This window comes from Dokdonia pacifica (genome assembly GCF_900188275.1).
Lineage (GTDB): Bacteria > Bacteroidota > Bacteroidia > Flavobacteriales > Flavobacteriaceae > Dokdonia > Dokdonia pacifica.
In genome coordinates this window covers 1-115343 of sequence record NZ_FZNY01000007.1, presented here as the reverse complement: position 1 = coordinate 115343, position 115343 = coordinate 1, and the positions used below count along the sequence as shown (strand labels likewise).

Annotated in this window: 111 protein-coding genes and 1 tRNA gene (1 of these 112 running past the window's edge); 56 read left to right on the top strand and 56 right to left on the bottom strand. The window is 33.2% G+C overall.

The window, feature by feature from the left end; translation table 11 throughout:
* Together CHB80_RS19090 and CHB80_RS19085 are read left to right on the top strand one after the other, a co-directional pair.
* A protein-coding gene (locus tag CHB80_RS19090; RefSeq protein WP_143337187.1) for a hypothetical protein crosses the window boundary here: on the top strand, positions 1-32 show its final stretch. 637 nt of this gene lie to the left of the window's left edge; only the last 32 of its 669 coding nucleotides appear in the window; its start codon lies beyond the left edge, outside the window; it ends in the stop codon at positions 30-32.
* 11 nt (positions 33-43) lie between these two features.
* Positions 44-586 carry a hypothetical protein gene (locus tag CHB80_RS19085; protein WP_089373115.1) on the top strand — a complete coding sequence of 181 codons (543 nt, stop codon included), beginning with the start codon at positions 44-46 and terminating at the stop codon, positions 584-586.
* 72 nt (positions 587-658) lie between these two features.
* Here the strand turns inward: CHB80_RS19085 and CHB80_RS19080 are convergent, their stop codons facing one another.
* Positions 659-1201, bottom strand: a complete 543-nt coding sequence (locus CHB80_RS19080) for a hypothetical protein (protein ID WP_089373114.1) — start codon at positions 1199-1201, stop codon at positions 659-661.
* A gap of 338 nt (positions 1202-1539) precedes the next feature.
* Between CHB80_RS19080 and CHB80_RS19075 the strand changes: the two genes are divergently transcribed.
* The gene (locus tag CHB80_RS19075) at positions 1540-2199 is read left to right on the top strand and encodes a hypothetical protein (protein ID WP_089373113.1); all 660 of its coding nucleotides are present in this window, start codon (positions 1540-1542) and stop codon (positions 2197-2199) included.
* 107 nt (positions 2200-2306) lie between these two features.
* Here the strand turns inward: CHB80_RS19075 and CHB80_RS19070 are convergent, their stop codons facing one another.
* Together CHB80_RS19070 and rpsO are read right to left on the bottom strand one after the other, a co-directional pair.
* Entirely contained in the window at positions 2307-4535 is a 2229-nt protein-coding gene (locus tag CHB80_RS19070) for a polyribonucleotide nucleotidyltransferase (RefSeq protein ID WP_089373112.1), read from the bottom strand.
* Between the two features lie 230 nt (positions 4536-4765).
* Positions 4766-5035 (bottom strand): 30S ribosomal protein S15, encoded by a 270-nt coding sequence (gene rpsO / locus CHB80_RS19065; RefSeq protein WP_089373111.1) that lies wholly within the window; start codon positions 5033-5035, stop codon positions 4766-4768.
* Between the two features lie 174 nt (positions 5036-5209).
* On the opposite strand from rpsO, the gene CHB80_RS19060 reads away from it, so the two are divergent.
* Positions 5210-6043, top strand: coding sequence for a hypothetical protein (locus CHB80_RS19060; RefSeq protein WP_089373110.1), 834 nt, complete (start codon positions 5210-5212; stop codon positions 6041-6043).
* A gap of 56 nt (positions 6044-6099) precedes the next feature.
* Here the strand turns inward: CHB80_RS19060 and gldA are convergent, their stop codons facing one another.
* Positions 6100-6996 (bottom strand): gliding motility-associated ABC transporter ATP-binding subunit GldA, encoded by an 897-nt coding sequence (gldA, locus tag CHB80_RS19055; RefSeq protein WP_089373109.1) that lies wholly within the window; start codon positions 6994-6996, stop codon positions 6100-6102.
* 487 nt (positions 6997-7483) lie between these two features.
* Here gldA and CHB80_RS19050 point away from each other — a divergent pair, with 487 nt between their 5' ends.
* From CHB80_RS19050 to CHB80_RS19035, 4 genes are all read left to right on the top strand, one after another.
* Positions 7484-8302 (top strand): prephenate dehydratase, encoded by an 819-nt coding sequence (locus CHB80_RS19050; RefSeq protein ID WP_089373108.1) that lies wholly within the window; start codon positions 7484-7486, stop codon positions 8300-8302.
* Positions 8299-9441 (top strand): pyridoxal phosphate-dependent aminotransferase, encoded by a 1143-nt coding sequence (locus CHB80_RS19045; RefSeq protein ID WP_089373107.1) that lies wholly within the window; start codon positions 8299-8301, stop codon positions 9439-9441. Before CHB80_RS19050 ends, CHB80_RS19045 begins: the two co-directional genes overlap by 4 nt.
* Before the next feature lie 82 nt (positions 9442-9523).
* The gene (locus CHB80_RS19040) at positions 9524-10375 is read left to right on the top strand and encodes a prephenate dehydrogenase (RefSeq protein ID WP_089373106.1); all 852 of its coding nucleotides are present in this window, start codon (positions 9524-9526) and stop codon (positions 10373-10375) included.
* A gap of 28 nt (positions 10376-10403) precedes the next feature.
* A complete protein-coding gene (locus CHB80_RS19035) occupies positions 10404-11489 on the top strand; it encodes a chorismate mutase (protein ID WP_089373105.1) in 1086 nt (361 codons plus the stop codon).
* A gap of 109 nt (positions 11490-11598) precedes the next feature.
* On the opposite strand, the gene CHB80_RS19030 is transcribed toward CHB80_RS19035, so the two are convergent.
* Entirely contained in the window at positions 11599-12054 is a 456-nt protein-coding gene (locus CHB80_RS19030) for a hypothetical protein (RefSeq protein ID WP_089373104.1), read from the bottom strand.
* Positions 12055-12141: 87 nt separating this feature from the next.
* Between CHB80_RS19030 and rsgA the strand changes: the two genes are divergently transcribed.
* The 10 genes from rsgA to rlmN all read left to right on the top strand — a co-directional run bounded on the left by rsgA (position 12142) and on the right by rlmN (position 25590).
* Positions 12142-13092 (top strand): ribosome small subunit-dependent GTPase A, encoded by a 951-nt coding sequence (gene rsgA, locus CHB80_RS19025; RefSeq protein ID WP_089373103.1) that lies wholly within the window; start codon positions 12142-12144, stop codon positions 13090-13092.
* 3 nt (positions 13093-13095) lie between these two features.
* Positions 13096-13548: a D-aminoacyl-tRNA deacylase gene (dtd, locus tag CHB80_RS19020; protein ID WP_089373102.1), complete on the top strand. Its 453-nt coding sequence runs from the start codon at positions 13096-13098 to the stop codon at positions 13546-13548.
* A gap of 50 nt (positions 13549-13598) precedes the next feature.
* Positions 13599-15500 carry a DUF3857 domain-containing protein gene (locus tag CHB80_RS19015; RefSeq protein WP_089373101.1) on the top strand — a complete coding sequence of 634 codons (1902 nt, stop codon included), beginning with the start codon at positions 13599-13601 and terminating at the stop codon, positions 15498-15500.
* Between the two features lie 11 nt (positions 15501-15511).
* Entirely contained in the window at positions 15512-17365 is a 1854-nt protein-coding gene (locus CHB80_RS19010) for a DUF3857 domain-containing protein (RefSeq protein WP_089373100.1), read from the top strand.
* Between the two features lie 256 nt (positions 17366-17621).
* Complete coding sequence (locus CHB80_RS19005; protein ID WP_089373099.1) at positions 17622-19628, top strand: DUF3857 domain-containing protein; 2007 nt, start codon at positions 17622-17624, stop codon at positions 19626-19628.
* 52 nt (positions 19629-19680) lie between these two features.
* Positions 19681-21687, top strand: a complete 2007-nt coding sequence (locus tag CHB80_RS19000; protein ID WP_089373098.1) for a DUF3857 domain-containing protein — start codon at positions 19681-19683, stop codon at positions 21685-21687.
* 2 nt (positions 21688-21689) lie between these two features.
* A complete protein-coding gene (locus CHB80_RS18995; protein WP_089373097.1) occupies positions 21690-22016 on the top strand; it encodes a nucleotide pyrophosphohydrolase in 327 nt (108 codons plus the stop codon).
* Between the two features lie 8 nt (positions 22017-22024).
* Entirely contained in the window at positions 22025-23278 is a 1254-nt protein-coding gene (locus CHB80_RS18990; RefSeq protein WP_089373096.1) for a 3-phosphoshikimate 1-carboxyvinyltransferase, read from the top strand.
* Between the two features lie 121 nt (positions 23279-23399).
* Positions 23400-24449 carry a tRNA preQ1(34) S-adenosylmethionine ribosyltransferase-isomerase QueA gene (gene queA / locus CHB80_RS18985; protein WP_089373095.1) on the top strand — a complete coding sequence of 350 codons (1050 nt, stop codon included), beginning with the start codon at positions 23400-23402 and terminating at the stop codon, positions 24447-24449.
* A gap of 100 nt (positions 24450-24549) precedes the next feature.
* On the top strand, positions 24550-25590 hold the full coding sequence (gene rlmN, locus CHB80_RS18980; protein ID WP_089373094.1) for a 23S rRNA (adenine(2503)-C(2))-methyltransferase RlmN: 1041 nt from the start codon (positions 24550-24552) through the stop codon (positions 25588-25590).
* A gap of 53 nt (positions 25591-25643) precedes the next feature.
* On the opposite strand, the gene CHB80_RS18975 is transcribed toward rlmN, so the two are convergent.
* A complete protein-coding gene (locus CHB80_RS18975) occupies positions 25644-26273 on the bottom strand; it encodes a hypothetical protein (RefSeq protein WP_089373093.1) in 630 nt (209 codons plus the stop codon).
* A 160-nt stretch (positions 26274-26433) separates the two neighbouring features.
* Here CHB80_RS18975 and CHB80_RS18970 point away from each other — a divergent pair, with 160 nt between their 5' ends.
* The 4 genes from CHB80_RS18970 (at position 26434) to cysD (ending at position 29860) form a co-directional block, all read left to right on the top strand.
* Complete coding sequence (locus tag CHB80_RS18970) at positions 26434-27411, top strand: polyprenyl synthetase family protein (protein WP_089373092.1); 978 nt, start codon at positions 26434-26436, stop codon at positions 27409-27411.
* A gap of 71 nt (positions 27412-27482) precedes the next feature.
* Entirely contained in the window at positions 27483-28283 is an 801-nt protein-coding gene (gene cysQ / locus CHB80_RS18965; protein ID WP_089373091.1) for a 3'(2'),5'-bisphosphate nucleotidase CysQ, read from the top strand.
* Positions 28284-28359: 76 nt separating this feature from the next.
* The gene (cysC, locus tag CHB80_RS18960) at positions 28360-28962 is read left to right on the top strand and encodes an adenylyl-sulfate kinase (protein ID WP_089373090.1); all 603 of its coding nucleotides are present in this window, start codon (positions 28360-28362) and stop codon (positions 28960-28962) included.
* Positions 28955-29860 (top strand): sulfate adenylyltransferase subunit CysD, encoded by a 906-nt coding sequence (gene cysD, locus CHB80_RS18955; protein WP_089373089.1) that lies wholly within the window; start codon positions 28955-28957, stop codon positions 29858-29860. The genes cysC and cysD overlap by 8 nt, the downstream gene beginning before the upstream one ends.
* 57 nt (positions 29861-29917) lie before the next feature.
* Here the strand turns inward: cysD and CHB80_RS18950 are convergent, their stop codons facing one another.
* From CHB80_RS18950 to tamL, 5 genes are all read right to left on the bottom strand, one after another.
* A complete protein-coding gene (locus tag CHB80_RS18950; protein WP_089373088.1) occupies positions 29918-31174 on the bottom strand; it encodes a sulfate adenylyltransferase subunit 1 in 1257 nt (418 codons plus the stop codon).
* Between the two features lie 108 nt (positions 31175-31282).
* Positions 31283-32137 carry a T9SS-dependent choice-of-anchor J family protein gene (locus CHB80_RS18945; RefSeq protein ID WP_089373087.1) on the bottom strand — a complete coding sequence of 285 codons (855 nt, stop codon included), beginning with the start codon at positions 32135-32137 and terminating at the stop codon, positions 31283-31285.
* Between the two features lie 222 nt (positions 32138-32359).
* Positions 32360-33217 carry an acetyl-CoA carboxylase, carboxyltransferase subunit beta gene (gene accD / locus CHB80_RS18940; RefSeq protein ID WP_089373086.1) on the bottom strand — a complete coding sequence of 286 codons (858 nt, stop codon included), beginning with the start codon at positions 33215-33217 and terminating at the stop codon, positions 32360-32362.
* A gap of 56 nt (positions 33218-33273) precedes the next feature.
* Entirely contained in the window at positions 33274-34341 is a 1068-nt protein-coding gene (fbaA, locus tag CHB80_RS18935) for a class II fructose-bisphosphate aldolase (RefSeq protein WP_089373085.1), read from the bottom strand.
* 103 nt (positions 34342-34444) lie between these two features.
* The gene (gene tamL / locus CHB80_RS18930; RefSeq protein ID WP_089373084.1) at positions 34445-37006 is read right to left on the bottom strand and encodes a translocation and assembly module lipoprotein TamL; all 2562 of its coding nucleotides are present in this window, start codon (positions 37004-37006) and stop codon (positions 34445-34447) included.
* A 38-nt stretch (positions 37007-37044) separates the two neighbouring features.
* On the opposite strand from tamL, the gene CHB80_RS18925 reads away from it, so the two are divergent.
* Positions 37045-37794 carry a TrmH family RNA methyltransferase gene (locus tag CHB80_RS18925; RefSeq protein ID WP_089373083.1) on the top strand — a complete coding sequence of 250 codons (750 nt, stop codon included), beginning with the start codon at positions 37045-37047 and terminating at the stop codon, positions 37792-37794.
* Here the strand turns inward: CHB80_RS18925 and porT are convergent.
* Both porT and ubiE read right to left on the bottom strand, forming a co-directional pair.
* A complete protein-coding gene (gene porT / locus CHB80_RS18920; protein WP_089373082.1) occupies positions 37781-38485 on the bottom strand; it encodes a type IX secretion/gliding motility protein PorT/SprT in 705 nt (234 codons plus the stop codon). The genes CHB80_RS18925 and porT overlap by 14 nt on opposite strands.
* Positions 38486-38489: 4 nt before the next feature.
* On the bottom strand, positions 38490-39218 hold the full coding sequence (ubiE, locus tag CHB80_RS18915) for a bifunctional demethylmenaquinone methyltransferase/2-methoxy-6-polyprenyl-1,4-benzoquinol methylase UbiE (RefSeq protein WP_089373081.1): 729 nt from the start codon (positions 39216-39218) through the stop codon (positions 38490-38492).
* Between the two features lie 232 nt (positions 39219-39450).
* Between ubiE and trkA the strand changes: the two genes are divergently transcribed.
* The 7 genes from trkA to CHB80_RS18880 all read left to right on the top strand — a co-directional run bounded on the left by trkA (position 39451) and on the right by CHB80_RS18880 (position 46604).
* Positions 39451-40800: a Trk system potassium transporter TrkA gene (gene trkA / locus CHB80_RS18910; protein WP_089373080.1), complete on the top strand. Its 1350-nt coding sequence runs from the start codon at positions 39451-39453 to the stop codon at positions 40798-40800.
* A gap of 12 nt (positions 40801-40812) precedes the next feature.
* Positions 40813-42309, top strand: coding sequence for a TrkH family potassium uptake protein (locus CHB80_RS18905; protein WP_089373079.1), 1497 nt, complete (start codon positions 40813-40815; stop codon positions 42307-42309).
* Positions 42310-42311: 2 nt separating this feature from the next.
* Positions 42312-43286: a YpdA family putative bacillithiol disulfide reductase gene (locus tag CHB80_RS18900; protein ID WP_089373078.1), complete on the top strand. Its 975-nt coding sequence runs from the start codon at positions 42312-42314 to the stop codon at positions 43284-43286.
* 29 nt (positions 43287-43315) lie between these two features.
* Positions 43316-44251 carry a citrulline utilization hydrolase CtlX gene (gene ctlX / locus CHB80_RS18895; RefSeq protein ID WP_089373077.1) on the top strand — a complete coding sequence of 312 codons (936 nt, stop codon included), beginning with the start codon at positions 43316-43318 and terminating at the stop codon, positions 44249-44251.
* A gap of 13 nt (positions 44252-44264) precedes the next feature.
* Positions 44265-44675: an RrF2 family transcriptional regulator gene (locus tag CHB80_RS18890; RefSeq protein ID WP_089373076.1), complete on the top strand. Its 411-nt coding sequence runs from the start codon at positions 44265-44267 to the stop codon at positions 44673-44675.
* Between the two features lie 334 nt (positions 44676-45009).
* Positions 45010-45084 (top strand) — tRNA-Pro (locus tag CHB80_RS18885).
* 395 nt (positions 45085-45479) lie between these two features.
* Positions 45480-46604 (top strand): MBL fold metallo-hydrolase, encoded by a 1125-nt coding sequence (locus tag CHB80_RS18880; protein WP_089373075.1) that lies wholly within the window; start codon positions 45480-45482, stop codon positions 46602-46604.
* Position 46605: 1 nt separating this feature from the next.
* Here CHB80_RS18880 and CHB80_RS18875 read toward each other — a convergent pair whose 3' ends face one another.
* Both CHB80_RS18875 and CHB80_RS18870 read right to left on the bottom strand, forming a co-directional pair.
* Entirely contained in the window at positions 46606-47040 is a 435-nt protein-coding gene (locus tag CHB80_RS18875; RefSeq protein WP_089373074.1) for a c-type cytochrome, read from the bottom strand.
* Between the two features lie 4 nt (positions 47041-47044).
* Positions 47045-48163: a PQQ-dependent sugar dehydrogenase gene (locus tag CHB80_RS18870; RefSeq protein ID WP_089373073.1), complete on the bottom strand. Its 1119-nt coding sequence runs from the start codon at positions 48161-48163 to the stop codon at positions 47045-47047.
* Positions 48164-48393: 230 nt separating this feature from the next.
* Here CHB80_RS18870 and trxB point away from each other — a divergent pair, with 230 nt between their 5' ends.
* Entirely contained in the window at positions 48394-49356 is a 963-nt protein-coding gene (trxB, locus tag CHB80_RS18865; protein ID WP_089373072.1) for a thioredoxin-disulfide reductase, read from the top strand.
* A gap of 119 nt (positions 49357-49475) precedes the next feature.
* Here trxB and CHB80_RS18860 read toward each other — a convergent pair whose 3' ends face one another.
* From CHB80_RS18860 to CHB80_RS18825, 8 genes are all read right to left on the bottom strand, one after another.
* The gene (locus CHB80_RS18860) at positions 49476-50213 is read right to left on the bottom strand and encodes a head GIN domain-containing protein (protein ID WP_089373071.1); all 738 of its coding nucleotides are present in this window, start codon (positions 50211-50213) and stop codon (positions 49476-49478) included.
* Positions 50214-50330: 117 nt separating this feature from the next.
* Positions 50331-50876 carry a hypothetical protein gene (locus tag CHB80_RS18855; RefSeq protein ID WP_089373070.1) on the bottom strand — a complete coding sequence of 182 codons (546 nt, stop codon included), beginning with the start codon at positions 50874-50876 and terminating at the stop codon, positions 50331-50333.
* Between the two features lie 6 nt (positions 50877-50882).
* Positions 50883-51659: a nuclear transport factor 2 family protein gene (locus tag CHB80_RS18850; protein WP_089373069.1), complete on the bottom strand. Its 777-nt coding sequence runs from the start codon at positions 51657-51659 to the stop codon at positions 50883-50885.
* 13 nt (positions 51660-51672) lie between these two features.
* Complete coding sequence (locus tag CHB80_RS18845; protein ID WP_089373068.1) at positions 51673-52122, bottom strand: nuclear transport factor 2 family protein; 450 nt, start codon at positions 52120-52122, stop codon at positions 51673-51675.
* A 43-nt stretch (positions 52123-52165) separates the two neighbouring features.
* Positions 52166-53899 carry a PspC domain-containing protein gene (locus CHB80_RS18840; RefSeq protein ID WP_089373067.1) on the bottom strand — a complete coding sequence of 578 codons (1734 nt, stop codon included), beginning with the start codon at positions 53897-53899 and terminating at the stop codon, positions 52166-52168.
* Complete coding sequence (locus CHB80_RS18835) at positions 53896-54237, bottom strand: PadR family transcriptional regulator (protein WP_089373066.1); 342 nt, start codon at positions 54235-54237, stop codon at positions 53896-53898. Before CHB80_RS18835 ends, CHB80_RS18840 begins: the two co-directional genes overlap by 4 nt.
* A gap of 175 nt (positions 54238-54412) precedes the next feature.
* Positions 54413-54961 (bottom strand): hypothetical protein, encoded by a 549-nt coding sequence (locus CHB80_RS18830; RefSeq protein WP_089373065.1) that lies wholly within the window; start codon positions 54959-54961, stop codon positions 54413-54415.
* The gene (locus CHB80_RS18825; RefSeq protein ID WP_089373064.1) at positions 54961-55509 is read right to left on the bottom strand and encodes a DUF4870 domain-containing protein; all 549 of its coding nucleotides are present in this window, start codon (positions 55507-55509) and stop codon (positions 54961-54963) included. Before CHB80_RS18825 ends, CHB80_RS18830 begins: the two co-directional genes overlap by 1 nt.
* 242 nt (positions 55510-55751) lie before the next feature.
* On the opposite strand from CHB80_RS18825, the gene CHB80_RS18820 reads away from it, so the two are divergent.
* Together CHB80_RS18820 and CHB80_RS18815 are read left to right on the top strand one after the other, a co-directional pair.
* On the top strand, positions 55752-56216 hold the full coding sequence (locus tag CHB80_RS18820; protein WP_089373063.1) for a DUF4442 domain-containing protein: 465 nt from the start codon (positions 55752-55754) through the stop codon (positions 56214-56216).
* A 59-nt stretch (positions 56217-56275) separates the two neighbouring features.
* Complete coding sequence (locus CHB80_RS18815) at positions 56276-57451, top strand: GlmU family protein (RefSeq protein ID WP_089373062.1); 1176 nt, start codon at positions 56276-56278, stop codon at positions 57449-57451.
* A gap of 281 nt (positions 57452-57732) precedes the next feature.
* Here CHB80_RS18815 and CHB80_RS18810 read toward each other — a convergent pair whose 3' ends face one another.
* From CHB80_RS18810 to CHB80_RS18795, 4 genes are read right to left on the bottom strand one after another with little or no spacing between them, the layout of a single operon-like run.
* Positions 57733-58023 carry a hypothetical protein gene (locus CHB80_RS18810; RefSeq protein ID WP_143337185.1) on the bottom strand — a complete coding sequence of 97 codons (291 nt, stop codon included), beginning with the start codon at positions 58021-58023 and terminating at the stop codon, positions 57733-57735.
* Between the two features lie 9 nt (positions 58024-58032).
* Positions 58033-58308 carry a hypothetical protein gene (locus tag CHB80_RS18805; protein ID WP_089373060.1) on the bottom strand — a complete coding sequence of 92 codons (276 nt, stop codon included), beginning with the start codon at positions 58306-58308 and terminating at the stop codon, positions 58033-58035.
* 11 nt (positions 58309-58319) lie between these two features.
* A complete protein-coding gene (locus CHB80_RS18800) occupies positions 58320-58601 on the bottom strand; it encodes a hypothetical protein (protein WP_143337184.1) in 282 nt (93 codons plus the stop codon).
* Position 58602: 1 nt separating this feature from the next.
* Positions 58603-58872, bottom strand: coding sequence for a hypothetical protein (locus CHB80_RS18795; RefSeq protein WP_089373058.1), 270 nt, complete (start codon positions 58870-58872; stop codon positions 58603-58605).
* Between the two features lie 149 nt (positions 58873-59021).
* Here CHB80_RS18795 and CHB80_RS18790 point away from each other — a divergent pair, with 149 nt between their 5' ends.
* Positions 59022-59756, top strand: a complete 735-nt coding sequence (locus CHB80_RS18790; protein WP_089373057.1) for a hypothetical protein — start codon at positions 59022-59024, stop codon at positions 59754-59756.
* A 6-nt stretch (positions 59757-59762) separates the two neighbouring features.
* On the opposite strand, the gene CHB80_RS18785 is transcribed toward CHB80_RS18790, so the two are convergent.
* Positions 59763-61385 carry an ABC transporter substrate-binding protein gene (locus tag CHB80_RS18785; RefSeq protein WP_089373056.1) on the bottom strand — a complete coding sequence of 541 codons (1623 nt, stop codon included), beginning with the start codon at positions 61383-61385 and terminating at the stop codon, positions 59763-59765.
* Between the two features lie 185 nt (positions 61386-61570).
* On the opposite strand from CHB80_RS18785, the gene CHB80_RS18780 reads away from it, so the two are divergent.
* The 8 genes from CHB80_RS18780 (at position 61571) to mtaB (ending at position 72702) form a co-directional block, all read left to right on the top strand.
* Positions 61571-62371: a hypothetical protein gene (locus CHB80_RS18780; protein WP_089373055.1), complete on the top strand. Its 801-nt coding sequence runs from the start codon at positions 61571-61573 to the stop codon at positions 62369-62371.
* A 130-nt stretch (positions 62372-62501) separates the two neighbouring features.
* On the top strand, positions 62502-64124 hold the full coding sequence (locus tag CHB80_RS18775; protein ID WP_089373054.1) for a hypothetical protein: 1623 nt from the start codon (positions 62502-62504) through the stop codon (positions 64122-64124).
* 2 nt (positions 64125-64126) lie between these two features.
* Positions 64127-66007, top strand: a complete 1881-nt coding sequence (locus tag CHB80_RS18770) for a S8 family peptidase (protein WP_089373053.1) — start codon at positions 64127-64129, stop codon at positions 66005-66007.
* A 9-nt stretch (positions 66008-66016) separates the two neighbouring features.
* Positions 66017-66658 (top strand): hypothetical protein, encoded by a 642-nt coding sequence (locus CHB80_RS18765; protein ID WP_089373052.1) that lies wholly within the window; start codon positions 66017-66019, stop codon positions 66656-66658.
* Positions 66659-66718: 60 nt separating this feature from the next.
* A complete protein-coding gene (locus CHB80_RS18760) occupies positions 66719-67306 on the top strand; it encodes an RNA polymerase sigma factor (RefSeq protein ID WP_089373051.1) in 588 nt (195 codons plus the stop codon).
* A complete protein-coding gene (locus tag CHB80_RS18755) occupies positions 67303-68040 on the top strand; it encodes a tetratricopeptide repeat protein (protein WP_089373050.1) in 738 nt (245 codons plus the stop codon). Before CHB80_RS18760 ends, CHB80_RS18755 begins: the two co-directional genes overlap by 4 nt.
* Complete coding sequence (locus CHB80_RS18750) at positions 68037-71291, top strand: CHAT domain-containing protein (protein WP_089373049.1); 3255 nt, start codon at positions 68037-68039, stop codon at positions 71289-71291. The genes CHB80_RS18755 and CHB80_RS18750 overlap by 4 nt, the downstream gene beginning before the upstream one ends.
* Positions 71292-71367: 76 nt before the next feature.
* Entirely contained in the window at positions 71368-72702 is a 1335-nt protein-coding gene (mtaB, locus tag CHB80_RS18745) for a tRNA (N(6)-L-threonylcarbamoyladenosine(37)-C(2))-methylthiotransferase MtaB (protein ID WP_089373048.1), read from the top strand.
* On the opposite strand, the gene CHB80_RS18740 is transcribed toward mtaB, so the two are convergent.
* Positions 72703-73401 carry a hypothetical protein gene (locus CHB80_RS18740; RefSeq protein ID WP_143337183.1) on the bottom strand — a complete coding sequence of 233 codons (699 nt, stop codon included), beginning with the start codon at positions 73399-73401 and terminating at the stop codon, positions 72703-72705. It abuts the gene before it with no gap.
* A 182-nt stretch (positions 73402-73583) separates the two neighbouring features.
* Positions 73584-73883 (bottom strand): N-acetyltransferase, encoded by a 300-nt coding sequence (locus CHB80_RS18735; protein ID WP_089373046.1) that lies wholly within the window; start codon positions 73881-73883, stop codon positions 73584-73586.
* A gap of 207 nt (positions 73884-74090) precedes the next feature.
* Between CHB80_RS18735 and CHB80_RS18730 the strand changes: the two genes are divergently transcribed.
* The 3 genes from CHB80_RS18730 to CHB80_RS18720 all read left to right on the top strand — a co-directional run bounded on the left by CHB80_RS18730 (position 74091) and on the right by CHB80_RS18720 (position 76204).
* Entirely contained in the window at positions 74091-74744 is a 654-nt protein-coding gene (locus tag CHB80_RS18730; RefSeq protein WP_089373045.1) for an alpha/beta fold hydrolase, read from the top strand.
* A 23-nt stretch (positions 74745-74767) separates the two neighbouring features.
* Complete coding sequence (locus CHB80_RS18725; RefSeq protein WP_089373044.1) at positions 74768-75718, top strand: lytic transglycosylase domain-containing protein; 951 nt, start codon at positions 74768-74770, stop codon at positions 75716-75718.
* A 117-nt stretch (positions 75719-75835) separates the two neighbouring features.
* Positions 75836-76204, top strand: a complete 369-nt coding sequence (locus CHB80_RS18720; RefSeq protein WP_089373043.1) for a sulfite exporter TauE/SafE family protein — start codon at positions 75836-75838, stop codon at positions 76202-76204.
* A 16-nt stretch (positions 76205-76220) separates the two neighbouring features.
* Here the strand turns inward: CHB80_RS18720 and CHB80_RS18715 are convergent, their stop codons facing one another.
* The 3 genes from CHB80_RS18715 to CHB80_RS18705 all read right to left on the bottom strand — a co-directional run bounded on the left by CHB80_RS18715 (position 76221) and on the right by CHB80_RS18705 (position 78577).
* Positions 76221-76901: a TlpA family protein disulfide reductase gene (locus CHB80_RS18715; protein WP_089373042.1), complete on the bottom strand. Its 681-nt coding sequence runs from the start codon at positions 76899-76901 to the stop codon at positions 76221-76223.
* A 205-nt stretch (positions 76902-77106) separates the two neighbouring features.
* A complete protein-coding gene (locus CHB80_RS18710; protein WP_089373041.1) occupies positions 77107-77691 on the bottom strand; it encodes a hypothetical protein in 585 nt (194 codons plus the stop codon).
* 1 nt (position 77692) lies between these two features.
* Entirely contained in the window at positions 77693-78577 is an 885-nt protein-coding gene (locus CHB80_RS18705) for a DUF6263 family protein (protein ID WP_089373040.1), read from the bottom strand.
* Positions 78578-78747: 170 nt separating this feature from the next.
* On the opposite strand from CHB80_RS18705, the gene rpmH reads away from it, so the two are divergent.
* Both rpmH and carB read left to right on the top strand, forming a co-directional pair.
* On the top strand, positions 78748-78909 hold the full coding sequence (rpmH, locus tag CHB80_RS18700) for a 50S ribosomal protein L34 (RefSeq protein ID WP_008237914.1): 162 nt from the start codon (positions 78748-78750) through the stop codon (positions 78907-78909).
* Between the two features lie 104 nt (positions 78910-79013).
* Positions 79014-81866, top strand: a complete 2853-nt coding sequence (gene carB, locus CHB80_RS18695) for a carbamoyl-phosphate synthase large subunit (protein ID WP_089373039.1) — start codon at positions 79014-79016, stop codon at positions 81864-81866.
* Positions 81867-82007: 141 nt separating this feature from the next.
* Here carB and CHB80_RS18690 read toward each other — a convergent pair whose 3' ends face one another.
* From CHB80_RS18690 to CHB80_RS18655, 8 genes are all read right to left on the bottom strand, one after another.
* The gene (locus tag CHB80_RS18690; RefSeq protein ID WP_089373038.1) at positions 82008-82673 is read right to left on the bottom strand and encodes a methyltransferase; all 666 of its coding nucleotides are present in this window, start codon (positions 82671-82673) and stop codon (positions 82008-82010) included.
* Positions 82673-84193: a B12-binding domain-containing radical SAM protein gene (locus CHB80_RS18685; RefSeq protein WP_089373037.1), complete on the bottom strand. Its 1521-nt coding sequence runs from the start codon at positions 84191-84193 to the stop codon at positions 82673-82675. Before CHB80_RS18685 ends, CHB80_RS18690 begins: the two co-directional genes overlap by 1 nt.
* Positions 84194-84305: 112 nt before the next feature.
* Positions 84306-87104: a T9SS type A sorting domain-containing protein gene (locus CHB80_RS18680; protein ID WP_089373036.1), complete on the bottom strand. Its 2799-nt coding sequence runs from the start codon at positions 87102-87104 to the stop codon at positions 84306-84308.
* Positions 87105-87109: 5 nt separating this feature from the next.
* The gene (locus tag CHB80_RS18675; RefSeq protein WP_089373035.1) at positions 87110-87793 is read right to left on the bottom strand and encodes a hypothetical protein; all 684 of its coding nucleotides are present in this window, start codon (positions 87791-87793) and stop codon (positions 87110-87112) included.
* Positions 87794-88532: 739 nt separating this feature from the next.
* Complete coding sequence (locus CHB80_RS18670) at positions 88533-89612, bottom strand: radical SAM protein (protein ID WP_089373034.1); 1080 nt, start codon at positions 89610-89612, stop codon at positions 88533-88535.
* 87 nt (positions 89613-89699) lie between these two features.
* Positions 89700-90578, bottom strand: a complete 879-nt coding sequence (locus tag CHB80_RS18665) for a glycosyltransferase (RefSeq protein ID WP_089373033.1) — start codon at positions 90576-90578, stop codon at positions 89700-89702.
* Positions 90568-92253 carry an ABC transporter ATP-binding protein gene (locus CHB80_RS18660; protein ID WP_089373032.1) on the bottom strand — a complete coding sequence of 562 codons (1686 nt, stop codon included), beginning with the start codon at positions 92251-92253 and terminating at the stop codon, positions 90568-90570. The genes CHB80_RS18665 and CHB80_RS18660 overlap by 11 nt, the downstream gene beginning before the upstream one ends.
* 24 nt (positions 92254-92277) lie before the next feature.
* Positions 92278-93027, bottom strand: a complete 750-nt coding sequence (locus tag CHB80_RS18655; protein WP_089373031.1) for a glycosyltransferase family 2 protein — start codon at positions 93025-93027, stop codon at positions 92278-92280.
* 122 nt (positions 93028-93149) lie between these two features.
* Here CHB80_RS18655 and CHB80_RS18650 point away from each other — a divergent pair, with 122 nt between their 5' ends.
* Complete coding sequence (locus CHB80_RS18650) at positions 93150-94739, top strand: glycosyltransferase family 87 protein (protein WP_089373030.1); 1590 nt, start codon at positions 93150-93152, stop codon at positions 94737-94739.
* A gap of 2 nt (positions 94740-94741) precedes the next feature.
* A complete protein-coding gene (locus CHB80_RS18645) occupies positions 94742-95566 on the top strand; it encodes a putative capsular polysaccharide synthesis family protein (protein WP_089373029.1) in 825 nt (274 codons plus the stop codon).
* Positions 95567-95615: 49 nt separating this feature from the next.
* On the opposite strand, the gene CHB80_RS18640 is transcribed toward CHB80_RS18645, so the two are convergent.
* The 12 genes from CHB80_RS18640 to rmuC all read right to left on the bottom strand — a co-directional run bounded on the left by CHB80_RS18640 (position 95616) and on the right by rmuC (position 107660).
* Positions 95616-96761 (bottom strand): hypothetical protein, encoded by a 1146-nt coding sequence (locus tag CHB80_RS18640; RefSeq protein ID WP_143337182.1) that lies wholly within the window; start codon positions 96759-96761, stop codon positions 95616-95618.
* Positions 96745-98325 carry a hypothetical protein gene (locus tag CHB80_RS18635; protein ID WP_089373027.1) on the bottom strand — a complete coding sequence of 527 codons (1581 nt, stop codon included), beginning with the start codon at positions 98323-98325 and terminating at the stop codon, positions 96745-96747. The genes CHB80_RS18640 and CHB80_RS18635 overlap by 17 nt, the downstream gene beginning before the upstream one ends.
* A 1-nt stretch (position 98326) precedes the next feature.
* On the bottom strand, positions 98327-99712 hold the full coding sequence (locus tag CHB80_RS18630; protein WP_089373026.1) for a B12-binding domain-containing radical SAM protein: 1386 nt from the start codon (positions 99710-99712) through the stop codon (positions 98327-98329).
* Complete coding sequence (locus CHB80_RS18625) at positions 99709-100485, bottom strand: class I SAM-dependent DNA methyltransferase (protein WP_089373025.1); 777 nt, start codon at positions 100483-100485, stop codon at positions 99709-99711. Before CHB80_RS18625 ends, CHB80_RS18630 begins: the two co-directional genes overlap by 4 nt.
* A gap of 44 nt (positions 100486-100529) precedes the next feature.
* Positions 100530-101993, bottom strand: a complete 1464-nt coding sequence (locus tag CHB80_RS18620; RefSeq protein WP_089373024.1) for a B12-binding domain-containing radical SAM protein — start codon at positions 101991-101993, stop codon at positions 100530-100532.
* Positions 101986-102894 (bottom strand): nucleotidyltransferase, encoded by a 909-nt coding sequence (locus tag CHB80_RS18615; protein WP_089373023.1) that lies wholly within the window; start codon positions 102892-102894, stop codon positions 101986-101988. Before CHB80_RS18615 ends, CHB80_RS18620 begins: the two co-directional genes overlap by 8 nt.
* 262 nt (positions 102895-103156) lie before the next feature.
* Complete coding sequence (locus CHB80_RS18610; protein ID WP_089373022.1) at positions 103157-104029, bottom strand: DUF5777 family beta-barrel protein; 873 nt, start codon at positions 104027-104029, stop codon at positions 103157-103159.
* Between the two features lie 34 nt (positions 104030-104063).
* Entirely contained in the window at positions 104064-104459 is a 396-nt protein-coding gene (locus tag CHB80_RS18605) for an OB-fold protein (RefSeq protein WP_089373021.1), read from the bottom strand.
* A gap of 15 nt (positions 104460-104474) precedes the next feature.
* The gene (locus tag CHB80_RS18600) at positions 104475-105017 is read right to left on the bottom strand and encodes a YceI family protein (RefSeq protein WP_089373020.1); all 543 of its coding nucleotides are present in this window, start codon (positions 105015-105017) and stop codon (positions 104475-104477) included.
* 27 nt (positions 105018-105044) lie between these two features.
* Complete coding sequence (locus CHB80_RS18595) at positions 105045-105437, bottom strand: c-type cytochrome domain-containing protein (protein ID WP_089373019.1); 393 nt, start codon at positions 105435-105437, stop codon at positions 105045-105047.
* 451 nt (positions 105438-105888) lie between these two features.
* Positions 105889-106257, bottom strand: a complete 369-nt coding sequence (locus CHB80_RS18590) for a 6-phosphogluconate dehydrogenase (protein WP_089373018.1) — start codon at positions 106255-106257, stop codon at positions 105889-105891.
* Between the two features lie 14 nt (positions 106258-106271).
* A complete protein-coding gene (rmuC, locus tag CHB80_RS18585) occupies positions 106272-107660 on the bottom strand; it encodes a DNA recombination protein RmuC (RefSeq protein WP_089373017.1) in 1389 nt (462 codons plus the stop codon).
* Between the two features lie 151 nt (positions 107661-107811).
* On the opposite strand from rmuC, the gene CHB80_RS18580 reads away from it, so the two are divergent.
* On the top strand, positions 107812-108624 hold the full coding sequence (locus CHB80_RS18580; RefSeq protein ID WP_089373293.1) for a carboxypeptidase-like regulatory domain-containing protein: 813 nt from the start codon (positions 107812-107814) through the stop codon (positions 108622-108624).
* Positions 108625-108670: 46 nt separating this feature from the next.
* On the opposite strand, the gene CHB80_RS18575 is transcribed toward CHB80_RS18580, so the two are convergent.
* Positions 108671-109402, bottom strand: coding sequence for a phosphodiester glycosidase family protein (locus CHB80_RS18575; protein ID WP_089373016.1), 732 nt, complete (start codon positions 109400-109402; stop codon positions 108671-108673).
* A 245-nt stretch (positions 109403-109647) separates the two neighbouring features.
* Here CHB80_RS18575 and CHB80_RS18570 point away from each other — a divergent pair, with 245 nt between their 5' ends.
* The 6 genes from CHB80_RS18570 to CHB80_RS18545 all read left to right on the top strand — a co-directional run bounded on the left by CHB80_RS18570 (position 109648) and on the right by CHB80_RS18545 (position 113427).
* Positions 109648-110025 carry a hypothetical protein gene (locus CHB80_RS18570; RefSeq protein WP_089373015.1) on the top strand — a complete coding sequence of 126 codons (378 nt, stop codon included), beginning with the start codon at positions 109648-109650 and terminating at the stop codon, positions 110023-110025.
* Positions 110026-110243: 218 nt separating this feature from the next.
* Positions 110244-110687 (top strand): hypothetical protein, encoded by a 444-nt coding sequence (locus tag CHB80_RS18565; protein ID WP_089373014.1) that lies wholly within the window; start codon positions 110244-110246, stop codon positions 110685-110687.
* 4 nt (positions 110688-110691) lie between these two features.
* A complete protein-coding gene (locus CHB80_RS18560) occupies positions 110692-111213 on the top strand; it encodes a hypothetical protein (RefSeq protein WP_089373013.1) in 522 nt (173 codons plus the stop codon).
* Between the two features lie 5 nt (positions 111214-111218).
* Positions 111219-112052, top strand: a complete 834-nt coding sequence (locus CHB80_RS18555; protein WP_089373012.1) for a hypothetical protein — start codon at positions 111219-111221, stop codon at positions 112050-112052.
* 3 nt (positions 112053-112055) lie between these two features.
* Positions 112056-113036: a serine hydrolase gene (locus CHB80_RS18550; RefSeq protein WP_089373011.1), complete on the top strand. Its 981-nt coding sequence runs from the start codon at positions 112056-112058 to the stop codon at positions 113034-113036.
* A complete protein-coding gene (locus CHB80_RS18545) occupies positions 113020-113427 on the top strand; it encodes a thiol-disulfide oxidoreductase DCC family protein (protein WP_089373010.1) in 408 nt (135 codons plus the stop codon). Before CHB80_RS18550 ends, CHB80_RS18545 begins: the two co-directional genes overlap by 17 nt.
* Positions 113428-113573: 146 nt before the next feature.
* On the opposite strand, the gene CHB80_RS18540 is transcribed toward CHB80_RS18545, so the two are convergent.
* Together CHB80_RS18540 and CHB80_RS18535 are read right to left on the bottom strand one after the other, a co-directional pair.
* Complete coding sequence (locus CHB80_RS18540) at positions 113574-114197, bottom strand: class I SAM-dependent methyltransferase (protein WP_089373009.1); 624 nt, start codon at positions 114195-114197, stop codon at positions 113574-113576.
* Positions 114198-114527: 330 nt separating this feature from the next.
* Positions 114528-115226 (bottom strand): hypothetical protein, encoded by a 699-nt coding sequence (locus CHB80_RS18535; RefSeq protein ID WP_089373008.1) that lies wholly within the window; start codon positions 115224-115226, stop codon positions 114528-114530.
* Positions 115227-115343: the final 117 nt, after the last annotated feature.

Here is a 115343-nt window from a genome sequence, read left to right as displayed (position 1 = left end):
CTATTTTACCTAAAGTACTTTATCGTTTTTAAAATATATCGTTATGAAGTTTTATAAATGTATAGGAATATTGTTTTTATGTTGCTTTCTGGGTTCCTGTAGTGCGGCATTTCATAAGGATAATATCCAAGAATTTGAGACTGGTTTTCAAATATCTGTATTGAATAATTCTTATGAAATTAAAAATGATACGATACTGAATACCGGGAAATATAAGCTGCTTGATTTGTTTAATCTATATGATAAAAAAGTAGATACTGTCAATTTACAGTTTACTACTAATGGAGAGTTAATACTGTCATTTATAGAAGATATACAGGGCCTTAAACGAAAACAGACCATAATTTATGAAGGGAAATTTAAAAGTAAAGAGAAGTATAAAATTACTTTAGTCAAAGAACGTGTTCAGGTGCCTCCTTTAGTTCCAATTATTTATGGAACTAATCATATTGAAAAGATTAAAATTAAGTTGATGGAGAATGGAGATCTTATTGTAAAAGAATACTTCAGGAAAGAGGGCAATATTTTTCTTATCACTGCTGGGCCATCACATAAGTCAAAGAGCTTTTATAAAAAGCTACATTGATTATGAAATATTGGTCATAAAAAAAGGATCACCTTGAAAAGACAATCCCTTTTTTATGACAATTATTAGTTTTTATTCTACAGATGTAACAACATTAAAGTTACTGATCAGTCCTCCGTTGCTTCCAGTGTTATTGGTAGAGAATACACGTCCGTCTGTTAATGTAACCTCAAAACGAGTGATATATTCATCGCCAGCTGTAATGCCATCTAAGGTGTTATTTGTAATAGATAAATAATCCTCAGTTGTGATTACAAGGTTGTGAACAGGGAAATCATTATCTCCTATAGAGAAACCTGTGTTTTCTACCGTGCGTAAGAGCACTTCTTCTTCAATAACGCCATTATTATTTCCTGTGTTATCTGTTTTATCCAAAAATGTAACAAAAATATCTACTTTGTCTAATAAGCTTCCATTTTCTGCATCTCTATATTCTAGATCTATATCTAATCTTCCATCTAAATTATTATTGAAGATAACATTTGTAGTAATATCTGCGATAGAGATGATAACTCCATTTTCAAAGCTTTCAGGAAGAACATTAGAATCGTCACTGCTACAGCTCCATAAAGTTACTGTTGCAAGCATAAGTAATAGTATTTTTTTCATTTTCATAGTTATGTGTTTATGTATTGATGATACCAAATTACTAAAGAAATACAGGTTTGAAAAAAAAACCAATGGTAACTATTATCGGGAATTACTTTGAGAGCAATAATAGCTAAATTGATTTAGTGTAAATATCTGATTGTCATAATTTTAATTATGTTTAGTAACGATTTGTATTTTTTGATAGTACAGTTGATCTAATCAGATAGGTTTGTAATTATTACAAGTTTTAAATCTAAAATTTGGCGAATAATAAAGCACTCATAGTGTTAATTGCAATTACTTTAGCCTAAGCTTTTGAATTCTAAATGATAAAGATGTTTTAATAATTAAAAAAGTATATCATGAAAATTAAATATATAAAAACCTGTGTTTTAGTAATCATACTAGCTGTATTCAGTAGCTGTAATAATGATGATAACGAACCTGATTTAAGTGTGGATTACTATCCATTTACTGCTGCCGATACAGAAAATTTACTGGTTGATGTTCCAGAAGTGTCAGATGTGTTGACCTATACTAATCAACAAGGGGAAGAATTATCATTTCAGGTCTCAAGGAGCATTAATGGCCCTACAAGATCTTCTACACTAATAAATTTTGCTTTTAGAGCTGGAGAGAATACTTTTAGATATGATGTCCAGAATATTGAAATGGATTTTTTAGGGTCTCCAGATCCTTCTAAGGTTTTTACGTTTGCGATAGGAAAGACTCCAGATAATGAATTAAAAGGAATCATTGAGTTTGTCCTGTGGAATGCTATTGATGACAGTACTATATCTTCTACAGAAACGATAGTTCTGGATTTTGATGCATCGACCACTCAATTATCTTTTAATGGTATGGTGTATGAAAATGTAATTACTATTTATTCACAAAATGAAGCATCTATAGGTACTTATTTTGGAGTAGAAAGAAATATGCATACGATTTATTATGATAAGAATTATGGAATTGTTGGTTTTGACGACACTTTTGATAATGAGTGGCGTATAGAGAATTAAATAAGGAAAAGTAATTCTAGATTATTTTTTAAATAATAAAATAAGTAAAATAAAAAGCGGCTGTCTTATTAAGACAGCCGCTTTTACTATTATATATCGTTTAAGAGTTAATCTCTCTTTCTATCACGATTACGATTATCACGACCTCTGTTGTTGTCACGATTTCTATTATCTCTTCCACCATTATCTCTTGGAGGACGAGGCTGCCATCCTTCTGGCTTTTCTAGTAATGCTTTACGAGATACTTTTTCTTTACGAGTTCTAGAATCAATACCAAAGTATTTTACTTCTAATTCTTCTCCCATAGAAAGTACATCACTTGCATTTTCTGTACGTGCCCAAGCAATTTCAGAAACGTGAAGTAAAACTTCATTTCCAGGTGCATCTAGATATTCTACAACAGCACCAAAGTCAAGCATCTTAATTACTTTTACTTTGTAGGTGTTTCCTACTACAGGCTTAAATGTAATAGAATCTATTTTTGCCATTACAGCATCAATACCATCTTGTCCAGTTCCTAGAATTTCTACAACACCTTCTTCAGTTACAGGATCTTCATTAATTACAATAGTAGTTCCTGTCTCTTTTTGAAGCTCTTGTATTACTTTTCCTCCAGGTCCTATAAGAGCACCTATGTATTCATTTGGAATACGAGTAGTTACCATTTTAGGAGCGTAATCTTTTACATCTTCTCTTGGAGCAGCAATTGTATCTGTAAGCTTTTCAAGGATGTGTAAACGACCATCTCTTGCTTGTTGAAGTGCATTTACTAAGATCTCATAAGAAAGACCTTTTACTTTAATATCCATTTGACAAGCAGTAATACCATCTGCTGTTCCAGTTACTTTAAAGTCCATATCTCCTAAGTGATCTTCATCACCTAAGATATCAGAGAGTACTGCATATTTTCCAGAATCTGCATCAGAGATAAGTCCCATAGCAATACCTGAAACTGGTTTTTTCATTTGAACACCAGCATCCATCATTGCCATAGTTCCAGCACATACGGTTGCCATAGACGAAGAACCGTTAGATTCTAATACTTCTGATACGACACGTACTGTGTATGGACAATCTTCAGGAACCATTCCTTTAAGAGCACGTTGTGCAAGATTACCATGTCCTACTTCACGACGAGAAGTTCCACGTATTGGTCTTGCTTCTCCAGTACAAAAAGGAGGGAAGTTGTAATGTAAATAGAATGTTTCTTCACCTTCATATGATGGCATATCGATTTGATTTGCTTCTCTAGAAGTTCCTAATGTTACTGTTGCAAGTGCTTGTGTTTCCCCACGTGTAAATACAGAAGATCCATGTACAGATGGTAAGTAATCTGTCTCACACCAAATAGGTCTGATTTCAGTAGTCTTACGACCATCTAAACGTAATCCTTCATTAAGAGTTAAATCACGTATTGCCGCTTTTTCAGCTTTGCTATAATACTTAGAAACAAGATCACCTATATCTTCAAGCTCTTCTTCAGAAAAAGTAGCTTTGATTTCTTCTTTAATTTCAGAAAAAGCCATTCCTCTTTCTTTTTTAGAAGAACCTCCTTTTGCAACAGCATATACTTTGTCATATGCCATTTCGTGAATCTTATTTTTAAGATCTTCATCTTCACGTTCTGGATCGTACTCACGTGTTTCTTTCTTTCCAAATGCTTCTGCAAGACGCACTTGGGCAGCACATTGTACTTTAATAGCTTCGTGAGCAGCTTTGATCGCTTCTGTCATTTCTTCTTCAGAAATTTCATCCATCTCACCTTCTACCATCATCACACTATCTGCAGATGCACCAATCATCATGTCAATATCAGAATCAGCTAGTTGTGCTCTAGATGGGTTGATTACAAACTCACCATCAACACGCGCAACGCGTACTTCTGAGATTGGGCATTCAAATGGGAAGTCAGATAACTGTATAGCTGCAGAAGCTGCAAGACCAGCCATTGCGTCTGGCATTACATTTTCGTCATGTGACATTAATTGGATCATCACTTGTGTTTCTGAGTGATAATCTTTTGGAAATAATGGACGTAAAACACGATCTACAAGACGCATTGTTAATACTTCTCCATCACTTGGACGTGCTTCTCTTTTAAAGAAACCTCCTGGGTAACGTCCAGCAGCAGCAAATTTTTCACGATAATCTACCGTAAGTGGTAAAAAATCTACATCTGCTTGTTTGTAGTTAGATACTACTGTACAAAGTAGCATACATTTTCCTGATTGCACAACAACGCTTCCATGCGCTTGTTTTGCAAGTTTTCCTGTTTCTAGTGTGATCTCACGACCATCACCGAGGTCAATAACCTCTCTGTAAACTTTTGGAATCATAATTTCGTTTTTCATTTTCGCCTATTCATTAGGCGTAATTCATTTGATCTAGTCAACCATTTATTCTCTTTTGGTTAACCGTGTGTTGTTGTGTTGTAGTTGTAGTTGTGGTGACCAATGAAAAACTAGCTCTTTAGCTTTCTCTGCCTCTTGTCTCGGAGGACTTTCGTTGTGTGTTCGCTTTCGCGAAAGCGTAAAAAAGAAGGGGCCATATAGACCCCTTGTAATTCTTATTTTCTAATACCTAATTCTTTAATAATAGCACGGTATCTTAATACATCTTTCTTGATTAAATAATCAAGTAGTGAACGACGCTTACCTACTAGCTTTACTAATGAACGCTCTGTGTTATAATCTTTACGATTATTTTTTAAGTGCTCTGTTAGGTGATTAATACGGTGAGTAAACAATGCAATTTGTCCTTCAGCAGAACCTGTATCGTTTTTTCCTTTACCGTGTTTTTCGAAAATTTCTTCTTTAACTTCTTTTGTTAAATACATTCCAATATTATTTAAATGATTTTTATGTATATGATAGACTGTCTATCAGCGTGCAAAGATACAATATTTAATAACATAAAATGAAGTGTGGTTGAAAAACAAATTTCAGGAAGAAATTAAACGTTTTCTTTTTTTTAAAGTCATAGAATCGTAAACCATAAAATTTAGAATACCATGAGAAAATTTGGAATGATTAAAATGTTGAGTATGGCGGTAATGGTGCTTATTGCTATTGGATGTTCTGACAATGAAGATGAGGTAACGAGTCTAGATGCAGAACCAACAGCAGCCGATTTATTATTATCTGCACAAGTAGATACTACAGAAGATGCTAGCTATGCTATTGTAGAAAATTTATACATTGAGAATGTAGATGAGACTCGCGCTTCTATTGCAAATTCGTTTTTTGCAGATTGTGCTGTTATTACTGTAACTCCTAATGGAGATGGTAGTGGTAGTGTTTTAGTAGATTTTGGTGATGGTTGTGAGCTTACCAATGGTGCTATTGTATCTGGACAAGTAAATTTAGTATATGCTAGTGAGCAAGGCAATTCACGTACCATTACATATACCTATACTAATTTTACCTACAATGGAAATGAAGTGTCTGGGGGTGGTACCGTACAACGCGTTTTTGAGAATGAAAATGGCAATCCAGAATCTGATGTGACTTCTGCCATTACTGTGTATTTTCCTGAGCAGGATGTTACTGCTATTCGTGATGCCAATAGAGTGCGAGAGTGGATTGAAGGGGTAGGATCTGGTACATGGACAGATAATGTCTTTCATGTGACGGGTAATTGGAATACATCAGTAAGTAACGGATTTATGAGAAGTGGAGAGGTGTTAGAAACGTTGCGTAGAGAAGCTAGTTGTCCTCATTTTGTAAGCGGGACTTTAGCAATCACACGTAATAATGTGAGCGGTACACTAAACTATGGGGATGGCGTATGTGATAATATTGCCATCGTTACAATAGGGAATCAAGATTTTACGATTCAGTTATGAATTGATTTTTGATGTAAGCGTTAGAATCCCTTTATGTAATACTATGTAAAGGGGTTTTATTTTGCAGTGAGTTCTAAGAAAAGGCTTTCAAGGCTTGCATTTTTTTGGTTAAGCTGTAAAATTTTAAGTTCATTATCATGTGCAAAATCAAATACGCTAGAGCGCATATCTTCTTTTGTGTTAAAAATAATCTCATAGATAAAATCATGTGTATTCTTTACAGAGGCAACTTTATCTAATCTTTCTAAGGCAACTGTTTCTACTCGGTAATCAAATTCTACAATAACGGTTTGCTGTTGTCCTTCTCGAAGTTCTTGTAGTTTTTTATCGGCTACAATTTTTCCTTTATTGATAATAATGACACGATCACATATAGCTTCTACTTCTTGCATAATATGTGTACTCATTAAAATCGTTTTTTCTTTACCTATAGATTTGATAAGTCCTCGTATCTCTAATAATTGATTTGGATCTAAACCCGTAGTAGGTTCATCCAGAATTAGGACTTCCGGATCGTGTAATAAGGCATTGGCTAGTCCAACACGTTGTCTATATCCTTTTGAAAGTTGTCCTATTTTTTTATGTGCTTCCGGAGTAAGACCTGTAAGTTCTATGACTTCTTGTACGCGTTCTTTTTTGGCTTTATGCACATTTGCATTAAATGTAAGATACTCGCGTACGTACATTTCTAAGTATAACGGATTATGTTCCGGTAAGTATCCTACAGATTTCCGTACACTTTGTGTTTGCGTTAATGTATCATACTCATTTACCGAAGCAGTTCCTTGAGAAGGGGAAAGGTAGGTTGTTAAGATTTTCATCATTGTACTCTTTCCTGCTCCATTAGGTCCTAAAAAACCTACAATCTCTCCTTTAGTGAGCGTAAAAGAAACATCATCCAATGCTTTTTGGGTATGATATGTTTTGGTAATATTTTTTACTGCGATAGACATATGCGAGGTTTTTACAAATCTAACGAATAAGAATAATACATATTTTATATTATTCAAGTAGTTTTTTTGTGAAAATATAAGTTACAAGCGTAAAAATTGAAACTACCGAAAAAAAAGATAAAAAATAATTCACATATGTTGTTTACCTTACTTTTTTTTCTACTTTTACAACATAACAAATTCATAATGTTTACAAACGTTTATTACTGGAATAACTATTTCTTTTTCTTCGGGCAGTTGAAATCGGGACGGTGATTGTAATAAATACACTCAAAAACTCTTAAAGTCCTGATTTATTTATCAGGACTTTTTTTTGTTTTTACGGGTATTCATTTTAAAATATGAATTGTTATTAAAGACATGAAGTAAAATAAGATTTCCACGAAAGTGGAAATAAAATAAAAGACGAATGTGGGATGAGATTCCCGCCTTCGCTCATAAAAAAAAGTCGGATGTGGGATGAGATTCCCGCCTTCGCGGGAATAAAATGAAAATAGCAATTCAAGGGGTAAAAGGTTCTTTCCATCATAAAGTAGCTCAAACATTTTTTGACGCTACCACACCTGTATTGGAATGTATGTCTTTTCCTGTATTGGTTGATCAATTGGTGTCTGGAAATGCTTCGGCTGCTGTCATGGCAATAGAAAACTCTATTGCAGGAGCCATTTTGCCTAATTATGCACTTATAGATAAACATAAACTTACCATCGAAGGAGAGTTTTACTTAGATGTGCAGCATAACCTGATGGCATTATCTGGACAGACAATAGAAGATATTAAAGAAGTATGGTCACATCCTATGGCATTAATACAATGTCGTTCGTTTTTTGAAAAGTATCCATCTATAAAACTCGTAGAAGCCACAGATACTGCTGCTGTAGCACATCAAATTCAAAAAGAACAACTCAAAGGAATTGCTGCTATTGCTAGTGAAACGGCATCTCAGATTTATGAGTTGGATATCATAGCACCTCAAATACAAACGATAAAACATAATGAAACTCGTTTTTTCATTTTAAATACAGAAGAAAAACAAATCAATACAGATTGTAATAAAGCATCTATATGTTTTAGAACAGATCATAAAAGAGGAAGCTTGGCAACCATTCTTAATATCATGAGTGATTGCAAGCTTAATCTCACTAAAATTCAGTCAATGCCAGTGATAGAGATGCCTTGGCAATATGCATTTTTTGTAGATATAACTTTTGATGCCTATAGCGATTATGAAAAAGCAAAAAAGGTCTTATCAATTATGTCTAAAGATTTTAAAGTATTGGGTGAATATAAAAATCAAAAGAGATGATACAACCAGCAAATAGATTACAAGAGACCAAGGAGTATTACTTTTCGCGAAAGCTAAAAGAAGTACGTGCCTTAGAAGCTGCGGGTCATCCTATCATAAATATGGGAATAGGAAGCCCTGATATAGCAGCGCCAGATGCGGTTGTAACTGCTTTGCATACTGCTTTAGAAAACCCTAAAGTGCACCAATATCAGAGCTATACCGGAATTCCAGAACTACGAGAAGCAATGACTGCTTTTTATAAAACACACTATAATGTGTTGGTAGATGCAACTACAGAGGTGTTACCTCTAATGGGATCTAAAGAAGGGATTATGCATATAAGTATGGCCTTTCTGAATGCAGGAGATAAGGTGTTAATTCCTAATCCTGGGTATCCAACGTATAGTGCCGTTACAAAATTGGTAGAAGCGGTCCCTGTATTTTATGATTTGGAAGAAACAAATCATTGGTTACCAGATCTCGATGCTTTACAGAAAAAGGACTTGAGTGAAGTGAAACTCATGTGGGTGAACTATCCGCATATGCCTACAGGGGCCACTGCAAAAGATGGTTTTTTTGAAGAATTGATCGCTTTTGCAAAAGCAAATGAGATCCTTATTATAAATGATAATCCGTACAGTTTTATCCTTAATGAGCATCCAATATCTATTCTTTCTATAGCAGGCGCAAAAGATGTTGCATTAGAACTCAATTCTTTAAGTAAGAGTTTTAATATGGCAGGCTGGCGTGTAGGTATGGTTATGGGAAGTCAAGCACATATAAGTCATATTCTGAAAGTAAAATCAAATATGGATAGTGGGATGTTTTACGGTATTCAGCAAGGCGCTATTGCAGCGTTACAACTTGATGCCTCTTGGTTTGACTCAATGAATACCATATATAGAAAACGTCGTGAGCGTATCTATACACTTGTAGAAAAATTAGGCTGTACGTATGAGAAAAATGGCGTTGGTCTTTTTGTGTGGGCAAAGCTTCCTGATGGGGTAGATGCTGAGGTTTTTATAGATGAGGTATTGCTTGAAAAACATGTATTTATAACACCAGGAACTATTTTTGGAAGTCAAGGAGCTGGCTACATACGTTTTAGTTTATGCGTGACAGAAGATCAAATACAAAAAGCTATAGATCGATTTTAATAACGCTTTCGCGAAATCGAACTTGTGAGATTCACGACCACAGGGAGAGAGTAACGATAAAGCATATAAAGAAGAATAACTTTTGGAAAAAATATACATCATAGGAATAGGACTTATCGGAGGCTCTTTTGCAAAAGACCTTAGAAAATGCTATCCAAAAGCGCAAATTTTTGGAATAGACACAACACCTAGTCATATAACGGAAGCTATACGAATAGGATTGATTGATGAGGAGGCGACTATTTCTACCATAGAAGATGCAGATATGGTAGTGCTTTCTATTCCAGTAGATACTGCTGTAAAAGTACTTCCAGAAGTATTAGATCAAATAACTGATCAAACCCTAGTGATAGATATGGGGTCTACAAAAGCATCTATTTGTGCTTGTGTAACCACACATGAAAAAAGAAGAAATTTCTTGGCTTGTCATCCTATTGCTGGAACCGAGTTTTCTGGTCCAATGGCAGCTATAGAAGGACTTTACCGAGGTAAGACTAATATTATTTGCGAAGTAGAGAAAACAAGTTTTAAACTTCAAGAAAAGGCTTTGCAATTATTTACGTCTATAGGGATGCGTATTCGATATATGGACCCCGTGTCTCATGATAAGCATATTGCATATGTATCACACTTATCGCATATAAGTGCATTTATGTTAGGAAAAACAGTGATCGATAAAGAGAAAAACGAACGAGATATTTTTGATATGGCAGGGAGTGGTTTTGCGTCTACCGTAAGACTTGCAAAAAGTAACCCCGTTACATGGACCTCCATATTTAAACAGAATAAGAAGAACATTTTAGAAACACTAGATGAGTATATTTCTAATCTGACACATTTTAAAAAATTAATGCAAGAAGATAATTTTACGGGAGTGCATAAAGAAATGGAAAATACAAATCATATTAAAGAAATATTAAAAGGAATAGAATAAGCCTGAAGAGGTATAAATTTGTAATACTATGGAGAATAAGAAAGAACTTAGAAATTGGTTGGATGCTTTTGGTTTAGATCATCCACTTGTAATAGCTGGACCATGTAGCGCCGAAACAGAAGAGCAGTTATTAAAAATTGCACATCAACTTAAAGATACGGATGCTACTGTATTAAGAGCGGGTATTTGGAAACCTCGTACACGACCAGGTAATTTTGAAGGGGTAGGTGCCTTGGGATTAAAATGGCTACAAAAAGCAAAACAAGAAACAGGAATGCTTACCACGACAGAAGTGGCAAATGCAAATCATGTAGAACTTGCTTTAGAGCATGATGTAGATATTTTATGGATTGGAGCTCGTACTACAGTGTCTCCTTTTATTGTGCAAGATATAGCAGATGCACTTAAAGGAACTGATAAAACAGTATTGATAAAAAATCCTGTTAATCCAGATTTATCATTATGGTTAGGAGCTGTAGAACGTTTTTATACAGCAGATATTAAAAATTTAGGAGTTATACATAGAGGGTTTTCTACCTATGAGAAAACACGTTATAGAAATAATCCTGAATGGCAAATAGCGATTGATCTTCAAAATCGTTTTCCAGATCTGCCATTGATTTTAGATCCTTCTCATATAGCGGGACGTCGTGATATTATTCATGACCTGAGCCAGACTGCATTAGATCTGAATTACGACGGTTTAATGGTAGAAACACATTATGATCCAGATAATGCATGGAGTGATGCTGCACAGCAAATTACTCCGGATACATTAATCCAAATGATGATTGATCTTAAAATTAGAAAGGTAGAAGGAAGTGAGGTAGAGTATAATAATAAAATTAATACCCTACGTACACAGATAGATGTGGTAGATCATCAGCTTATAGAATCTTTAGGAAAACGTATGAAGATTGCAGACCAAATAGGACATCTTAAGAAAGATAATAATGTAGCGATACTGCAAACAAAACGTTGGAATGAAATTTTAGGAAAAATGATTCTTGAAGGGGAGCAAAATAACCTTAGTGAGGAGTTTATTCTTAGAGTGTTCAAAGCAATACACCAGGAATCTATTAATCATCAACAAAAAATAGCGCATTCAAAATAAGAATATATTCTTTGAGATTGTATCTATAATAAAAGCGTCCAATATGATATATTAAAATCATATTGGACGCTTTACTTTATACTCGTTTAGAAAAAGTTTCTAATCGTTACTATTGTTTTAATCTTTTAAAGATGTATCTAGTAATGAAAATACCTTTTCCATCTCCTTTTCCACCTTCACTTTCTACAGCACTAGCAACAAAAGCAAGATCCCATCCTTGAGCTAACATATCGTTAATCTTTGATTCGATAAGTGCGTCATTAGATGCAATGTTCTGAAAACGAATACCTCCAAGGTTATAAAAGTTTAAAAGTTTTGTTTCATCAAAACCTTTTACTCTAATTTCTGCTCTTTTTGATTTGTTACGGCTATTGTCTTCTTCGGTTTGTGTAGTTGTAAACTCTTTATAGTCTCTAGCGTCATTTGCAGATACAAGGCGGCTACGACCTAATCCATTAGGTACGATAGATTCTATAGAAGTTACAATTTTTACTTCATACTGCTGTGCTTGAATATCTAGTGATAATAATGAAACAAAAGCGAATGCTAGTAAGATTTTTTTCATAATGAATTGTATTTAAATGGTTTTTACAAAAGCAAATTAAATCAATTCGTATGTAAAAAGTAACTATTTTTGCTATAATTAGTAAGTATGACAGGAATTGTATATAAATCTACTGGAAGTTGGTACACCGTAAAGACAGACGATGGGCAATGGTATGAGTGTAGAATTAAAGGTAAATTTCGTATCAAAGGAATAAAGAGTACAAATCCAGTCGCAGTAGGAGATGTTGTAGACTTTGACCTTGATACAAAAAGTGATGTCGCGACAGGTGTTATTACTCATATTCAAGAAAGAGAAAATTATATAATCCGTAAATCGGTAAACTTATCTAAGCAAACACATATCATTGCATCAAATATAGATCAAGTTTTTTTACTCGTTACATTAAACAATCCACCTACGTTTACCGCTTTTATTGATAGATTTCTAATTACTGCAGAGGCATATGGAATACATGCCATATTACTTTTTAATAAGATAGATACGTATACAGAAGATGAGCTGCTTGAAATTAAATTCCTAGCAGCAATGTATCGAGAGATAGGGTATGAGTGCATGGGTATTTCTGCTTTGAAAGAAACCAATATTGATGCCGTTAAAAAACAAATGGAAGGCAAGGTAAATATGTTTACAGGGCATAGCGGTGTAGGTAAATCTACCCTTGTTAATGCTATAGAGCCTGACCTTAACCTTAAAACCAAAGCAATTAGTGAGCAACATATGCAAGGTCAGCATACAACTACCTTTGCAGAGATGTATGATCTTAATTTTGATGCAAAAATAATTGATACTCCAGGAATTAAAGGATTTGGGATTGTTGATATGGAACGAGAAGAAATTGGAAACTATTTTCCAGAATTTTTTGCATTAAAAAGCGAGTGTAAGTTTAATAATTGTCTACACTTGGAAGAGCCTAAATGTGCTATAAAAGATGCATTAGATAATGATGAATTGCATTGGTCTCGTTACAAAAGTTATGTGCAAATTATGGAAGGAGATGAAGAGCAATACCGAAAAGATCAATATGCATCTCATTAAGTTATGAAAATAATTATACAACGTGTTTCTGAAGCGTCTGTGACTATTAATGATCAGGTAAAATCGAGTATAGAGAAGGGTTTTTTGATTTTACTAGGAATCACTCATGAAGACACACAAGAAGATATAGAGTGGCTAACTAATAAAATTATAGGATTACGAATTTTTAGTGATGCTAATGGGGCTATGAATCTTTCTGTAAAAGATATTGATGGAGACCTTTTAGTGATTAGTCAGTTTACATTACATGCTAGTACAAAAAAAGGAAATCGCCCCTCATTTTTAGAGGCTGCTCGACCAGAAGTAGCGATTCCTTTGTATGAAAATTTTATAAGTACGCTTTCGCGAAAGCATACTAAAGAAGTATACACAGGAGAGTTTGGAGCCGATATGAAAGTAAGGTTACTAAACGATGGACCTGTTACGATTACCATAGACTCAAAAAACAAACAATAAATTTTTGCTATCTCTGTAAGTAGCTTTATATTAACCCCAAAAAAGGGGAAATGCGTTTATTAATCTTATGTTGCATACTACTGCAATCTACACTTCTTATTGCTCAAAATTCATTTAACTTTTCAAGTAATACGATACCTGAAGACCTTAAAAAGGATGCAAATAGTATTATTATAGATGAAAGAATATCTGTAAACATTCCTGCTATTGATAAGCAAATAGTGAATACTTATCAAGTAATCACAGTTCTTAATAAAAATGGGAATAGAGCTGTAAATGCCTATGAGTATTATGATGACAATATGAAGATTAAAGATATTGGAATTACTGTTTATGATAAAAATGGCGAAAAAATAAAAGAGGTTAAGAAAAGAGATTTTAATGATGTAAGCGCCGTAGAAGGCGGGACACTTTATTCTGAGTCTAGAATCATGTTTGCAGATTATACTCCAGATGAATATCCATATACAATTGTTTTTGAATCTGAAGTAGAATCAAAAACTACTGCTTTTATAAGCCCATTTTATGCTGCTCAAGATTACTATACAAGTACATTAAAAAGTCTATACACCATAGAAGTATTACCGGAATTAGAGCTTAAGTATAAAGTATATAATGATGATGATAGTGTGTTGAAGATTAATGAATTGACAGGTAAAATTGTTGTGGAAGCAACAAATGTGAAAGCTGTTGTTCCTGAAAATCAAGGGCTCACTATTTCTGGCATTGTGCCAAAAATTCAGTTTGGATTAAATCATTTTGAACTTAAAGGTGTGCAAGGCATTGGTGATGATTGGAATAGTTTTGGTAAATGGATGAATGAGAGCCTACTAAGTGAAACAAAAGAAGTTTCTGAAGCTACACGAAAAGAAATTTTAGCATTGACAAAAGACGCTCCTACTGCTATTGATAAGGCTAAGATTGTCTACGAGTATATGCAAAATAGAACACGATATATTAGTGTTCAAATAGGAATTGGGGGATGGAAACCAATGCTCGCAAATGATGTAGATCAGTTAGGATACGGAGATTGTAAGGCACTTACTAATTATACAAAGGCATTGATGGATGTTGCAGAAATTCCTTCTTACTATACGGTGATTAATTCAAGTTCTGAAAAAGAAGATATTACACCAGATTTTACATCTATTCAGGGAAATCATGTGATTCTAGCGGTTCCTAATGATGAAGAAATGGTTTGGTTGGAATGTACAAGTCAGCAAACCCCCTTTGGTTATATTGGCGCATCTACAGATGATAGGAATGCATTAGTGATTACTCCAGAAGGAGGAAAAATCATGAAAACAAAAAAATATGATCTTGAGGAAAATAAACTTCTTACTACAGGTGTAGTTACTGTAAATGAAGCTGGAGCTATAGAAGGAGATGTACATCTAGAATCTACAGGGATATTATATGGAAGTCATTTTGGACTTGAGTTTTTAGATGCAAAAGATAAAAATGAATACTATAAAGAATACTGGGACTATATCAATAATCTAAAACTGATAGATATTCAACTAGATAATAATAAAGATGAGGTTGTCTTTAAAGAAGACGTTACGTTTAGTGCAGATTCTTATGCTACATATGTAGGTGAAGAAATGATTTTACCTGCAAATTTTGTAACACGATCGAACTATATCCCTACACGTTATAAAGATAGAAAACAGCCTTTGGTGATATCCAGAAGCTATAACTATGAAGATGAGGTTACGATAAAATTACCAGAAGGTATGAATGTAAAGTTTGTACCAGAGCCCATTCAGGTAGTATCAGATTTTGGAGAATATACGATGTCTATTGTTAAGGAAGAAAATGGAGACTTGACGTATAAACGATATTTGAAAGTCCAAGAAGGTATGTACCCTAAAGACCAATATAAGGCATATAGATCCTTTAGAAGAAAAATAGCTAAAGGAGATAATCAAAAAATTATACTAACCAAATAACCATCATACTAATGTTAAAGAATTTTATTATTTACTTATTTCTTATTACGGGTTTAACTGTTCATGCTCAGCTCTATAAATTTGGAGAAGTAAAAATGGATGAGATAAGTGCTGAAAAGGATTTTAAATTTCCAGAAGCAGATGCTGTTATTCTGTATAGATCTGTAGAAGTTCAGGTTGGGGAATATGTGATTGTTAAAGAACGTTATAAAATCCTTACTGAAAATGGATATGATTATGCCACAGTTTCTATTCCATACCCTAATGTCCAGAAAGTAGAAGGAGCTACTTACAATATTGTAGATGGCAAGATTGAAAAAACAGAGCTAAACAGAAAGCTTGTGTTTGAAGATGAGGTGGTAAAAGGAGTTAAGATTAGAAAGTTTACCTTCCCTAAGGTAAGTGTAGGAAGTGTTCTGGAATTCAAATATAAAGCAACACGATCTACGGTTTCTGATATTGATATGCAATATAATATTCCAATAAAAAGGCTTAATCTAATCATACGAAATAATACAGAAACAAATTATAAAATCCTTCAAAACCCAAGATCTTTTTTGCTGGTTTCTAGAAAGCAAAGTGGTAAAACAACCACAATTACAGCATCAGATGTTGCACCTCTTGAGGAAGAAAACTATGTGTATGATATGGACCTTTTTAGGTCTAAAATTCAATTTAAGTTTACAGGTTTTCAGGATTTTTTAAAACTAAGTTCGTTTGAAGATATTGGAAAGTTTTTGTTGGAATTAGATGATTTTCAGAGAACGTTTAAAGCTATAAAATCGTATGATGATGATGTGGAAGCTTTATTGGGGGGTGAAAAAGATCAAGAAAAACAAGCAAAACTTATTTATAATTATCTCAAGAAAGAAATAAAATGGAATGGGCGATATGGGTTTATTTCAGATAATAATAGTTCTAGAGATACTTTCAAGAAAAAAGAGGGAGATAATGGAGATGTAAACGGGTTGTTTATCTCTATGCTTAGAAGTATAGGTATTGAGGCAGACCCAGTTCTTGCATCTACAAAAGCAAATGGGATTCCTATGACCCCTAGTGTAGAAGCTTTTAATTATGTGCTAGCTACTGCTGTTATCAATGGAGAAAGAAAAGTTTTTGATCTTGCGCAAGATGATTCAAGTTATCGTATGATTGCAGAAAAACTGTTAAACTGGCAAGGATATGTTTTGAAAGATAAAGACAACCTTTTTTGGATAGATTTGACAAAAACAGCTTTTTCATCTAAAGACACTATGATCAATGTTACTATAGATGAAGACCTTGTTGTAAGTGGAGATGCAAGAGAAAAATCTACAGGTCATTACTCTATGGATATACAATCTTATGTAGAAGATTTAAGTGAAAAGAATATTAAAAATATCGTTCCTTATGAAACTTCAAATTGTATGATAGATGAAGTTGCTATAGATAGTAATGATGATGTGAATAATGTCACTACAGTATCTTTTGATTTTGAAATGGAAAATGTAGTAGATGAAATAGGAGATAAATTATATGTTTCTCCTATGTTTTTTATGGGATTGGAAGAAAACCCTTTTCTCAAAGAAGAACGTAAGTACCCTATTGATTTTGGATTTCCAAAAAGAAAAAGAGGAATTATTAAAATAATAGTCCCTGAAGGGTATCAAGTTGAAAGTATACCGCAATCATTAAGTATAAGACTACCAGATAATTTAGGTTCATTTTCTTTAAACCTTTCTCAAAATGCTAATTTTATTCAAATAGCATCTAAATATGAAATTAATACGAGTGTATTTCCATTTGATAGATATTTAGATTTAAAAGCTTTCTTTAAAGCTAGAATAGAAAAAGAAGCAGAAAAAATTGTTTTTGTAAAATCATAGGTTACATATGTCAAATGTTATAAAGTATTTGCTTCAACTAAGTATATGCAGTGTAATCTTTTTTCATAACAAATATAATTTGCGTGTGTTATGCAGGTATTAAAATGATGAAATAAGGAGTCGCAAATAGCTCTTGAATGTATTAACTGTTGGTATCTGTTGTATATATAAAACTTCATTAATCAATGTCACTGTTTGATTAAAAGAAATTTTTGAAGAACCTTTAGAAATTTAAAAAACTAGTTCTTGTCAAATTATGAATATAAAATATAAATTATTAACTCTATTAATGTTGTTTGTCATTGTAGCAAATGCGCAGGATTTTAAAGTTGGTAAAATAAAAAAAGAACATTTTGATATTTCTTTAAACGGAGAACAGGAAGCAGCTCCAGCTGTATTCTTGTATAAAGAGAGAAGAACACATTTTGAATACAAAGATGATCTAGATGGTTGGCTTGTAAATACAATGATTCATCACGTTATTCTGATCAATTCTGCTGATGGATACAAATATGCGACGCATAAAATACCAATATTTAAAAAAGGCAGGAATATAGATGAATTGAAAAAAGTAGAAGGATATTCCTATAACCTAGAAGATGGAAAGATAGATAAAAAGAAAATAGAGAAAGAAAATATATTATCCAATAACGTTTATGAACATCTTGATGAAGTGTCTTTAGTGCTTCCTTCAGTACGTAAAGGAACTATTATAGAATATCAATATACTATTGAATCTACTTTTTTAAGAATACAAGATGTAATCATCCAAGAAGATATTCCTGTTAAAAGTATGATCGCCAAAATTGAGATTCCTCAGTTTTTTGAATACAATACTTTTGTAAAAGGATTTCTAGATGTAACACCCAAAAAATCTATAGAACAGCGTAATGAGAATTTTAGTAGAGAACAGAAAAATTCTTTTGGAGGTCGTACACAACGTACTTTAACAACAAATTTCAAGTATAATGAAATAGTGACAGAATATACTTTTAAAGACCTGTCGGTTATGAGAGAAGAAAACTATGTCAATAATCTTGAAAATTATAGAGCATCTGTTATTTATGAGTTAGTGTCATTAAAATATAATAGGGAAGTAAAAGAAACTGTATCCAAAACATGGGATGATGTATTGAAAAGGTGGTATGAAAATTATTACCCTGAAGGTAAAATGCCTAATACTTCTTTTTTAAATGAATATGCACAGCAAATTAAGAACACAGGTTCGATACGTGAGCGAATAGAAGCGGCTTATTCATATATACAAAACCATATGAATTGGGATGGGAATAAAAACTTTTATAAAGAAAGTAATCTTAAAAAAGCATTTAAGGATAAAGTGGGGAATTCTTATGAAATTAATTTTATGCTGGTTGCATTACTTAAGAAAATAGGCTTGAATGCAAGTCCTGTACTAGCGAGCACAAAAAATCATGGGGTGCCTATATATCCTACTTTAGAAGGACTCGATTATGTGATTGGTGTTGTAGAATATGAAGGGGGTTATATCTTGTTGGATGCAACAGATAAATACCTCGTTCCGGGCTTGATTCCAGAACGAGTTATGAATTGGGAAGGAAGATTATTAGCAGATAACGGAACATCTAAACCCATTAATTTATTTTCTACAAAATATGCTAAAAAACAATCTTTTATTATTGCAAATATTACTAGTGATGGATACATTAAAGGTAATTGTAGGCAGTCATTTTCTAGAAATTATGGCTCAGAAATAAGAAATGATTTGTCAGAAATAAATGAAGTTCAAAAGCAAGGAATAGTAAAGAATCGGCTAAGCTTAGAAACAATCAATAATTTTAAATTTAAGTTAGATGATAAGTCAAAACCAGCTATCATATCATTTGCATTTGCGTTAGATAATAAATCTGAGTTTATAGGAGAAAAACTATTTATTTCTCCAATACTATTTCTTGGAAATTATGAAAACCCTTTTAAAAGTGAAGAACGATTTTATCCAATAGATTTTAAATATCCTCAGTGGATTGGAAATAATATTACACTTAACATACCCGAAGGATATGAAGTAGAATATATCCCAGAGCCTTTAGAAGTTCAATTACCGCAAGGAGTAGGCTCATATAAATTAACTTTTGTTCAAAACAATAAAAATAGCATACAACTTACAAGCGTACTCAAATTGAGTAAAACACTTGTTGAATCTTCATTTTATAATGAAATGAAAGACTTTTATTCAGAAATTGTAGCCAAAGAAAAAGAAAAAATAGTTTTAGTGAAAACGTAAGTTTTTTAAGTATACGCTTTCGCGAAAGCAAATAAAAATATAAAAACAGAAAATGAGATACACGGTTCTTCTTTTATTAATATTCTCTTTTGTTACCTCTTTAAATGCCCAGGAATTTAAATTAGGGAAGATTAGTAAAGAACATTTTGATATTCCCTTAAGTAAGGAAGAAAAGGCAGCGCCTGCTGTTTTTTTAAATAAGTATAGAAGAACGAATTTTGAATATCGTGATGATCTTGATGGTTGGCTTTTGTATACAACAGTGCATGAGGTAATAAAGATCAACAGTATCTCAGGGTTTTCTTATGGCACAAAAAAGATACAATTGTTTAATGAAGGGAGAGAGTCAGAGGCTGTAAAAAAGGTAGAAGCTTACACGTACAATATAGAAGGTGGTGAAGTAGTTAAAATCAAAACTCCCAAGGAACGTATTATAAAAAATAGGATTAATGAAAATTTAGATGAAGTTACTATAACAATGCCTGAAGTTAAACAAGGAACTATTATTGAATATAAATACACTGTAGAGTCTTCCTATTATGAGATAGATGATGTTATTTTTCAAGAAGATATTCCTGTTAAAAATGCATTTGCTATCATAGAATCCCCTCAATTTTTTGATTATAATAAGTTTATTAAAGGGTATAGAGATATTATCTCTAATGATTATGTAAAGCTTCGTCAAGAAAATGCCAGTTTTGAACTCAGAAACCCTTTTGGTGGAAGAACTAGTAAGACACTCACAAATAGAATAAAATATAACGATATTGTTTCAGAGTATCATCTTCAAGATATTCCAGCCTTAAAAGAAGAGCCCTTTGTAAATAACATGGAAAATTATAGGATATCTGTTGTTTATGAATTGGCAACGGTAGAATTTAAAAAAGGGATTAAAGAAAAAAGAGCTAAAAGTTGGGATGAGGTAGCAGAATATCTAAATAATCCAGCACGTGTTGCCGGACAAATTGATAGAGCTAGTTTTTTAGAAGGTGTAAGTGATACTTTAAAACGAAAGTCTGTAGCAACCTTAGATAGAATGAATTTTGCCTATAACTATATACAAGATAGAATGACTTGGGATAGAGGAATAAATAAGTATAGGTCACAAGATTTAAAGAAAGCTTATTATCAAAAAAAGGGCACAGCCTATGAAATTAATACATTATTAGTATCTCTATTAAAAAGAATGGGGCTAAAAGCAGCGCCAGTTATGGCAAGTACTAAAGATAATGGGATTCCTATATTTCCAACGGTAGATGGTTTTGATTATGCTATAGCGGCAGTTTATTATGATAATAAGTGGATCCTAATGGATGCTTCTGGTAAAAATTTATATCCAGGTTTATTACCAGAACGTGTAATGAATTGGGAAGGTAGACTTTTAAAGGAAAACGGAGAATCTTTGTCTATTCCATTGTTTTCAAGTGAACATTCTGATAATAAATCTTCTATTATAGTTTCTATAAATAAAAAGGGAGAAATTTCAGGCAAATGCCGTCAGAAATATTCAAATAATGAAGGGCTATCTATTAGAAATATACTTAAAGGGGAAGATCAAGATTATCAAGAAGATGTTCTGAAAGAAATCATAAATGAAAATAATGTGTATGATGTTGTTTTTGAACTTGAAAACTCATCAAAACCAACGATGATTTCTTATGGTTTTAAAACATCTAATTATACAGAGATTGTAGATGATAAAATGTACCTTTCTCCGCATTTATTTTTAGAAAAACCTGAAAACCCATTTAAAGCTTCAAATAGAGAACTTCCTATAGATTTTATATATCCTAGAATTGTTGAAAATACAATTACCTTTAAATTACCCAAAGAATATACGGTAGATAGTATGCCCGAATCTATAGAACTAAAGCTTTCAGGTGGATTAGGGTCCTATAAAATAGCTTTTAAACAAGTAAATGATCAAAGCATACAAGTTCTGAGTTCTTTTAAAAGCAATAGTACCTTAGTGAAAGCAGATGCTTATAATGAAATCAAAAATTTCTACGCACAAATTGTGGCTAAAGAAAAAGAAAAAGTAGTTTTGAAAAAAAAATAACCATGAATATTTCAAATGCACAACAAGCCGTAGACGATTGGATTAAAAACCATGGTGTTCGTTATTTTAACGAACTTACAAATATGGCACAACTTACAGAGGAAGTAGGAGAGGTAGCGCGTATTATAGCTAGGCGTTATGGAGAGCAAAGTGAGAAAGAAAGTGATAAAAATAAAGACCTTGGCGAAGAGTTGGCAGATGTTATGTTTGTAGTGTTATGCCTAGCAAATCAAACAGGGGTAAACTTACAAGAGGCTTTTGATAAAAAGTTAGATATCAAGACAAAGCGTGATCATGATAGACATCATAATAATGAGAAGCTTAAATAGAATACCATATGCTTCTTAACATACAAAATACACATACACACCTTACGGGTGCTATTAAAATAACAGGTTCTAAAAGCGAGACCAATCGATTGTTGTTATTACAAGCCCTTTTTAAAGGAATTGCCATAGAAAACCTATCTAATAGTGATGATGGGATGCTAATGCAAAAAGCGTTGCTAAGTGATGCTGAAACTATAGACATTCACCATGCTGGAACAGCTATGAGATTTCTTACTGCTTATTTTGCAATCCAAAAAGGCCGTAAAACAATCTTAACAGGAAGTAAGCGTATGCAAGAACGCCCTATTGGGATACTTGTAGATGCATTACGATCATTAGGTGCTCAAATAGAATATCAAAAAGAGGAAGGATATCCGCCTTTATGTATTCAAGGGACTTCTTTAACCAAAAATGAAGTGACCCTAAAAGCAAATGTAAGTAGTCAATATATCTCAGCATTAATGCTTATAGGAGCAACACTTCCAGAGGGACTCATCATAACCCTAGAAGGGAAAATTACATCTGTTCCTTATATAAATATGACATTGCAACTCTTGCATCAATTAGATATAATAGCAAGTTTTGAAGGACAATCTATAAAAATTCAACCTGCAGCATTAGGTGAATTGTCGAAAACAATTACAGTAGAATCAGATTGGAGTAGTGCCTCTTATTATTATAGCCTAGTTGCTTTAATGCATAAGCATAAGGATAGTCATCCTACAGAGATCACCATTTCTAGTTATAAAAAAGATAGTTTACAAGGTGATGCAGTACTCGCAAAAATTTATACAGAATTGGGTGTGACCTCTCATTTTGAAAATCATGCATTAACTCTGCGATTAGATGCTCATAAGGAACTTCCAGAAACACTAACATTGGATTTAAGTAATAGTCCAGATATTGCACAAACTATAGCAGTGAGCTGTTTTGGATTGGGAATTGCATGTGATTTATCAGGATTGCATACACTTAAAATAAAAGAAACCGACCGATTAGAAGCACTCAAAGCAGAAATCACAAAACTAGGCGGTGATATTGAAGTTACAGATAAAACCTTGCATCTAAAGACAAGAATAACCCCTATAAAGGAAAATTGTACTATAGCAACATACCATGATCATAGAATGGCTATGGCATTTGCACCTCTTGGATTGTTTGTTCCTATTTGTATAGAAGATGCCGGTGTTGTATCAAAATCATACCCTGATTTTTGGGAAGATTTGAAAACTTTAGGGTTTAAACAAGAGATAATTCATTAATTACTTGACAACCCCTATCCCGAGATTGTATATTTGCCATCTTGCAAAAACGATTGTGTTGTTATATACGCTTTCGCGAAAGCAAATAAATACCATACATAACTAAAAACTTTGCCAACGGATGAAATTATCACATTTCAACTTTAACTTACCAGAAGAGCTTCTTGCAGAACGCCCAGCAGAAAATCGCGATGAATCAAAATTAATGGTTCTTAATAGAAAAGATCAGACCATAGAACATAAGACGTTCAAGGATTTGATTGACTATTTTGATCCAGAAGATGTGATGGTTCTTAATAATACAAAAGTATTTCCTGCACGTTTATATGGAAACAAAGAAAAAACGGGAGCGCGTATCGAAGTTTTTTTACTTAGAGAATTAAATTCAGAAACACGTCTTTGGGATGTTTTAGTGGATCCTGCTCGTAAGATTAGAATTGGAAATAAATTATACTTTGGAGATGATGAGAGTCTTGTGGCAGAAGTAATTGATAATACTACTTCTAGAGGACGTACCTTACGTTTCTTATATGATGGTTCATACGAAGAGTTTAGAAGAAAGCTTACAGATTTAGGAGAGACACCACTACCTAAGTACATTAAAAGAGAGGTAGAGCCAGAAGATCAAGAGCGTTACCAAACCATATATGCAAAAGAAGAAGGGGCTGTAGCAGCGCCTACGGCTGGATTACATTTTTCAAGACACTTACTAAAACGTCTTGAAATAAAGGGCGTTAATTTTGCTGAGGTTACATTACATGTAGGATTAGGAACATTTAGTCCCGTAGAAGTAGAAGATTTGTCTAAGCATAAAATGGATAGCGAAGAAGCGTATATCCGTAAGCCAGCCACAGATACTATTAATAGAGCTATTACAGAAAAACGTAGAATATGCGCAGTAGGTACAACTGTGATGAGAGCACTTGAAAGTGCAGTGTCTAGTGCAAATACATTAAACGAATTTGAAGGGTGGACAAATAAGTTTATTTTTCCTCCATATGACTTTAGTATTGCAAACTGTATGATTACAAATTTCCATACTCCAAAATCTACATTATTAATGATGGTTTCTGCATTTGCAGGACATGATTTAATGAAGAAAGCTTATGATGAAGCTATAAAAGAAGGGTATCAATTTTATTCATATGGTGATGCCATGCTTATTATCTAATTTCCGCGGAAGTGGAAATCTAATACACAAAAAACTCAAGCATATTTGCTTGAGTTTTTTTATACACTTTAATTCCTTGCGAAAAGCCTAAATTTGCAACGTGACTACACAGAAAAAAGACATACGTAAATTATCTAAAGAACAACTGAGAGATTTTTTTGTTTCTGAAGGAGATAAAGCCTTTCGCGGAAATCAAGTATATGAATGGTTATGGCAGAAAGGCGCTCATAGCTTTGATGATATGACCAATATCTCAAAAGCTACACGAGAGTTGTTAGATACCTATTTTGTGATCAATCATATTAAGGTAGATCAAATGCAACGTAGTAATGACGGGACTATTAAAAATGCAGTGCAGTTACACGACGGACTTGTAGTAGAATCGGTATTAATTCCAACCAATACTAGAACTACAGCATGTGTATCTTCACAAGTAGGGTGTAGTTTAAATTGTAAATTTTGTGCTACCGCTCGTCTTAAACGTATGCGTAATTTGAATCCTGATGAAATTGTAGATCAAGTAATGATCATAGATCGTCAGAGTAAATTGTATCATGATAGGCCTTTGTCTAATATTGTGTTTATGGGTATGGGAGAACCTCTTATGAATTATAATAATGTATTAAAGGCTATAGATAAAATTACATCCCCTGAAGGATTAGGAATGTCCCCAAAGCGTATTACAGTATCTACTTCTGGCGTTCCTAAGATTATTAAGAAAATGGCAGATGAGAATGTAAAGTTTAATCTAGCTGTTTCTCTTCATTCAGCGCTTGATGATGTGCGTACTGAAATTATGCCTTTTAATGAGCAAATGCCATTACAAGAGTTAAAAGAAGCTTTACAATATTGGTATGCAAAAACAAAAAAACGCATTACTTATGAATATGTAGTTTGGGATGGAATTAATGACCGTAAAGTAGATATTCAAGCATTATTATCTTTCTGTAAAGCAGTACCTAGTAAGGTAAATCTTATAGAATATAATCCTATAGATGATGGACAATTTCAGCAAGCATCACCAGAAGCAATAGATAACTATGTGAATACACTAGAAGCAAATGGAGTCACTGTAACGGTAAGACGTTCTAGAGGAAAAGATATTGATGCTGCTTGTGGACAACTGGCAAATAAAAAATGAAGCTTTAAAATACATAAAGCTTCATTTTTTATGGTAGTAATATTAATTATTTTTTAAATATTTTCATATAATTTTATTGTGTATTGTATTACTGTTATATCCCAAAAATCCCAATGTAGAGTATCTACTACTATATATTCAGAAGATTCTGTATCTAATTCAAGGAGCTCACACATAAATTGGTGGTACATATGATTAGCTTCATCTATAGATATTTCTCCATTAGTAGTATCAACATTGAATTGGGATTCTAAATCAATTATCCCTACATATGTTCCTATTAATACTCCATTAGTAGGGCATTGTACTCCTTTTTGATTACATAAAATATTATTAGTATGTTTACTAAACTCTCTTTCAAGTTGAATTTTTAATTGAGAAGGATAACATTCACGACGTGGGGTGCTATTGCCTAAAACATCTTCACAGATTGTTACACCGGAAAAGACCCCGCTAACATCATGAGCAAAAAATTGATCTGGATAATTTGGATGATTAAATGGATTGTCTATAAATAATGGAATGTCATTACTTTCACATAAAGGAAAAAATTCAAATTCGTCATTGTTTAATAATTGTAATTTTGCAATATTATCTCCATTTAAACTTTCTTCATTTAATTCATCTTTTTGACAGGAGATAATCAAGATAATAACCGATAATAGTAATGTAATTTTTTTCATTTTTCATTTTTTTTATTACAATACAATGTACATAAATATTTATTTAAAAAATCAAGTTTTATGTTTTTTGTAAAAAAGTAAACTTAATATTGATTAAGAGTTGAGTTTTAGTACTTCGTTTTTATGTTATAATGCATTAAGACGTTATCTTTGATTCTCTATGAAAGTTGTTGCGCAAATCAAAGAACCTATATCCTATGAGATGGAACTTTTTGAAGAAAAGTTTGCACTCTCTATGCGTTCAAAAGTAGCGCTCTTAAACCGTATTACACATTATATTGTAAACAGAAAGGGAAAGCAAATGCGCCCTATGTTTGTATTTCTTGTCGCTAAAATGATGGGCAATGGACAAGTAAATGACCGTACCTATAGAGGTGCTTCTGTGATTGAGCTTATTCATACGGCCAGTCTTGTGCATGATGATGTGGTAGACGATAGTAATAGACGACGAGGTTTTTTCTCTCTCAATGCATTATGGAAAAATAAAATTGCTGTATTAGTAGGAGATTTTCTGTTTTCTAAAGGTTTATTGCTTTCTATAGATAATGGTGATTTTGATTTATTACAAATCATATCTGTCGCTGTACGAGAGATTAGTGAAGGGGAGTTACTTCAAATTGAAAAAGCGAGAAAGCTCGATATTACAGAAGAAATTTATTACGAAATTATTCGCCAAAAGACAGCAACACTTATTGCAGCGTGTTGTGCTCTAGGTGCCTGCGCTGTTCATGCTTCCAAAGAAGAAGTAGAAAAACTCAGACACTTTGGAGAACTTATTGGAATGGCATTTCAGATCAAAGATGATCTTTTTGATTACGGAGATGATAAAATAGGAAAACCTACAGGTATCGATATAAAAGAGCAAAAGATGACCTTACCACTCATTTACGTTTTGAACAAAGTATCTGTCAAGGAGAAAAACTGGCTCATCAATAGTATTAAAAATCACAATACCAATAAGAAACGGGTAAAAGAAGTAATTGCCTTTGTGAAAAATGAAGGAGGATTGGAGTATGCAATTACTCAGATGAAAAAAATTCAGCAAGAAGCGCTGGAAATTCTACATAGTTATCCTCAGTCTGAGTATCGTGATTCTTTGGAACTTATGGTAAACTACGTAATTAACAGGAAAAAGTAAGAATAGAATACTGGGCTTGTTAATTACGCTTTCGCGAAAGCGTATATCTAAATAATAGAATCTACTAACTAATGATAACATCATATTTACATACCGCAATAAAAGCCGCAATAGATGGAGGGAAAGCTATTATGGAAATATATGCAACAGATTTTGATGTTATTGTTAAAGATGATCAATCTCCATTAACCATAGCAGATCAGAATGCAAATGCTATTATTAATGACTATTTAGAAACAACACATATTCCTATTATAAGCGAAGAAAATAAGCAATTAAACTATGCTCAAAGAAAAGATTGGAGTAGTTGTTGGATTGTAGATCCACTAGATGGGACGAAAGAGTTTATAAAACGAAATGGTGAGTTTACAGTAAATATAGCGTTGGTACATGAAGGAGCTCCTTTCTTAGGTGTTATTTATATCCCTGTATCTAAAACCTTGTACTTTACATCAGAAGATGCGACAAGTTCCTATAAGTATATAGTCGATACTGAAAAAGAAATTTCTATAGAAGAAATTATAACCAATGCAGTTGCAATCTCTCCTTCTAAACAAGATAATCCAATTAAAATAATGGGTAGTCGTTCTCATCTTAATGAAGCTACAAAACAGTTTATTTCAGAAATTGAAAATAAACACAAAGTAGCGATTGTATCTAGAGGGAGTTCTTTAAAATTTTGTGTAATAGCAGAAGGGGAAGCACATATGTATCCTCGTTTTGCACCTACTATGGAATGGGATACTGCGGCTGGACATGCTATTTGTAAAGCAGTAGGAGTAGAGGTGATTAATCAAGAAACACAACAACCATTACAGTACAATAAAGAGAATTTATTAAACCCATACTTTATGGTGAATTCTCTAAAGTGATATCGAGAAGGATTTTTTGGAAAGAATCCTTTTTTAATTCTTGTAGATCGTATATTTAAGGAATTATAGAACTTGTATGCAGGAACATATTATTCCACATAATTTTAGCGTTGATATTGAACAACTTAAAGCTATAAAGAACCATAACCCTTTTCTGATATGGTTTACGGGTTTGTCGGGTTCTGGAAAATCTACCATTGCCAATGCGCTTAATCAATCATTATTAGAAAAAAAAATACACACCTGTATATTAGATGGAGATAGTGTGAGAAATGGGTTGAGTAATGATTTGACCTTTTCTCCAGAAGATCGAAGAGAGAATATACGACGTATTGCAGAAGTAGCTAGTTTGATGATTAATCATGCTGGTTTAGTTGTTTTAGGTGCTTTTATTTCCCCTTATGATCGTGATAGAAAACGTATCAAAGAAATAGTTGGTAGTGATAAATATATAGAGGTCTACGTGAGTACGCCACTAGAAGTTTGTGAACAACAAGATGTAAAAGGGTTGTATAAAAAAGCAAGAGCAGGTCTCATCAAAGATTTTACAGGAATAGACGCTCCTTACGAAATTCCTAGAACTCCTGATCTAGAAATTAATGCTTCGACCTGTACAATAGAAGAGGCTGCTTGTATTGTTTTGAAGTATATTGAAAATAAACTAATGAGGGATGGGTAAGTATTATTTAAACTATTTAGATGAATTAGAATCTGAAGCTATATACATCTTAAGAGAAGTAGCAGCGCAATTTGAAAACCCAGTTATTCTTTTTTCTGGAGGGAAGGATTCGATTTTGGTTACTCATTTGGCTAAGAAAGCCTTTTACCCAGCTGCGATTCCATTTCCATTAATGCATATTGATACGGGGCATAATTTTCCGGAGACGATACAATTTAGGGATCAATTGGTACAAGAATTAGGTGTTCAGTTACTTGTAGGTTCTGTTCAAGAGTCTATTAATAAAGGAAGAGTTCTTGAAGAAAAAGGCAAAAATGCAACGAGAAACGCATTGCAGACTATTACATTATTGGATGCTATAGAAGAATATCATATAGATTGTGCAATAGGGGGTGGAAGACGTGATGAAGAGAAAGCAAGAGCGAAGGAGCGATTCTTCTCACATCGAGATGATTTTGGATCTTGGGACCCAAAACATCAGCGTCCAGAACTATGGAATATTTTGAATGGAAAGCATTTTGAAGGTGAGCATTTTAGAGCTTTTCCAATTAGTAATTGGACGGAAATGGATGTTTGGAATTATATATTAAGAGAGCAGATAGAAGTACCTTCTCTTTATTTTGCTCATCAAAGAGAAGTGGTTTTGAGAAACGAATCATGGATTCCCGTGTCTGAATATTTGTTGAAAAGGGAGGAAGAAATAGTACATTCTAAAAAAGTACGTTTTAGAACGCTTGGTGATATTACTATTACTGGTGGGATAGAAAGTGAGGCAGATACTCTTGAAAAAATTGTAGCTGAGGTAGCTATGATGAAACAAACTGAAAGAGGAAACCGTGCAGATGATAAACGAAGTGAGTCTGCAATGGAAGATCGAAAAAAAGAAGGGTATTTTTAAACTCTCGTACTTCGGCGATCAGCATAAACTTCTTTCTTGAAGAAAGCATAATTAGTATTATAATATCATACCTGCGGCAACCGTCTCATGTGTGCCATCATCTATTAAAACAAAGCTTCCCGTAATACGATTATCACGATATTCATCAATCATTAAAGGACGAGTTGTTTTAACTTTAATACGAGCAATATCATTCATAGCTAAATCTTTGTTTTCTAGATTTCTTTGGTAAGTGTCTATATCTATTTTGTATAATACCTCTTTGATCATTGCTTTTTGCTCATTAGAGGTATGCAATATTGTATACTTTGTTCTAGGACGCGCTGTATGTGTGTTTAGCCAGCAAATCATAGCATCAAACTCTTGGGTTTGTGTTGGAGTATTATTTGTTTTAATAATCATATCTCCACGGCTTACATCAATATCATCTTCAAGGGTAATAGTTATAGACATTGGAGCATAAGCTTCTTGTAAAGAGCCTTTACTTGTATCTATTGTTTTGATGGTAGATGTGAGTCCAGAAGGTAATATAGTTACCTTATCCTTAGGTCTAAAAATACCACTTGCAATACGACCAGCATATCCTCTGTAATCGATAAAATCTTTGCTTTGTGGTCTTAATACTGTTTGAACTGGAAAGCGTGCATCTATTTTATTAAGATCACTGCTTATGTGCATATGTTCTAATGTATACAATAAAGGGGCTTCTTGAAACCAAGGCATATGCTGTGATCTATTGACAACATTATCTCCGTGTAAAGCACTCATAGGAATAAAACGAATGTCTTTTACATATAATTTTGAAGAGAATTCTTCAAACTGAGAACGGATACTTTCATATACCTCTTCTGCATAATCAACCAAATCCATTTTATTTATACATACGATGATGTGTGGGATATGTAGTAAAGATGCAATAAATGCATGTCTTTTGGTTTGTTCAATAATTCCATGACGTGCATCTATCAAGATAAGTGCAACATTTGCTGTAGAAGCGCCTGTAACCATATTGCGAGTATACTCAATATGTCCAGGGGTGTCAGCTATAATAAATTTACGTTTTGGAGTTGTAAAGTAACGGTAGGCTACATCTATAGTGATGCCTTGTGCTCTTTCATCACGAAGACCATCTGTAAATAGTGCTAAATCTATTTGGTCATGACCTTTACGTTTACTTATAGAAGTAATGGCTGCCAGCTGATCTTCAAAAATAGCTTTGGAGTCATATAGAAGTCGTCCGATAAGAGTACTCTTTCCATCATCTACACTTCCAGCTGTTGTAAAACGCAATAATTGATTAGTATCTAAACTCATGAATTAAAATTACAAAATCAATATACTAAATAAGATCTAGTTGATTTAAAATTAGGGCAAAAAAAAGCGACCCTAAGGTCGCTTTTTTAAATATCTAAAAACAACTATTTATCTTTTGATAAATTTGAAAGTTTCTGTTGTATTTCCAATTGCTACTTGAGCAATATAAACACCTTTTGAAAGGTTAGAAATGCTTACAGTTTCTTCTGTGTTTGAAAGTGTTCTGTTTACTACTTCTTGTCCTAAAGTATTAAATACTTTTACATTCTGCATAGGTACAGAAGCATTTAAACGTACTTCACTATTTACTGTATTGTAGAAGTGAGTAAAGTTTGTAACATTGAAATCTTCAGCAGATAATGTACCGTCTAAAACGATGTTATCAATAAGTACTGAATTTTCATCAACAGAATCAAAATGTCTGAATGCGATGTATACTTCTTGTCCAGCGAAAGAAGATAAATCAATTGGTGTAATGTCAGCTCCAGAGTTTGCTCCTCCATCATCAGCAGGAGTTACATCACCAACTGTTTGATCAAATACTGGAGTTTCTGTTACTAAAACAGCAGGATCATTTGAAGTAGATACATATACTTGTAATCTATCTGCGATAAAAGTTCCGTTTGTTTGGTACGTTCCCATTGTAAAAACAAGAGTTGCATCATCAATTCCAGTTAAATCAATAGGATCAGTTAAGATTAGGAAGTTGTCTGGTGTAAAAGGAGTACCTTCCCAAGAATCTGAATCAGCAACAAGTCCACTTAATGGAGATGCTTCTGCTCCAGTTGCAGCTGCTTCAATATCAGCTACCTCAAAAAATTCACCGTCAGCATCTACGTCAACAGATGTCCAATTGGCAAATGTAGTAGCATCAGCAGTTTCAGCTTCAAAATCATCTGTGAAGATTTGAGCATTCATAATAAATGTTGCACATAATGCAACCAGTAAAGTAATTTTTCTCATAATTGTTATGTAGTTTAAATTGATCCTATAAAAGTAAGGATTATATTTTAGTTTAATGATTGTTTAACACTCGATTAATAATTAAATATTAAAAGTTTATTCTTTTATATAAAAATATTGAGTATTTTATTGGTTTTTAGATGTTTATAAGAACAAAAATAGCTGCTATTACAGCAGCTATTTTTGTTCTTAAGTAAACATTTTTTACTTTTTCTATATGAATTAAGCTCTTACAGGCCTATTTAAGATCAAATCTAAGTATAGATTTACTTTGTTTTTAAGCTCTTGTCTAGGTGTAATAAAGTCTAAAAACCCATGTTCTTGTAGGAACTCTGCAGTTTGAAAACCTTCTGGTAATTCTTTACCTGTAGTATCTCGTACTACACGTGGTCCTGCAAATCCAATCAATGCACCCGGTTCGGAAATATTAATATCTCCTAACATTGCAAAAGAGGCTGTTGTTCCTCCTGTAGTAGGGTCTGTACATAAAGAAACATATGGGACTCCAGCATCTGCAAGTTGTGCTAATTTTGCCGATGTTTTTGCTAGTTGCATTAATGATAAAGCTGCCTCCATCATACGAGCACCTCCCGATTTTGAAATAATCATAAAAGGAATGTTATTTGTCAAAGAATAGTCTGCAGCGCGTGCAATTTTTTCTCCTACTACACTTCCCATAGAACCACCTATAAACCTAAAATCCATACAAGCAATTACGAGATCTTCTCCTTTAGATTTACCTACAGCTGTCCTAACAGCGTCTTTAAGACCAGTTTTCTCTTGAGCGTCTTTAAGTCTATCTGTATATTTCTTTTTATCCTCAAATTTTAAAGGATCTTTGGATGATAAATTTTTATCTAATTCTTTAAATGTATTATCATCAAAAAGAATTTCAAAATATTCTTTACTTCCTATACGTACGTGATAACCATCTTCAGGGCTGATATAGAAGTTTTTTTCTAGTTCTTCTGTATCTACAATTTTTCCTGTAGGAGATTTATACCAAAGACCTCTAGGAGTATCTTTTTTTTCTTCTGTTGGAGTTTGAATTCCTTTATCTTTTCTCTTAAACCAAGCCATAGTGAGGGAGTATTTATGAGTTTGTGTTTGTGTTATACGCTTTCGCGAAAGCGTACTTATAATGTATTTACATTATTTAAATCTTCAAATGCTTTTTCTAATCGAGTACGCATAGTACCTTCTGCTTTACGAAGCCATACACGAGGATCATAATACTTTTTGTTAGGAGCATCATCACCTGTAGGATTTCCTATTTGTGATTTTAAGTACTCAGCATTTTCACTAAAATAATCACGTATTCCTTCTGCAGTAGCATACTGAAGGTCTGTGTCAATATTCATTTTGATAACTCCGTAGCTTATTCCTTCTCGTATTTCTTCTACTGTAGAACCACTTCCGCCGTGAAAAACAAAATCAATATGATTATGCTCTACACCATACTTTTGTGTGATATGTTCTTGGGAGTTTTTAAGAATTTTTGGAGTAAGTTTTACATTTCCTGGTTTGTATACACCGTGTACATTTCCAAAAGCAGCAGCAATCGTAAACTGATCGCTTACTTTTGAAAGCTCTTCATAGGCATAGGCAACCTCTTCAGGTTGTGTGTATAATTTTGAGTCGTCTACATCTGTATTATCTACACCATCTTCTTCACCTCCTGTAATTCCTAATTCGATCTCTAGCGTCATGTCCATTTTCTCCATGCGCTCAAGATACTTTTTACAGATTTCAATATTCTCTTCGATAGGCTCTTCACTTAGGTCAATCATATGCGAACTAAATAATGAATGCCCATGCTCTTTATAATAAGCTTCACTAGCATCAAGCATACCGTCTATCCAAGGCAATAATTTTTTAGCACAGTGATCAGTATGAAGGATCACAGTTGCTCCATAAGCTTTTGCAAGTTCATGTACATGTTTTGCACCTGCAACTGCACCTGCAACCGCTGCTCTTTGGTTATCATTATTTAAACCTTTACCAGCATTAAACTGAGCGCCTCCATTACTAAACTGTATAATTACAGGAGCATTGAGTGCTGCAGCAGTTTCTAATACAGTATTGATACTATTTGATCCAATAACATTTACAGCTGGAAGTGCAAATCCTTTTTCTTTTGCATAATTAAAAATCTTTTGCACTTGATAACCGGTAGCTACTCCCGGCTTGATAGAATGAGCCATATTTTTGATTTATGTTTAAGTTGGTAAAAATAAGAAATTATATAGTAAAATAAAGGGAAACAAAATCGAATTACGATAACGTTTGAAAGTGCTATGATCCCTTTTAGAATGGGTAATTAATACCAATATTATATACGGCATTAGCAAAATTATATTCTCGAAACCATCGATTTCCAGTTTCAAAAGCTGGATCATACGTTTTAAAACCAACATCAAATCTTACTAAGAAAAAATCAAAATCTAAGCGTAGTCCAAATCCAGATCCAAGCGCTAAGTCACTCAAACTTGAAAATCCTCTAAATTGTGAATTGGTGTCTTCTACATTATCAAAGACATTCCATATGTTTCCAGCATCTAGGAAAAAGGCACCTTCAAAAGGCCCTAACAATTCAAAACGGTGTTCTACATTTAAAGCAAGTTTCATATTTGCTTCATTAAATTCATTAGGTGCTCCACTACTACCAGGTCCTAGCTCATAAGCACGCCATGCACGGTTATCATTAGACCCTCCTGCAAAAAAACTTCGTGTAAAAGGTATACTGTTGGCATTGCCATATGGAATGGCGAGTCCTCCAAACGCCCTTATCGCAAGGATGTTTTCATGCCCTAAATCCCAGTGTTTTGTATAGTCTATTTCTGTCTTAGCATATTGAGAAAATACAACTCCTAAAATACGTGAGTTATTATCTTCATTTTTTGGAGCGTTTATGAGATTTGAAGCTAATGAAAGGGCATTTCCTGCAAGTTCAATACGAGTTCTTAATCTTGAAAAAGCATCATCATATAAATTTTCACGATTATTATATGTGTATGTGAGATTAAGTGCAAAAATTAAGTTGTCTTCTATAAGTCTATTTTGACGTTCTCTTATAGCATTAATCTCCGATACTTGTGAGTCATTAAACCCTGGCACAATACCATTTTCTACATCATTAATAAAACTATCTGCACCATTAGGGATGATAAGCTCAGGTGAGTTATTACCATCTTCAAAATAATCAGGATTGACATTATTTATGTTAGATGCTGCAAGGGTATTTAAATCGTCATAACTATTTCTATAGATGTTAAAATAATTATTGGCATTTAAGTTTCGGACATATTGGATATCTAAAAGGTCAAATGTAAATGTATTTGTGGCAGAAGGTGTCCAATTATATGATAATCCACCAGCAAAGCTTTGCTTATCCAAACCTATGTTTTGTTGTATACTTACACCTAAATTAAATCGAGTGTTGGGTTGCCATTCGGCAGGAATCAGTTTAGAAGTATTAACTGGGAAAAATATCCTAGGAAAAACAAGATTTGCATTCAATCCTATTTCTGAGATATTAAAAAAGCTATCACTGTCATTTGCTGCATCATCAGAAGCTCCAATATTACCTCTTGCTGAAATTTCTAAGGTTTCTGCACCTTTAAAGATATTACGTATTAATAAAGAACCAAATCCTGCAATACCTATATCCTGAATATTTGATGTAGAAACATCAAAATCGGCTCGGAACTTATACTTTTCTAAAGGCGTTAAACGAATATTAGCAATCAGATTCGTTCCCGTACTATCCTTAGGATCTTCTTGGTAACTGATACTTGGATATTTAAAAGTATTTAGCCTACTTAAACGAGTTAAGGTTTGTGTTTTGTCAATATCTCGATATATAGATCCAGGCTTTAGAGGAATAATATCTGTAATAGCATTTGTTCTATAATTTAATTCATCATACACATAAAAGGTATACCCATCGGCGCTAATAGAATCTGCATAGGCTTTATCTTTATTTGCAAAACTATAATCAGTGTTGATGTTAATTTCACTGACCTTATGAACTTTAAATGGAAAATCTAAAATAGAATCACCTACAGTTTCTTTTCGATTATCTATGAAATATTCAAGATTTGCTTTGTGACCTGTTTCATTAGAATCTACACGTACACGTATCCGATCAGATTCAAAATGATATAATCCATTATTTCTAAATAACTTTTCAATACGAAGTCGCTCTCTATCTAAATTAATTTTTTGATAATTATCATCCTTTTTAAGGAAGGAGGCATTTTTATGTGCTTCATAAATAGAATCGGCAACGGGAGAAGCAATAATAGGAACTATTGAATCTAGTAAATAGGGTTGATGACGTACTACATTATAATGTACAGTAGCTCTTTGATTACTATCTTTTTTGATACTATAATCTACCTCTGTATTAAAATACCCATTGTTGATATAGAATTTGGCAAGCCTGTTAGCCGATTTTTTAGTGAGAATTTCATTCACAATCGTGGGAGGTTCTCCTGTTTTTTTTACTCCAGAGTTAAAATCTTTTTTAAATTTTCTAAATGCTTCTACTTGCTTTCGCGAAAGCAAACGCGTCCAGAAATTACGCCGTACATCATTCTTTGCACGTTGCGCTGCAAGTATAGAATCTATATTAGGACGTGCCCAGTTATAAATGTAAAGTCTAAATGGCGATCCAGCTACTTTCGTATTAGGCTGTTGGTATAAGAAATTATAAAAACGTTGGTCAGTAATTTTCTCTCCATCAACAGTAATTGTGTTATCTGTAAGTAAAAAATCTTCTTTAGGAACCCGCTTTGTTGCATTACAACTGGCAAGTACTATCGCTAGAAGAATAAATAATGATATTTTTGTAAATGTATACTTCAAGTGGGTTGTGATAATAAATCAAAAGTACATTTTATATAGTGTTAAGCAAAAGTAATAGTAAACGAATAACGGGATTACTTCAAAAAAAGTACCGACAAAGAGAAGGACTCTTTGTGGCAGAAGGTATAAAAGTAATAAATGAACTTCTAAATTCTTCATTTGAACTAGAGGCAATCTACGGTCTTGATAGTACTTCTTTGCGCATTGAAAAGGGGAGCGAAACTATTTTTCATAAGATTACACCTGCCGAATTAAAGAAAATAAGTTTTCTTAAAACCCCACAAACGGCACTCGCTCTTTTTAAAATACCTACTCAATTACCAAATGTGAGACAAGGGATAACAGTACTTTTGGATGATGTAAGAGATCCTGGTAATCTCGGAACAATTATCAGATTATGCGATTGGTTTGGTATAACGAGCCTTGTATGCTCAACTCAAACAGTAGATTGTTATAATCCTAAAGTGGTACAAGCTACCATGGGCTCATTATCTAGAATTTCTATTGTGTATACAGATCTGGTAGCATATCTACAACAAGAGCAAAGACCTATTTATGGAACCTTTATGGACGGCACAACTATTTATGGTGCATCTCTTCCGGATGAAGCTGTTATTGTCATGGGAAATGAAGCTAATGGAATATCTAATGCAATAGAGCAGCTTGTTTCTCATAAAATAGCCATACCTCGTTTTGGGCAATTGCAAAAAACAGAAAGTCTTAATGTAGCAACTGCCACCGCTATTTGTTTAAGTGAATTTAAGAGAGGAGTTTCTATTGAAAAGTAAAATTCAAGAAGATACCTCTAGTAGATAGTTTACTAATATTTCCAGTCCAAGGACTATTTGCAATGTTGTCTCTGACTAACTCATCTGAAGTAGCAAATATACCACGGATGCTAGGCGTAAACTTAAAGAAGGGAAGGTATAAATCTATACCAAAACCTACTTCATAAAAGAATGGATTGGTCGTTGTTCTAAATTGACCCGCAAAGTTGTCGTCAGGATTTTTCTCGTTACTAGATAAGTTAATCGTAGTAGAGACACCCACAGTTACAAAAGGTCTTACATTATTAAGACGTTTGGTATTAAACTTTAAGAGTAATGGTACATATATATAGGTAGCAGGTACTTCTCTTAGTAAATCATCTTCACTATCAAATCTTGGGTCAGGAGCATACATTAAGTCACGTCTGGTAAAGCTTAGTCCAGGTTCTGTGCGTAAATCTACATATTCAGATAATCGTAGGTTTCCTATAAGTCCAACATTAAAACCTATAGAACGTGTAACTTGCACATCTTCTTGCTGTTCTATGTAATCAAAATTATAATCTAGAGAATTGAACCCTAAATAATACCCCCATGAGATAGGTGCTTTATCAAAGTTTTGATTGTTTTGAACACGAGGTCTAGTAAGCCATTGTGCTTGGGATACCTGCGTAAAGGCTAAGAAAAATACGATTACAATAAATACTCTCATGAATTTATTTTGAAGCTGTATAAATGGTGGCTACACCAAATGTTTGTGGTTTATCTTTCACGTTGGTAAACCCAATTTTACGTAAAATATTGTTCAACTCTTCTCCAAAAGGAAAAACAGAAGCACTTTTACTTAAATAGGAATAGGCTTCTTTGTCTTTAGAAAATAAACGACCTACTGTAGGTAAGATGACATTAGAGTGAAATTTATACCCTTGTTTAAATGGCGTTTTTGTAGGAACAGATGTTTCTAAAATCACAAAAATACCACCAGGTTTAAGTACTCGATAAATTTCAGCAAGTCCTTTTTCTAATGTTTCAAAATTACGCACACCAAAAGCAACAGTAATAGCATCAAAACTATCATTCTCAAATGGCATCGCTTCACTGTCTGCTTGAATCATTTCTATACGATCGTCAAGTCCGCCAGCTTTTATTTTTTTACGCCCTACAGATAACATTCCTTCAGAAATGTCAAGACCTACTAGTTTTGTAGCACCGCTTTTTGAAAGATTAATAATGAGATCCCCAGTACCAGTTGCTATATCAAGAATGCTATCTGGTTTAGTGTCAGTGACAAGTTGTACCACTTTTTTACGCCACTTTACATCAATTCCAAAAGAAATGACTCTATTTAGACCGTCATAATTATCAGAAATAGTGTCAAACATTTGCTCGACTTGCTCTTTCTTAGACTGATTTGAAGAATTATATGGCGTTACCTTTTTGGTCATGGCATATTTTTTGACAAATATACGGTATCAATAGCGAAGATGATAGCGACATACTTAAAAAGGAAGTGCTGTTTTTAGATTTTTCAATATTGTGACAAATAGATATCGTATTGATTTGATTACGGGTGGTTTTTGCTTTCGCGAAAGCGTAAAAACATAATTATCTACAGGATTTCATCGTAGTTCTTATCAATCGTGTATCTTTGTATCACTTTTCAGTTCATTATATTATATGAAAATTATTATTGCAGGAGCTGGTGAGGTGGGCTTCCACTTAGCCAAACTGCTATCATACGAGTCTCAGGACATTACACTTATAGACACCAATAAAGAAAGCCTGGCGTACGCAGATACGCATTTGGATATTCGGACTATTAAGGGAGACGCTACTTCTATCGCTATACTACAAGATTCTAGAGTAGAAAATGTAGATTTAGTGATTGCTGTTACGGCTAGTGAAACTACTAATATTACAGTTTGTGTACTTGCAAAACAATTAGGAGCTGCACGTACGATTGCTCGAATTTCTAATACAGAATTTATAGAGCATAAGGAGCTTGCTGGTTTTTCTAAATTTGGTATTGATGAGTTAATATCGCCAGAAAGTTTAGCAGCATCAGAGATTGAATTATTATTAAATCAAAGTGGATTTAGTGATAGTTATGAGTTTGAAGAAGGTGCGCTTACTATGGTAGGAACTACTTTATCTCGTACCGCTTCTTTTGTAGGGAAGAGTGTTAAAGAGGCTGCTACTATTTTTCCAGAATTACACTTTATGCCTATTGCTATACAGCGATTAGTTACGCAATATACATTAATACCTCGTGGAGATACCGTTTTTAAAGAAGGAGATCAGGTATACTTTATGACTATTCAAGGTGGGGTGGAAGAACTTTATAAACTTACTGGTAAGGTACGACAGGATATCAAGAATGTCATGATCTTAGGAGGAAGTAATATTGGGTTCAAAACCTGTAGGGATTTATGTTCTCATAAATTTAATGTCAAATTGGTTGAGCGTGATAAAGATAAAGCAATAGATCTTGCAGATATTCTTCCTAAGGCATTGGTAATAAATGGAGATGGGCGTAATGTAGAGTTGCTTGAAGAAGAGAATATTCAAGATATGGATGCTTTCATATCTGTGACAGGTGATAGTGAGACCAATATCATGTCATGCCTTGTTGCCAAATCTAGAGGTGTTAAAAAAACAATTGCCCTTGTAGAAAACATGGACTATTTCCAGCTATCACAAAGTATAGGGATTGATACACTGATTAATAAAAAATTACTTGCGGCAAATAATATCTTTAGATACATACGTAAAGGAGAAGTTGTTGCGATGACAAAACTCAATAATATGAATGCAGAATTATTGGAGTTTATTGTAAAACCTACTTCTGAAGCCGAAGGGAAGAAAATAAAAGATATTGATTTTCCTAGGTCTGCAACAATTGCGGGAGTTGTGCGTAATGGAATAGGAGTGATTGCTCTTGGGGATTATAAAATTACTGCAGGAGACCGCGTGGTTGTATGCTGTTTACCACGATCTATCAAACAAGTTGAAAAAATGTTTGTTTAAATAAAGATCTAGATGCCAAAACTTAATTATAAGATCATTTTTCATTTAATGGGATTGCTGTTACTCTTTAACGGTGGTTTTATGATGATTTCTGCGCTTGTAAGTTTTATCACAAAAGATGGGGTTGCATTACAAATTACAGCTTCGGGATTATTAGCATTATTTGCGGGAATGCTTTTAATGTTTGTGACTAGAGATCATAAAAAAGAAATCAAAAAAAGGGAAGGGTATATTGTTGTAACTTTTGGTTGGCTATTTATGTCCCTAAGTGGTATGTTGCCTTATTTGGTAACTGATGCGATTCCATCAGTTACGGATGCATTTTTTGAAACAATAAGTGGTTATACAACTACAGGAGCCACTATACTTACAGATATAGAGTCACTTCCCAAGGGGGTTCTTTTTTGGAGAAGCACTACGCATTGGATAGGAGGTATGGGGATTATTGTTTTGGCTATAGCAATACTTCCGCTATTGGGTATTGGAGGAATGCAGTTATTTGCAGCAGAAGCTCCTGGGCCTAGTGCAGATAAATTGCATCCAAGAATTACAGATACCGCAAAACGATTATGGCTTATCTATTTTGGATTTACAGCAGCAGAAACTATTGCTTTGAAGCTAGCGGGAATGTCATTTTTTGATGCTATTAATCATGCAATGAGTACATTATCTACTGGTGGATTTTCAACAAAAAATGCAAGTGTAGCCTATTGGAATGACACCCCTCTCATACAGTATATTATTATATTCTTTATGTTGCTAGCAGGAATGAACTTTGTATTGAGTTATTTTGCTTTTAAGGGAAAGGTTCAGAAAATCATCAAAGATGATGAGTTTAGATTGTATATGACTTTTGTGTTTGGATTTACGATCATTACTGCATTGGTAGTATATTTTAGAGCAGATGTAAGTGCCTCTTCTATAGATCATCCTATGGTGTTGGGTGCAGGAGAAAGTGCTTTTAGACATGGTCTTTTTCAAGTACTCGCCGTTATTACTACTACGGGTTTTGTGACAGCAGATTTTACAATGTGGACACCATTTTTAACGGTTATCTTTTTTGGATTGATGTTCTTAGGAGGATCAGCAGGATCGACATCTGGTGGAATAAAAGTGGTACGACATTTATTAACTATTCGAAATGCTTTAATAGAGTTTAAACGTACATTACATCCTAATGCAATTCTTCCTGTACGTTACAATACACGATCTGTAGATCGTACAATTATTTTTAATATTCTAGCTTTTTTTATTTTGTATATGCTTTCTTGGATAATAGGAGCAAGTGTATTAGGGGCTATGGGATTGGATTTTAAAACAGCCTTAGGAGGAGCTGCATCTGCATTAGGTAATGTAGGACCCGCTTTTGGTGAATTAAGTCCAGTAGATAGTTATAATGGTTTGCCTAGTCAAGGTAAATGGTGGCTAGCGTTTTTAATGCTTATAGGGCGTTTAGAATTATTTACGGTATTAATATTACTCACGCCTTTCTTTTGGCGTAATAGATAGTTATGCAATTATTAGAAAAATATGACCTTGTCATTATAGGTGGAGGGCCTATAGGACTTACTTGTGGTATTGAAGCTCAAAAAAAAGGACTTTCCTACATTATAGTAGAGAAAGGGGTTTTGGTAAATTCACTCTATAATTTTCCAGAGCAAATGACTTTCTTTAGCACTTCTAAATTATTAGAAATAGGAGGCGTTCCTTTCATATCGCATACTGATAAGCCTACTCGTAAAGAAGCATTAGAATATTATAGAAGAGTTCAAGAAAGTTGGCATCTAAACCTTAAACTCTATACAGAAGTGTCTTCAATGACTCCAGAGAATAATGGTTACTATATTGAAACTAATAAAGGAAATACATTTGCAAAGTCTGTCGTAGTCTGTACAGGATTTTATGATACTCCAAGAACTCTAAATATTCCAGGAGAAGACTTACCTAAAGTAACTCATTTTTATAATAGTCCGCATCCTTATGTGGGGCAAAAATTAGTAGTGATCGGAGCTGCAAATTCAGCATGTGATGTTGCATTAGAAACGTATTATAAAGGTGCTGAGGTGACGATGGTTATTCGTAAATCAGAAATTTACCCTAAAACAAAATATTGGATCAAACCTAATATAGAAAATAGAATAAAAGAAGGAGCTATAAAAGCATACTTTGAGAGTGAAGTAATAGAAATTAAAGAAGATGCTGTTGTTATAAAAACTCCAGAAGGAATTGTAGAAATAGCAAATGATTTTGTACTTGCTATGATAGGGTATAAGCCTAATTATTTATTGTTTGAAAAACTAGGATTACCTATCACTGATGATGTTACTAAAACACCTATTCATAATCCAAATACCTTAGAGACACCGCTTAAAAATGTATATGTAGCTGGTGTTATCAATGCGGGACTTCAAACAAGTAAATTATTTATAGAAAATACACGCGAACATGCTACCATAATCTTGGAAGATATCGATAGTAAATTGTAGCTTTACAACTTTATTATATCTTTTAAAAAATGAAACAAACTACAGATACAATTTTAATGATTCGTCCTGTGCATTTTAGGATGAATGAACAAACAGCAGTCAATAATTATTATCAAAAAGTAGTAGATAATGTAACGCCAGAAAAGCTTTTGCAAAATGCACAACTAGAGTTTGATAATTTTGTACATAAATTAGAAGCTGTAGGTATTCAGGTGGTTGTAGTAGATGATGCAAAAGAAACGGATACTCCTGACGCTCATTTCCCTAATAATTGGATAAGTTTTCACCAAAGTGGTAAAATAGCTACCTATCCAATGTTTGCAGAAAATAGACGTACTGAAAGACGTGAAGATGTTTTTGATGTATTAGAATCTAAAGGATTTACCATTACAGATATTATTGATTATTCTTCTGCCGAAGATGAAAACTTATTTTTAGAAGGTACAGGGAGTTTAATTTTAGACCGTGTGCATCGAAAAGCATATTGTGCACTTTCGCCTAGAGCAGATGAAGAAGTACTCATAGAATTTTGTGAAGATTTTGAATATACACCTGTTATTTTCACAGCAAATCAGACGTTAAATGGTGAGCGATTACCTATTTATCACACCAATGTGATGATGTGTATCGGAGAAAAAATTTCTGTGATATGCTTAGATTCTATAGATGATAAAAAAGAACGTAAAAATGTAATCAAACACCTTAAGGGCGACGGCAAAGAAATTATAGATATCACAGAAGAGCAGGTAGTACATTTTGCAGGAAATATGCTTGAACTAAAAGGAGCAAATGAAACTCCCTATTTGGTAATGAGTAATGCGGCACATCAAAGTCTTACAAAAAAGCAAATCAACCAAATTGAAAAACATGCAACCATCCTTTCAAGTTCTCTTGATATCATAGAAGCCTGTGGAGGAGGTAGTGCACGTTGTATGATGGCAGAAGTCTTTCTTCCAAAAAAATAACGTATTTTGGCATATGCTTTCGCGAAAAACAAAATATGGATTAAAAGCGCTTACGTACATAGCGCGTCAAGAAGAAAATGCAATGATACTCATCCAAGATATTTCTGAGGCTGAGGATATTTCAAGAAAATTTCTAGAAAGTATATTACTTTCATTAAGAAAGGCTGGATTTTTAGGAAGTAAAAAAGGAAAAGGCGGAGGTTATTACCTTATTAAAGATCCTAAAGACATAAAAATGGCAGCCGTTATACGAGTTTTAGAAGGGCCTATTGCTATGTTGCCTTGTGTAAGTCTAAATTTTTATGAAAAATGCGATGATTGTCCAGATGAAGGCAAATGTACAGTGCATGGATTGATGGAAGAAGTACGTGATAGTACGCTTCATGTACTTGAAAATAAAACCCTTGCGGATCTTTTGTTATAAAAAAATAAATTCCTAGTAATTATGTAGGAAATTGTATATATTAGCTTATAATTAAGCACAATGATATTGTCTTAGAAAGATGTCTTTTTTAACTGTGTTTGTAGTTTTCATAGTTATTACTTAACTCATAAACTCTGAGTTGACATTTAGGTTATATTTTTTTAGTAGGATTTAAAAAGCAACCATATATCTTTCTTCAATAGTAGTTGTGCTTTTTTTCTTTTTTAGAAGAATCACTCCACAAATTAAATGATGTAAAAATTATATTTCTACTTGCTTGTCAAGTGGTATCAATATGTCTTAATTATTATATTTGCTTTCGCAAAAACAAATTCGGGATGTGGCGCAGTCCGGTTAGCGTACACGGCTGGGGGCCGTGTGGTCGCAGGTTCAAATCCTGTCATCCCGACTAAGCAGAAAAGTGATTTACGAATGTAAATCACTTTTTAATTTTAGAGAGTATTCAAAACCTAGTTTTGATAAACGATCGAAAATTAAAAAGTAAGAAGCATAGCTTCACTTTTCTATTTGCAACGAAGGGTTTATGAGGATTATCCAAATCCTTTTGCTGGTATTCAAAACCTAGTTTTGATAAACGATCGAAAATTAAAAAGTAAGAAGCATAGCTTCACTTTTCTATTTGTAACGAAGGGTTTATGAGGATTATCCAAATCCTTTTGCTGGTATTCAAAACCTAGTTTTGATAAACGATCAAAAATTAAAAGTAAGAAGCATAGCTTCACTTTTCTATTTGTAATAAAGGGTTTATAAATTCATACCTATCTTTATCAAAAAAAAACGGTTATGATAAAAAGAAGCTCTCCATTCTTACTATTCATATTTTTATTGATTCATAGTTATGTACAAGCTCAATCTCCAAAAATAGAATACATAGCACATGCTGCATTTGTTATAGAATCATCTCAAGGTACACGAGTTGTCATAGATCCATACCATAGCTATAGACAGATGGGATTTACGTTTCCAGAAGATATTCCTGCCGATTTTGTATTGATTACACATCCGCATTATGACCATGATGGAAGTCAGTATTTTAGTAAAAACACACCCATTTTTAGAGATGCAGGAGTTTATCAATATAATGACATCTTTTTTACAGGAATCGGGAGCAAACATAGTTTTGCAGAACAAATTGGAAAATCAGGAAATCAGAATTATAATACCATCTGGGTCGTTGAGATAGATGGGATTAAAATTGCACATTTAGGAGATAATGAAGTCCCAACTGCCGAAGAAATAACACAACTTGCAGATGTAGATTACATCATTGGACATCCTCGAGATGCATATTTTACATTATTTCCTAATGCGGTATATATTCCGAATCATTACTTACTTCCTGAAATCACAAAACATAAAAATTGGATGCAACCTGTAGATGGATGGCTAAAAGATAAAAATGGAGTCGTACAACTAACTACAAATACGTATCAACCTATTCAAGAGGATACTTCTGCAAAAATTTTAGTTTTTACACCTTCCTCTAAAGTTCAAGAATGGTCTACAGCGTACTATAAAACAATAGAGATTCTTAAAGAAGTCTCAGAGCTTCAGAAAGAATCTGAAGTTCAGGATGATGAAGCTATTAGTAAGATATATGATAAAGCTATTCAGTCTGCTCCATTTGTTATGGACGGATATTATGCAAAGGCAATGATGCTTTCGCGAAAGCAAAAATATCAAGAAACCATAAGGCTATTAGAACAAGCTTTTGTAGCAGTGCCAGATATAGATTGGGGTGTAGAAGCAAAAGCTAGAGGATTACTAGCAGAGGCCTATGTAGCAACTCGTCAAGAAGCATTAGCATATCAGCAATATGTATGGTTACATAGACACCAAAGAATTGTAAATAAGAATACTATAGATAAAGCAGCAACGTTTATAAAAAACTATTTAGAGGGAAAGTAATTTACTCTTTCGTTACCTTTTTAACTTGCTCTTCAGTAATCATTGAATCATAAGAGTTGCCCCAGCTATTCATAATGTAATTCATGACATCGGCAACTTCATCTTCGTATAGACCTAGTTCAGCCATTACACCGTTATACGTTTCGCCGTTTACTTTGATCTCACCAGTTTGCCCATACTTTACAACACGTATGGCATTTGTGATATTATTTTTGGTGAGCCAATCTGATTTTGCAAGAGGGGGAAAGGTTTTAGGAATGCCTTCTCCTTTTCCTAAATGACACTGTACGCAATACTCTGTATATACTTCGGCGCCTCGTTCAATACTTTCTTTAAGCGGATCTTGATTTTGAGGTATGTATTCAGGTGTTTCTTTTTGTAATGTAAATCCCATTAATAAACAACCTATGGCACTTATAATAAGTAGTTTTTTCATGTCATTACTTTTTTATCATACGTGCAATTCCAGCACCTTCTATTCCTAAGTATATGTATCCATCAGGCCCCATCACAACATTACGCATACGACCTGCATCTGTTAATAGTTTTTCGCGACCTACTACGGTATTTCCTTTTAAAATAAGACGTTCTATATACTTAAATTTAAGAGAGCCTACTAATAAACTTCCATCCAAATCTCCATATTTACTATTTGAAACAAAATCCATTCCGCAAGGTGCGATAGAAGGAACCCAGTAATATATTGGCTGTTCCATACCTTCTTTTTCTGTAATGTCTGTAAATGAAGTTCCGCTGTAATTAATTCCATATGAAATAACAGGCCAGCCATAATTCTTTCCAGCTTCAGGTATATTTACTTCATCACCACCACGAGGTCCATGCTCATGTGTCCATACAGCTCCCGTTTTAGGGTGAATAGCCATTCCTTGAGGATTACGGTGACCATATGACCAAATAGCTTCCTTAGCTCCAGATTGCCCTACAAAAGGATTGTCTTTAGGAATACTTCCATCATCGTTAAGTCTATATACTTTTCCTCCATCACGTGTAATATCTTGAGGATTTTCATCACGTGCTCCACGATCTCCTATGGTGAAAAAAACATGCCCTTTATCATCAAATACGATACGAGATCCAAAGTGATGACTTTTTCTTGTATTAGGACTTCCTTTATATAAAACTTCCTGATTGGTAAGTGCTGTTCCTGTAAGTTTTGCGCGCATTAAAGCTGTGTGTGCTCCTTCACCATCACCTTCTACAGAGGAGTAAGTAATATATATCCATCCATTCTTTTTATAATCAGGATGTAAGTGTATGTCAAGTAATCCTCCTTGATTACGACTAGATACTTCTGGCACACCAGAAATTATTGTTTTTGCTCCATCTTTAAAGTGAATAAGTTCTCCACTTTTTTCAGTAATAAGCATAGATCCATCTGGTAAAAATGCCAATCCCCATGGGTTTACAAGCTCTGGAACGACCATTTCTATAGTGTAATTGTCGTTTTGTTTTAATTCAAAATCGTTGGTTCTAGTCTCTTGAGCACAACCTAAACTTGTGATCACTAACATGAAGATAAAAAGGAAGTTATTTTTCATGATCTAATTTTTTCGAAAAATACTCAATATTCTTCAAATGTATCCTATTCTTAACATTATCCTATGTTTTGGAATAGACGAATCATTACATTATGTTATTAACTCATAGGATTTCTTGATAACATCTTTGTAAGGATATAGCTTAAAAACCTACTTTTGTAGTGTATATTTACTAACTAATATTATAACAGCGAGAGGTGTTTTATACGCTTTCGCGAAAGCATAAACATATGGAAATTGAACACGTAAAATGCTTAATCATAGGATCTGGACCTGCAGGGTATACTGCGGCTATTTATGCAGCAAGAGCAAATATGGCACCAGTTTTATATCAAGGAATGCAACCAGGAGGGCAGTTGACAACAACCAATGAAGTAGAAAACTTTCCAGGATATCCAGATGGAATTACGGGACCCGCTATGATGATTGAATTAATGAATCAAGCAAAGCGTTTTGATACAGATGTACGCGATGGATGGATTACTAAAGTTGATTTCTCTGGAGATGTACATAAAGCCTGGGTAAATGGAGAGACTGAAATCCATGCCGATACTATTATTATTTCTACAGGAGCTACTGCAAAATATTTAGGACTAGAATCAGAACAAAAATACTTAAACTTAGGAGGTGGTGTATCTGCTTGTGCAGTTTGTGATGGTTTCTTTTACAAGAATCAGGAAGTAGTGATTGTGGGTGCTGGAGATTCGGCAGCAGAAGAAGCACATTACCTATCTAAATTGTGTACTAAAGTAACCATGCTTGTGCGTCGTGATGAATTTAGAGCTTCTAAGATTATGGCTGCTCGTGTTAAGAATACAGAAAATATAGAAATCTTATTTAATACCGAAACAGAAGAAGTTTTAGGAGATGGTCAAGTAGTAACGGGTGTTCGTGTTTTTAATAATAAAACACAAGAGAAGCATGACATTCCTGCAACAGGGTTTTTTGTAGCTATAGGACATAAGCCTAATACAGATATCTTTAAAGACTATTTAGACCTTGATGAAACGGGGTATATTATTAATGAACCTGGATCATCTCGTACAAATGTACCGGGTGTATTTGTTTCTGGAGATGCTGCAGATCATGTATATCGTCAAGCAATTACAGCAGCTGGTACGGGATGTATGGCAGCGCTAGATGCAGAGCGTTATCTTGCAGCAAAAGAAAGTGTTGTAGAAGCAGAAGCTTAAAACCTTCTCTCATATAAATATAAAAAAGCCCGCAATAGTATTGCGGGCTTTATCGTGTGAATCAAGAGCAGTGATTGCACACATAGATAGGTTGGTTTGCTATATTAAGTAGGTTTTGTTTAGTCTTGTGCAGATACACTACCTCCAGAGTAACTCTTCTTAGGCTTGTCTACCTCTTTAGGGTTTCCCCAATAGTCTATATCTCCTCCACTAGAGGCGCGTGCACGTAATTTGTCTGTTACCTGGATGTCTATATTTCCTCCACTAGAAGCATTTGCATCTGCATATTTTGCTCTAAGGTCTCTAGCATTTATAACACCACCACTAGATACATCGGCGTCTAATTTTTCTGAGCTTCCTGCTAGACGTATAGAGCCTCCGCTGCTTACATCGGTATCTATATTACGTACAATAGCTTCGGCTTTTATAGATCCTCCACTAGATACATTAAGGCTTAAATCTTCTCCTTTTAAGACTTCTTTAGTCACAATGTCGGCGCCACTATTTGCACTTATAGATTGTAGATTTCCTACATAGGTAACAAATACTTTTTTTGATGTTGCACTGCGTATGTTGTGTTCAGAGTAGATTTTTAAGGTGCTTCCTTTTACGTAAATATCTGCTAGTTCGATAAGATTTTCATCTGCTTCTACAATTACAGATACTTCTGATCCTTTTTCTAAATATACATCCCATCCACTTCCAGCAGTTACGCCGTCAAAGTCTTGTGTGATGTTAAAGTTTTCTGTTTGTACATTTCCATTACCTCGTACTTGGTTAAATGAGCCGTCAAAGACACAAGATGTAACCAAAAGCGAAGTGAATACCCCGATAATAAATTTAATTAGTGTTGTCATGATTCCTTTATTTTGATTGTTTAATTGATTGTAATGAATGATTCCTCTTTATTGATACTGTAAAAGTGCTCCATTATATGCTTTCGCGAAAGCGTAAAAAGCCCAATTGTTATTTTTTCAGGCTGAGTTGTACTTTTTCTTATTTATATATTGTAAAATTATTCTTGGAAGCTTATATGCGATGATATATAGTGTCCAAAAAATGATTCCAAATAGCAACGGTAGTATAGCTCCAAATACATATGTCATTGCTAGTATATATCCTAATAAACATTCTGGTCTATATATGGGGATAAAAAATGCACTTACTATAAGAGCTACTGTCATATATAGAAGGATTGTTTCAAAACCCATCATAAATAAAATGGATGATACAATACCATAAAGAAGAAACCCTATAAAACCATATGCTATTGATGCGCTTATGTTTTTTGGTTTTTCTTTGAGCACTCTAAGTTGTACGAGGTATAATAAACCCCATGTGATTAGAGGTATTGTAATAGCTCCCCACCAATTTGAAAACCCTGGGTATTCATCATTATGTAATATATAATGTGTTGGAACACCTTCATGAAAATAATCCCAAGCTAAAAACGACCACATTAATAAGCTTACTACTATTGTAAATAATAATCGATTTTTAAAAGAGAAATGTATATTCATGATCTTTTATTTTTCTATACGAATTGCTTCTTCTACGTTTTTACCGTTTTCTAGAACGATAAATTTTTCAATGCTTCCATCTTCTCTTGCAATAAACTTTAGAGCAATAGGAGCTTGTGGATGCGCAAAAGTATTTGTTGATTTTGCTACCAAATCTGCTTGCATCTTTCCAGCATCAAGATGCATAACATTATCTTTTATAGATATGATTATATTCCCTGTCTGAGGTGCTTTATAATTACCGGCATAGCTTGCAAGCAGTTTAGTAGCCACTTTAATTCCATTAGTATTGATCTCTGGTGCTTTGTGATCATAGCTCAAAACACGTGATATTTTCCACCCTGTGTCTTCTTTAAGCCACAGATGTGTAAATTGAGATACTTCGGTTTTGTATAATTCTTTACCAGATTCTTTGATAAAAAATTCATGAACTCCTTTTTGAATAGCCCCATATAAAACGCCGTTTTTACGAAGTGGAAAAACAGAAAGGCTATTAGGTACTAATTTGCGAATGGGTTTTTTATTCTCATCACACATATTTGTAATAAAAGAAGTTATAAATGTTTCCTTTCCTTTGGTAACACCCCCTTTATCATGAAAAAATTCAAGGTCTTCACTTAGCGCTGTTTCCATCGCCTCTTTACTACAGTTGTTAAAACCTTCTTCAAAAAGAAGTGCATCCATTTTTTGTAGTTCTAAAAATAATTCAGAATCCTGCTGGACTTGTGCCAGACTCAAAAATGGAATAAAAAGAGCTATTATAATTGATTTATAAATGGTCATTGTTGTTGATTGATTAATGTAAACTGATGACTTCTGCTATTTCCCATTTGGTAGCATTTACTTGCCTCCAAATCATAATAAATTTAGTAGGCTTAGGCGTCGCATCGGGTTCTTGATTATTATAAAAAGAATGTAATCCCATAGCAACAGCTCCAAAATCTTTAATAGCATGCACCTCTAAACTTTCTGTTACAAGTGTTCTAGTTACTTTATTACAGATATTACGTTCAATACTGTTTATAATATCTTGTTTCACAGTACTAAGCCCTCCATTATCGTGGTAAAACTTGATATCTTCTGCATATAAATCGGCTTGTGTTTTAAGATCACAGGTGTTATATGCATCAAAATACTGTTTGTCTAGTGCTGCAATTGTTTTAAAAAGTTCAGAATCTTTAGCTACTTGTCCTATTCCTATAAAAGGAATGAAGAGAAGAAATGCTATGAGTCTTGAAGATGTCATTAGTTTGTTTTTTGATTGATGAATGAATGTTACTTACTTCTTTTTATATACTATCTTTTTGAATATTAGTTTCTACTCTTTCTTCAGTTGTGCTTTCTGTGGGCTCGTCTCTTTCCCAATCTGGAATTTCTTGTCCTTCTTGATAAGAGCGTTGTTCCCATTCGTCTTCACGATTTGAAGATGAGCCACGTTCGCTTTTTGTACATGTATCACATACTAACTCACCTCTTTTCATGAGTAAGTATTTTTCTTCATTACCATTTTCTAGTAAATCTCTGTAACGACTGTCATTACGGTGATAACTGTAAGTATTACTATCTGCATAGAGCGTAGTGCCTTCAGGAAGGTATAAGATTACTTGTACTTCTTGACTTCTAAATTTACTACTGGCTACTGTTGTAAAGAAACCATCTAGGTATAATGTATTGTCTATTACTTCAAAGTTATAGTCTATACGACTCGCTTCTTCTTGGGCAGCAGTAAAACTACGTCCGTTAGTTTCCTTTTGGATTTTTAAATACGCATTGTCTTCTGTAGTACTACGTACAATAAGGCGTACGTTACGTCTCATATATACACGCTCTCCATTGTTGTCATATTCCATAAGGAAATTATTAGAACGACGTAACTCTCCAGGAAGAATATCACTTCCTTGCATTCTAATAGATAATGTGTCATTTGCTGTAATCGCAAGGGTTTCTTTAGTGTTTACTTTTCCTGTAAATGAATGTTCTGTTGCTTCACGTATTCCGATTACTCCAAGACCAATAACAGAGAGCAACCAAATTCCTAATAGTGATAGTTTTCCTGCTAATGGCATTGATTTCAAATTACCTGCTAGTATTTTTAATCCTAGATAGAAAAGAAAGAAAAATGGAATTCCAACCGCAAAGAATGTTAATAATGAAGCCAACCAAAGTGGTATACCAGCTGTATGAATATAATCTCCATAATTCCCTAAATCTCCATAGAATATATCAAATGTACCTGCTGTAAATAACCCTACAAATAGTGATATCACAACGGCTGCACCAGTAATGATAAAGAGTACTCCTATAATTTTTGCGAGTACCTTTAAAAAGAACATGATTATTTTTCCTATAGTTTGGAAAAACCCTTGCGCTCCTTTTTTAGCTTGGTTTCCATATTTGTCATAATCTACATTTTTTACCGCGTCAGCCACATTTTCAAATCCTTCTTTTACTTTTTCTTGAATATTGTCAATGTTAACTGCCTTTCCCGTCATTGAGAGTTTATCGGCTGTAGAGGTTGCTTCAGGCATTAAAATCCATAATAGGATATAGATCAATATTGGAGATCCAAAACCTACAAGTACTAAGAATACCCATGCTAGACGAATCCATATAGAGTCTATCCCAAAGTAATGTCCTAAACCACTAGAAACCCCTCCTATATATGCATTATCTACATCTCTGTATAATTTTTTACCATTACCAGAAGACTGTGTTCTTTTTGATTTTTTACTTTTTGGAGCATCTTCAAAGATATCGTCATCTACCATATAGTCTTCAGGTTGTCCCATCACGGCTATAACTTCATCTAACTCTTTGACACTTATTACTTGACGCGCATCTTGAATTTTAGTACTAAAAAGTTCAGAAATACGAGCTTCTATATCTGCTATAATTTCATCTTCTCCCGTAACGCCCTCAAATGAACGTTTGATCGCAGTGAGATAGCGTTGTAATTTGGCATACGCATCCTCATCTATATGAAAGAAAATACCGGCTAAATTTATATTTACTGTCTTGTTCATTTTTTTGATTTTTTTGTTGAGGTTACTACCGTTACTGCGGTTTGTAATTCATCCCAGGTGGTTGTGAGTTCATTTAAAAAGAGTTGTCCTGTTTCCGTAAGTCCGTAGTACTTACGTGGGGGTCCGCTTGTGGATTCTTCCCAGCGATAATTAAGCAATCCTGCGTTTTTAAGCCGTGTAAGTAATGGGTATATTGTACCTTCTACTACAAGTAATTTAGCATCTTTGAGTGTGTCTAAGATTTCGGCTACGTATGCATCGTCGTCTTTTAATACAGACAGGATGCAATACTCTAGCACGCCTTTACGCATCTGTGCTTTGGTGTTTTCAACCTTCATAGATTTCCATTTTAATATGCGTTAAACTGTTCATTTTTTGATTGTTCTAAACAAATGTTTAGATAATTTGATTGATTGTGATTGATGATGAATTTTCTTTATACGCTTTTACACTTCGCTCTTCCTATGATCGTGAATCTCACTAGTTCGCTTTCGCGAAAGCGTATATTGAATTTTAATTATAAACCATAGGCTTAATAATTGTTTGATCTGTAAATACCAATGCAGCTATAAAAAAGCTAATGATAAAATAATTGATGAGATTAAATTTCCAGTGATATTTATAGGTCGATGCCATTTTATATACGAGTCCAAATAACAGCAATGATACAAGAATAGGTAAGGTCATTTTTCCAATACCTAGTGATTCACTTATTCGTGCTTCATCATTTGGATTAAGTAACGATATCGCGGCTGCTAAAAAACGTTGAATAAACGCGATAAATAATAATATATATACATATTTGTTGTCTTTTTTACGTAATACATAAAAGAATATTCCAGCAGTAATGATTGTAAATATGGGACCTGCTGCACTTACTAACTGACGTTCCCAATCATGTGCATAAGCACCTTCTGTAAGGGTTACTGTGTTTAAAGTCATTGTCATATCATATCCCAATAGCGTACCCATCGTGTAATGTGCTAGCTCATGAAAAAAGAAGGATAGAATTACAAAGACTCCAATCGAGAGAATAAGCTTTATGTTTATAGTATGATCCATTATTCTTCTGAACTACTTTTTTCTTCGGTTGCTTCCTGAGTAGTTTCTTCTTGAGTTGTACTATTTGTTTCCTCATCTCCAGACGACTTGATAAAATTGATGGAGAGCGGATACTTATAATTTTGCCCATTAGATGCTGTGATCGCAGCCGAAATAACACTTACAATTTCAAAAATAGCAAGCCCTAATGCGAGAGTTCCTACTATAATTGCAATAATTAGTAATGTACTCATATTAGCAAAATCCCCATGAGTATGAAAATGATCATTAATAATAAGATGCCCATTAGTCCCTTCTAACTTAATCGCTTGCCATACAAAAAATGGAATACTTATAATCACTAATGCAATGGTATAGATGAGAATACTTAATTGAAAATTAATAGCATCTCTACCATGCTTTTCTACAAATTTTGATTTGTTTTTTTGAGCACTCCATAAAATGAGAGGAGCAATCAAATTACCAAAAGGAATAAACCACTTACTAAAGGTAGATAAGTGTATAAATGTGCTAAGATTTTTTTGATGTGTTGTTACAGTGCTTTCCATTACTTACTAATTTCTTATACAAATATATGTCTTTTAAAAGGTATTATGTTACGCATAGTACTAAAAATTAACATTTTATTAACTTTTTTAAATATACAGTATTTGGTTTAAGTTACTGTTTATTAGTGTTTTGTGTTAAGTATTGATAATTGAGTTTTTTTTGTAAAATATAATAGGGGGAGTACTTGTGAGATAAAGTCTAGCCTAAAATTTATCACTATTTTTGTCTAAAATAGAACCAAATGAAGTTTCCAAGTCCTAGAAAGTTTAACTTTTATACCATGGTAAAATTACCAGCAGCATGGTTTACGGGAGTCCGATTAAAAACAATAGATGAAAACTCGTGTACAGTGCAAGTAAAACACCGATGGATTAATCAAAATCCATTTAAAAGTATGTTTTGGGCGGTACAAGGTATGGCCGCCGAACTTTCTACAGGAGCACTTGTGATATCATATATACAGAACTGCGATTATAAGATCTCAATGCTAGTGGCAAGTAATAGCGCTTTTTTTACTAAAAAGGCAACAGGACGTATTACATTTACGTGTCAAGATGGTGCCCTAATTAAGGAAACTATAGCAAAAGCTATTCAAACTGGAGAAGGCCAAACTTGTAGTATGAAATCTATTGGTGTTAATAAAGAAGGCATACAAGTAAGTCAGTTTAACTTTGAGTGGACAGTTAAAGTTAAGTCTAAAAAGTAATACAGTTATCTGTTTCTTTTTTCTAATTTCGTATTTCTAACAATCAAGCTTGTCGTATCATGAATTATATTCTTTTTGACGGAACCGTTCGTAACCAATTATTACCCTTTACATATACACGTCCCGTAGCAGATATTCGTATAGGTGTTTTAACTATACGAGAAAAATGGGAACATTTTTTAGGGTATACTACTTCTACTGTTACAGAAGAATACTTGAGTGATAAATGGCCTATGGTAGAGTTTCCTGAGAATGTCATGATCAATGCTTCTTATTTACCTACCCCTAATCTGGCGACTATTGTAAAGGGAATGACAGAGGGGCAAGCTATTTTTGATGGTGAAGAAGTAATTGCTTTTTACACAAAAGAAGATCAGGAAGTAGATTTTGATACCTATGATATTATTGAGTATACTTTCGAAGATCTATTTAAAATAGAGCATACTTGGGATATTTTCTCTAAAAACGCTCGTGCTATAGCCGAAGATTATGCTCTACTTACTGAAGGAAGATCTTCGCAGCCTATTCCGCAAATGGTGGTAGCTCTGAATGCTGCCGATATTTTTATAGAAGAAGGTGCAACATTGCCTTTATGTTCTTTAAATGCAGAAAATGGTCCTATATATATAGGGAAAGATGCAGAAATTATGGAAGGTTCTATGATTCGTGGTCCATTTGCATTATGTGAGCATGCTACTGTAAAGATGGGTGCAAAAATATATGGTGGCACTACTGTGGGGCCTCATTGTAAAATAGGAGGAGAGGTGAATAATGTGGTGTTGTTTGGGTATTCAAGTAAAGGACATGATGGTTTCTTAGGCAATACAGTTTTAGGTGAATGGTGTAATATTGGTGCCGATAGTAATAATTCTAACCTTAAAAATAATTATGCATCTGTAAAACTATGGGATTATGAGACAGGACGTTTTGCAAATACAGGATTACAGTTTTGTGGCCTGATGATGGGTGATCATAGTAAGTGTGGGATTAATACCATGTTTAATACAGGTACGGTTATAGGAGTAGCAACCAATATTTTTGGGAGTGGTTTTCCACGTAATTTTGTGCCTTCATTTCAATGGGGAGGTGCAAATGGATTTGTAACGCATCTTCCTAAAAAAGCATTTGAAACGGCTCGTATTGCCATGGCTCGTCGCGATATAGAATTGACAGAGCAAGATGAAGCCATCTTAAATCATGTATTTGAAGAGACAAAACAATACCGAAGAGAGTAATTGTTTTTTCGCTTTCGCGAAATAGCTATTAGTCGTTAGGTCTTATTAATTCTATATCTCACTGTTATGTGATTTCTCGTCGCTCGTTCCTCGTTCTGTCGAAATGAAATGACAAGTTGTAGTCATCTCGAGTGTAAGGAGAGATCGTACAAGAAGCTAAGAGAAGTGTTAGGTTTACTGTTATGTGATTTCTCGTCGCTCATACTTCACTCTGTCGAAATGACGAATAACATTACCTCATTGATAGGAGAGATCACACTACTATCTAAAATTAATAGTTATTACCTAAAACCTTTATACCACCAATTCAAGTCTATACTTGTGACTATAAAATATAGAATCACTATGGAGACTATCGTAATGAGAATAAACTTTTTCTGTTCTTGTTTCTTCTCTTTTTGAATACGGTCTCTAATTTCTTGTAACTGTTCAGGTGTTGCTTTTTTCGTAAAACGATTTGTTTCGTCTTTTGAAGATGCATAAGAGAATTTTTGCTTCTTGCGTTTTGGTAGTAATGCGCTATTAGCTTTCATTGCTTTGTGGGCTGTTCCTGATCCATGTGGCATACTCATTGTTTTAGATTATATATAGTTTTGATCTTTTAAGAACCATAGCGTAGTCGCTAGTATGATGAAAATGATACCGCCTATTAGGAGTAGTGTCTTATTTCTTTTTCTATGTTGAGCTTCCATTTCAGTCTTGATCTTATGTAGAAGTTCAGGACCTGCGGATGTATGATCAAAATTCTCTTTTTGTTTATTTTTTATAGAAGTAGTATCAATTTTAAAATAGGAGTCATTTACCTTTTTTCTTCTATTACTTCTTATTACGGTAATCATAGATTCTCCTAATGGCATAAACTCTTTCTTTAGTAGTTAGTAATGATATAGTACATACTATATAGCAGCATTAAAAAAATGATACTTGTGATGATGCCTATTTTTTGTTTTCTCCTTTTTTGTTGCTTTATAATGTTGTTTTTGATCTGTTTTAATAATTCGGGATTCGCTTTTTTAGGGTCTACATAACGTTGTTTTTCACTTGCTAGTGAAATACTCCTTTTTGATTCAGGACGTTGCGCTCTATTATTTTTTATAAGCGTTCTTCCTAAAGCGGCAAAGCCAATACTACTCATGTCCAGTCTTCTCATATCACAAACTCATCATGTATAGAATACCTCCAACAATACAGGTAAGTGCAATAATCGTTATTAGTATTGTTTTTCTACGTCTTACTTTTTCTTCTTTACGTATTCTGGTACGTATCTCCATAAGTTGCTCAAAAGTAGGTTGTTTTGGATCTACCCATTTTTCATCTGTAGAAGACACTAAAGAAAACTTGCCTTTATTGCGTTTGTTTTTAAGTGCTCTATTCGCTTTAAGACTTGCCATTGCGGCTAGCATACTTCCTTCTCCTCCCATAATCGTTCTGTATTGATTATACTAATGGGTAGTAGAAAATGATAAAATGTTACAAAACTGTATTGTGAATAAACTATTACTAATTAAGAGATTAAGTTGCTTATTGTGATAAAAATATTCCTTAATTTGATGAAAATTAGTTTATTATTATGGATTTAAAAGAATTTGGAAATTCAATAAATAAAATTTTGAATGAAAGACTGTCAAGTCCCTTTTATGGTTCTTTAATTGTTTCTTGGTTGATTATAAATTGGAAGATTATTTATTTGACATTATTTGTAGATTCTAAAGAAATAGTTGGGAATAAAATAGATTTTATTATTGATAATTATTCTGATCAATGGTATCTAATCTGGTTTCCTTTAATCTCAACAATTTTATTAATTTGTGTTGTTCCTTTTATAACATATGGAGCTTATTGGTTGAGTTTGTTTTTTAATGACCTTAGACAAAAAAGAAAAATTGAAGTAGAAAAAAGCCAAGTGCTCACTGTTGAGCAATCTTTGCAAATAAGAGCTGAAATACAAAATCAAAAAATTACTTTTAATGGTTTGTTAGATGAAAAGAATGATGAGATTAGCCTATTAAAAAAAGAGATAGAAATTTTGAACTCTAAAAAGAGTAATGGTAATAAAGACTTTGTTGACGTTTATAACGAAGCAAAAACTGACTTTTCTTTTCTAGATCAAATAGATAATAAACAGATAGATAATGCTATTTACGCATTACAAAATGGGAGAGCTATGATAAATTTGGATGTGAATACAGAAACTACTGCAATTCTTGAAGCTTATGATATTATTAAACCTTCTGGTAAAACTGGTATATATTCTTTTGGTGAAAAAGGGAAAGAATTTTTAAAATATTATTACAAGAATAAGTAGTAGGAATTATATCTTAGATTTCTTCACTCTCTTTAAGACCAAAAAGTTTTGAGGATTAGGGGTCAAGCCGCTTATATTTTTTCGCGTAAAGCGCACTACTTGATCGTAATACAAAGGAATAATTGGCGCCTTTGCAATAATAATACTATCCATTCTAATATAATCCAATTTACGAGTGTCTACATCTACCATAGAAAGGCTGTGTTCGTATATAGAGTCGTAGTCTGCACTCTTAAAATGGGTGTAATTAGGGCCGTTTGGAGTGAAGTTTTTACTATAAAATAAACTCAAGTAATTCTCGGCATCTGGATAATCGGCAATCCAGCTTGCGCGAAAAGCATCCAAGTCGCCACTACTTTTCATTTGACGTAGGGTAGAAGGAGGCATCACATTAATCTCTACACGCAGCCCTGCTTTTTGGAGTTCGCGTTGTATGTACTCACAGATATCAAGATACTGGCTATTAGTACCTATAGAAATCATGGGATCCATATTGCCACTTTCTTTTTTGTATTGTTTTATAAGCTTTCGCGAAAGCTTAGGATTGTAGGCGTACCCTTGTATATAATCAAATCCAGGAAGCCCCATAGGGATAAATCCATGTTCGGCGGGTTCTCCAATACCATTACGTAAATAAGTGATCATTTTTTGACGATCAAAACCATAGTTGACAGCCTTTCGGAGTAATTCAGATTGTACTTCGTCAGTACTGCTATCTAAGTAAAAACCTATGTATTCTGTATTCAACTGCGGACTCACACTTAAGTCAACATCATTTTGGTATTTTTCGCGTAAGCGGCCAGATGCCGTTAATAATTCGTCTTTATAAGAAGGATCTAATGAGTTTAGAAAATCAATGTTTCCTTGTGCAAATTGTAAAAATTCACTTTGCTTATCTGGTAAAAAAGTGATGGCTACTGCTTCTAAATAAGGAAGTCTCGTTCCTTTTTCATCAAACTCATAGTATAGGTTGTTTTTACGCAAGACTAATTTGACACCTTCTTCCCATCGTTTAAATTTAAAAGGACCTGTTCCAATAGGGTTTGAACGGAAATCATTTCCATAAAAATCAACCACCTCTTTAGGAACTACAGAGCAATATCTCATACTAAGCAATCCTAAGAATGCTGGGAATGGCTGTTTGAGTTGTATTGTAAATGTACTGTCGTTTAATGCTTTGTAACTGTCTACTTTATTCATAACCCAACCTCCAGGAGAGGCAACAGCGGGATCAGTTAACCTACCAAAACTATACACAAAGTCAGATGCGTTTACAAAACGAGTGCTGTCTTTTGTTTTGAATTGAGCATGCTTATGAAACAGAACATCGTCTCGCAAGGTGAATGTATATTGTAATGCATCATCAGAAACTTGCCAAGTTTTTGCAATATCTGGTTGAATATTGAGATTGTCATCTAGTTGTACAAGACCATTAAATAGTTGATTGGTGGGCCAAATAATTTGAGGATTACGAGCAAATGCAGGATCTAATGTAGAGATTTGGTATTGCTCATTATATCTAAAAACAAGATGGTCTTTATTCTCTGAAATATCAGATGAACATGAAAAAACAAGCAACACTAGTTGTATTGAAACAACTATTAGAAAGTAATTTTTGAATGTTGACATGCTTTGTTTGGGATGCATATTAGTAATATAGTGCTAAGCTATAATAGTTCTATAACAAAAGTCGTATTTCTTTTTAAAAATTTCATTCATTCAGAAATAGATTTTTAATTTTTTTAAAAAGTGGTGATGACATATTAAAATGGTTTCGATGTAAGGATATAATCACAAATTAACATTCTTATATTATGAAACAAATAAAAATCTTTTTTGCACTTCTATGTATTGCATTTTACGGTTGTAGTACTGATGATGATACGATGGCAGAACAACAAGCGGCTAGCATTGCAAATCGTGTTTCTACTACTTGTACTAATCCAACTCCCAATCCAAATGTAGTAGGCTATACAGGCTTGTACTGGGATATGGCAAATGGAAATAGTGCTGCATATGCGCAATTACCAGGGGTGCCTGTTGTTCAAAACCCTGGAGGACAATTTATTCATAGTCAGCAACCACTTTTAGGATTTACATTACCACAAGGTTTCTCTGCTTTTGAGTCAGCTGGACAGAATGTTGTTGGAGCAGATGTTATTAGAAATGATAACCAAGTAGTATATCGATGGGTGCCTTTGGCGACTGTCTTTCAACCGCTAGTTCCTACTCAAACTATTATTGAGCAAGAAATAAATAGCATGTTATCCTTTTTTGGATTTCAAGGACAACCAGAAGTTCTATGTACAAGAACAGCACAACAAAATAACATTTTACCTCAGGAATTTAATGGAAGGCTCTTGCGTTTCAATGGAATGATTGCCCAAGTATGGGTGATAGGTACTTATGTAGATGGGTTAGGTTCAAGTTCTTTTGCTATTAGTGTTTCTGTGGCGCCAGAGGAAGAATATGAAACGCAAGTTCAAGAAACCTTCTTACCCTTTATTTTTCAATTGTTTGTAAGACCAGATGGACAGTTTATAGATAAAGATGGCGATGGGTTTGATAATCTGGTAGATCCTAATGATTGTGATCCAAATATCGTCCCAGGATAATACTTTTCAAAGTGGCCAATGTGCTGTAAAAAATCAATTGATTTGGGAAAGAACAAATTTGTCAATCTAAGGTGATGACATTTTGAATACTTCTCGATGTATTTATATAACCAACAAAAATATATTCATTATGAAAAAACATATCATATCCATTGTTTTAATAGCCTTGGGAGTATTTCTTCTTGCTTCAAGTTTTATTGGCGGATTCAAAGAAAAAGGGGAAGTAAGTTTAGATATTGAAAAAACGGAAACCATTATGCCAGCTGCTCATAATGTATATAATAATGAGGAAGCTCTGAATGGTAAATATTATCTTTTCAAAGCAAGATTAACTAATAATACCAACAAGATATTAGAAGATGTCACTGTTAAATATCGTATCCCAGGTTTTATTGAGTGGACAGAACTAGAAGTGATAGGAGAAATGTTTAGTGGGCAAATAGCGGCTATAAGAGCATATCCAAAATTTAAAGATGATATCACAGAAAAAATGACAGAATCTGTCGAGAAGGTAGATATAGAAATTACTTGGGATGGAGCAGAAGAAGATGATATCATTGAAGAGAGTTTTAGTTTTCGTATTTCAGATCGGAATGAATTTAAATTTACCAATGTACCTGCTTCAGAAATTTTAGGGTGGTCTGATGTTCATAATAATACGGCATTACTAGCTTGCTTTGTGACTCCTAATGACCCTATTGTAAAATATTACACACAAAATATTCAGGAGAAAATGCTTAAAGGTGAATCCGCAGGTGTCACTAAGGACCCTAAAGAAGCGATGCGATTTTTAATGGGAATTTATGAAGCTACCAGACAATCTCATATGGTTTATAGTGGTACAAAGATGATTCCTGAGAGTCTGACAGATATTTCTAAATTTTCTCAAAGTAATAGATTGCCAAGAGAAGTAATCACAGGAAATACAGGACTTTGTCTTGAGTTGAGTACACTGTATGCTAGTATACTTTCTAGTGCAGGAATAGATCCTATCATATTTTTAGTACCAGGACATGCGTATCCAGGTTTTAAAATGAATGGACAATATTATGCAATTGAAGCTACAGGAATAGGAGGAGAAGGATTAGGGGGAATTCAAACGGTAGATAAAGCTGTTGAAACTGGCATGAAGTCATTACAAGACTTTTTTACAAAACAGCAACAAGGAGATCCTAGATATACAATGGTAGACATTCATGTAGCTAACCAAAATGGAGCGACTGCCATGGTATTAAAAGATGATGATTTTCTGCGTAAAAAAGTTGACGAAATGGTTGCGGTATGGGGAGAAGGAAAAAGCAATAAAAAACAAATAGTGTATGTGCAACCTACCTCAAGCACTACGAGAGACGTAACGCCAAGACCAGCGGTTAATAGATCACTTTCTGTAGCGATACCTTCTTCATGGCAAACGATACGAAGACCATATCCAGACATTCCTGTACTTACAGCAAATGCAATTGCTCCAGACCAAGCTACTTCTATTTCTGTATTTGATGTACCTACTGCTAATGCTAATGAGGCAATGGATCTTATTAGAAGCTATTTATATAGTTATGGGCAAGAAGTGTCTTACCAATTAAATGGAAATCAAGTTGTCGGACAAACGTATAGTAGTTACGGTACACTTAATTGGGTAGGAAAAGTACTCAATAAAGGAAATAACATACGTATTGTAACAGTAGGCGCTCCTGATTACCTCTACAATCAAAAGTCAGGAGTTATTAATCAACTTTTTAATAGCATACGATAATCATGAAAACAAATCATATAAAATATATACTGCTTTTAGGACTGTTATTAAGTGGCTTGACTAGTTATAGTCAAGGCGTATTTCCGCGTCAAGAAACCCATCTTGATGAGGTGGAAACTACCTATGGATTAACAGGGGAAGATGTTTTAGTAGTGATGATAGATCGGGGGATTGATTATAGACACCCTGATTTTATAGATGAAAATGGAAATACTCGATTGGCATACATCTATGATATGATTGACCCAACTGGAGCGGGGGATAATGAGTTTGGTGTAGGCACTATCTTTACAGAAGATCAAATCAATACATCTTTACAAGAAGGGGGAACGCCTTTATCAACAGATAGAGGTGGGCACGGAACTGCTACTACAGGAATATTATGTGGAAATGGAAGTGGAACAACTTCAGGAGAGTTTAAAGGCGTAGCTCCTAATGCAAAAATCATAAGTATTAAATTGGTGAATGATTTTTTTCCAGCTTTTGGAGATCAACCTGGACAGGATTCGTTTTTTGATCCAACTTATATTCCTATTGCGTTAGAATTTGCAGCACAAAAAATAGAAGAACTTGGATTACCTTCTGTAACCTTAATGAATATTGGCTCTATAGGAGGACCCACAGATGGGACAAGCACATTAAGTAGAGCTATTGATGATTTTGTAGCATTAGGGCATCCATTTGTAAATGGTACAGGAGACGATGGAGGAGATGCAAATCATGCCTTTAATACCATTACTCAAGGTAATACCCATGAGATTGAAGTCCAAAAAGCGACAGCAGGGAACCTGCGATTTGATTTATGGTATGATGAGGCAGATAGATTTACAGTAAGTATCATGCGACCTAATGGTGTTGTAGAAGGACCTTTTGAAGCACCTACTGGTCCTAATGATGTAGCAGATCAAAATTTAGGAGATATCTTCTTAGGTCATCGTGGGGCTAATGTTGAATTTTTTGGAGCTACGTCTCCAAGAAGAGAATTACTTATCGATATAAGTGGAGCAACAGGGGTTTATACAATTATTTTAGAAGGAACGACTATCAATGGTTCTGGTGAGTTCCGAGCAACTTTAAATCCTGCTGCTTTTTTTAATGATAACCGCTTTCTAACGGATGTAGTATCTGGATATAGTATTAATGATTTGGCAAGTGCTGAAGGTGCAATTACACCTAGTGATTATGTGGTTCATAATTCTTGGACAGATATAGATGGGGTTTTTAGAGATATTACTGGACAAGGGGAAGATGGAGAACTTTGGTTAGGTTCTAGTGAGGGCCCTACACATGATGGTCGTTTAGGTATAGATTTTACTGCGCCTGGAGAGATTTGTTTTGGAGCATATATGCCCAACACTTTCTATAGTAATTTCCGATTTAATATCGCCGAGAATAGTAATGAGCTTTATGGCGTGCAAAATGCTGTAAGTGCTGCAAATCCACTCTCTACAGGAATTATTGCATTAATGTTAGAAGTGAATCCTGATCTCACACCTATTCAAATTAAAAGTATCCTTCAAGACTCTTGTCGTCAAGATGAACAAACAGGGGATGTGCCTAATGCTAGTTGGGGATACGGAAAACTGGATGCATTGTTAGCTATTGAACATACGTTTGAAACACTCACATTGGAAGAAGTAAATGGCAATGTGCTTAAAGTATATCCTAATCCTACTTCTGATGTTGTAACGTTAGAGTTAGCAAATCTCTCAGAAGAAGTAACCATTATACAACGATCCTTATTAGGACAAGAACTAAAGCGATCTACCTTTTCAAATATGACGACTATGCAAGTAGCCTTAGAAGGGCGTTCGGGTATGTATTTGATGGAAATTCAATTAGATGCTAAAACATCCAAAACAATTAAAGTTATTAAAAAATAAAGTAGTACAATGAAAGATTCAAAAAGACAAAGTAAGTATTGGGTAATGTTGGTATTAGTGTTTTGTGTTTGTATACTCAACGCACAGCAAATGCAACAAAAAATAGAAATGCGTATTGATTCTATAGGGAATGCTAGATTAGATATTACCATGAAAATGAATGCGCAACAATGGCAACAATGGATAGGATCATTAGGAAATAATCCTGCTGCTTTAAAACGTGAAATAGAACGAGAAATGCCTGGATATTTTCTTGATAATTTTAAACTTGAAAAAGATGATATGAATCGGTCTTTTAATTTAAAATTAGATGCATACGGTGTATGTAAAATTGATAAAAGAGGCAATTGGATCATTGAGCTTGAAGAGAAAGACACACAATTAACAGAGTTGGATTCTCATAAATATATGTTGGTAAATAGTCCTCCTGAGTATGGAGGACAAATGCAACAAACATTTATGATCACATTGCCAGAAACGGCAAATAATATAAAAACAGCTAAAGATGCTTATGGTAAGGATATTTTTAAATTTACGATGGAAGATCCATCAGAGGCAGGTTTTTCGGGGTTATTACCTTGGATAGGGTTGCTTTTAATAGGAGGCGGAGTAAGTTGGTTTTTTGTTGGAAAAAAAACACAAAAAGCCTAATAGTTATGTAGTATCTCTCTATTTGTGATTTCTGGTCTTTAATAGTATCTTTATCTGGTAATGCTCTCCAGTACCCAACCAAAAGACGACTATCAGCAAGATATTATTCAAGCGATAAAAGAGAATGATGCAAAAGTGTTTGAAAGGTTGTATGTCGAAAACTTTCCGAAAATTGCTTCATATATCAGAAAGAATAATGGGAATACTACAAAAGCCAAAGATATTTTTCAGGAAGCAATGATTGCATTGTGGAAAGCTGTAAAAACTGAAAAATTTACTGCAACAAATCCCACCGCGATACAGGGTTATCTTTATACGATTGCTAAGAATAAATGGACAGATTATTTACGATCTTCTACATATAAGAAAGAAAGTAGTACAAGTATAGTGATGACAAATGTGTCTGATGACGATGTATCTATAGATGATGAAGAAATTTATGAGTCTCAATTAAAAAAAGCCAAAGATGCTTTTGCGCAATTAGGTGATGATTGTAGAAAACTATTATCTCGTTTTTATTTTAAAAGACAATCATTACAAGATATCGCAATAGATGTAGGATTGGATGCAGCCTCAGTAAGAAATAAAAAATATCGCTGTATGCAACGTTTACGTGCTTTGGCAATACCCCAAAAATCTGAATTATGAATATGTCGCAGGAGTTATATGAACGTATTGAAAGATACTTGCTTGGTCAACTAGAAGGTGTTGAAAAAGATCAGTTTGAAAGTGAACTAGCAATATCGGAAGCATTACGAAATGCTGTAGAAGAACAAAAAATAGTCATACAAGCTATTGAAGAAGCATCTCTTAGAGAGACGATGCAAGAAATTCATTCTCGAGCTTTTGATGAAGGAAATGGAAAAGAAAAAGTGTATTCGTTATGGCAAAAACCTATCCTGAAGTATGGGATAGCGGCATCGTTAGGGATTTTGTTTTTAGTGGGCGGGTATACGCTTTCGCGAAAGCGTACAAATAATCAAGACCTATATGCTTCTTATTTTAGACCAGATCCAGGATTACCTACCACAATGAGCACAACACAGGATTTTGGTTTTTATGAAGCAATGGTGACGTATAAGCAAGGTAATTATAAACAAGCATTAGAAAAGTGGGAGGGTTTACTTAAGACAAAACCTAATAATGATACGCTTAATTATTTTATTGGTGTAGCGCATCTTGCTAATGAAGAAGATGCAGAGGCAATTACATTTTTACAATGGGCTACAGCACATGAAAAGAGTGTGTTTTTATCTGATGCTTTTTATTATTTGGGATTAGCCTATCTAAAACAAGACAATACAAAAAAAGCAATATATTTTCTAGAAAAGAGTGAGCATAAGTCTAGTGAAAAACTCATCAATGAGTTAAAAGAAAAATGATAACTTCTAAGCAACATATTAGATTGCCTATGCATTATATATGTGTCTGGTGTCTTATTTTATTAGGTCATGCATCCATTGCGCAGCAAGATACCCTTACTGGAACAGCACTGGTAGATCATCTTCTTTTAAAGGAAGAGGTTGCTAAAGCTAGGAAGGTTGTATTTACATATATAGCACAGTATGAAAATACCCCTGATTCTTTATCAAATATGCCGTATTACATAGGGAAATTAGCTAGGTTAGAAGGGACATTAGAAAAGTCTTTAAGACAGATGGAAGATTTTGTTACTCAAATGGAAACAAATGGAGCTACAAACAAGAGCTTATATCTTGCTAAAATAAATATGTCCCAGTTTTATGATGAAGTAGGAGAAGTAGGTAAATCACTTAAAGTTACAGAAGAAGCGTTACAGCATATTTTAAAAGCAGAGAATGTTACTAAAAGTGACATAGGAAAAGTAAAATACAATCTAGGAGTAAGTTATATTTCGTTAGATAACCTTCCCAAGGCAAAACTTTTTTTTAAAAAAGCATTACTCGATTATGAATCGTATCCACAAATTGACAATAAGAAACTGTCAGATGGTTATAATGCAATGGGAGCCGTAATGTGGATGTCTTCAAAACTAGACAGTGCTGCTTATTATTATGATAAAGCATCTGTGATTATAAAGGATGCCTCTGGAGACGCTATAGAAAACTTATATTATGCAACGGTTATACAATCAAATGTCTCTCTTTTGGAGCATTCTCAAGGTCATCTTAGCAAAGCTTTAGAAGTGCAAAATGAGGTTATTCATAATTATGAAAAAGTAATAGCTGAAATTCAGAGTCCAGATGTAAAGATAAAAGCACAACGTTTTCAGGCACGGGCCATTTCAAATCTATCTACCTTTTATAATGAGATGGGTAATTTGACAAGAGCAAATGAGCTTATTAGATATTCCTATGCAAAGAAAAAAGTATTTCTTGAACCTACTGATGATGACGTTATTTCTACACTTGTCCAGATAGGGCAATCAGAGATATCACTGAAGTCGTTTGAAGATGCAAAATCTCATATTCAAGATGCACTCGTGTTACTCAAAGGTAAAGTGGAAAGGCTCCCTTATTGGGAAGCTACAGCATATCATGGAATGGCAGAAATATATGTAGGACAACATAAAAAGGATAGTGCTTTGTATTTTTTTGATAAAGCAGCTCCTTTATATGAGGAATCATTAGGAGCTAATATAGATGCCTCATATTTATCTTATTTAGAAAATAAGTCTCAATTTGAAGCGGCTTTAAAGCGTCATGAAACTGCAGAAAAAACAGCCATAAAGGCTTATGATTATGTGCTTAGAAATACGGGAGAAGAAAGTATGATACTTTCAAAACAAATGCTGAATCTTTCAGAAGTATATCTAAAATCTGATCAATATAAGAAGGCTAGCTTATGGAGTTATAAAGCTGACAGCCTTTTACAGAAGAAAAAAACACTTGCGAGTACTAACGCAGATTCTATTAAAATAGATTTTAATCGTCCTTTACTTATTCTTTTAAATACAAAATCACGTTATCAACAATTAGAGAATGTCTCAGAACAACCTCTTTTAGCATTTGTGGAAGAATTAGAAATGGCAGTTACTATTTTAGAACGAAGAAAAACAATCACCTTCACTCCAGCCGATATAGATCAGCTCTTGTCTGAGTACAAGCAAATAAATATGTTTCTTAAGCAATTGTTTTTTGATTTGTATACTATTACGGGTCACGATAAATACCTTTCTTCTTTGATGTCTATTCACGAGTCAGGGGTTTATAATCGTATTAGAGCTAAGCTTAATTATAGAAATATAGTTACTTTTTCCAATATTCCTATCACTGTATTAGAGAGAGAAAAGAAATTAAAAAAATCACTTTCTAGTACGTTATCTATTACAGAAACAGATAACGTAATGTCGTTTTTTGAGGCAGAAAAAAAATGGAATACTTTTAAAGATTCTCTTAAAGAAAAGTATCCTAAGTATTATAAAATGCGATATGCGACAATTCAAGCACCTATAGAAGAGGTAGTTAAAAATATATCAGCATCTGTAAGTGTGGTTAGATATGTATTTATACAGGAACAATTATATGCTTTTGTTATTCATAATGGAATACAAGACTTGATTCCTATAGATTTTAAAGGTTTGGATTTGGCTATAGCTAACGTAACTTCCAATCAGTTTGATGAGCGTAAGATACTTGAAGATTTACATCTTTTATATAGTAAACTTTGGAAACCTATCGAAGATAAAGGAATTCATAATGAAGTTGTTATCATACCAGATGGATTGTTATTTAATCTTAGTTTTGAAATGTTGACTACAAGTCAGGTAGATACTTATGAAGAACTAGCAAATGCCAGTCTTTTAAGAAACCATACTATTAGTTATAACTATAGTTTGCATACACTTTCTACTACCGATAGTAAGATTCTTACAAATAGTTTTATTGCTTTTACTCCAGAATTTAGTAAAGATATGAAAGAGTCTTATCGAGTAGCTATTAAAGATTCATTAGATATGGATAAGGCGTATCTAACACTTTTGCCACAACCTTTTAGTGTTGATATTGCAAAGAATTATAATCAAGTATTTAAAGGTGACCATTATCTAAATAAAAAAGCTACTAAACAATTATTTGTTGAAAGTGCAGGAGAGCATAAAATTATTCATATTGGAACACATGCAGAATCTAATAACGTAACTCCTGAGTTATCTCGTTTGATTTTTGCTAAGCCTATAGATGAAGATATATCAGATGAAAATGATAATTCATTATATATGTATGAAATCTATAACTGTAATTTAAGTTCAAATCTTGCTATTCTTACGGCATGTGAAACGGGCAAACCTACATATCAAGCTGGGGAAGGAATGATTTCTCTTGCGCATGCATTTAACTATGCAGGTAGTGAAAGTATTTTGACGAGCCTATGGAAAATAGACGAACAGTCTAGTGCTATTATTGTTGGGTATTTTTATGACAACCTTGCAGAAGGGATGTCAAAAGATGAGGCTTTACGACAAGCTAAATTAACATACCTTGAAACCTCTCAAGGACGCACATTACACCCTAGTTATTGGGCTGGATTAGCCCTTATAGGTAATACAAGTCCGCTAGATCTTACGACTTCTTCTTTGAGTGGATTATGGTGGTTATGTGGTATTTTAATCATTATAGCGGTGCTCTTTTTATTAAAATCATATACTAAAAAATAAGTTTTGTAGGGATCATTTATAATACTGTATTTATCAGAATAAAAACCGTAATTTTGCCTACTTATTTTTGTTTAAAATGGATTCACGCAAAAGAGTAGCATTCTATACATTAGGATGTAAATTAAACTTCTCGGAGACATCAACAATTGCTCGTAATTTTACTGATGAGGGTTTTGATCGTGTAGACTTTTCTGAGCATGCAGATATCTATGTGATTAATACTTGTAGTGTCACTGAAAATGCAGATAAACGTTTTAAAACGATTGTAAAGCAGGCACAAAAAGCAAACCCAGAAGCTTTTGTTGCTGCGGTAGGTTGCTATGCACAGTTAAAACCAGAACAATTAGTGGCGGTAGATGGTGTAGATCTTGTATTGGGAGCAACAGAAAAATTTAAAATTACTGATTACATTCATGACCTTTCTAAGAATGATCATGGAGAAGTGCATTCATGTGAGATTGAAGAAGCCGACTTTTATGTGGGTTCTTATGCTGTGGGTGATCGAACACGTGCTTTTTTAAAGGTGCAAGATGGGTGTGACTATAAATGTACCTATTGTACCATTCCATTAGCAAGAGGAATTTCTCGTAGTGATACCTTATCTAATGTCCTTAAGAATGCTTCAGAAATTGCTGCTCAAGATATTAAGGAGATTGTACTTACAGGAGTTAATATAGGTGATTATGGAAAAGGAGAATTTGGAAATAAGAAGCATGAACATACTTTTTTAGAATTAGTAACAGCACTTGATAAGGTAGATGGGATTGAACGGTTACGTATCTCTTCGATAGAACCTAACTTACTTAAAAACGAGACGATAGATGTTGTTGCAAATTCTCGTGCATTTGTTCCTCATTTTCATATTCCATTACAAAGTGGAAGTAATGAGATATTAGGATTAATGCGTCGTAGATATCAACGTGAATTATATGTAGATAGGGTAGCAAAAATTAAAGAAGTAATGCCACATGCATGTATAGGTGTAGATGTTATTGTTGGTTTTCCAGGAGAAACAGATGATCATTTTTTAGAAACCTATAATTTCTTAAACGAACTGGATATATCGTATTTGCATGTATTTACATATTCAGAAAGAGATAATACTGTTGCTGCAACGATGGGTGGTGTGATTCCTAAAAATGTAAGAAGTAAACGTAGTAAAATGCTACGAGGGCTTTCTGTAAAAAAGAGGCGTGCTTTTTATGAATCTCAATTAGGAACGCAACGTACCGTACTTTTTGAAGGAGAGAATAAAGAAGGGTATATACACGGATTCACAGAAAATTATGTGAAGGTAAAAGCTCCGTGGAATCCGGAGCTTGTAAATATGTTACATGATATACATCTTACTACTATTGGAGATGATGGAATCGTTCGTTTTGATTTTGTAACTACAGAAATACATTCATAGTTATAATGCAGATATATTGTAGCCTTCTATTACAGAAGCTCCTTCAAAGATATTTACAAAAAAGTTTTGTGTCATGCCATTTGCGTATACAAATGTGCCTAAATGTGAGTAATAAGTTTTAGACTGGTGTTCTCCCTCTCCAGCACCATGGTAGTAATAGTTAATAATAGTTCCTGCAGCGGTTGTATTTTTTGAAAAATGATCTTCAATAGCTTTTGCCGTTTGCGATGCATCTGGTCCTATTTTCATAATAGGTTCGAGTTCTTGGTATGATTGATTCTTAATTGATTCGGCAAACTGATATGCAACCTTCTTTGTTGCAGTCATTTTCTCTAGGGTATTTGTAGAGAAAGAAAATGGGTTTTTTTCTCCATTTTTTTGCGAAATGTCTACTCCAATATAGTCATAGCTTTCTCTTTCTTCGGAAGATAAATTTTCATAGGTGATTGCAGCGATACTATTTCTAGAAAAATTAATATTCATTGTATCTAAAATAGCACTTTGTGATACATATACATTTTTTACATCAACATTATCAAAATCGCCAAGCGTACCACCTATTATATCTTCAAATGTGGTTTTCGCTAGATAAATATTAGAAATGTTTTTTTCAATTTCTTTTTCTGATGGAGTTGGTCCGGAACTACAAGCATACATTAAAAGTATGCATAATAATAAGATGCTGTAATTAGTTTTCAAGTTAATGGGCTTTTGGTTAGTATATCATTTATGAATGCAAATTACAATGTCATTATAAATCAGGTATATAAGAATTCACTTAGGACGAAAAAATCTATGAAAACAGATATGATACTTAATGGAAATAAAAAAGCCCGTGATGAAAATCACGGGCTTTTTTATTTTTTTGGATATTACCTTTACTAGATATTGATTCCTACAGGTAATAATTTTTTGTACTTACGACGATTTGATCTCATAAACTTTGCAATTTCAGGACTTGTAGGTACAAGGCTAATATTACGGTCTTCTACTTCATTAAAAACAGAAACTATAAAATCATTCATATGCCCTTCAGTTCCTTCAGGCATAGAGATTTTAGTTAGGAAGATTTTTCTTTCCTGTAATGAGTACTCAATTTTTGCCATTTTGTCGTCAAACGTTGCTTCAAATTGTCTCAAGAACTCATTATCTGTCAATTCAATTGCTGTCATTGCTTCCATAAATTTGTAAATATATTTAGGTATTTATAGTATAATTATGAGTATTTAAGAAATCTCTTTTATAATTTTGTAAGGAGAATTTAAAACGCTATGTGTGACAGTGTTTTTAATAACTTTTAGATTTCTTAATATTAAGTTCTTGCAAAGGTACAAAAAAATACCTACATACGCGTTTTTAATTATGTTAAACACTTATAATAAAGATAGATGACACATCTCTATTTGATGCCTGGGATGGCTGCTAACCCATCTATTTTTGAGCATATAAAATTACCAGAAGATCGCTTTATGGTGCATCTTTTAGAATGGCAACTTCCTAAAAATAAAGAAACTATCTCTGATTATGCAAAGCGGATGACTGCATTTATAACACATGAGGATAGTGTTTTGCTTGGGGTTAGTTTTGGAGGTGTTTTAGTTCAGGAAATGGCAAAGCATATCCGATTAAAAAAACTAATAATCGTTAGTAGTGTTAAGTCTAAACATGAGTTACCCAGACGAATGAAGCTTTCGCGAAAGCTAAAACTGTATAATATCCTACCTACACGTCTTATAGAAGATGTCGATAAGCTTGCTAAATATGCCTTTGGTGAAACTGTAAAAGATAGAGTAGCCTTATATCAAAAGTATTTATCGATGAATGATAGACATTATATGAGTTGGGCTGTAAAAGAAATGGTGTGTTGGGACCAAGAAGCGCCTGATGCTGATATTATTCATATTCATGGAGATGCAGATAGGGTTTTTCCTATAAAGTATATTGATAATTGTATTACATTACCAGGAGGGTCGCATATTATGGTGATAACTAAATACAAATGGTTTAATGAAAACCTTCCACAACTTATTGAAAATGATTAAATTGTTATAAATTATTTAGAATTATGAAAAGAATAGAGCGCATATTTGCTGTAATTGGATTGCTAGCCATTGTTGCAGTAGCCATTAATGCTGTGCAACTCCCTGAAGAAGAGGCTAAAGTAGATGCAGAGCAAATTGAAGAAAATGAGAAGATGATCAATGACTATAATGTATATGCATTGCCTATCCCAGAAGGATTAAATTTTGCAGGAGAGCCTGTTCCTGTAGAAAATCCTGATATTAAAGAACGTATGGATAGAGAGTTACTAGTTAATACATATTGGCAGTCTAATTCTTTATTGTTATTTAAAAGAGCCAACAAGTATTTTCCTATTATTGAACCTATTCTTGCGGCAGAAGGTGTTCCAGATGACTTTAAATATCTTGCAGTTATAGAAAGTGGTCTTACACAAGCAGTGTCTCCCGCTCGAGCCACTGGGTTTTGGCAAATTCTTAAAACTACAGGTAGAGAATATGGATTAGAAGTAAATGATAATGTAGATGAACGCTATCATATAGAAAAATCAACACGTGTTGCATGTACATATCTCAAAAAAGCAAAAGAACGTTTTGGAAGTTGGACAGCGGCGGCAGCGGCATATAATGCAGGAAATGCAGGGGTGAGTAGACGTATGAAAAGTCAAAATGTAGATACCTATTATGATTTACTACTAGGGGAAGAGACAGGACGTTATGTCTTTAGAATTATAGCGTTAAAAGAAATTTTAAATCACCCAGCTCAATATGGTTTTAACTTTAAGAAGCAAGATTTGTATGAATATATTCCTACATATAAAGTAAGTGTAGATTCTGCTGTAACAGATTTTGTTGCCTTTTCAGAGCGTTTTGGGATTAATTATAAGATTTTGAAACTTCACAATCCTTGGCTTAGAGAGCCTCACCTTAATAATAAGTCTAGAAAACAATACTTTATTGATATACCTAAAGAAGGCTATTACTCTTTAGGAAAATAGATTTTTTCGTATAAATCTATGGTATTACTAGGGAAATGATTTTTTAAAATCATTTCCCTTTTTTATGTTTTTTAGACTATGGTTTTCCTATTTTTATAGCAAATTATCCATCAAAATATGAATACAACAATTATTATTTCGCTTATTGTAATAGGACTTTTGGCAGGTTTGCTTAGCGGAATTATGGGAGTAGGAGGAGGTGTAGTGATGATTCCTTTGATGATTTTACTATTAGGTTTTAATCAACATGAAGCGCAAGGGACTAGTCTAGCTGTTCTAGCTGTTCCTGTTACATTTATTGCCGCATATAATTATTATGGCGAAGGCTATGTTAATTGGAAGTATGCTGCACTTATAGCTGTTTTCTTTATTGTAGGAGGATATATAGGGGCAAAGTTTGCTGTAAATTTAGATCAGAAAACACTCAAAAGAATTTTCGGAGCAATACTACTAGTGATTGCTGTGAAAATGCTCTGGGGGAAATAAACGAGATCTAGCCTTCTTATGGAGTAGCTACTAATAACTGCTCATTAGATAATAACCTTTCAATACTATTTTTATATAATGCTAAATTTTTAGCATAACAGTTTTCTATAGTTTGATCGAGTTTATTAACGAGCCTTTTTTCAATATTTATAACAATTTCATTAGAACTTACACTAAAAATAAGAGGTAAGCCTAAGGAATGCTTAAGATTTCGAATAATCTGAGTATTCTTATTGTCTTGATCATCTACATAATGTATTTTTATTTTGTGATGATATTCTTTGGCTTTTTTACGAGCTGTTTTCTGATCGCTCCAAAAGAGTAATACAATATCTATTTGATCTCCATATTCTTTTGCTAGCTCATTAAGTGCAGGCATTTCTCCTTTACTAGGTATTGACCATGGTGAATAGGTAATTAATAAAACAGGTTTTTCAAACTTAGAAAATGATAAGTTCTTTTTACCAAGATTATTGGAGTTAAAGTCATCAAAATAAGTTCCTATTAAAGAGCGTTTAACGAGGTTGTTAAATAAGTGTTCAATTGTATCTTTCTCATTTAAGGCAATAGCTTGCTCTACATCTTGGATGTATTTAGGAAGGTGTGCATTAAGTGCTTGAGAAAAGAAAATAGTGTTTTCTTGAGCAGAAAGTACAGATACGGTAAGAAACATTAAAACGAGTAATGATCTTTTCATACAATTATAATTTGGTTTTGTAAAAGTATGAGACCTCTAGATACTGTTAAAATTTTTTCGTTAAGGAGGTGTGAAGTTCGGATGAACTACGCAAATACTTAGTATTTAAGAGAGTAAATAAAGTAAAAACAGGTGCAAACTAGTAAATGCATTTTTGTTTTTACTAGTTTGCACCTGTTGTTATTTAGGTGTGTTGCAGTGTGATTTATCTCCTAAAACCACCACGACCGCCACGGCCTCCGCGTCCACCACCAAATTGCTGTTTAGGTTGTTGTCCAGCTCTTTTCATGTTATGCTCCATCGTCTTTATTTGCTCTGCGAGCATATTATGTTTGTCAAGACTTTTGGCTTCTTTAAGTAAGATTTGTGCTTCGCGTTTACGGTTTTTGGTCATTGCGATACCTGCCAAATTCAATTTAGCCATTGCTAAATCAGTTTTCATAGATAGTCCTAGTCCAATTGCTTTTTTAAAGAATTTTTCAGCTTCGGTCATATTTGTTTGAGAAACCATTAAGCCTTGAAGATAATAATAGTATCCCTGTTGTTTCTTGGTAAGTGCTCCTTCTGGATTACTTATTTTACCTAACCATTTTTGTGCGCCAGGAAAATCTTGCTTACGTAATCTTAGAAATGCTAGAATGATAATTTCATTCTTAAAATAGAGTAGTACAAAAATAGCTGCCAGTAAAATAAACATGATGCCATTCCCAATCTCATTTTCTGTAAACTGCCAAACAGCTAATCCTAATGTAGCTACTGCTAGTATTAATTTTATATTTTTATTAAACATATTAAAGTCTTGTATACAATGTTGTTGATGTTATTTTAGTAGGTATTTTAAAGTTGGCCATTACTTTAGAATAAGAATCCCCTTCTGCAACAGAAGTAACGGTTAACTGTATAGGAAGCCCACTTTTTGCATCTGCAATAAGATCTGTTTGTTGCGTTCCCGTAAGGCTCATATTAATTTGATCATTATCAGTGTTTATAGTTACGGCTGCAGTTCCAGTTATTTTATATGTATTCTTTTCAATGGCTGCTAATGTCCATGTATTTGTAGTACTTAAACCCATTTTAGTGACAAACTCATTATTCCATGTGTCCCCTTTACTTACTTTAGTAGTAGGGTAGTTGTAGAAAATTTGTTCAAAGCTTTTTCCCATTGCTTCCCCACTCCATTCTTTTTCTAATTGTTTTTTTATCTGTTCCTTGGCTGCAGCGTCATCTATGCCCATCCCAGAAATCATATTCTCCATAAAAGCGTCGCCATTTTGAATATCTATAATTTTACCTACTTGATTTATAACGATGGTAATAGATGCTCCAATGAGTCCCATAAACATTTTGCTTTCTTCAGTTGGTTGTTCGGCTTGTGTATCTATTTCCATAAGCGTTCCTAATTGTGGAGAAGACATTTTCATCGAAAATGTTTTAAAGCTTACATCTAGTGTTGTCGTTTCTGATGTTTTTTCTTTTACAGTAAAATCGAGTATGCCTTGAAGTTTATTCTCTATTTCTTGCGAAGTGCCTTGTATGTCTTGAGTGATTATTTGCGTAACTTCTTGTTGTAATGTAAAATTATCATTAGTGTCTAATGAATATTTAAGTTGAACTTGACCAATAGATATATAGGAAAGTGTAAGAAATAAAACAGTTAAAAGGTTATTTTTGGTCATCTTAAGATGTCTTTTTTATATGAGCGCCAAAGGTACTAAAAACAACTATAAAAAAAATGAAATTAGGGTTTGGAGAAGTAAAAAGTTATCGTATATTTGCCCCCAGCTTTTAAAGCAGGATTCTAGAAGTAAAAATTTAGACTTAGTATTAGTCAAAAAGAAGATACAAAATGAGTAAAAGAACGTTTCAACCGTCAAAAAGAAAAAGAAGAAACAAGCATGGTTTCAGAGAGCGTATGGCTACTGCAAATGGACGTAAAGTCTTAGCGCGTCGTCGTGCAAAAGGTAGAAAGAAATTAAGTGTATCTTCAGAGCCTCGTCACAAAAAATAATGATATTTGAATATCAATATATAGGGTGTTACTTTTTTTAAGTAACACCTTTTTTTATACCCTATCAGTTCCTATTTTTACACCCATAGAAATTTCTTCATTACATGCCAAAAAATAAAAATTTAAAATCGATACTTCTTATAGGCTCAGGACCTATAGTTATTGGTCAAGCTTGTGAATTTGATTATGCTGGATCACAATCATTACGTTCTTTAAGAGAGGATGGAATAGAAACAATACTTATCAATTCCAATCCAGCAACAATTATGACAGATCCCTCTATGGCTGATCATGTATATTTGTTACCGCTTACTACAAAATCAATTGTTCAGATTCTTAAAAAACATCCACATATTGATGCTGTGTTACCAACTATGGGAGGACAAACAGCACTTAATTTATGTATAGAAGCCGATGAAAAAGGAATCTGGAAAGATTTTGGCGTTGAGCTCATTGGTGTTGATATCGCTGCTATTAATATTACTGAAGATAGAGATCAATTTAAAAACTTGATGCGAGATATAGGAATACCTATGGCGCCACAAGCTAGTGCTAATTCTTTTTTGAAAGGAAAAGAAATCGCACAAGAATTTGGTTTTCCTCTTGTAATACGTTCTTCGTTTACATTAGGTGGAGCAGGGGCTTCATTTGTATATAAGGAAGAAGATTTCGATAAACTTTTATCTCATGGTCTAGAAGTGTCTCCTGTGCATGAAGTGATGATTGATAAAGCATTGATCGGATGGAAAGAATATGAACTTGAGTTATTAAGGGATGCAAATGATAATGTAGTTATTATTTGTGCTATTGAGAATATGGATCCTATGGGAATCCATACGGGAGATTCGATCACAGTTGCTCCAGCAATGACCTTATCTGATGTTACGTATCAAAAAATGCGTGACATGGCTATCCATATGATGCGTAGTATTGGGGATTTTGCAGGAGGATGTAATGTGCAATTTGCTGTAAACCCAGATAACGAAGAAGAAATTATTGCTATTGAGATCAATCCTCGAGTATCGAGATCATCTGCATTGGCTTCAAAAGCAACAGGATATCCTATTGCAAAAGTTGCCACCAAACTTGCGATGGGGTACCACTTAGATGAATTAAGTAATCAAATTACAGGATCTACATCTGCACTTTTTGAACCTACATTAGACTACGTAATTGTAAAGATTCCACGTTGGAATTTTGATAAATTCGAAGGTTCTGATAGAACATTAGGCTTACAAATGAAAGCTGTAGGTGAAGTAATGGGAATAGGTCGTTCTTTCCAAGAAGCGTTACATAAAGCTACACAATCGTTAGAAATTAAACGTAATGGACTAGGAGCCGATGGAAAAGGATATAAAAACTACGAGCAAATTATAGAAAAGCTTACCCACGCTAGTTGGGATCGTGTTTTTGTGATTTATGATGCCATTCAAATGGGAATCCCATTAAGTCGTATCTATGAGATCACAAAAATAGACATGTGGTTCTTAAAACAATATGAAGAGTTGTATATGATGGAGAAAGAAATCTCTAAATATACAATAGATACACTTCCAAGAGATTTAATGTTGGAAGCTAAACAACGTGGTTTTGCAGATAGACAAATAGCACATATGCTAGAATGTTTAGAAAGCCAAGTATACAATAAAAGAGATGAAATGAGTATCAAAAGAGTGTATAAACTCGTAGATACTTGTGCAGCCGAGTTTGTAGCACAAACGCCATATTTCTACTCTACTTTTGAATATGAAGTAGAAACCTCAGACGGAGAAAAGTTTTCTTCTAATGAAAGTATTGTATCCGATAGGAAAAAAATCATTGTATTAGGATCAGGACCTAACCGAATTGGACAAGGAATTGAGTTTGATTACTGTTGTGTTCATGGTGTATTAGCTGCAGCCGAATGTGATTACGAAACGATTATGATTAATTGTAATCCAGAAACCGTATCTACCGATTTTGATACTGCAGATAAGTTATATTTCGAACCTGTTTTCTGGGAACATATTTATGATATCATCCGTCATGAAAAGCCAGAAGGTGTGATCGTACAATTAGGAGGACAAACAGCTTTAAAACTTGCTGAAAAACTAGATAGATATGGTATCAAAATTATGGGTACAAGCTATCAAGCACTAGATTTAGCTGAAGATAGAGGAAGTTTCTCAACACTATTAAAAGATCTTGATATCCCTTATCCAGAGTTTGATACTGCCGAGACTGCCGATGAAGCACTTGCAGTAGCAGATAAGCTTGACTTTCCAATCTTAGTCCGTCCTTCTTATGTATTGGGAGGACAAGGAATGAAAATCGTAATTAATAAAGACGAGCTTGAAGAGCATGTAGTAGATTTATTACGTAAAATTCCTAATAATAAATTATTACTAGATCATTACCTAGATGGAGCTATAGAAGCAGAAGCAGATGCCATTTGTGATGGAGAAGATGTATACATCATAGGGATCATGGAGCATATTGAACCTTGTGGGATACACTCAGGAGATTCTAATGCTACCTTGCCTCCTTTCAATCTTGGGGACCTTGTTTTAGAGCAAATAAAAGACCATACTCGTAAGATCGCATTAGCGTTAGATACTGTAGGTTTAATAAATATACAGTTTGCTGTTAAAGATGATAAAGTATATATCATTGAAGCAAATCCTCGTGCGTCACGTACCGTTCCTTTTATTGCAAAAGCATATAAAGAACCATATGTAAATTATGCAACAAAAGTGATGCTAGGAGATAAGAAGGTGAAAGACTTTAACTTCAATCCAGAGCTTAATGGATATGCTATAAAACAACCTGTATTCTCTTTCAATAAATTCCCTAATGTAGATAAAAAGCTAGGGCCAGAGATGAAGAGTACTGGAGAAAGTATTCTATTTATAGACAACCTTAGAGATGATGCTTTTTATGACTTGTATTCAAGACGTAAAATGTATTTAAGTAAGTAAGCATTCTTACCAAATAATATAAAAGGATCGTTATCATAAACGATCCTTTTTTTATGCGTATAAATTTTCTGGTATAGTATGCAGTTTTAAAATAGTGATATGCATGTATACGCTTTCGCGAAAGCGTATAAAGAATGTTTCCTAACTCAAAGAAAAGATAAAGTTCTTCTCTCCAGCTTTTTTGGTTTTGTAAACGAGCTCCATGGAGATATTATTTTTTGAAGCAATCTCTTTGATTTTTGTAAGCTCACAATCCTCAGAAAGAATCATATATGTTGTGTTTTCTTTAGATAAATACGAAGGTAGTTGCTGAAAAAGCGCTTCAAAATATTCAAATCCTTCACCACAAAACCATGCCTGTTGTTTGATGTTTTCTGGAGATTTTGGGTAGTAGGGAGGATTAATGATGATATAGTCAAAATGATTTCCTTGTAACTCTTCAAATAAGTTGGAATAAACGCAACGTACCGGAAGATTATTTTCTTCAGAAGCTTTTGTAAGATATGCTAATGCGGTTTTATTAATGTCACTTGCGGTCACATTTGCTCCTTTCTGACTTGCGTATAATGAGATAATTCCAGAGCCACAACCTAATTCTAAAAACGTCTTCTGTGTAAGCTGGATATCTGAGATAAAATCCAATAAGATTTTAGTACTCAGCGTAAGATGCGGTGGAAACACATCTGGATGTACAGTAGTTGTAATTCCTTGATACGAATAGGGACGTGGCTTTCTATAATAATAGGCCATTCCTCGTTTTAGAAATGGGTGGGTGATTTTTTTGAGAATGTTACGTAACGTACCCATTATTCAGAGTAAAACCCTTGCTCTTCTGGTTGGCGGTATTTCCATATTTTATGCAAGGCTTTGATTTCATATGGATATTTATAAATGCCAGTTTTGTAACGTATTTTAGAAACAGTACGTAATAATTTCTTTTTAGCTCCTTTAATTCTAAAATCTGAAGCAGTAGGGTAGTAGCCGTTTAAAACCGTTTCGAAATTCATGATACGATCTACCATTTTGGGAGTAAGCCAAGGAGTTAATGGGTTTTTACGTAAATCAAAATTCTCCCAAGCAGGATCTAACCAATCGTCTAGTTTTTTTGGGAAACTGAAACCTGCTTTTTGAATTTGTTCATATAACTCAGAACCTTCAGTAGCAACAGGACTGTATAGATAAATAATGATTTCGGCATCGGGATTAATCTCTTTAATCTCTTTGATAAAATTAATATCCCATTCTATTTGTGCCATTACTTGTTCTGGAGTATCGGCAGGCATGCCTAATACAAATGAAAACTCAGGAATAATTCCTATAGGATATAAACGCGCTGCAAAATCTTTGATTCCTTGTCCAGTTTGAGTTCCTCCTTTATTCATTTGTTTGAGGATTTCATCATTTCCAGTTTCGGCACCTAAGAATATCATTTTACAACCTGCTTCTTTCATGAGTTTCAGGTCTTCGTCTTTGTATTTGTTAATGGTATCTATACGACCTTCACCCCACCAAGTAATGCCATCATCTTTAATAAGCTCAGAAAATGCTACAACACGTTTTCTAGACGTAAAAAAGTTATTGTCATGAAATTCTATGGCATCTATACCATAGTTGTCTTTAAAGTATTTTACATCATTATAAACAGTTTGCGCAGATTTTGCTTTCCAACGGCCTTCATAAATAGGTACTACAGCACAAAAAGAACAGGTAAATGGGCATCCTAAACTAGAATGGTATGAGAAGGTTTTACTTCCTAAAAACGTACGACTTAAATAATTTTCTAAATCATAAAAGGAGTTGAGGTGCGTATAGGGTAATTGTGGTAATGTGTCTTGATCAAGAAGTTTCTCTTTTTTGGTACGTGTAATGGTCCCATTTTCTTCTTGATAGATCAGATTCATAATATTGGGTAACTCTTCTAGATTACCAGACTCTAATGTTTTTAATAATTCAGGAAAGGTTACATCTCCAGGACCATTTACAATAAAATCGACATAAGGCGCTTCGATAGATACTTTATATTGATTGGAAGCAAAATAGCCTCCCCATATGGTAATGGTATCTGGAAATTCTTCTTTTATTTTTCGTGTAAACGGAATAGCCTGTCGTAATTGAGGCCCCGGCATCACAGTACTACAGAAATATTTGTACTCACCTGTTTGAAAATAGGCAGCAATTTTTTGCCAAGGATCATTCTCTAAATTTCCATCTACAAATGCAAAATCAAATATCCCATAAATAGCAGCTCCTACTTGCAAAATAGAATTAGGAATACGGTGCTTTTGGTTCGCACTTCTAGGGTTAAATATGAGGACTTTGTTTTTCATGTAGAATATCACAAATATAATAGCTATCTGTCTAAACTATCATAGATAACTTACTAAAAAAGGAGATACTTGTGAAAGTATCTCCTTAGATTATGAATTAAACTATATTATATTAGAATTTAATAATCTTATATCCTGTTGATAATGTACTATTGGAAACCATTAATACATACACTCCTTTTTTTAGATGTTTAGCATCTATTCTAAAGTTTGTAGTTGAAGTTTGGTCCTCTAATAATGTCACACCACTAAGATTTTTTAATTGATAGGTAAACGGCCCCTTTGCATCCATTATTTCTACATTAAATATATCCTTAGATGGATTAGGATATACAGAAATGGCTAATGATTTTCCATTTTGCAGATTGTTAAAGGTTTGATTTCGTCCTTTGAATCCATTCACTCCAGGCTCTCCATCTACTCCAAAGAAAAATTCTATATCACAATCTTGCGGTATTTCCGTTCTAATTTCTGCTTCAAAGAAAGAACCAGGAACTGCTTCAAATCCAGGTTCTATAACGATGAGTTGTTCAGAAGTAAGCCTTACATCATCGCTTACATCTACAGTGACATCATTTCCACAGAATACATTTCCTGTATTTGTTTGATATATGGAATGTAAGTGTATAGGTCCTGTGATAGAACTATTACAGAATGTAATATTATTTGCAATGGTAGGGAAAGGGAAGATACTCCCTTCTACATTTGCACTTATGTCAATGCCAGATGAGATATTTAAAAAACCATCTTCTACAATGATACGTGCTGTAGGGTCTAATGTTACATCTGTTGTTTTTATACATAATAGCGCACCTCCCCGTATAATAATTCGAGCATCACTTCCCATAATTAATTCACTGTCTTCTTCAAAAATAGTAGTGGAAGCTTCATCTAAAATAACAGTTGAGTCGTTTGAGCTTTCAAAAGAAGCATTTGCTGCGGCAATAAAAACAGTTTCATTAATATATGTGCCATTAGTATCTTTGTTTCTTTTATTATTAGTACCACTTCTATTAACTGTTAAAGTTACATTAGTGTCTAGAACAATATCTTCATTAGATGGTAAGAAGATATTTCCTGTCATTCTAAAATCGTCTTCTATATGACCATCATCATAATTTACTGTAATACTAACCTGATTCCCTATGGTTTGCGAGATGAATGATAAACTATGTAGAATTACAGGGGATAGTACATCTTGGGTATCACTATATTGGATGAAATTGGTAATAGGCGGATTTGTAAAAACACTATACTTTCTGTCAGGTAATTGAGAATTTAAAAGTTTTCTAGAAAACACATTTTGGTTATCAATATTGATTACCTGTCCATGTTCATTGCGCTTGTCTGGACTATTACCTGCAGTACTATTTGAGCTTCGATTATAATTAATACGATCTGCTACGCCATCTATATCAAAAACATCAAATCTATATCCAGTAAATTCCCCTTCTTCTCCATATGGATTTGGAAGGTCTTTTAATAGATTTACAGTCGTTCTATTCCCAGTTGTTGGTTCAGCCTCTTGTAATTTTAAATCATAATATCCTTTTCCACTCATCACTTTTATCCCATTAGCTCCAAATTCAAAACGATCTACGTCGCTTCTTTGTGGTGCTACTCGTTCAAAAAAACCAAAAAGCCCCCTAGGGTCTGTGTCATTAATTCTTGAGATTACCACATCATCTACAACTTCTATTGCACTGTTAAATGCCCTATTATAAAATGGGTTTGTAGCATCAGATCTATTAGTAAGCCATAAGAATTGATCTTTAATACGTGGTAATTTTAAACGCATGACATCTCCTGAAGACATGTAATCATTTAAGATATAGGTGCCATTATCAGTTGCATTATTAACATCATGCTCAATATCAATCCATCCGTTATACCAACGTTCCCAGGCATTTGAAATGCTAGGGCCTTGAGCAAAATTCATCATTCCCCAATTATTAGTTGCATGAAAATACTCCCCATGTACTTGATTGGCAAGAGAAGTATGCGAGAGATCAATAAAATTATGCCCTAATTCGTGTAAGAATAATGCCATTGCGCTTCCTCTATTCGTTGAAGTTTGAACATAGGTAAACCCTTCTCTAGCTGTGAAAGAATTATTTACAGTAAAGTTTCCACCTATACCAGCAATTCCAGTAGATGCAGGACTAGGCCCACCATTAGCGACAGGATGTGGATTCCAACTATTCCTATTTCTGTACATGATGATACTAAAATCAAGTTGGCCATCAGGCTGTGGATTAGCGAATGTAGCTGATTGATCTTCCTCAAAATTAGGAGCATCACCTCTTATATCAAATCCTAAACTAGCCCAGTCTCTATTAGGAAAAAGTGTTGCTATTTCTTGGAAAACTAAATTGTTAATATTTGCATAGAAATTTACTTGCGATGCGTCTACTTGAATCAGTATAGCATTACCATTATCGTCTTTAAGAGGTTCCATTAAAAATCTAAAACTTCCTTCTGACATATGATAATAGTATTCTGATATGTTTGAAAAAGCATTTGTATCAGGATTTCCTATTGGACTTAAATCTGATACATCATCATGAGCATACGTTAAAGAGTTTGTAGCACTATCAAAAATACCAACTGGTAATTCTCCTGCTGGCCAACGATTTAAAGGATGTAGTCCTCCATTACCATCAGGTCCTGAATCAGAACCTACAAAATCGACAAATATGACTAACGCTTTTAAGTCTCCTGAAGGTGTGAAATCTTGTCCAAAAACAGATGAAGGTACCGCTTTACCGAAAGAAGAACTCCCGCCATTTGGTATATATACGCAATATTCTCCATCTAGTTCTTCAAATTCTTCTACAGCTTGTGCTCTTAACTGGGTTATATTACCCCATAGAACACAACATGCTATTATAATTAATTGATATGTTTTCATAGCACTTATTTTTGAGCTTTAAGTGCATCTATTTCTTTCTTTAACTCTATTATATAGAGGGTCAATTCCTCTATTTTTTCCATTTGTTTGGTCATCATTTCTTCCATATCTAGTCCTTCATCTTTTATAGTTGCTGCACTGGGGACATTTGGTAAATGACCATTGTCTTTTATAAATTGTTCTACTTCGTATAGTGATTTTAAAGTATAGTTAGGAGCAAATACATAATCTGCCCAATTTGCTTCTAATTCTACACGCACACCTTCTGTTAGGATTTTACCACCAACGACAAGTCTATATACTTCACTTAAATCAGTAGGTATTACAGAAGTGTTGATTGTTACATAATCTCGATCTGTACTAAGTATTTCGTTGATAAATAAAGGAGTGCCAGGTAATGTATTTATTTTATGTCCAGTATTTTGACTTGCTAAGAAAAACATACTAGAATATGGATTTGTAGAACCTAGCCTTAAAAAACCACCGGTATTCCCTGTTATTTCTAAAAGACTAATGTTATTACTTCCTTGACTACTAACAAATCCAGGGACTTGGACAGTAGAATTTCCAATAGTGACTACATTATTTGGATGACCATAAATTAACCCCTGAGTGTCAAAATTGTGTATTTGCGCATTACAGAATCCAATGCATAAAAAAGAAAGAATAAAAAATAGTGTTGATTTCATAATAATAAAATTAATTAATGATGCTTACTCTATTAAAGGTTTTTCAGCATCCACCTATTACCCCTTGTGAGAAATAATAGTATTTATTACTTAAGTTAATTGTATAGTACAATACCTAATAAGTAAGAAATGTCAATTTCTAACATAGAAGTTTTAACAGAAATATTCTGTTATTCGAAAAAAAATGAGTGTGGTGCTTAATTTTAATAAATGACTACATGGAATAATGCTATTCCTAATCATTATAAGTGAATAAATATGCTGTAACTAGCTTATTTCACTTAAGTTATAAAACTTATACTAAAGGTACATTATTTATTTAAGTAAAGCTGATGTGTACATGTAATTAGGAAGTATTGACATTATATTTTTGATAAGGAATAATTTAAAGTTTGTTAATTAATAATTTTTTTAATAAAACTATTAATTATATACATATACATGTACGTATTGCTATTTTAATAAACTAGAAACAATTGTATGATAGATGTGATGCTTTTAGTTTCTTAAATTAACATATTGTCTTCTACTTCAAAATTTTAGACACTTCTTTTTAAAAGGGGAGAATCGATAAGAGTATTCTCTTGATTTATTATTTTTTACATACTCTAATTATAAGTCTTTTTTGCAAATAGCTGTCGGTTATGAGCTTGTATAAAAGGTAAAGTGTAGTATTAATAAATACTACAGATTCCAATTTATGATTCGTCTAAATGGAACTTTTAAGAGTCGTTTCATTCTAATAACTTATGCTACAACATCTACTACATGCAGGAAATAAGCCTCCTGCTTTTTGTAAATCTACTCTTATTTTTTTAAGAATTGATGATTGCCATATTTGTTTTAAATCTGAATTATATATATTACCAATATCGAGATTATAACATCTTCCATGAGCAGGGATTACACTTCCATCAGATTTTATCATGATATTATTAAAAATGTCATTACATTTTTTTCCGACTTGTATTTCAGGGTTCAAATAAAAAATGTCTAAAAGTTCTTTTGATTTAATTTCAGGAGAAAAACTTACTTGAAATGGAAAATTATCATTTCTTATGGCATCAATCTCATTCCATAAAACATTTAAATCCATATTTTCAATAGCTATTTCGTCTATATTAGAGTCTGTAGCGGGATATAAATCTTTCCATATTTTATTATGTATAACGGCAATTTCTGGAGGAGTAAAGTTAGTATGCATAAACCCCAAATGTTTAAGAGGGTATTTTTTAAAAAAAGATGCAAACTCTTTTAAATAACCAATATTCCATTCAGTAATCACACAGAATATAGAAATCGTAGGAGGGTTTTTATACTTTAATAGTTCTTCAATACCTTCTAATGCTTTTTGAAAAGATTTTTTATGACCTCTTATCTCATTATGTATATCTTGAGGGCCATCTAAGGAAATATATAATTCATTAAGACCAGCATCTATAAGATCCTTGGCTTTATGTTTAAGTGTTAATGCATTTGTAGTAATAGTTGTAAATAGTTTTTTAGTATTAGCATACTTTAAAGATTCTATAAGATGAGGATAAACAAGAGGTTCTGTAAACCCATATCCAAGTTTTGTTTGTGGATAGTATTGCGCTGTTTGATCAATGATTTTCTTGATGAGCTCTAATGGCATATTAATTGGATGAGTGCCTACAAGATTTTTTGCGAAATTACTTTCTAAATTATTTGTTCCCACATCACACATTTTACAATGAAGATTACAAACATTATTTACTCCTAAAACAATCCATTTTGGGGGGAAAAAATAATTTTGTGGTAAAACTTTTTTGTTTAATTCTTTTAAATAATTTTTCAAAATATAGCTGTCTTTTTTAATCGGATATTTTAAAAGTTTTTTCTTAAAGATAATTAATTAAGTGTAAACAAGCCATGCTATTTATAATTAAAAACGTAATATTACTTTAAATAATAATAAAACCGTTTTGAAATAATTAACGCTTAAAAAAGGAGGTTCTTTAAGGATTATAAGAATATATTTAAACGCCAATTTTTTGTTTTTTTTATTTGCATATATTCTAGCTATTTTAAAATTAATTTCTTGTAATGTCCTTAAGTGTTGTTTTCTAGTTATATGTTTATTTTTTAATAAAAAATCAATTGATTTTTTATAATCAATAAGTTGATTTACCTGTTTTATTTGAGATAGATTTTCTTTATGCTCTATTTTAGTCGCTAAAACCTTAGAACAAAAATAGAAACGGTACTTTGTAGATATTCTTAATAAAAAGTCTTGCTGTCCGTCAATAGTTTCTTCATTATACGATTTTACAGATTGTAATATGCTTTTTTTAAAACTATAAAAAGGAAATGGTAAAAGCTTATTTTTCAATATTTCTTTTGTCCCATCTAAATAAACATCTTCTATATAGTTGTATAATTTTCTTTCTTTTTTGGCTGCATTAATCTCTATTACATTATGGAAAATTATAGTAGCTTCTTTTTCTGAAGTAAATATATTACTTAATACTTCAAGTTTTTCTTTCATCCATATGTCATCAGAATCTAAAATACAAATGACATCTCCTGCTGCTTTTTTGAGACCTTGATTTCTAAGGTAGCTTCTTTTTTCTTGTTTGTCATAATAAAAGTACCTTAATCTATCGTCTCTAAATGAATCTATTATTTCTTTTGTATTATCTGTAGAGCCATCATCTATAATGATATGTTCAAAATTTGTATATGATTGTGATAGTACACTCTGTATAGTACTCGATATAATATGAGCTCTATTATATGTTATAGTAATAATACTAAACTTCATGATGAGTGTTTAAGTTGAAGCGAGTGGTTTGTATATTTTGTTTTTCATTTAAATGATGAGAAACCAATATTATTGTCGTATTATTTTCTGAAGTATATTCTTTTATAAAAGCTAACGTTTTTAGTTCAATGTCACGATCTAAATTATTGGTAGCTTCATCTAAGATGAGTATTTCAGGTTTATATAGTAATGCTCTAGCAATACATAATCGTTGTAATTGCCCGCCAGATAAATTACTCCCTTGCACTCCTATAAAATGATTTATTCCATTTGGTAAAGATTCTATAACATCAAGAATTTCTAATTTATTAAGAATATATTTTATTTCATTTTGGTTATGCGATACATCATCTAATATGAGGTTTTGTAAAATGGTTCCTTCAAAAATAAATGGTCGTTGTGTTAAATAAGTAATAAGGCTGAAATAATTATGTTTATTATCATCTGTGATTTCTATGTTATCTAAAAGAATTTGACCAGAATCTGCATCTATTAATTTTGAAATAATATTTAAAAGTGTCGTTTTTCCTTTACCAGAATCTCCTTCTATGGTTATAAAATCACCTTTATTGAGGGTTAAATTTATACTTGTTAATAGCTTATTATCATTTTCATAGGAAAATGAAATGTTTTTTAGAACTATCGTTTTATCAAAAGCAATAGTAGTTGTCGTTGTTTTTTTCTTTGAAATAATACTTAATTTTTGCTCAAGAATATCTAAGGTATATTTATGTGCATTGATATTGGTTAATGCTATATTTAATCTATTTAAGGAAGGAATAGCCTTAAATAATAATGTGCCAAATACAGACAAGAAAACAACTGCATTTATTTCTTTAGAAGAGACGACGTTTAAATATAAAAAGATGAGGCATATGAGGGTTACAATGATAATTTCTGTCTGTCTACTTGTATTTAATTTTTTAGCATTCAAAACGGCATAATTAGTATTTAATTTTCTGTTTGATTTACTAAAAGTTTCTAAGAAGTGATTTAGTAGTTCTGGAGATTTTATAGAGATATAACCATTTAGCAAATTTGTTAGATTACTAATGTTATCATCATAATCTTTGGAACGAGTTTTATTAATATCTTCTATAACTTTCTTATTATATAATCTTATTGATATGGTGATTATAGTAAGCACTATTATAATTAATAGACTGATTTTGAAATAAAAATAGAGTCCTATTGAAATAACAATAATTAATAAGGAAAGTTCTGAAAACAATGTGATAATACCTAAAGCTACATTATTTACGAATTCGTTAGCAATAAAAATAACTTCTTTAACGATAGATGATGTTTTCTGTTTTTTAAATGAGAGATAATTACCTAAAAGATAATGTTTAGAGAGTAGTACAGAATATTCGGATCCTAATTGGTATGCAACTTTTGACTGGTAATTATTGATTTTGATACTTAAATAATTCTTTAGTATAAAAAACACGAATACTATTGTTAGTAATGCATATGTATTGTCTTTTAAAAAATCAATAGGTATAAACTGAGTAGCTTGTGTTGTATCAATTAATGAAACAATCAAGGGTATTAATAAGAAAACAGAAAATATATCTAGTATAAGTAGTAGTATGGATAGTAAAAAAAAGAATACTATTGTTTTCCTATAGCTATTAGGAATAATTGCATTCACTCTTTTTAAAAAAATAGACATATAGAAAACTCTTAATTATAATTACTAGGATATTTTTTTGAATAAATCATATTTAAAGATTCCTTTTTTATGTAAAAAATATTTTATAGAAACACCTAAAACGCCTAACCCGTAGGTGACGCTTCGTGAAAAATTAATGGAAGATGCTTCTGGGAAGTATTTTGTTGGACAAGATACTTCTCCAATTTGCATTCCAGCATAACATAATTGCCCTAACATTTGATTATCAAATACAAAATCTTCAGAATTATCTTGATATGGAATAGCTAATAATGCTTTTTTACTAAATACCCGATACCCTGTATGATACTCTGATAGTTTTTGACCCATTAATATATTTTGAAAGAGTGTCAATGCCCTATTTGCAATATACTTATATAATGGCATGCCTCCTTTACGAGCTCCTTTGTTTAAAATCCGAGATCCTAATACTACATCATACACATCATTTGCAATAAGGTATACCATAGATGGAATTAGTTTAGGCGTATATTGATAATCTGGATGTAGCATGATTACAATATCTGAATCTAATGCTAGTGCTTTAGTATAACAGGACTTTTGATTGCCACCATAACCTCTATTTTTCTCATGAACAATAATATGCTCGATGCCTAAGGATTTTCCAACTTCAACGGTATTATCGGTGCTATAATCATCTGTTAAGATTACATCATCTACAATGTCAAAGGGAATCTCATTATATGTCTGTTGCAATGTAAGTGCTGCATTATAGGCAGGTAATACGACTACTACTTTTTTATTGTTGATCATGCGTCTTAGGATTGCTTTTTAAATCGTATGTATAGACGAAAACAATACACAAAGTTAACATATTAGAGAGAATAGATTGTCTATGATAAAACTTGATTGAAATAAGGTTATTTTTGTGATAGATGAATACTTTTATCAAAGAAAACAAGATACTATTACTTTACTTATTACCTACGGTATTTTTATGCCTTTATTTTTTGATAAGTTCGTATGCAGCACCACTACATGATTTTTCAAATAGTTATTTTTCTGCGAGATTACTGCATGATGATATTGCTCCTGAAACAGTGATTTTTGATATCCATGCTTTTAATACATACATATGGGAGCTAGGATATACAGATGTATTGGTAGATTTTTATGTCAATAGCCCCTTTACATTAGCTGCTTTTTACCCTTTGGCGTATATAGAAAATCCCTATATAGCAAAATTGATATTCAATAGCATTAGTATTCTACTCTTTTTAATAAGCCTTTTAGTATTAGCTAGAAAAATATTAAAAGAGACACCATGGGTATTACTTTTAATTCCTGTACTATTTTATGTGCCGATTAAAAATCAAATTTTATTTGGTCAGTCGTATTTTATAGTCTTATTCCTAGTCCTAGTAGGGTATTATCTATTTGAAAAGAAAAGAATATATGTCACAGGTGTATTATTAGGTTTTGCGGCGTTATTAAAGTTTTTTCCTGTTTTTTATGGAATTCCATTAGCGTTTCAAAAACAATGGAAAACAATTTTATGGTGTATAGGAGCCACATTGTTATTGGTACTTGTAGGGGCTTCTATTACAGGATACCCACTTTGGGAAGCATACTTTACTGATGTGCTACCTCATACTTTTTTAAGTAAAACAACCACAGATTACAGACCTAATTATCAATCTTTAGAAGTATTCTCAAAATTACTTTTTGTAGAAGATCCTTATTATAATCCTAATGTATGGATAGCAAATGAGCGTATACATATTATTCTTATGTGGGTGCTCAAGGCTATCATTATAGGAAGTGCGATAGGTATATCCTTTCGTAAAAAAAACAATACAGGAGTGCTATTAATGATATGGGTAACTACTTTATTTTTAACACAAAGCAGGACTGCAACCTATGCTCAGATACTATGGGTGATTCCACTTTTTATAACTTTTTCATTAGCTATAAAAATGAGGTATAAATTGATACTATTAGGACTGCTACTACTCATATGTAACTTCCCATTTCAGCGACTAGGAGGGATGCCTCTCATTATACAATTTTCTAGGTTATGGCTTGTTGTTTTATTAAGTATAGGTATTTATAGAGGTGTCGGAGGTAAGTTACATCTAAAATACATAGGACTTGTTTTCATCGTGATGCTTCCTTTATCTTATAGCGCATTGAAAGGAACAGAAAAAGATTCGTCTAAATATGTCTTGTCTGAAAAACAACATTTTATGATCTATGATTTTTTTGATGATCAAGGGAAACTTGCTTATAAAGCATTAGGTAGAAATGGAGATGAAATTATAAAGACACAGATTCCTGTTACAAGTTTTGATACAGAAAGTATAACTATTAAAGAGCATCATTTGTATGATGGAAATCAATTGATTACAAAGAATATATCACTTAAGAAAAAACCTGTTTTAATTAATAATTCAAGAGTTTATTTCTTAACAGATCATCATTCTAGAAGAGGCGCTTTTACACTTAAGTATATAGATATTAATTAATTTTGATAAAACCATTTTTAAAATATCATATTAAAGACCGTTGGGTACTATGGCAACAAGAACGGCAGTTAAAAACTTCTCAAGAAGAACCGGTTTTGATTTTTACCATGGCAAAAGTGGGTTCATCTAGTGTCTATCATTCCTTAAAAAATCAGTCAAACATTCCTTGTTTTCATATGCATACTCTTAGTGTTGAAGAAGAAATGAATGCTAAAGAATTATGTAAAGAAAAAGGCGTGTACCCTGGAAGTAGAACACCAGTATTTATATTACATACTCATCTTTTGGAGAAACAACGTACGTTTAAAGTGATTTCTTTATTCAGAAACCCCATAGAGCGTAATCTTTCTGCTTTTTTTGAAGCTTTTGAAGTGTATATGGGAGTACCCGCTCATTTGTATAAAGGAAGTCTCCAAGAAATAGAAAATGCTTTTCATAGTAAATTAGATCATTCCTATTGTAAAGAATGGTTTGATACGCACTTTAAAAGTCAAATAGGAGTAAATGTGTATGAGTACGCTTTCGCGAAAGCAAAAGGGCACGCAATTATAAAAAGTAATCAAGTTGATATATTAGTACTCAAAACTAATCTGAATGACACCTTAAAATCAAAATTAGTAGGAGATTTTTGTGGTCTGGAAAATTTTACACTTCAGAATATAAATGTCACAGATGCTAAAAAAGAAGCAAAATTATATGCCAACTTTAAATCCTATATTCGTTTTTCAAAATCGTATTTAGAAGGTCAATTAGAATCTAAGTATATGCATCATTTTTTTACAGAAGAAGAGAAAGAGGCACTCTATAAAAAATGGCTAGCCTCTTAAAGTTTCAAAGGATGACTACTTAGTTTGAAGGTGCTTGAAGAACAGAGGATTACTTTATGTAATCTACCTTATTCTCATTACTAGATGCTTCTCGAATGCTTTCAGGTACTTCCAACACTTTAAAAGGAGCAAGTGAGTCTATAGCTATTCTATGGTATAAATCTCCTAAAAAATCAAACTCATGATGACGATGTGATTTTAAATGCGCTACTTTTTTAAGTACATCTTCTTGAGAAAGTTGCCATTCATTTGCTAATTGTTCTATAGAAGGTTCCATAAATTTGATATAAGCAATTTCCATTTCTGTATGCAAACGTCTATTAAGAAAAACAGAATCTCTCCAAACTTCTCGTTGATATTTTTTAAGCGCATTGTTATATCTTTTTAATGAATCTAGAAAATCATTTGATGGAATATAACCTACTACATCTAATTGTTTGCTAAATAATGGTTGAATGTTTGATTCATGACACCACATACACTTAGCTGGTTTCCCTGCTCTTGTAACTATTTTATCTCCGACGGTTTTTAAATTACCCTCTATATCATACAATGCAAACCTTGAATGACCATTTGGCATCAACTCTACAGTTTCGTACTCCTGTATTTCGCCCGTAACGGTATCTCTCTCTGCAGAGATAAAGGCAAGTCTATTTGGTTTGTTATTAATAGAGTATTGGATTTCTCTATCTATATGGGAAATACCACTGTTATTAATAAATGCTGTAAGCGTATCAAAAGTATAGCTAGCTTCTAAATCATATAGATGTAATGGAGTGTCAACTATTTTGTAGTAATGATTAGAGCTTCCTATGGTAAGTGCTACATATCTTCCCATATCAATATGTCCTCTTTTTTGATATTCTTCAGAATTCTGAATAATGCGATTTAATTCTTGTAAATGAGGAATTGCTTTTTTAGTAAACCCACTATTAGAAACGTCAAGCTTTATAATGTCATTATTATGCGTAATGCCTGTAAGAGTTGTATCTAATGCAATGGTAGATCCTAAAAAAGAAAGCGCCCATTTAAGTCCCGATTTATTTCTTTCTAACGCATCTTTTGGATACGATTTATTCCATTTTAAATAAATAATATTAGGATCTTGGGTTGTCCCTTTATTTGAACAAGAACATATAGTAATGCATATAATTAATATGTAGTATATGATAGAGTGTTTAGATAGTAGATTCATATAAAGAGATTTCATAGATATAATGATTTCCTTTTTTGATGATGCTTCCATCAAAATACGTCAGTAATGTTATTTTAATACCTTCATTATGTAATATCCACACATTATTTTTTTCTATGTCAAAAAAAGGCTTTTCGGTAACAAATATAATAGATGGGGTATTTTTTTTATGAAGTTGTTGAATAGATTTTATTGAATTGACCACTCCAGCACTCTTTAAAGAAACGGGTCTATTAAATTTACAAAAGCTTTCAAAATTATTAGTACTTGTGAAAAAAATGGGCTTTTCAATATAAGCACTTAATGCAGTGCTATTACACGCTGTAGAAGCAATTATCTTATCTATATGCTGATTATCTTTTAAGTATTGAGCACTTTGTTTTGCTGTTGTAAATGGATGGATAATATCCATTGTATACGCATACATACCAGAAATAAAATGCAATCCGAGGGTTGAATAAATAAGTATAGGGTTTATTTTTTTTAAAATATTTTCAGGAAGTTGAAGAAAACTTTTTTTTGCTTTCGCGAAAGCATATATAGGAGCATTTGATGTAGGGTTTTTATAATTATTAAACCATAACGCGGTTATTAAAAGTAAGTATAATGCTCCATAATATCTTGCTGCATTTAAAGCACTAATAAAAAAGAATACTCCTACGCCAATAATTCCGATATATACATACCACATTATTCTTTTATTCTTATAAAATAAAAGGTATGGAATGACCAAACTAACAATTGCAAATCCTCCAGCAATATTCTTATTATAATTAACAAGAATATTAGTATTCCAAAATGAATGTTGTGTTATATCTGGTATAAGGAATATACTTTTAAAAAAAGGAGAAAGGCTTTTAGGAATTTTTTGTAGAAAAGTAATGTCTTTTCCTCTTTCAAAGAAGGAGGTGTCTGTAGGTGGAATAATTTGAATGATACTTATAATGGCTAAGGTTGTAAAGATCAATAAGCCAATCCAAGTCTTTCTTGATAGTTTTAATTTTTCTACCTCATATCGTTCTAAGAGCAATAGAAACATCATAGCACTTGCTAGTATTAAAAAAACAGCATGGCTATTACTTGCTATTCCTAATAAGGTTGCAATTAGGATAAATTTTGCAGTTCTATTTTGATAGAAACTACACGCTAGAAAAATAAAAAGAATTCCAAGATTATAATTTCTACTCAATATGTTGTACTCATAAAACATAAAGTAACCAAATATAAATAGCAGTTTAAAGAGGAGGGAGAAAGGAGCTTTTTTTAAGAAAACGCTCACAGTACATGTCATGATACTTATATGCAAAACTTGCATCCAGAACGGATTTACAGTGACTCTTGTGACCCAATAGAGTATTAAATTCCATACAATTGGATGTCCTTCATATCGTGTATGTGTAATAAGATCTTTAAAAGAATTGCTGTCGCGAGCTAATAAGTAATGATGTGCTTCGTCTAACCATAATTCATGATTCATAATGCCCCATAAACTCAATGCAAAAAATAGTGCTGTAATTCCAAATACAGTACTATTAGAGAGTTGCTTAACTTTTATAGTGCTCATATTATTTAGTCACTGTCATTAAACCATTTGCGAGGATAGATTTGATCTTATACTTGACAGCTTTTTTAAGATCTCGGTTTTTAGATTTCGTAATTTCTCTATGGTAGTTTACTTCATTTACCACTCTTTTTACGGCATAATCATAAAACTTACGAGGATACGTACGTTTAAAATCAATTTCTCTATCGGTTGAGGTTTCCCAATCAGGTTTTGTAATAATATCGTTTTCTATTTCGGTGTATAAAGAAGTTCCTTTAATAGGATAAGCAATGGTAATCGTAAAATGCGTGGGGTTTGCATCTTTTAGATATTGTACGGTGGTATTAATATCTTCAAGGTCTTCTCCGGGATATCCAAGCATGATAAAAGTACCTGTTTCCATATCCATGGCATTGGTTTTTTGAATAGCTTCCTTCACAACATTTACATCAACCCGTCTATCCATCGCATCAATAATTTTTTGAGAACCACTTTCTGCTCCTATCCAAATACGATAACATCCTGCTTCTTTTAAAAGTTGTAAAATATCATCATTCAATCTTTCTGCTCTGGTAATACATTCAAACGGAATCACTGCATCCTGCTTAATGACTTCTTCGTGAAAAGCTGTGAGCCATTTATGACTTACGGTAAATACATCATCTACAAACCATATAGAATCAGGTGTGTAGGTGTCTTTTAGCATTTTTAATTCGGCGGCAACTAAACTTGCAGGTCTCCGTCTATAACTTTGGCCATATACTGCTGTACTACACCATTTACAAGTATATGGACACCCGCGTTGCGTACTTACGGTCATAGAACTCATCCCGTGATTATCCTTCCATGTTTTGAGATATTTCTCCATGGGGATTGCTTCTCTATTAGGAAGTGGTAAGACCGAAAGGTCTTTCATCTTGACGCGTGGTTTTGTTTTAGTGACCATACCGTCTTCTAGATAAGCAAGACCCGCCACTTCAGATACGTCTGTTTGGTTTATGATGGCATTGTGTAGTTCTGCCATGGTTTCTTCACCTTCTCCTATAATAAGATACTGTGCGCCTGCTTTTAAATAATTCTCAAGATTGTAACTGATGTCGGGTCCTCCAAGTACAATAATCGGAAACCCATATTGTGCATCTGTTTTTAAAATTTTCATTAGCTTAATGACTTCTACCTTCGTCATTAAGTTGGAGTAAATCGCTACAATATCTGGTTGCTTTTCTTTTATAAATGCTAATTGATCTTCCTTAGCATAAAACGTAGTATCAAAAAGATAGTTTTCTATATGTTGTTCATTGAGGTATCCAGAAATATATAGCTGTCCTAAAGGAGGATAAGGCTTCATGATTTTGTGCTCCTTAGGATCGTTAGAGAGGTAGTATGCGTGAGTTAATAAAACGCTCATTTCTTTTCAAAGCTTATTAAAAAATGGTCTGCATATTTTGCCCAGAATGGGTTTTGAAACCATGACTCTAATGTAATCAAAAGCTTCATAAAACGAGGCTTATTTTTAAAATAAGGCTCTAAATAGGAGGGAGGAATCGCAATTCCTATGGGTTTTGTCGTTTTTGGTTTGGTATACGCTTTCGCGAAAGCGGTTACCTCCTTAGGATTATAATACCAAGTAGGAACCTGAACACCTTCTACATTAGCATATAGTGGCTTTTTTGTATTTCGCCGAAAGGCATTTTTGAATTGAAATTTTAGCAAAAAATAAAAACGTTCCCATAGCGTATGTTTGGGCATAATCACTAATATTAGCTTTCCTTGCTCTGTAAGTAATGTTTCTGATGTTTTTAAAAAATCTTGTAATTGTACATCAGATAAACAGTTAAGTCCTCCAAAATTTGAAAAAATCACATCAAATTTATGATCAAAAGTGGTAGGAGTCATCTCTGTAATATCAAGTGTTTGAAATGTAATATCCGGATATTTTTTTTGAGCTACTGCAATCATTTGTTCAGAAATATCTGTAGCAATGATATGATGTCCTTGATGATGAAAATGATGAGCATCTTCTCCAGTACCACAATTTAATTCTAGAATTTGCAATGATTTTGTGGTAGTTACATGACGATCTAGATATTTATATACTTGATTACGCTGCGCTTTACCTATACTGGAATGTGTGAAAACAGTATCGTAATTTTGAGCGTGTATATCAAAGTCATTACTCATCAATGTGGTATTCTGCTTATGAAAATAAGCTTGTAGGAATTAAATTAACTATTAGTGTGTTGCATATTCTTTAATATGGCTTTGTCTATCAGAGCACTAGGCATATAATAAAAGAAAAGTGCCATAGATCGTATGGTGGTTTTAGAAATAGTTAATGGGTTTTTAAAGAACGCTTTAAAATTTGCTATCCCTTGGCTTTTTCTATATTCTTTATGTACGTATCTATGTAATTTTTTATAGTATTTAGAGTTAAATGTTCCTTGAAACATCATTGCTAGGTCATCACTATCTGTCCAATTTGCTTTAAGTTGAAGGTCATCTTTTACTTTTTCGTAGAAAGGTGTTCCAGGAAGCGGATATGAAACAGAAATCCCTAGATTATCAGGAAGTAACTCTTTAATCATCGCAACCGTTTTTGCAATATCTTCTTTGGTTTCTCCTAAATATCCAAACTGAATAAAGAAAGCTACTTTGACTTTTTTCTTTTTAAGAAGTTGTGTGGCTTCATAAATCTGTTCTACTTTGGTTTCTTTGTCCATAGCATCCAGAATCTTTTGAGAGCCACTCTCTGCACCTACCCAAACTTCTTTAAGTCCGCTTTCTGCAAGAGCATCTATCGTATCTTCTTTTAAGAGTAAATCAACTCTACTTTGAATGTAATAGGTGATCTTTAGGTCTCTTTTCTTTAATTCAATATTAAAGTTTTGTACCCAATTAGGTTTTAATCCGAAAATATCATCGCACATCCAAAAATTAGTAACGCCATAATTTTCTTTTAAAAAGGCAATATGTTTTGTAATGTATTCTGGAGAGTGTGAGTTGTATCGATTTCCGTAAATGGGTTTTGCACACCAATTACATTTAAAAGGACATCCTCTTGTGGTTGCAATATTAAGTGTAAAATGTTTTCCACTTTGTGCCCATACAGCTTTATATGCATCTATATCTGCCAAATCCCAAGCAGGTTGAGGTAGTTCGTCTAGGTTACGTAATACAACACGTTTAGAATGCTTTTTTGTTTCGTTATCTTTCCTATATACAATACCATTAATAAGACTTATAGATGAATTGTTTTGTAATGCTGCAATAAGTTCTTTGAGCGTGATTTCTCCTTCGCCCTGTATGATATAATCAGCACCAGCATCAAGGTATTGATTATAATGATCTGTACTGTCGCTACTACAAACAATCACTTGACAGTTGTATTTTTTTCCTAGGCCTATCATTTCAAAAGCGGCTTCTCGCATGGTAGTAAGACACATTTTAGTGAGATAGTTAAATCCATCGTCATACATGACTAAGAAGGAAGGCTTTTGTTCTTTTATTTCTGTTTCTATAGCATAAGGGTCACTGCGTAAATTAGTGTCAAATAAGTTTACGGTATAGCCTTCTTGTCGCATTAATGATGCGGCATATAAAGTGCCAAGTGGCGGGTATGGGGTTTTATTTTCCCATTGTTTTTTGTCAAGAGGATAGTAGTAGGAATGAGAAAATAGAATATCAAGCATGTTCTTTGTTTAGCGTAATGTTGTATTTACTTTCATAAGCCCTATACTTTTCGTTAAGCCTTGTGATGACTCTATTTTGAAAACCTTGCGGATGATGTTTTGAAACACTTTTAGTAGACTTCATGGCTACGTTAAACTGGTCAGGGTTCATCTCACTAAATTTTAACTTCCATTTTTTATAGGTGAGTTTTAGAAAAAATGTATCTAATTGCTCTCCTATTTTAGAACGTAATACTTTTTCTGTGAGCTTTACGATACTTGGTTTTTTTATAGGTTTTAATTCATCTAATCCTTCTCCAAAATCTCTGTTTGGAAATGTAGTATACGCCCAGGTGTTTGTGTCATAAAACCTTTTAAAACTACCATTACCATACATAGGAACCAAGGTAACAAGTTCTGTGGCGGTAAACAGATTTTTCTCCTCTATTTCTAAAGAATTTTCACTGATAAAATAATTCACACAAAAATACTTCTTAGAATTAAGCAAGAAAATTTTCTTATATAAAATAAGTAATGTTCTGGCTATCCAGAGTCGTTGTTTGCTGGTAATAATAAAAAAATCTATATCGCCATCTTTATCAAAAAAACCTTTGGATAATGCCCCTGAGATACCCACGCCTTCTACAAATGGAAATTTAGAAATGAGCCTAGACATGCGATCTGCTTTTTTAGCAATATTGCGAGCTCCTTCATTTCCGTCTAATCTTCGATCTATTTGTGCACGATCATTTTCACATAAATAAAACTGATCTATTTTATAAATAACACCATTTTTCACAAGCGTTTCTAGCTCTTGATCTACCAAACTCACATTTTTAATATCAGAAAAAGCGATAATCTCCTCTTTGGTAAGAGGGTATTTAAATAATGAAAAATATAATATGGGTTTGAGGGACGTCAACAGTATATGATTTATAACTTCTTTATATAAGAACTTGATTTAGGTGCTTAATAGTATATACGCTTATTTTCTTAATGAGGATTTTCCTCTATAATGGAAAGAGTATTATGGTACTATGTTAAAACAGAAATTTACTGTTTATTTCTTTACCGTACAATAACTATTGAATAAAGTAATACATATTTTATAGACGAAATGCCTTGTTTTTCCTTACGAGTTGTAAGTGTATTATTATACTATTTATAAATTAAATAGTCTTACTTTATTTTTTACTTCCTAAACTAAAAGCACGAGAGATATTGAAGCCTAAGAAAACATTTCCATCTCCAAAGTCACCTCTAGCTTGTCCTAAGAAACCATTTGCAAAAATAGCTCTAGCATTCGATACGTGTAATTGAAAAACGTGTCCGCCAGTTTCTATTTCTATTCCAAGTGCTAAAGAGTTATTAAAATCAGAACCACTTACCCTATTTAAGTGTATTCCATAATCTCCGATAAATGCTAGTCTTTTAGTAAATTTAAAACGTCCTCCTATGCCTAGGGCAAATTGTGAATTATCTTGCCCGTCTTCTCTGACGGTATTGTCATGAAAGTACGTAGGGATTAATTGTAGTGACAACCAATCATTAAACTTTCTAGAAACTAGTAATTGATGTGCATATCCTAAACGATCGCTAAACGTAAGTTCTGGAAGTAGATCACTATCTAATTCTGTATTGATATTAAATAAATGATACCCTACAAGTGTTACAGGAGATTTCCCTTCTGTTTGACGTAAGAATCTATATTTAACTGCGGCATCATAGGTTTTGTTAAAACCAGAACGTGATATTCCTACATTTAACCAATCTGTGACTCCGTACACAAATTGTATACGTGCAGTTGCGTCATCAAGGCCAATAAAATTATCTATTCCATCACTTAAATCTCCAAAGCGGTGTGAGATGATAAACTGTAACTGTTTTTCTCCTACAAGCTTCGTAGACTCAAAATTTACAATCTTGATTCCTTTAAAAACAGAAGTAACAGGTTGTTGTTCATCTGGTACTTCTTGTTCTAATTCATTAAGTAAGTCATCATCTTGAGCAATGGCCACTATAGGCAAGAGTAATAGTAAGAAAACTAATTTCTTCATGGGTGTTTGGTGTGTTTATGTGTTGGTTTGTATTTTATTTGAGCAAGGTTGCTTGGTCTAACTTTACTTCTTCAAGTAAGTTATCATATCCAATACATCTAGCTTTTATATGTATAGTTGTATTTAGTTGAGAAGGCGTAGGTGGTGTTTCGTTTTCGCTTAAAGCGAAAAAAATCACATTTTCAACCACAATGCTATTTCCATCAATACTACTTAAGATACCTTCTATTTCAATAGTTTTATTAAGGTATTTTGCAGTTGCTTCTTCTTCACTATTCTGAAAATCTTTAATAAAATCAGTAGCTTTTACTGTGAAAGCTGGTTTTTCAGATTCAATATCTCTATGGTCTTGATATATATAATTATACCCTATAATAGCTGAGAGTGCAATTACGACAAGAACTACTAGTATTATTTTTTTATTTTTCATGAGTTCCCAGTTTCATTAGCGTTTCACTAAACTAAAATTAGCTGCAATTTTAATAGTGCCTGAGATTTTCTCTCTTACAACACTTGGGATTTCAATATCAAAATCACCAGGTGCTACAGAAAAATTTGTGCTTACTTCTATAGTATCTCCATTCTTGACAATTATGATGGTAGTACTTACTTTTTTTGTTTTACCGTGAATAGTAAGATCTCCTTCTACGGTATATTCTTTTTTGGAACCTATTTCTGTAATAGAAAAACCATTCACAACACCGTTAAAGGTTGCTTTTGGATAGGTATCGCTCTCCATATAGTTTTCATTGAAATGCTCTTCCATAAGTGCATTCCTAAAACGAAACCCTTTTACGAGTCCTAATACAGCAATTTTTCCAGAACTTACGTCTAGAATAGCTGTTGTAGTTTCATTACTAGCTTTTACGGGTTCAAATGCTTCTACAGATCCTTCAAAATCTAGTTTTCCAGTTTTTGTATAATATTTTTGTCCAAAACTTTGGGCTATAAATCCAAAGAATAAAAGGAGTATCATTAATTTTTTCATGATTGATTGTTTTAAATGCGATTGTTATTAATTTTCATTTTCTAGAATACCATCGTCTATCCAATCCATGATATCTTCTATAAGGTTATCTGGTAGATTTCCGCTAGGTGGCATTGGGTTTGTTGTACTTGTCATACGAGTTATCATTCTGCCATTATCTGCTTCTATAAATGCAAATTCAAATGCATCCAGTCGTACTCCTGCAGTTTGTTCATTTACATTATGACACTCTACACAGGCATTATCTAAAATAGCTCTAGCCGTATTTTCATAAGTAACTACATCTATAATTTCGTCATCTTCTCCAACTAGTTCTGATAAAGAACTTCTTTCGCAGCTTGAAAATGCGAGCATTCCTATAGTAAGAATAAGTCCTGTTATTTTGAAGTTACTTGTAGTCTTGTATGCGATTTGATTCATAATTTGTATCTGCTTGTTTATGATGGTTGAACCTTAATTTTTAAATTCATAACAAAGAACCTTTATGACACCCATAAAATAAAATTAAATGAGTTTAAAAGGAAAAAATGACTTTAAAACTGAAAAATAAATCATCATAGATTTCTTTCCATAAAGCCTATAAATAGATACTCTTCACAGTATTTGAGTATATTTTGAATAGTAGGTCGAACTATACGTTTAATCTTACATTTCTATATGAAGAAATACATAACAAGGTACAAAAAATATAATTTTTGTATGATGAATGCTATAATAAGACCGTAGTGCTTTGCCTAAGTTCTATATGTTTTGATGAGATATTATTATGTGTAGTATCGTTACTTTATTTGATGGGATATGGTAAGAATATTATTTCGCGAAAGCGAAATTTAAATAGTTAAGCATAGGTATAGGATATACAATTGCTTATTTAATTTTTATTAAAATGTGGAGATTGCTCTAGGGAAATATTGGTAATGAAGTATTTTGTGTCTCCCCAAAAGAAAAAAGTGCCAAAGCGTTCTATGTAGGTAACCTTCACATACTTGCCTTGATAGTCTTTTAATTGCTGGATGACCTCTTTCTCTTTGTCCATTACAGAAAAGCTAAAAATTTGAGCCCCACTAATGCCTTGACTTATTTCTCCTTCCCAAGTTTTTACAACGGCTCCTTTGTAGCTAAACTTGATTAACTCACCAGATCTAGTCCCTTCACTATAGGGTACATAATATAAGAAGCTATAGTAGGCAGTAGCCAATAATGCAATTGCTAGTAAAAAGATGATGAGTACTTTTTTCATAATATTTATGGCATCTACTTTTGTTCTTCAGACGCACGCTCAATAAGCTTGTCATTGAGGTGTTTCTTCTGTTTGATTCCTAGTTTTTTAAGGCTTTCTACTTTTTTAATTAGATTTCCTTTACCTGTAAGCTTTTTCATGGTAGTATCATAACTCCCTTGTACAGTACGTAATTGATTTCCTACTTTGATAAGATCATCGGTAAGCAATACAAACTGATCATAAAGACGTCCCGCTTGAATAGCAATTTCTAGGGCATTTTGTTGTTGCTTCTCATTATTCCACATCGTATCTATAGTACGAAGTGTTGCCAATAGCGTAGAAGGCGTTACAATCACAATGTTTTTTTCAAATGCTTGATTGTATAATTGATTTTCTGCATTGATAGCAATCGCAAATGCAGGTTCTATAGGGATAAACAATAATACAAAGTCAGGACTTTCTACTTGATAAAGGTCTTGGTAGTTCTTGTCACTTAATTGTGCAATATGGCGTCTTAGCGAAAGAATATGCTCTTTAAGCGCTTGTTCTTTTAAAAGATCATCTTCCTGATTTACATAACGCTCGTAAGCACTTAAAGACACTTTACTATCAATAATCATGCGTTTGTTATCAGGTAAATGAATCACAATATCCGGAAGTACACGACTGCCATCTTCTGTTGTGAAGCTTTGTTGTACAAAATACTCTCTGTCTTTTTCAAGTCCCGATTTTTCTAACACACGTTCTAGTACCAATTCTCCCCAGTTACCTTGTGTTTTACTATCTCCTTTTAAAGCCTTAGTCAGGTTATTAGCCTCTTTAGACATCTGTTCATTAAGTGCCGTAAGGTTTTTGATTTGCTCTCGTAATGCAGAGTTACGCTCAATCGTATCTTTTTGAGTAGCTTCAACTTTCTTTTCAAAACTTTGAATTTTTTCCTGAAATGGTTTCAGGATTTTATCTAAGTTTTCTTGGTTTTGCAATGTAAATTTACTTGACTTTTCTTCTAGGATTTTATTGGCAACAAGTTCAAAATCTTTGGTGAATTTTTCTTGTAGTGTTGCTAGTTCTTCTGTTTTTTCTTCAATGCGTTTTTCCAAGTTTTGGAATTCTACATTACGAGCTGTGAGTTCGTTTTGGAAAAAGTCTTTTTCCTTTCTTAGGATTGTCGCTTCTTCATTGGCTTGCTTTCTGACTCCTTCTAATTGTTCTGTAGCTTCTTTTCGGAGTTGTTGTATTTGAGATTCCGCTTTCGCGAAAGCGTCCTTAGCCTGACCCAACTGCTCACTTTCTAATTTTAAACGTTCCTGTAAACCACTAAACTCCCCTTTCTTTTTAAGATTAGCGATAAACATGCCTAATACTACACCAATAATAATACAAGTAATGGCAATAAGAAAGTAGATAACTATGTCATTCATGAGTGTAAAGATAAAAAATACAAATGCATTTATGGTGTGTCGCTGTCTTATTTGTAGCGATCATTCCTAAACGCTCTTTTAACAAAAAAATATTGCCATTTTTATTGATATTACATCGTAAATGAAGTATCTTAATAGTAAAATTAATTCTATGAAAAAAGTAGTACAATTATTCGTGTTTTTTGTTGGCTTTATAGCTATTTCTCAAGGCATTAAACGCGAAAATATTAGCGGAAAAATTATTGTAGAAGGAAATGATATAGAGAATATCACCATTTATAATACATCATCAAATAAAGGTACAATCACCAATGAAAAAGGAGAGTTTACCATAGCTGTAGCCTTATATGATGTCTTAGAAGTGAGAGCCATAGAATACCAAAATTTTGATGTTAGGATTAATAAGGATATTCTCGCCTCAAAAAGAGTCAATATTTTTTTAATTGAAGAAGTAAATCAATTAGATGAGGTTTTGGTCAGCAATAGAACGCTTACAGGAGATCTTCAAACAGACATTAGCAATGTAAAATTATTTAGTCCCAAACTGGATGCTGTTTATTTTGGGATCAATAATTACGATGTATATGATTATACAGAAGATAATAGTGAGGAGATCAAAAATATGGCTATCCGATCTGAGGCGCAGGCGATGGTACATAGTCTAAATGTTATTAATGTAGTAGATCAATTATTGATTCCACTTTTTAGATCTGAGGTAAAAGATAAAAAGGCTGTTGGTATTCCAGAAGTACCTGCAAAATCAATTAAATATTATTTGGGCTCTAATTTTTTAGTAAAGAACTTTAGTATTCCAGAACACCGTGTAGAGGAGTTTATTAGATACGTTGAAGAGGATAAAACCTTTGACTTTGATATGTTAAACTACGGTCATGAATTAGAATTTCTTGAATTGCTTAATAAACAAAGTAGGATGTTCTTAAATACTAAAAAGACTACAGATTAGAAGCTTTATAAAGATACCGCTTTCGCGAAATGCTAGCCTTAAAGTATTATTTCTTATTTCTAGTTTCTGCAATAATCACCCCAAAATTCCCATCCACTTGCTCCCAATAGCGAGAAGGGAGATAGGTGCGAGATACAAAACCGTCTAGATATAATGCATTTTTACAGCCTTTGTCTTTAAAAAAGCAAGCAAAGTCATAAAAATTGATTTTCTCTTTAGACATGGCAAAAAGCAAATTGCCATTAGGTAATACACCGACACCGTTTCTGATATGTAGGTTAGAAGATCCTTCTGTAAATTTAGGATGTATCTTATCATTTATAAGAAGCATAGGGCCAGATTGCGTAGCATATTTGATATCTGGAGTCTGTGTAAAATTTGCAGTAGTTGTAATAGAAGCTTTATGCTTATCGGTTATATAAAAAATACCATTGGGGTGTAAATAAAAATTTGTTTTCCCGCCTTGTAAGGTGTCAATAGGGGCTTTCATGACTCCTTTCTGGATGAATAGCCCTTGAGGAGATCGGTCTTTAAGATACATACCTCCATTCATTGCAAAAACAAGTTCTTTTCCTTCTTTTTCAACAACTGTTTTTAAATTCTGAATACTCCCATAATTTTTGTCTTGATCATCTTTCCAATAAAAATCTAGCTGCTGCTTATTGAGATTCACTTCATAACTTAGAATACCACTATTAGTACTAGGTAGAACTTCTTTACTCGTATTAAATGATATGAGTAAAATGAAAAAGAAGAGAAATGATTTAAAATAGCTCATATAGCTCACTTGATTTAATTGAATAACTCATTAACGATATACTAATTGTGTTCTCTGAATACTTAAAGGTACCCAAAAGATTTTTTAAAGAAACCCATTAGCAATAATCATTTAGTTATTTTACCGTGTATTCAACGGTTTTTAAAAACCGTAAAATCTACCTTTATTTTTTGATAGCGAGACCAATATCTTTAAGAGCACTGATCGGTGTTTTTAATTTATGAACCTTTTAAACAAATTATTTTATGGAAAAATTTGATGAATTCTCATCTATTGAACAAGCCGCTATGGAACAGTCTCCTATACATGAAACTGATATACGCTATAATTTTACAGATGCTCATGATTTTATAGGTAAAGTAGCTAAAATTGTAGAGACAGATAGGGTTGATATAGCAGGAACAGGAGTAGAACATATTGTGGCAACTAAAGGAGATGGAGCAACAACACCAGAAGTTACAGCAACCGCAGCTGTAGAAGTAGCAGCTGGGGGAGTTGTTGTAGATACCGTTTTTACAAACAAACATATCTCACTTCTTAAGAGCATTGATAAAGAATGTTCTGTAGATGAACTTATCGATTTAAGAAGCAGCTTAATGAAAGCAAATGCTATGCGTAAATAGTCTCCTGATGTAATCAAATAACTTCTATATATGCTACAATCATGTATAGAAGTTTGATTTTGATGCTCCATTACGGATAGCGCGTACACATACCCCGTATTTTCCACGGGTTTTAAAATACCGTGTAATCTCTCATTATTTTCTAAGGGTGATTCATATACCTTTAAAAACACTGATCAGTGTTTTTTTATTTATTAACCTTTTAAACAAATTATCTCATGGAAAGATTTGATGAATTCTCATCTATTGAGCAGGCTGCTATGGAGCAGTCTCCTGCACATGAAACCGATGTAGGGCACAACTTTTACGAAGCACAGTCCTTTATTGGTAAAGTAGTTCACGATGTAGGACATGCAGTTGATAAAACTGCTCATGACGTAGGTCATGTTGCTACTAAAGCAGCTCATGTTGTCGTAGAAGGAACTAAGGAAGCTATTGAAGTTACTGGTAAAGTAGTACAAGTAGCAACTCCTGAAACTCCAGAAGCAGAAGAAGCGACAGCAGTGGCTGTCGAAGTTGCTGCCGGTGGAGTTGTGGTAGACAATGTTTTTACAAAAGAACATATCTCCCTTCTTAAAAGTGTCGATAAAGAATGCTCTATAGATGAGCTTATCGATTTGAGAAGTAGTTTAATGAGAGCAAATAAAATGCTAAAAAAGTAATGCTATGAACCTATCAGATATCTTTACATATGTTATTGTTGGATGCCTGGGGTTTTGGCTATTAGCAAGTATTATTTGCCAATTTAATTTCCTGCGTCTAGAGAATTTCTTTAGACGTATGGATTTTTTCTCCCTACTTCCACGCTGGTCTTTCTTTGCACCCAATCCTGGAGTGACAGATTATCACTTACTGTATAGAGATAAAGACCAAGAAGACGAATGCGGACGATGGATAGAGTATCCTATCGCGAGTAATAGAACATTATTAGGAGCCGTATGGAATCCTAAAAAACGAAATAAAAAGGCACTATCAGATGCAGTACAAACATTAGTACGGTCATCATCTATGCTAAAAGCTAGCGAGTTTAAAACCTCTATGTGTTACATCGCTTTAGTAAATTTTATAGCTTCTTTACCTAGAGATACTAGTGGAAGAGTTACTCAATTTATGATCATGGAATCCTATGGACACCTCCCAGATAAAGGACCTAAAATGCTATTCAGATCAGAATTTCATAAAATATAATCGTTATGGAACAATTTTTAAATATCGAATTTGTCTATTCCTGTATGAAGTATTTTGTATTGATAGGGGTTTCTATCTCTACAATAGAACTATTATATAATTGGAAAAACTTTAAAGACAACCGTTTATATAGTTGGAAAGTAATTGCTACAAGAGATACTTTCTCAGAATCTAATGTCCTTTATAGAGTCGCTCATTTTCTATTGAAGTACCCTAATTTTTTGGGAGTCATTATCCTTAGATTACTAGTTATTGTGTTATTAGCTGTGCCAGGAATTTGGATGTTTTCACAAGCACCTTTATTACTCATTATTGTAGTGACATCTTTGCTTATTAATTATCGCAGTCCTTTTGGACAAGACGGTTCAGATCAAATGTCTACCATTGTATTGATTACACTATTCTTATACCATATCAATCCTGAAAATACCATAGTAGCACAAGCAGGACTTTGGTTTATAGCCTTACAATCATTACTCTCTTATTTTACAGCAGGTTTTTTTAAAGCAAAAGGAGAAAAATGGACAACAAAACCCAATGCTGTATTCTTAATTTTTAATACCGCGACATATGGGAGTAAACCTATTGCTCAGTATTTAGAAGGGAAACAGGGAGCTATTACCTTTTTAACATGGTCTACAGTAGCTGTAGAAGTGATGTTTCCTCTAGTTTTAGTAACAGGATATCCTGGTATGATATTATTTTTAGGATGGGGCTTGGCATTTCATTTAATGAATGCTTTAGTGATGGGATTAAACTCTTTTTTATGGGCTTTTTTAGCAACCTATGGAGCCATCATTTATTGCTGCATGCAACTTTCTAGCTACTGGGTATTATAGCTTATGGACAATCCTATTTCTAATTACATTATAAAACAACCTGATGATTGTGCACTTATATTTATTAAAAACGGGCAATCCATTATAGATATAAATGCACAGTGTCATATGCCGTTAGCTAGTATTTATAAATTAATTGTTTTAAAAGCATATTTAGAACAATGTAAAAGTGGTGATGTAAACCCTAATGATCTTGTACATATCCACGAATTAAAATGTTATTGGATACGCTGGGTAGATCCAGGTTTTTCAGGTTGGTATGCTTCTTTAAAAGCAACCAATAAAGTCAAGAATAATCAAATCGCTTTGCGCGAAATTGTACAAGGAATGCTCGAATATAGTTGCAATGCAAATACAGATTATTTGTTGAGTCTTTTGCATATTGAAAAAGTTCAGAAACAACTTGATACATTAAAGATAGATGGCCATGACCCAATCATGCCCATTAGTACCTCAGTATTGATGTTCTTGAGAGATATAAAAAAAGGGATGACACATACCCCAATTACATTAGCAAAAGAGGCCAATAGTGCTTTTGAAAAATTACTACAAGGTAAAACTGTAGAAGGGTTAGATTTTAACTTGTTAAATGACTTTGACTATAAGAGGCAATGTGACTGGAGTGACGCACTTCCGCATGCTTCTGTACATAATTATATACAGGTATTAAACCAATTACAAGCGTTGCATAAGAACACTAAGGAGTTACAAAGCGTAATGAGTTGGTTTGGAAATTTAAAGAGTTACAAAGGTTTACAAGGCGGGATGAAACTAGGTACGACTCCTAAAGTATTTAATACAGCATTATATGCGACAGATAAAGAAAATAATACCTATCAATTGATTTATTTTCTCAATAACCTTGATCAAGAGCAAAAGGAAATGGTCACACTTGCGTCTAATGATTTTAACTTACGTATGATCAAAGAACCTTCATATGTAAACGAACTTAAAAATAACATAGCTCATGTCGCTTCAGTATAAAAAAATAATCCTTTTTGATGGAGATTGTTCTTTTTGTAATAGTACCGTTGATTATCTGTTTAAAAAGAATAGTAAACGAAGCTTATATTTTACATCACAGCAATCTAGAATAGGGAAGGAGCTATTAGAAAAGAAGAACTTACCAAGTAATTTGGATACCATTTATTTTTATTCAGATGGGAAGGTATATGAAAAAGCAGCAGCCTTTTTTCATATTGCAAAAGAGCTGGATAGTCCTTGGCGATATTTTTCTTTTTTGAGGCAAATTACTCCACGCTCATTAGGAAATTGGTGTTATGATCGTATTGCCAAAAGAAGACATTTGCTATTAGGAAAAAAAGATAGTTGTAGGCTCATGACCAAAGAAGAGCAACAGTATTTTCTATTATAAATTTTCTAAGAATATGTTACTTTATACGCTTTCGCGAAATCGAACTTGTGAGATTCACGACCATAGGGAGAGTGAAACGGTAAAGCGAACTTGTGAGATGCACGACCGTAAACGAGAGCGAGACGGTAAAGCATATACTGTACTTTCTAAATAGTCTTCTTTAAAACGATAAACCTACTGGTAAGTTCAAGAATATCTAGTTTTTTTTCTTCTGCGATATACGCAATGGTCTCAGATCTGTACATAAATACATGTGTAGGGTCTTTTCGATAAAACCATGTTTTAAAATCAATGGTATCCGTATATAATAAAGTCATAATAAGTAACATTCCATTAGGTTTCAATAAGGATACGAGTCTATCAATCTCTAGCTTGGGATTATTAAAATGCTCAAATACCTCACAACTCACAATATAATCGTATGATGAATGTAATACCTTTTGGTCAGGAGCAAAGTAGGGATCGTATGGAACAATATCATAATCTTGCTTTTTAAGCATACTGGAAATAACTGGACCTGTACCGCTTCCAAAATCTAATCCCTTATGCTTAGGTGAAAATGTATCAAGTACATACTGAGTAATAGGCATCGTAAAGTTTTGATACCTATGATCTTCTACATCATTATTGTGGCTTTCATAATGTGTCTTTTCTTCAGTAGCAGTTAGGTATTGTTTTTCATCTTTTACAATCGCTTTACACCTTTCACAATCATAAAAATGGGTATCTATTTGTGTGATAAGTGTTGTATTGCAAAGGGTGCATAGCATGCTTTGTTGCTTGTTTTTTGTTCCTATAGAAGCATCAAGGTACGGATATAAGTTTATAATGTATTGTTTATTAGTGAAACACTATTTTGTAAAGTCAGTAAGACGCATACAAAATAGATAGCTGAACTAATCCCGCTTTTTCAGCGGGATCTTAGTTTAATATCTTTTATGAGTGCGCTTTCGCACTTCGATGTAACTCACATCAACTTCTACGTCACTATCTTCCTTGAGAGCGTATACAACTTGTCTTTTCGAGCGCAGTCGAGAAATCTAGTTGTTGTTTCAAGATTCCAAGTACAAAGAATATGATTTTAATGACGTTTATGGTTGCTAATGATAATTTTTATTCTTTCCGAACGCCAATAGGATATCAGCAATGGGATATGCTAGCGCTGCAGTTATTCCAAATATTGCTAGTATTATCTTTCCTTCGGATAAAAAACCAGTTATTGAAACCCATATAATCAATATGCAAAAAGGATAGAGGAGTAGTCTAGTTACAACCTTTGTAAAAGTCCACTCTTTGGTTTTTTCTTTCTTTAATGCTGTTTTAGCATTGTTTTTAAGTTCAGGATTATTTTCTGGCGCTATATTTTCTATGGCTTCTTTCAATTCGTCTGTTAGAATTTTTGTTTCGTACTTTTTCATTTTCGATACTAACAGATGCAATAAAATACCAACTACAGACATTGCTATTATATATAAGATGGCCGTTTTCATCTCAGTTGTAAATAATAATGCCAAAGTCAGTAGCGTAAAAAAACCAATAGCAAGTTTATTTAGAAATTTATCATAGGGATTTTTCTCCGTTTTTATACCGTTTAACTCTCCATGTTGATCAAAAGTCAGATGAAAGATGGGATATGCTCCTCTTAAAGAATGTGCGGATCTCCATATGAGGAGTGCATTTGGTTTTACTTCTCCACTGTATTTTGTTGTATTGTAAAAAAACATATCATTCCAATGGTTTTTCAGCGTACTTTTTTTGTGCTGAATAATTAATTTTTGGATGTCTTTTTTATGCGCCATAAAGTTTAGTTCAAACTACCGTCAACGTTTGGTGTAAGGAACGTAGGGCAAGGAATAAGTACTGTCTTTCGAATTCTCACTAAGCCAAATTTACATATTTTGCTTTTATTTTTCTAA

What these genes read in the sequence shown, in the direction of transcription:
- CHB80_RS19085 (WP_089373115.1), top strand. Translation starts at nt 44, where the DNA reads ATGAAGTTTTATAAATGTATAGGAATATTGTTTTTATGTTGCTTTCTG.
- CHB80_RS19080 (WP_089373114.1), bottom strand. Translation starts at nt 1,201, where the DNA reads ATGAAAATGAAAAAAATACTATTACTTATGCTTGCAACAGTAACTTTA.
- CHB80_RS19075 (WP_089373113.1), top strand. Translation starts at nt 1,540, where the DNA reads ATGAAAATTAAATATATAAAAACCTGTGTTTTAGTAATCATACTAGCT.
- CHB80_RS19070 (WP_089373112.1), bottom strand. Translation starts at nt 4,535, where the DNA reads ATGATTCCAAAAGTTTACAGAGAGGTTATTGACCTCGGTGATGGTCGT.
- rpsO (WP_089373111.1), bottom strand. Translation starts at nt 5,035, where the DNA reads ATGTATTTAACAAAAGAAGTTAAAGAAGAAATTTTCGAAAAACACGGT.
- CHB80_RS19060 (WP_089373110.1), top strand. Translation starts at nt 5,210, where the DNA reads ATGAGAAAATTTGGAATGATTAAAATGTTGAGTATGGCGGTAATGGTG.
- gldA (WP_089373109.1), bottom strand. Translation starts at nt 6,996, where the DNA reads ATGTCTATCGCAGTAAAAAATATTACCAAAACATATCATACCCAAAAA.
- CHB80_RS19050 (WP_089373108.1), top strand. Translation starts at nt 7,484, where the DNA reads ATGAAAATAGCAATTCAAGGGGTAAAAGGTTCTTTCCATCATAAAGTA.
- CHB80_RS19045 (WP_089373107.1), top strand. Translation starts at nt 8,299, where the DNA reads ATGATACAACCAGCAAATAGATTACAAGAGACCAAGGAGTATTACTTT.
- CHB80_RS19035 (WP_089373105.1), top strand. Translation starts at nt 10,404, where the DNA reads ATGGAGAATAAGAAAGAACTTAGAAATTGGTTGGATGCTTTTGGTTTA.
- CHB80_RS19030 (WP_089373104.1), bottom strand. Translation starts at nt 12,054, where the DNA reads ATGAAAAAAATCTTACTAGCATTCGCTTTTGTTTCATTATTATCACTA.
- rsgA (WP_089373103.1), top strand. Translation starts at nt 12,142, where the DNA reads ATGACAGGAATTGTATATAAATCTACTGGAAGTTGGTACACCGTAAAG.
- dtd (WP_089373102.1), top strand. Translation starts at nt 13,096, where the DNA reads ATGAAAATAATTATACAACGTGTTTCTGAAGCGTCTGTGACTATTAAT.
- CHB80_RS19015 (WP_089373101.1), top strand. Translation starts at nt 13,599, where the DNA reads ATGCGTTTATTAATCTTATGTTGCATACTACTGCAATCTACACTTCTT.
- CHB80_RS19010 (WP_089373100.1), top strand. Translation starts at nt 15,512, where the DNA reads ATGTTAAAGAATTTTATTATTTACTTATTTCTTATTACGGGTTTAACT.
- CHB80_RS19005 (WP_089373099.1), top strand. Translation starts at nt 17,622, where the DNA reads ATGAATATAAAATATAAATTATTAACTCTATTAATGTTGTTTGTCATT.
- CHB80_RS19000 (WP_089373098.1), top strand. Translation starts at nt 19,681, where the DNA reads ATGAGATACACGGTTCTTCTTTTATTAATATTCTCTTTTGTTACCTCT.
- CHB80_RS18995 (WP_089373097.1), top strand. Translation starts at nt 21,690, where the DNA reads ATGAATATTTCAAATGCACAACAAGCCGTAGACGATTGGATTAAAAAC.
- CHB80_RS18990 (WP_089373096.1), top strand. Translation starts at nt 22,025, where the DNA reads ATGCTTCTTAACATACAAAATACACATACACACCTTACGGGTGCTATT.
- queA (WP_089373095.1), top strand. Translation starts at nt 23,400, where the DNA reads ATGAAATTATCACATTTCAACTTTAACTTACCAGAAGAGCTTCTTGCA.
- CHB80_RS18975 (WP_089373093.1), bottom strand. Translation starts at nt 26,273, where the DNA reads ATGAAAAAAATTACATTACTATTATCGGTTATTATCTTGATTATCTCC.
- CHB80_RS18970 (WP_089373092.1), top strand. Translation starts at nt 26,434, where the DNA reads ATGAAAGTTGTTGCGCAAATCAAAGAACCTATATCCTATGAGATGGAA.
- cysQ (WP_089373091.1), top strand. Translation starts at nt 27,483, where the DNA reads ATGATAACATCATATTTACATACCGCAATAAAAGCCGCAATAGATGGA.
- cysC (WP_089373090.1), top strand. Translation starts at nt 28,360, where the DNA reads ATGCAGGAACATATTATTCCACATAATTTTAGCGTTGATATTGAACAA.
- cysD (WP_089373089.1), top strand. Translation starts at nt 28,955, where the DNA reads ATGGGTAAGTATTATTTAAACTATTTAGATGAATTAGAATCTGAAGCT.
- CHB80_RS18950 (WP_089373088.1), bottom strand. Translation starts at nt 31,174, where the DNA reads ATGAGTTTAGATACTAATCAATTATTGCGTTTTACAACAGCTGGAAGT.
- CHB80_RS18945 (WP_089373087.1), bottom strand. Translation starts at nt 32,137, where the DNA reads ATGAGAAAAATTACTTTACTGGTTGCATTATGTGCAACATTTATTATG.
- accD (WP_089373086.1), bottom strand. Translation starts at nt 33,217, where the DNA reads ATGGCTTGGTTTAAGAGAAAAGATAAAGGAATTCAAACTCCAACAGAA.
- fbaA (WP_089373085.1), bottom strand. Translation starts at nt 34,341, where the DNA reads ATGGCTCATTCTATCAAGCCGGGAGTAGCTACCGGTTATCAAGTGCAA.
- porT (WP_089373082.1), bottom strand. Translation starts at nt 38,485, where the DNA reads ATGAGAGTATTTATTGTAATCGTATTTTTCTTAGCCTTTACGCAGGTA.
- ubiE (WP_089373081.1), bottom strand. Translation starts at nt 39,218, where the DNA reads ATGACCAAAAAGGTAACGCCATATAATTCTTCAAATCAGTCTAAGAAA.
- trkA (WP_089373080.1), top strand. Translation starts at nt 39,451, where the DNA reads ATGAAAATTATTATTGCAGGAGCTGGTGAGGTGGGCTTCCACTTAGCC.
- CHB80_RS18905 (WP_089373079.1), top strand. Translation starts at nt 40,813, where the DNA reads ATGCCAAAACTTAATTATAAGATCATTTTTCATTTAATGGGATTGCTG.
- CHB80_RS18900 (WP_089373078.1), top strand. Translation starts at nt 42,312, where the DNA reads ATGCAATTATTAGAAAAATATGACCTTGTCATTATAGGTGGAGGGCCT.
- ctlX (WP_089373077.1), top strand. Translation starts at nt 43,316, where the DNA reads ATGAAACAAACTACAGATACAATTTTAATGATTCGTCCTGTGCATTTT.
- CHB80_RS18890 (WP_089373076.1), top strand. Translation starts at nt 44,265, where the DNA reads ATGCTTTCGCGAAAAACAAAATATGGATTAAAAGCGCTTACGTACATA.
- CHB80_RS18880 (WP_089373075.1), top strand. Translation starts at nt 45,480, where the DNA reads ATGATAAAAAGAAGCTCTCCATTCTTACTATTCATATTTTTATTGATT.
- CHB80_RS18875 (WP_089373074.1), bottom strand. Translation starts at nt 47,040, where the DNA reads ATGAAAAAACTACTTATTATAAGTGCCATAGGTTGTTTATTAATGGGA.
- CHB80_RS18870 (WP_089373073.1), bottom strand. Translation starts at nt 48,163, where the DNA reads ATGAAAAATAACTTCCTTTTTATCTTCATGTTAGTGATCACAAGTTTA.
- trxB (WP_089373072.1), top strand. Translation starts at nt 48,394, where the DNA reads ATGGAAATTGAACACGTAAAATGCTTAATCATAGGATCTGGACCTGCA.
- CHB80_RS18860 (WP_089373071.1), bottom strand. Translation starts at nt 50,213, where the DNA reads ATGACAACACTAATTAAATTTATTATCGGGGTATTCACTTCGCTTTTG.
- CHB80_RS18855 (WP_089373070.1), bottom strand. Translation starts at nt 50,876, where the DNA reads ATGAATATACATTTCTCTTTTAAAAATCGATTATTATTTACAATAGTA.
- CHB80_RS18850 (WP_089373069.1), bottom strand. Translation starts at nt 51,659, where the DNA reads ATGACCATTTATAAATCAATTATAATAGCTCTTTTTATTCCATTTTTG.
- CHB80_RS18845 (WP_089373068.1), bottom strand. Translation starts at nt 52,122, where the DNA reads ATGACATCTTCAAGACTCATAGCATTTCTTCTCTTCATTCCTTTTATA.
- CHB80_RS18840 (WP_089373067.1), bottom strand. Translation starts at nt 53,899, where the DNA reads ATGAACAAGACAGTAAATATAAATTTAGCCGGTATTTTCTTTCATATA.
- CHB80_RS18835 (WP_089373066.1), bottom strand. Translation starts at nt 54,237, where the DNA reads ATGAAGGTTGAAAACACCAAAGCACAGATGCGTAAAGGCGTGCTAGAG.
- CHB80_RS18830 (WP_089373065.1), bottom strand. Translation starts at nt 54,961, where the DNA reads ATGGATCATACTATAAACATAAAGCTTATTCTCTCGATTGGAGTCTTT.
- CHB80_RS18825 (WP_089373064.1), bottom strand. Translation starts at nt 55,509, where the DNA reads ATGGAAAGCACTGTAACAACACATCAAAAAAATCTTAGCACATTTATA.
- CHB80_RS18820 (WP_089373063.1), top strand. Translation starts at nt 55,752, where the DNA reads ATGAAGTTTCCAAGTCCTAGAAAGTTTAACTTTTATACCATGGTAAAA.
- CHB80_RS18815 (WP_089373062.1), top strand. Translation starts at nt 56,276, where the DNA reads ATGAATTATATTCTTTTTGACGGAACCGTTCGTAACCAATTATTACCC.
- CHB80_RS18810 (WP_143337185.1), bottom strand. Translation starts at nt 58,023, where the DNA reads ATGAGTATGCCACATGGATCAGGAACAGCCCACAAAGCAATGAAAGCT.
- CHB80_RS18805 (WP_089373060.1), bottom strand. Translation starts at nt 58,308, where the DNA reads ATGCCATTAGGAGAATCTATGATTACCGTAATAAGAAGTAATAGAAGA.
- CHB80_RS18800 (WP_143337184.1), bottom strand. Translation starts at nt 58,601, where the DNA reads ATGAGAAGACTGGACATGAGTAGTATTGGCTTTGCCGCTTTAGGAAGA.
- CHB80_RS18795 (WP_089373058.1), bottom strand. Translation starts at nt 58,872, where the DNA reads ATGGGAGGAGAAGGAAGTATGCTAGCCGCAATGGCAAGTCTTAAAGCG.
- CHB80_RS18790 (WP_089373057.1), top strand. Translation starts at nt 59,022, where the DNA reads ATGGATTTAAAAGAATTTGGAAATTCAATAAATAAAATTTTGAATGAA.
- CHB80_RS18785 (WP_089373056.1), bottom strand. Translation starts at nt 61,385, where the DNA reads ATGTCAACATTCAAAAATTACTTTCTAATAGTTGTTTCAATACAACTA.
- CHB80_RS18780 (WP_089373055.1), top strand. Translation starts at nt 61,571, where the DNA reads ATGAAACAAATAAAAATCTTTTTTGCACTTCTATGTATTGCATTTTAC.
- CHB80_RS18775 (WP_089373054.1), top strand. Translation starts at nt 62,502, where the DNA reads ATGAAAAAACATATCATATCCATTGTTTTAATAGCCTTGGGAGTATTT.
- CHB80_RS18770 (WP_089373053.1), top strand. Translation starts at nt 64,127, where the DNA reads ATGAAAACAAATCATATAAAATATATACTGCTTTTAGGACTGTTATTA.
- CHB80_RS18765 (WP_089373052.1), top strand. Translation starts at nt 66,017, where the DNA reads ATGAAAGATTCAAAAAGACAAAGTAAGTATTGGGTAATGTTGGTATTA.
- CHB80_RS18760 (WP_089373051.1), top strand. Translation starts at nt 66,719, where the DNA reads ATGCTCTCCAGTACCCAACCAAAAGACGACTATCAGCAAGATATTATT.
- CHB80_RS18755 (WP_089373050.1), top strand. Translation starts at nt 67,303, where the DNA reads ATGAATATGTCGCAGGAGTTATATGAACGTATTGAAAGATACTTGCTT.
- CHB80_RS18750 (WP_089373049.1), top strand. Translation starts at nt 68,037, where the DNA reads ATGATAACTTCTAAGCAACATATTAGATTGCCTATGCATTATATATGT.
- mtaB (WP_089373048.1), top strand. Translation starts at nt 71,368, where the DNA reads ATGGATTCACGCAAAAGAGTAGCATTCTATACATTAGGATGTAAATTA.
- CHB80_RS18735 (WP_089373046.1), bottom strand. Translation starts at nt 73,883, where the DNA reads ATGGAAGCAATGACAGCAATTGAATTGACAGATAATGAGTTCTTGAGA.
- CHB80_RS18730 (WP_089373045.1), top strand. Translation starts at nt 74,091, where the DNA reads ATGACACATCTCTATTTGATGCCTGGGATGGCTGCTAACCCATCTATT.
- CHB80_RS18725 (WP_089373044.1), top strand. Translation starts at nt 74,768, where the DNA reads ATGAAAAGAATAGAGCGCATATTTGCTGTAATTGGATTGCTAGCCATT.
- CHB80_RS18720 (WP_089373043.1), top strand. Translation starts at nt 75,836, where the DNA reads ATGAATACAACAATTATTATTTCGCTTATTGTAATAGGACTTTTGGCA.
- CHB80_RS18715 (WP_089373042.1), bottom strand. Translation starts at nt 76,901, where the DNA reads ATGAAAAGATCATTACTCGTTTTAATGTTTCTTACCGTATCTGTACTT.
- CHB80_RS18710 (WP_089373041.1), bottom strand. Translation starts at nt 77,691, where the DNA reads ATGTTTAATAAAAATATAAAATTAATACTAGCAGTAGCTACATTAGGA.
- CHB80_RS18705 (WP_089373040.1), bottom strand. Translation starts at nt 78,577, where the DNA reads ATGACCAAAAATAACCTTTTAACTGTTTTATTTCTTACACTTTCCTAT.
- rpmH (WP_008237914.1), top strand. Translation starts at nt 78,748, where the DNA reads ATGAGTAAAAGAACGTTTCAACCGTCAAAAAGAAAAAGAAGAAACAAG.
- carB (WP_089373039.1), top strand. Translation starts at nt 79,014, where the DNA reads ATGCCAAAAAATAAAAATTTAAAATCGATACTTCTTATAGGCTCAGGA.
- CHB80_RS18690 (WP_089373038.1), bottom strand. Translation starts at nt 82,673, where the DNA reads ATGGGTACGTTACGTAACATTCTCAAAAAAATCACCCACCCATTTCTA.
- CHB80_RS18685 (WP_089373037.1), bottom strand. Translation starts at nt 84,193, where the DNA reads ATGAAAAACAAAGTCCTCATATTTAACCCTAGAAGTGCGAACCAAAAG.
- CHB80_RS18680 (WP_089373036.1), bottom strand. Translation starts at nt 87,104, where the DNA reads ATGAAAACATATCAATTAATTATAATAGCATGTTGTGTTCTATGGGGT.
- CHB80_RS18675 (WP_089373035.1), bottom strand. Translation starts at nt 87,793, where the DNA reads ATGAAATCAACACTATTTTTTATTCTTTCTTTTTTATGCATTGGATTC.
- CHB80_RS18665 (WP_089373033.1), bottom strand. Translation starts at nt 90,578, where the DNA reads ATGAAGTTTAGTATTATTACTATAACATATAATAGAGCTCATATTATA.
- CHB80_RS18660 (WP_089373032.1), bottom strand. Translation starts at nt 92,253, where the DNA reads ATGTCTATTTTTTTAAAAAGAGTGAATGCAATTATTCCTAATAGCTAT.
- CHB80_RS18655 (WP_089373031.1), bottom strand. Translation starts at nt 93,027, where the DNA reads ATGATCAACAATAAAAAAGTAGTAGTCGTATTACCTGCCTATAATGCA.
- CHB80_RS18650 (WP_089373030.1), top strand. Translation starts at nt 93,150, where the DNA reads ATGAATACTTTTATCAAAGAAAACAAGATACTATTACTTTACTTATTA.
- CHB80_RS18640 (WP_143337182.1), bottom strand. Translation starts at nt 96,761, where the DNA reads ATGAATCTACTATCTAAACACTCTATCATATACTACATATTAATTATA.
- CHB80_RS18635 (WP_089373027.1), bottom strand. Translation starts at nt 98,325, where the DNA reads ATGAGCACTATAAAAGTTAAGCAACTCTCTAATAGTACTGTATTTGGA.
- CHB80_RS18630 (WP_089373026.1), bottom strand. Translation starts at nt 99,712, where the DNA reads ATGAGCGTTTTATTAACTCACGCATACTACCTCTCTAACGATCCTAAG.
- CHB80_RS18625 (WP_089373025.1), bottom strand. Translation starts at nt 100,485, where the DNA reads ATGAGTAATGACTTTGATATACACGCTCAAAATTACGATACTGTTTTC.
- CHB80_RS18620 (WP_089373024.1), bottom strand. Translation starts at nt 101,993, where the DNA reads ATGCTTGATATTCTATTTTCTCATTCCTACTACTATCCTCTTGACAAA.
- CHB80_RS18610 (WP_089373022.1), bottom strand. Translation starts at nt 104,029, where the DNA reads ATGAAGAAATTAGTTTTCTTACTATTACTCTTGCCTATAGTGGCCATT.
- CHB80_RS18605 (WP_089373021.1), bottom strand. Translation starts at nt 104,459, where the DNA reads ATGAAAAATAAAAAAATAATACTAGTAGTTCTTGTCGTAATTGCACTC.
- CHB80_RS18600 (WP_089373020.1), bottom strand. Translation starts at nt 105,017, where the DNA reads ATGAAAAAATTAATGATACTCCTTTTATTCTTTGGATTTATAGCCCAA.
- CHB80_RS18595 (WP_089373019.1), bottom strand. Translation starts at nt 105,437, where the DNA reads ATGAATCAAATCGCATACAAGACTACAAGTAACTTCAAAATAACAGGA.
- CHB80_RS18590 (WP_089373018.1), bottom strand. Translation starts at nt 106,257, where the DNA reads ATGAAAAAAGTACTCATCATCTTTTTACTAGCAATTGCATTATTGGCT.
- rmuC (WP_089373017.1), bottom strand. Translation starts at nt 107,660, where the DNA reads ATGAATGACATAGTTATCTACTTTCTTATTGCCATTACTTGTATTATT.
- CHB80_RS18580 (WP_089373293.1), top strand. Translation starts at nt 107,812, where the DNA reads ATGAAAAAAGTAGTACAATTATTCGTGTTTTTTGTTGGCTTTATAGCT.
- CHB80_RS18575 (WP_089373016.1), bottom strand. Translation starts at nt 109,402, where the DNA reads ATGAGCTATTTTAAATCATTTCTCTTCTTTTTCATTTTACTCATATCA.
- CHB80_RS18570 (WP_089373015.1), top strand. Translation starts at nt 109,648, where the DNA reads ATGGAAAAATTTGATGAATTCTCATCTATTGAACAAGCCGCTATGGAA.
- CHB80_RS18565 (WP_089373014.1), top strand. Translation starts at nt 110,244, where the DNA reads ATGGAAAGATTTGATGAATTCTCATCTATTGAGCAGGCTGCTATGGAG.
- CHB80_RS18560 (WP_089373013.1), top strand. Translation starts at nt 110,692, where the DNA reads ATGAACCTATCAGATATCTTTACATATGTTATTGTTGGATGCCTGGGG.
- CHB80_RS18555 (WP_089373012.1), top strand. Translation starts at nt 111,219, where the DNA reads ATGGAACAATTTTTAAATATCGAATTTGTCTATTCCTGTATGAAGTAT.
- CHB80_RS18550 (WP_089373011.1), top strand. Translation starts at nt 112,056, where the DNA reads ATGGACAATCCTATTTCTAATTACATTATAAAACAACCTGATGATTGT.
- CHB80_RS18545 (WP_089373010.1), top strand. Translation starts at nt 113,020, where the DNA reads ATGTCGCTTCAGTATAAAAAAATAATCCTTTTTGATGGAGATTGTTCT.
- CHB80_RS18540 (WP_089373009.1), bottom strand. Translation starts at nt 114,197, where the DNA reads ATGCTATGCACCCTTTGCAATACAACACTTATCACACAAATAGATACC.
- CHB80_RS18535 (WP_089373008.1), bottom strand. Translation starts at nt 115,226, where the DNA reads ATGGCGCATAAAAAAGACATCCAAAAATTAATTATTCAGCACAAAAAA.